This is a genomic window from Anaerobacillus sp. 1_MG-2023, assembly GCF_030547345.1.
GTDB classification, from domain to species: domain Bacteria; phylum Bacillota; class Bacilli; order Bacillales; family Guptibacillaceae; genus Guptibacillus; species Guptibacillus hwajinpoensis_B.
The window spans coordinates 1-115,343 of record NZ_JAUORD010000009.1 but is presented as its reverse complement, the minus strand read 5'-3'; the positions used below and the strand labels follow the sequence as shown (position 1 = coordinate 115,343).

The following is a 115,343-nucleotide window of genomic DNA, read 5'->3' as shown; positions in this document are numbered from 1 at the left end:
TTCAAAAGGTGATTGAAGATCTCAAAGGTCTCACCATTGGTGTGATCGGGGAGCATCCTCCAGGCTTTTTCTTCTCAGGAACGGATGAAGAAGCCTTGCAAAAACAGCTTGGTGTGACAGTGAAAAACTTTGATTTAAACAAAGCGTTTGAGGAATGTGTGAAGCTCCCTCGGGAAAGATGGGAAGGCGCGATTGAACGAGCAGAGCAGCAGGTGATTGGCCTAAATCGTAACGAAGAAACCGTTCAGCGATTTGCTCAGTTTACAACGTACGTGCAGGAGCAAATTGATGCGGAAGATGTTTCGGCGCTTGCGATACGTTGTTGGCCTGACTTTTTCAATGAACTTGGCGCTGCAGCATGCTCAACTCTTTCTCAATTTACAGAAGACGGTGTGGTTTCATCGTGTGAATCGGATATTCATGGTTCCGTTTCGATGTTTATTCTTCAGCAGCTAACAGGAAGCGCCCCATACCTTGGTGATATGGTTCACGTGAACGAGGCGAGTAATTCAGTTGTGTTCTGGCATTGCGGCGCAGGCGCGTATTCGCTTGCACATCCTGATCAAGGCGCTCGACCTGGCGTTCATCCAAACCGTAAGCTCGGCTTTACGATGGAATTCGGTTTAAAGCCAGGTCGCGTAACGATGTTCCGAGTTGGTTATACGCCAGAAGGTTATCGCTTGTTGGTTATGAGGGGGAACGCATTGGATACGCCACAGCGCTTCAATGGTACGTCTGTCGAAGTGGAACTGGAAACGGAAATAAATGATACGCTATACGGCTTAATGGAAGAGGGCTTCGAACCACATTACGCCATTATTTATGATGATGTTGCGGATGAGCTTGTTGAACTTGGTAAGCAGCTTGGGCTTGAGACGACGATCTATACGAAGAACTGAAGGGAGACAGTTGCATGAAAAAGGTCGCCATTGGCCAGGCCGGGGGACCTACGGCCGTCATTAATGCTACCCTCGCAGGGTTTGTGAAGGAAATCGAACGAGATCATGCCCTGCTTTTTATTCAAAATGGTTATGAAGGACTGGCGCACGGAATGTATCTTGACGGAGATAGTGAGATGCTTAGTCGCGTTCATCTACATCAGGATGTCCCGGGTGCGTGTCTTGGTTCTGGACGCTTTCCGTTAACAGATGAGCATATTGAAAATGGTGTGCGCTTGCTTCAGGCGCAGGGTGTCGAGGTGCTTGTTTTTATCGGTGGTAATGGAACGATGGAGGCGCTAGCCAAAGTAGAAGCCGAAGCGAGAAGGCAAAACGTTTCGCTTCAGGTTCTTGGACTCCCTAAAACGGTTGATAATGACCTTGGAGGGACGGATCATGCGCCAGGTTTTGGAAGCTCAGCACGATATGTCGCCCAGGCCACAAGAGATATGAGCCGGGATCTCGCGTCGATGCAGAACTTTGAAAAGGTCAGGGTTCTTGAAACGATGGGAAGAAATGCCGGCTGGCTTTCCGCAGCGTCAGGGTTATTACAAGAATATGAAGAAGAAGGCCCTCATTTTATCGCTATACCTGAGCGCCCTATAAAAAAAGAAGTCCTTCTTGAGAACGTAAATACGGCTTTGAACCGCTTTGGTTACGCAACAGTCGTTGTAAGTGAAGGTGTTTTATTTGGGAATAGTGGTCAGGTTGAGAGAGGAAATGTGGATGGCAGAGCCATACTCGGTGGCATTTCAAGTCAAGTGGCTCACTTTTTAAAAGATGAGCTAAGCGTTATGACAAGGGCTGAACTCCTAGGAATGAATCAGCGAAGCTTCTCCGCAGTCATATCAGATGTTGATCGAGAAGAAGCTTATACGGTTGGAAGAGTTGGCGCTGAATGGATTCGTGAAGGATTATCAAACGTTATGGTTTCAATTCAAAGGAATGCTCATCATCGTTATTCGGTGAGAATGCTTCCGATTGAACTTGAAAAAGTTGTCGCAGCTGGTGAACGTGTGTTGCCTGATGCGTTCATTCAAAATAAGAAGGCTTACTATGAATGGTTGAAGCCGCTCATTGGAGAAGATCTTGCGACATATCCACCACCTATAAAGGGGAATGAGATCTATGTCGATTAATCAGATTGATCCAAAGGGGGATGCTCTTTACCTCCAAATCAAAGATGTCCTTATTGAGCGCATTCAGACTGGTGCGTGGAAATCGAATACGCTCATTCCAACAGAGCAAGCTCTCATCAAGGAATTCGGTGTGAGTCGAACCACAATCCGTCAGGCGATTACGATTCTCGTTCAAAATGGATTGCTTGAGAAAAAGCAGGGGCATGGGACCATCGTCAAGCCTCATCAATTGGTGGGGAATCTCGGCCAGCTGAAAGGTTTTGCGGAAGAAGTAATGGAAAAAGGTCAAGTTCCTTCGTCAAAGGTTATCCGAGCTGAATTCAAATATAACCTTTTCCATGAAAGTGAAATGCTTCAAGTGGCAGAGGGGTCACCTATATTACTTGTAGAACGAATACGATTTGCTGATGAGACGCCAGTTGCGCTTGAACGCACATGCTGGCCAGAATCAATTGGCAAGCTACTAATTCAACATGATTTAAATGAAGCGAAATACTATGAAATACTCGAAAACTATCAGATTTATTTAAACAAAGCACAGGAGCGAATTGCAGCAATTAATGCGACGTTGGACGAAGCGGATTCTTTGGCGATACGGCCGGGTGAAGCGTTGCTGGAAATGACACGACTCAGCTATGGACTGAATGACCATCTAATAGAATACACCAAAACGAAATACCGAAGTGATCAGTACCACTACAATATTGAATTGAAGCGATAGAAGGGAGAAATGGTTATGCCATTTATTAACGGAAAAACAATGCTGGATCATGCTTTTCAAAACGGATATGGGGTAGGTGCTTTTAGCGCCCATAATGCAGAAACAGTGCTAGCAATTTTTGAAGCAGCTGCTGAGGAAAAAGCACCAATTATGATTCAAGTTGGACAAAAGGTGATTCAAACGCTAGGTATGGAAGCATTAAAAGGTCTAATTGATACGTACGAAAAAGAATTTGATGTTCCTGTTGCGATTCATCTTGATCATAGTCGTCAGTTCGAACAAACGATGCAAGCTGTTCAAATGGGCTTCCAATCCGTTATGTTCGATGGTTCAGGTTTATCGTTTGAAGAAAATACGGCGACAACGAAAAAAGTGGTCGACATTGCAAGAGCACTAGGCATTGGTTCTGAAGGTGAGATTGGTAAAATCGGGGGAACCGAAGATGATATTACCGTTGATGAAAAGGACGCCCTTATTACAACTACTGAAGAAGCTGTTGCTTTTGTAGAAGCGACAGATGTTGATTATCTTGCTGTATCAATTGGAACAGCACACGGTATTTATAAAGAAACGCCAAATCTTCGGTTCGAACGATTGAAAGAAATTGTGGCGGCAGTCGAGCGCCCTGTCGTTCTTCACGGCGGTTCAGATGTGCCAGATGAGCAAGTACAGCGCGCGATCTCTCTAGGTATTGCGAAAATCAATGTTGATACTGAGCTACGTCAAGCTTTCACGAGAGGCGTGCAAGAAGCTTTTGGCGAAAATCAAAATGACATTGTTCTCGCAAGCTCACTTGGTCTTGGGCGTTTACGAATGAAGGAAAAAGTACAAGAAAAAATTCGCGTATTTGGAAGTCAAGGAAAAGCAGAAGAACTTTTGTCGGAGAAAAAGGTCGTAACGTTATAAAAAGAGAGGATGATGTTAAAGTGACAACGCAAACTTCAGTACGAACGTACGGATTATACATTAACGGAGAATGGCGAGAAAAAACGACAACGGATGATGTGCTTAATAAATATACGCAAGAAGTAACGGCCAAAACGTCTGCCGCTGAAGAACAGGATGTAAAAGATGCGGTCCAAGCTGCCAAAGAAGCTTTGAAAACCACTTTTTCTCCTTATGAACGATATACGGTACTTATTAAAGCAGCTGCAGTGCTCAGAGCTCGTCAAGATGAACTAGGTGAAGTGCTGGCGAAAGAAGTTGGTAAGCCATTAGCCGAGTGTAAGGGTGAAGTAGGAAGAGCTGCTTTAACTCTGGAAGTTTCAGCAGAGGAAGCCAAACGGATCCACGGCGAAGGAATCCCAGTGGAGTCAGCGCCAGGGTCTGAACAGCGTCAAGCTTATACGAGACGGTTTCCGATTGGTGTTGTCGCAGCAATTACGCCGTTTAACGTGCCGCTAAATCTTGTTTGCCACAAAATTGGGCCAGCGCTAGCCGCCGGCAATAGCGTTGTACTAAAACCAGCTGAAGTTACGCCAGTTTGTGCGATTCTGTTAACAGAGATTATGGAAGAAGCAGGTCTTCCGGCAGGCCGCCTGAACCTAGTCACTGGGGACGGGGCTACGGTAGGTGAATGGCTTCTATCTAACCAGGACGTGAACATGTTTACATTTACGGGAAGCCCTCGCGTTGGTCAGCATATTCGCGAAAAAGCTGGTTTACGTAAAGTAGCGCTTGAGTTAGGAAATAACTCCGCAACAATTGTGCATCACGATGCAGATGTTGAAACAGCTGCTACTCAGTCCGCACAGAAAAGTTTTAATAACGCAGGCCAGGTTTGTATTTCTGTTCAACGCGTTTATGTTCATGAAGATGTTTATGAGCCGTTCCTTGCAAAAATGAAGGAAGTAACAGAAGGCCTTGTTTTAGGAGATCCAATGGATCAGGCAACCGATGTTGGGCCGATGATTGCTGAGCGTGAAGCCATTCGTGTAGAAAGTTGGGTGAACGAAGCGGTTGAGCAGGGAGCTACTGTTGAAACAGGCGGAGAAAGAAATGGCGTCTTCTACCAACCTACTATTCTTTCAAATGTAAATGATAATATGAAAGTATGTCGCCAGGAAATTTTTGGACCAGTCGTTGCCGTAAGCACGTACCGTTCCACAGATGAAGTAATTGCGAGAGTGAATGATTCAGAATATGGCCTTCAAGCTGGCCTATTCACGAACGACCTAGCGTTTACGTTAAAAGCGATCAATGAGGTACATGTGGGTGGACTGATTGTTAACGATACGTCAGGTTATCGCGTTGATCATATGCCATATGGTGGTGTGAAGAAAAGCGGAACGGGCAAAGAAGGTCCACGCTATGCGATTGAAGAAATGACAGAAGAAAAAATTATCGTTTTTAACGGATAAGCGAAGAAAGGGGGCTGATTTTATCAGTTCCCTTTCATCCTGTTTTATTCGTATTCCAGGGTACGCTATCCTTTTAAGAAGCTGAAGGAGAATGAAGATGTCGATCATAACCATATTGCTGCCGATCTTCTTCGTATTTGGAGTCGGATATATTGCGCAACGTTTTCTTAACTTGGAGACAAGGGTGCTTTCAAACCTCGCTTTATATATCCTCGTTCCGCTTCTCGTTTTTCGAACATTTTATGAGCAAGAAATTGATTCCTCCTATGGTTATTTGTCGATCTACATGCTTGGACTATGCTTTGCGCTTATTGGGATCGTGAGCATTCTATCAAAACTATATGGCTATACCGAACCAGAGCGATGCGGATTGGTTTTATCGAGCGCGTTTATGAATAACGGAAATTACGGAACTCCGCTTGTTCTCTTTCTGTTTGGGGCAGTCGGGATGGAAACAGCGATTGTTTTAATGGTGTTGCAGCAACTGTTAATGAGCACACTTGGCGTATATTATGCCGCAAAGGGAAGTCCGGACCACGATGGGATAAAGGCAGCTTTAAAAGCTGTCAGAAAAATGCCAATGGTTTACGGCGCCATTGTCGGGCTGTTGTTTCAATGGTTACATCTTCCTTTGGGTACAATAAGTGATGGCGTGGATTTAATTGCGGATGCGGCTATTCCCGTTATTATGGTGACGCTTGGTATGCAGCTTGCGAACATTCGTATTCGAGCGATTGACTGGCGCAAGCTATCAACGGCACTATCACTTAAGCTTATGGTTGCTCCGCTAATTGCCGCTGGCATTGTGCTTCTTATGCCTGTTGAGCCATTAACACAGCAAATTATGATAATAATGGCTGCTACCCCAACTGCCGCGAACACGACAATGTACGCGATTCAGTTTCATACTGAACCTCAAAACGTTTCAAGCGCAACGCTTGTTTCCACAGTGTCGAGCTTAGCGACGATGCCGGTGGTCATTTATTTAGCGACGACGTTTGTATAAAGTGGGGGGGCAGGCGCGAACCTGACCCCCACTACAAACAAAAAAGGCGAAAGCGTCCATTCACTGCGGACACTTTCGCCTTTTTAAACATCAAATAAATGAAGCAATCAATAATGCGAGAAAGATAAGCGAGATTAATCCAAGAAAGATCACGCCCATTTTGCGAATAGCAGGAGGGAAGCGATCGGTTAGCGGTACTCGTATAAGAAAAATCATGATGGTAACTGATAGAATAAGAAGTAAAAAGTAACCCAAGAGTGACACCACCTAATTCATTTTTAATTGGTGTTCCCTATGAAAGGTGAAATCAATCATAAAGCCCGCTGCGTAAGCGGGCTTTATAACTTGAATGACTTTATGGATGTTGAATAGTAGTAGGGGATGCTTCAACAATTTCTCCCTTAAATGCTGATTGGTAGATCGCGCGAATATCATCCTCATGAAGAGGGAGAGGGCTTCTTGCAAGCAGTCTTTTTTGTTTCAAACCATCTTCTGTTAAGGACTCAAGGGCGTTAGCTGGAATTTCGAATCCACCAAGAGTACTTGGGATGCCAACGTCTTGAACGAGTCTTTCTAGCATTCGTACGCACTCATACGAGGCTTCTTCTTCTGAAAGGAATTGTGAGTTACCGCCAAGTGCATTCAGAATATCTCCCATTCGTTTCGTACAGCTTTTCCGAATATATCCCATCACGTAAGGAAGAAGAACGGCATTGGAATCACCATGAGCGATATGAAATTGCCCGCCAAGAGGATAGGCAAGAGCATGAACTCCTGCTACGCCAGCATTAAAAAAGGCAAGGCCAGCGATATAGCTTCCGTTACTCATATCGATTCGTGCTTCGCGGTCTTCTCCATCCGAAACAGCACGTCTGATCGAGCGACTAATTAACCTAATTGCTTGGAGAGCGAGGCCATCCGTTGTCGGGCTAGCGTTAATCGAGACATAAGCCTCAATCGCATGGGTAAGCGCATCGACACCGGTTGCTGCGGTCACTTTTGCTGGAACGGAAACGGTTAACTCGGGATCAACGATGGCTGCATCAGCTAGAAGATAGTCGTGTGTGACGACATCTTTTGTGCTTTCGAGTGAAAGAACAGATATATTTGTAACCTCTGACCCGGTACCGGCAGTTGTTGGAATTAATATTTTTGGCAAACCTTTATCGGTTATCTGTCTGCTTCCTGATAAGTTGAGGTAGTCAGAAACAGAACCTTCATGTACTGACAGAACAGCTGTTAATTTCGCGAGATCTAGCGCACTTCCTCCTCCGAGTCCTATAACGAGGTCAAATGCATTTTCTTTCGTATAGTTGACGAGTCTTTCGCCGATGGCAAGCGGTGGCTCTGGCTGTATATCAGTATATATATCGACTGAATATCCGGCCTCTTTTAAAGGAATGCTGACGCGATCTACGATACCGATATCATTTAATACAGGGTCAGTTACGACCAAAATTCGCTTTGTAGCATACTTTTCAACTTCAGGTAAGAGCTGTGCAAGTGATCCCCAACCAGTGTAGCTTAGTGGGGTAAAGACGAGTTTGGAAAAAGTCATTCAGATCCTCCTTTTATTCGTAGTAGCCTTCTGTTGATTTACGGAAATTATTAAACTGGTTTGAGTCATGACCGAACCATACCTGACTATTCGTTTCCTTTGCGAGGCGTCGGATTTTTTCTACTGAAGCTGCGTAACCGAGAGAATCATAGATAATGCCAGGTGGTTTGATCGGTGGTCCAAAACTTTCGGCTGTATAGACGGCATCTGAGGCGAGAATGATTCCACCGGTTTCCGGCATCTGAATATGCAGACCAATCATTCCCCAGGCGTGTCCGCTCCCAAAGTTTAATACTTTAATACCTTCTGCAAGTTGCACATTGTCTTCATTTCGCTTAATGGTTTGCCACTGAAGATTGTTTTTAATCCATGCATCAATATCTCCCCAAATATAGGCGCCTTCTTTCTGATTACGCGCATAGGACTGAAGCGTTCCGTTCAATTCATCTTCATGAACTATAATGGTAGCGTTCGTAAACATTTCAAGACATCCTGCATGGTCAAGATGGAGGTGAGAAGCCACAACGAATTTAATATCTTCAGGACGTACATTCAACTGCTCCAGCCGATTATGAAGGTAGCATTCCTCACTAGCTTTATAGGGGAAAGTTTGCTGTGTCGCTTCTGTCCAACGGCCTTCTGGTCCCATGGAATTTGGATTACAAGCCGTATCAAAAAGGATCTTGCCGGCTGGATGATCGATTAGAACTGTGTAAATAGGGAATTCAACAAATTCAGTTTGGGCATTGGGATTCGTAATCGTAGCGGGATTGTGCATCGCAATCATCCAGTTTTTATCCATACTCATCCGCCCATTATCCATTACGTACAATTTCGGATGTTTGTTAATAATGTTCATTCATATTCCTCCTGTTAAGTTGGTTTTAATTGTGGAAAATTTCATTCAAGGGCTGAGAAGCTAGGCTTTTAAAGCTATGGGGTAGTAAGACCATACAGATGACCTTTGGAATACTTCTTTCTTAAGTAATGGTCCGGAGTGGATGTGTTCAGATATCACAGTTAGCTCTTTCCTTACGACTATTAGTGATGCAAGTTTGGTGCCAACTTTTAAAAGCTGACAACATAGCTTCTTTAGACAAATCATCAATTGTTAGGTGATTTTTTTCACCAGTAGGAAGGGATTTGTCTGAATAGATTGAATGTTAAGTGGTGATGTAGTTCACCATAAGTTGAAAAATATCACCATTAGAGAGGTGGATTTTATGCTGAATATAGCCAAAACAACTGGTTGGGAAGAGGTCTTTTCTTCCTTACACAATGGGGTTGTTATGACAGATCGAGAAGAACGAATTATTTACATGAATGCATCAGCTGAAGACCTCCTTCGTGTACAGCATTGGAAAGGGGCAACTATTCGTGCTTTCGTTCCAAACTCAAGAATCAGCGAAGTACTTGAAAACGAGCATAGTTTAATAGGTGAACGTCTCCAACTGTTTGATCGTGAATGTGTTGTTAATCGAACGCCTCTATATCAGGACGAAGAGCTTATTGGCGTCATTAGTGTCATTCAGGATATTACGGAAGTGAAACACTATCGCGATTTGCTGCGGCAGTTTGAATCAATTATTGAGTTTTCGACAGACGGATTATATGTTGTGGATAAAGAGGGAACGACGATTTACGTTAACTCAGCATATGAAGAAATGACCGGATTTCCGCGCTCTGAATTAATTGGGCGACATATGAAAGATTTAATGCAAGAAGGGTATATCGATCAGTCCGTTTCTTTGCTTGTACTAAAAGAAAAAGAGCGGGTGTCCATTCTACAAAAAATCGGGGGTAAGAAGGACGTTATCGTGACGGGAAGTCCGGTTTTTGGTGAGAATCATGAGATCGAATTGGTTGTAACAAGCGTAAGAGATATCACACAATTAAACGGTTTGCGCTCTGAGCTTGATCGTGCCAAAACTTTCTCAAAGTTGAATCAAAATAGGTATTCCCTTCAACTGAAAGGGGGAGCTGACAAGGTTGTTTTTCGAAGTAAAGAAATGGGTGTCATTTACGAGAAAGTAAAACAGGTAGCTCCATACCCTACAAGCATATTATTAACTGGAGAATCAGGGGTAGGAAAAGAAGTTGTGGCTAATTTAATTCACTATGAAAGTGATCGAAAGGACAAGCCTTTTATTAAAGTTAACTGTGGAGCTATCCCTGAACATTTATTAGAATCAGAGTTATTCGGTTATGAGTCAGGCGCGTTCACTGGAGCGCGTAAGGAAGGAAAAATCGGTTTGCTCGAATTGGCCCAGGGGGGAACGGTTATGCTTGATGAAGTAGGTGAGATGCCTGTTTCTCTCCAAGTGAAACTTCTCAGGGTTTTACAAGAGAGCGAGTTTTATCGGATTGGTGGAAATAAACCGATTAAACTTGATATTCGGATCATCTCTGCTACAAATAAAAAGTTGTTAGAAGAAATCGAGAAAGGTTCATTTCGCGAAGATTTTTATTACAGGCTTCAAGTTATTGAGATTTCTGTTCCTCCGTTAGCTGATCGTGTCCATGATATTGAAGTATTAGTAGATCATTTCTTTTCTTATTTCTGTTCGAAATATCATATTGAAAAAAGGATGACTAAGGAAACACGTAGCGCCTTGCTTACTTATCGCTGGCCTGGAAACGTTCGAGAACTGAAAAATATGATTGAAAGTCTTGTCGTATCTGTTCCTACCATCTCTATTGAACCGCATCATTTGCCAGTCCATATTACGGATTATCGTATAAAAGGGAGCGAACCACTTTCATTGAAAGAACGAGTAGGAAGTTTTGAAAAGAGAATCATATTAGATGCGATTCAACAACATCCATCACTTCGTTCTGCAGCTAAGGAATTAAGGATTGATCATTCAACGCTTGTGAAGAAAATGAAAAGGTGGTAAAAAACGACTATAATTTGAAGGTTAAACCGGTTTGAAAGAGGTAATAGAAAGATAAGTGTTCAGATTATTTGGAGTGATTTTGTTATTAAGCGAAAGGGGAGAAGAGAATGAGACCGCTATTGTTGACTGGTTTTGAGCCTTTTCTTGAACATCGTCATAATCCAACTGAGCAAATCGTCAAGGAATTGGATGAGGAAGTGATAGGAGGCTATGAAATTATCTCACGTGTTCTTCCTGTTGATTATGAGCGAGCATCAGAAATGCTGATTGAGTATGTTGAACAATGTGAACCGATTGCTGTGATCATGCTTGGCCTTGCCGCTGACCGAACAAAAGTAACGCCTGAGCGAATTGCAATTAATGTGAATGATAGTGTAGAAGATAATGTGGGGCGTGCGCCGGAAGATCAGTCAATCGTGGAAGGTGGACCGGCAGCTTATTTCTCGACGCTCCCTATTAAAAAGATGACTGAGGCACTTGTACAAAATGGTATACCTGCAGAAATATCCAATACAGCTGGAACTTATTTATGTAACAACGTGATGTATAGCGTTTTGTATGCACTTGAACAAAAAGACATCGATATCCCAGCAGGATTCGTTCATGTTCCACCTACATTCGAGATGACGCTCCATCATTCAGCACATACTGGTTTTCCGTTCACTAGCATACGAGACGCCATTAAGATTATGATTCACGCTTTATCGGATTTAGAAGGAGATTAACAGAATTTTGAAACTCGAATGGCGTTGAGTTCGTATAAGTAGTATGGGGGTCATAAAAATGACAACATGTCAGCAATGTCATTCGGAGTGGACGTGGAAAGAATCGTTCCTTATGTTGTTTTCGTTTAAAAAAGCTCTTGTCTGTCCCTATTGTGATAGGGAACAGTATTTATCACGTCGGGCAAGGAATAACTTATCTGTTATTCCAAGTATTGTTGCGCTTCTATGGTTACCAATGATCGCATTCCAATTTCCCATTTCAGTCATTATCCCAATCGAAGTCGTGATGGCGATTGGTACGGTCTTCATTCTTCCATATTTTTTTGAAGTAACTGATCATAATGAGCCGTTATGGTAGCGAAAATAAAATGTGAAGCGTTTCTATCGGAAACAAAAAAGCGAATGCAGCCACATTCGCTTTTTTAAATGCTAATTTTGTTTGGTTGTTCAATTGAATGCTTGTGCAGTGGACTTGAATGAATCACCTCAATAAACTCATGAACAAGTTCGGGATCAAACTGCGTTTCAGCACATTTTTGTAATTCGTCTATCGCTTCACTAATTGACTTTGTTTTTTGATAGGGGCGCTCAGTCGTCATGGCATCAAAAGAATCGATAATTGTTAACATGCGAACAAGTCGAGGGATTTCTTGTCCGCATAATCCGTACGGATAGCCTTTCCCGTCATAACGCTCGTGATGAAGTTCAACGAGTGGAAGAAGATCAGCTAGCTCGCGGTTTGTTGATACAATTTCTCTCCCCCAAATGACATGTTTCTGAACCATCTCCCACTCATCCTTCGTAAGCTTTCCTTTTTTGTTGATAACGTCACGAGGAATCTCAAGCTTTCCAATGTCATGAATGAGTGCTCCCATGACAAGTATTTTCTGATCATTGCTATTCAAGTTAAGCTTGTTGCTGAACTCAATCGCATATTCATAAACTCTTCTGCTATGTTTGTACGTGTACACATCTTTATAAAGAAAGATTTTTAGCTGCTGCTCCAATAATTCCATTTCTTTGTTATTATAAAAGGTTTTAGCAGGTACATTATCAGCGTCAAAAATACAAACGTTGTTCTTTCCTTTAGTCTTGGCATAGTACATCGCTTGATCGGCTTTTTCAAGGACTTCTGAGGAATCGTACATGTCCTGGTTGTATTGGATGATTCCTGCAGAAAACGAGAGACAGCCGTGTGGAAGCACTTCGACTCCTTCGAAATATTGATCATTGATGTCTTTACGAAAGTGATTGATGAATTGATAGGCTTCGAGTTCCGTCTTACCAGGCATTAGCAGTGCAAACTCTTCTCCTCCATAGCGAGCTGCTGTAAACGCGTCGCTCGCACTCTTTTTCAATTCTGCTCCGAAGTGTTTAAGAAGCTTATCTCCTTGAAGGTGCCCGTGCTGATCATTGTATTTCTTGAAGTCATCAAGGTCGATCAAACCGATTGATAGAGGCTGATTTGCTAGTTTTGCTGTTTTAATTTCTTCTTCCAAAAGAGATTTGAAATAGCCATGATTGTATAGTTCTGTTAGATGATCAATGTCCGCTTTTTGGGATACTTCTTGATAGAGCTCAAAATATTGTTTGAAGGAAATGGAGAGTAGCACGGCTACAGTTAGAAATAATAGAACGCCAAGAATAATTTGCTGCTTCATGAGTAGGACAAGATTCAAGGAAAGGATTAACGTGATTAAATAGCTTGAGATGGTTTCCTTTAACATTCCTTTAACAATTTGAAGAAGATTCTCAGTGGCGGTTAAAACAAAGAAAAATCCAATAAATAACACGTTCAGTAGAAAATAAACGCTAAGCGAAAGCATATACGAAGTTACGTTAAAGAATGAAAGTGTTCCGAGAGTTCCACCAAATAGAAAGAAAGCTTCATATGTTCCAATAATCATGATGCTATAAATAGAGAAATTAAATAGATGCTTCCACCAAATAACGCTTTTTTTATAAAGAGCATAGATGATCGAGGTTAATAACAAGATGGTTAGCGCCATATGAATACCAAATACAAATAGGACTGCCAAATAGATCGCCGAATCCATTGATAGGGAATTGCCGCTTGGTGGCAATAGAATTGTATAGTGGTTTAATAGTAAAATTGCCGCTACAAACGTGAAGGCCAGACTCCAGTTAAGAGGTGTATATGTCAAGAAGTACTGAGTGAGAAATAAAGAAATCCCTGTGATAGATGCCAGTGTAATATACACGCTTACAACATTAGTGAATTTCTGAAATATGCCCTTCATGTCTCGATCACTCTCATTTAAATTTAGTTTTTTAGGAGAAGCAATGCCTCTCCATCTTGATTAAACCAATTTAAATCCAGAAGTTAATGCAATAACAGCAGTAGTAATAATAGCGATATTCACAAGGATGCCTGTTAGCTTAATGCCCTCTTTACGTTCCATGAACGTCACCTCCCTTCATATTCCTTTTTGAGGCGCAGGTGATTTGATGAGGTCTTCTGGATGTTTGGACTTAACCATTACGCGCTGGATGAAAACAAAAATACCGATATTCATAATGATGTCGCCAATACTAATGACTTGATCTTTTGGATAAGGATCAGTAATAGGGATGATGTCACCGAGAAACCCAAAGGTAGTACTGTCGGTTAGGACTGCATGTTTTCCATAGAGACCATTTTTGATGGCTTCTGCATATGCGGGATCAAGTATATTTGCCGCTTCAAGTGATACCGGCATTCGTCCTCCATTGATCGCCATTACGATAAAGTTAAGGAGCACTCCTATGAAAAGAAGCATAATGCCGATGTTCATTTTACGATTTAACCAAAGAAAAATGAGTCCTACAATATAAATAAGCATAAAGAGTGGTGCGCTCAGTGTGCCGAGCCAGGCATAGGAAGATTGGAATGTAAAAATACCAATTTCAATAAGAAGCAATAGGGGGAAGATCCAACCTGCTTTAAAGGAAAGATAAGCAAAGCCTTTTAAGCTACCTTTGCGTAAGTACCCGACAAGAATAGATAATAAAATGCCGTCAAAAACCATTCAGTCACCCGATTTGTGTAGTTTTATTAATAGTTTAGCAGAGGTTTGAATGATTAGGAAGAATTTTCTGAAACAATATATTGATTTCCAATCTGTTAGACTAGGTGCGTTAATATTATTGATTTCTCAATGCTTGGATGATTGATATAGCCATCTTATAACTTTGTCTTCATTCTAGTCCTTTCATGATCTAATATTGGAGTTTCTATCGTAATCTCTGTTTCGTTTCTTATAAAGTGAAAATTCGTGATAATATATAGAAAAGAAAGTTTGGGAGGTAGGATGTTGGAAAATGTATATATAGGAGTTGACCTTGGTGGTACAAATCTCCGCGTCGGTCTCGTAGACGAGAGCGGACGAATACTACAAGTAAAACAAATACCTACAGAGGCAAGCTTAGGTTACGAATCGATTATTACTAGAATGGTAGATTTAATAAAAGAAGTGAAAAAAGCGTATTCAGCTGTATCTATTGGGATTGGTTCACCTGGGCCGCTTAATCCTTTTGATGGAGTTGTTGTATCACCGCCTAATCTTCCAGGTTGGCAAGATGTTCCGATTACAGAAATGGTAGAGGAAGCGATTGGTATCCCTACGTATCTTGTGAATGATGCTGACGCTGCTGCTCTTGGTGAAGCATTGTATGGGGGAGGAAAAGGTCGCGAAAGCTCATTTTATATAACTGTAAGTACGGGGATCGGTGGTGGTTACGTTCAAAATAATCGTCTTATTCAAGGCGAGCATGGGTACAGTGCTGAGGTCGGTAATATGATCATTAAGCCTGGAGGTCAAAAGCATGCCAACATGAACGCAGGATCTCTTGAAGCACTTGCTTCTGGGACGTCGATCGCAAGAGAAGGTAAGGCACGACTTGAAATTTCGGGTGGTGCAGAAGAAGTTTTTGAGCTTGCGGAACAAGAAAATGAGGAAGCTGTTGCTATTATTGACGAAGCTATGGATGCACTAGCGATAGGTATTGCGAACATCGTTCATTCTATTGATCCATCTGTTATTATACTGGGCGGTGGCGTGATGCAGGCAAAGGATATAATTCTACCACTTCTTAAAGAAAAAGTAGATTCTTATGTATACGAAGGACTACGTGGGAAAATAGAGATTGAACCAGTACATCTGCATGACAAGGCTGGGATAATTGGTGCCGCAATGCATGGTCGCCAGAATTTTGAAAATGAAAAGTTTAAAGAAAATTAGGGGGCACAAAGTATGTACCAACATGAACCACTTTTTCTAACGCCAGAATTTAAGGACCGTCTTTGGGGCGGCACAAAACTGAGAGATGTATTCGGCTATACGATTCCAACTGAAACGACTGGAGAATGCTGGGGGATTTCAGCTCATCAGAATGGCCCAAGTGAGGTAAGAAATGGTCCGCTTGCAGGAAAGAAGTTAAATGAAGTTTGGGATAGTCATCGTGAATTGTTCGGGAATGAAGGCGGGGAGCATTTTCCACTTTTGATTAAAATTCTGGATGCCGATCGTGATCTTTCTGTTCAGGTTCATCCTGGTGATACATATGCAAGAGAAGTAGAAGGTGAAGCCTATGGGAAAACCGAGTGCTGGTATATTATTGATTGTGATCCAGGTTCAGAACTGATCTTTGGCCATCATGCACAGTCGAAAGAGTCTTTTGAAGAAATGATTGCAAAGGGTGAATGGGACAGTTTACTACGTCGTGTTCCGATTGAGCCAGGTGAATTTTATTTTGTGCCAAGCGGAACCATTCACGCAATCGGTGCCGGAACGATGATTCTTGAGACTCAGCAAAGCTCTGACACAACTTATCGCGTGTACGACTATGATCGAACAGACGTAAATGGAAACACACGTGAGCTTCATATTGAACGTTCGGTTGATGTATCGACAATTCCGCATGAAGATCCTCCGTTCTCACCTGTCGTAACGGAAGAAGAAGGATTAAACCAGGTTGAGCTTGTATCTTCGGAATATTTCACGGTTTATAAATGGGAACTTGATGGAGAATATTCTCTTTCGCAAGTTCATCCTTATTTACTTGTTAGTGTGCTGAGTGGAGAAGGCATGATTACATCTTCAGAAACCTCTCACTCTGTTAAGCAGGGAGACCATCTAATCATCCCTGCCACAATGAAAGATTGTAAGCTAGAAGGCGATCTTGAAATGATCGTTTCTAAAAGCAATAAAGCATAGTTCTAAGCCAGCTCGAAAGTGAGCTGGCCTTTATTATTTCCGATGAATATTCGTAGTGATTATGAAAAAGCTCATTTTTGTTCGAGGCCCTAAATATCCTGTATAATATAAAAATAAGAAAAAGGATGTAGGATGAGGGAGGATGCCATGCAAAAAGTACTATCCTTTATTAAACCATACAAGGTGGCGGCGATTGTAGCGGCCCTTTTAATGCTTGTTGAATTAGCTGTTGAACTTTGGCTACCGCTATTTATGGCGGATATTATTGATAACGGTATTGTGAAGGAAAACCTTAGTGTCATTACTAAACTGGGGATCTGGATGCTCGTTTTAACGGTTGTCTCATTTATTGCTTCGATCGTTAATACTTACCTTGCTTCATACGTTAGTCAACATTTTGGCTTTGATCTCAGAAAAGCTCTCTTTGAAAAGGTACAGTCTTTCGCTTTTGCTGACTTTAACCGCTTCCCCACTTCATCTCTTTTAACAAGACTAACGAATGATGTGAATCAGGTACAGCTCGTAGTATTTATGGGACTCCGTATTATGGTTCGAGCCCCGCTGCTCGTAGTTGGTGGGGTGATCATGGCCTTTGTTGTCGATGTACACCTCGCCCTTCTTTTAACAGCCGCGATTCCTTTAGTCATTGTCTTTCTTTATTTTGTAATGAAAAAGGGAGTTCCGCTTTTCAGCTCAGTACAGGAAAAACTTGATCGAGTTAATGGCGTGATGAGAGAAAATCTAGTTGGCGTTAGACTCATTAAAGCTTATCTTCGAAGTAAGCATGAGCAACAAAGATTTAAAAATGTGAACGAGAAATTAATGAATCAAACGGTAGCATCTCTTCGCCTGATTGAACTCGCTACGCCGGTACTGTTGATTCTTATGAACGTGGCAATTGTTGCCGTAATCTGGTTTGGCGGAGTGAAAGTGGTCGGTGGGACAGCGCAGGTTGGTGAAATTTCAGCCATCATTACATATGGCACACGGATTACTGTAGCGCTAACTATGTTTTCGTTTATTTTGATGCTTCTTTCACGAGCAAGAGCTTCTGCCTATCGGATGGAGGAAGTGTTGGATACAAATACGTCTTCCAAAGAAACATCAGGTGTTCAGCCATTAGCGTTAGAGAAACTTCAGTTCCACGATGTGAGCTTTCGTTATCCTGATTCAGAGGACGATGTACTGCGAGATATAAATTTCACTGCAGAGAAAGGACAATTTATTGGTGTCATGGGTGCGACTGGTTCAGGTAAGTCATCCATGGTTCAGCTTATTCCAAGATTATATGAACCTGTAGAAGGTCACATTACGTTCAATGGACAGGATGAGACGGATATCGGTATTGATGAATTAAGGAGCCGTATGGGAGTGGTTCCTCAAGAAGTCGTGTTATTTAGCGGCACCATTGCTGAGAATATTCGCTGGGGAAAGGAAGATGCTACCGTAAAAGAAGTTGAAGAAGCGGCTAAAGCAGCCCAAATCCATTCGTTTATTAAGACGCTTCCTAATCAATATGAAACGGTACTTGGACAAAAAGGAATTAACCTTTCCGGAGGGCAGAAACAGCGTTTATCGATTGCGCGTGCCCTTATCCGTAATCCGGAAATCCTTATTCTTGACGACAGTACAAGCGCACTTGATCTAAAAACAGAAGCTGAGTTACAAAAAGCGTTAAGGCATCGTGAAAGCATGATTTTATTAATTGCTCAGAAAATCAGTTCAATTAAAGAGGCGGATAAAATTATTTTGCTTGAAGATGGCGCAATTATTGGAGAAGGGACTCACGAGCAACTTCTTCGGAGCAATGACGTTTATCGTGAGATTTATGTGTCTCAGTACGGAGAGGAGGCGTCCAATGGGCTCAAAAAACAAACCCTCTAAGAAACAAGCGAGAAAGCGACCGGATGATTTGAGGGGAACCGTTGCACGCATCTGGCGCTATTTATCGATGCAAAAAGGATTGCTTTTCGTCGTCATTGTGATGGTTCTTTTTAGTTCAGGATTTAGCCTTCTTGGGCCTTATCTAACGAGCATTGCAATTGATGAATATCTTGTACCAGCCGATTTAAATGGATTACTGCTCATTCTCGGACTATTAGTCGGGGTGTACGTATTACAGTCTGCCGCTACTTTTCTCCAAAACTACTGGATGATTGGGATTGCACAAGAAACGGTTTATCGAATGCGGAAAGATCTATTTCATCACCTGCATCGTTTGCCGATTCCATTCTTCGATAAGAAGACGCACGGAGAGCTAATGAGCCGATTAACAAATGACATAGAAAATGTCAGTCGAACATTAAATAGTTCTGTGATCCAGATCTTTTCAAGTGTGCTCACTCTTGTTGGTACGGTAGGGTTAATGTTGTGGTTAAGTCCGCTATTAACGCTGATTACGTTCACCATCATTCCTCTTATGTTTCTCGGAATGAAGTGGATCACGAACCGGACTGGGCATTATTTTAAAGAACAGCAGCGTAATCTTGGTGAGATGAACAGTGTTATTGAAGAAACCCTCTCTGGGCAGCAAATTATCAAATCATTTTCTCAAGAACAGCGCGTGCTAAAGCAGTTAGATCAAAAAAATGAAGCGCTACGCACGTCCGGATTCTGGGCGATGACCTATTCTGGTTTTATACCGAAATTGATGAACGTGTTAAATAACTTAAGCTTTTTACTCATAGCAGCGGCAGGGGGCTGGCTGTCACTTAAAGGAATGGTTTCGATCGGTGTGATTGTAGCCTTTATTCAATACTCTCGACTTTTCACCAGACCTCTAAACGATCTTGCGAATCAGTTTAATACGATACTATCCGCGGTTGCAGGTGCTGAGCGTGTTTTTACTATTTTGGATGAGAAAGAAGAGCGTCCGGATGAAGAAAATGCAGTAGCACTGAAACAGGTAAGGGGAAAAGTGGCGTTTCGAAATGTTTCATTTGGCTATGATAAAGAAGGTTCGACGCTTACGAATCTTTCTTTTGAAGCGAAGCCAGGTGAATCGATTGCGATTATTGGGCCAACTGGTGCAGGAAAAACGACCATCGTAAACTTGTTGATGCGCTTTTATGAACTGAATGGTGGCACGATTGAAGTGGATAATCATGATGTTACGAAAGTGACAAGAGAAAGCTTGCGACAAAACATGGGATTCGTTCTTCAGGACACGTTTCTTTTCAACGGAACGGTTCGCGAAAACATCCGCTACGGGAGACTCGATGCAAGTGATGAAGAAGTAGAAAAAGCAGCGCAGGTCGCTAATGCTCATACGTTTATTTCTAGGTTATCAGAAGGATATGATACTGTATTGAACCAGGATGGAGGGGGAATTAGTCATGGTCAAAGACAGCTTCTCTCCATCGCAAGAGCGGTGCTTGCCGATCCAGCGATTTTAATTCTCGATGAAGCCACGAGTAGCATTGACACACGAACTGAAATTCAAATCCAAAAAGCACTCTGGGCGTTAATGGAAGGTAGAACGAGCTTCATTATCGCGCATCGCCTGAATACCATTCAACGAGCAGATCAAATTATCGCCCTCGATCATGGTGAAATCATTGAAAAGGGCACACATGAAGAATTGTTAGAGCAGAAAGGTTATTTGTGGGGGCAGGTCGGTACCTGACCCCCCTCAAAGACAAAACAAGCGATTGTCCACCATACATGGACAATCGCTTTGTTTTGTGAATAAACAGAAAAATGGAAGGAATCATATTGCAAGGAAGAAAGGAGTATGAGTAAACTAAGAGCAAGAAACAAATTAGGAAAATGTTGTTAATCATTGGAGGTGTGAAAAATGAATGAGGAAGAGAGGGAAAAAGCATTTCAATCTGAGCTGCAAAAGCTCAGGGTGAAAGATTACATATCAGAGCAGACATACGGTACTGTTTCGAACGCGTATCAAAAAATGATGGACGACGCTATAGAAGCGGAGGAAAAGCATGAGGAAGTTATTGTCGCACGAGAAATAGTTCCAACTAAGTCAGAGGCGCCAAACCCCATCAAAGAAAAGAAAGTGAAATCAACACAGGAGCTTAGAGATCGAAATTTAACATGGATTTTGGTTATTGGTGTGGTGTTCTTGTTACTTGGTGCGCTTGTACTTGCCACTAGTACGTGGGATGTGATGACATCGATCATGAAGACCGCGCTCATTGGCGGAATTGCGGCTGTGTTCTTTGGGATTAGCTGGCTCAGTGGACATAAGCTTCGCATTGAGAAGACCGCCTTCTCCTTTTTAGTTCTCGGAAGCCTATTTCTGCCTATCGTTGTATTTTCAGCAGGTTATTTTCAACTATTTGGAGATTGGTTATCTGTGAGAGGCGATGGGAATGAAGTGCTTGGTCTTATTGGTGTTTTGGTTTGTTTGCCTCTCTATTTCCTGCAAGCAAATCGGCAACAATCACGTTTATTTGTTTGGTTTTCTTTTGTGACGTTAAGCATCGGTGCGGCCTTTTTTATCCAGGTATTCAACCCGCAAGTAGATCTCTTTTATCTTGGAATCGTGATCTTTAATGGACTGTTGCTCCTAATCTATGCTCGAACAAAAAATATGAAGAGTTTCGCTCTTTTTACGAAAGAACTTCCTATCTATGCGCAGGCGAATCTCATTCTCTCAACGCTGCTCTTACTGTTCTTTTATGAAAGTGACGTTTTTTATAGTTTTAATGTGATCGTGACGGCTTTTCTTTATCTTTCTATGATTTTTATCGGAAAACAAAAGGAATATCATTTTGTCTTTACGTTCTTACTTGTGTATGGCATTTATCAGCTAATTGAGCACTCGTTCCTTGAATCCGCGGACGTTATGTTATACGCACTTGTCGGCTTTATTTTCATTGGCTTACAGTCGGTGGATCGTCTTCAAAATCCATATATGAGAAAAGCATTTCAACTGACAAGTGGTGCTGTGTCACTATGTGCGTTCTTTTTTATCACATACAAAGGCTTGATTTTGCGCTTTGATAATCCGTCCTGGCTGCTTGTGATTGGTTACTTGCTCATTAGTCTTAATTATATATATCTTGCGAATCTATCACGCTATCGAATTTTTGGTTTTTTGGCTCCACTATTTCTAGCTGCAGCAGGACTGTATACGATAAGTTTACTTTATACGAATCCATCGGTTGAAACAGTGATGCTTCATTTGTTTTTTACTGGCGTAACGATATATGTGGGTGGCTATTATTTGAATACATGGAGCGTGACAAAAAGAATTCAAACTGGATCGCTCTTCGTTTCTTTTGGTCCTATGATGCTCTCCCTATTGCTTGGTCTTCTTAGCGAGCTATGGTGGCTAGAAAGTATTCTATTATTCATGCTAGGAATTGTTCATCTATCGATCTATCAAAAAGGGAAGTGGAAATGGCTTCGTCAAACGGGAGCGTTACTGCATTCTATTTCATGGGGAACTGCGCTGTTGGCGCTTTATCCTCTATTAGCGAGAAATGATTTTTATGAAGATAGTTTGGGTGCGCCATTCCATACGGCGATTGCAGCGCTACTCATTATCGGTACTCATTTTATTTGGCAAAAAAGGAATGTAAAAGACCTGGAGGAAATGGTATTTTGGACTGGTGTCAGCTTCTATGGATTGGCATTGCTCCTCTTGTTCGGCGCGACGGTAGAGGAATTATTTGTTCGCTCGGGACTATTGGTAGGAGCTATTGGCATACTCTACCTGATCTTTAAGCGCACAGAGGAAGAGACGTTATGGCCAGTGATCAGTTTATTTACTTTGGTTGCATATCTTTCTATTGCGGAAGCATTTCCTATTCAAGGAGTGTTTCAGTGGATCATCGGGGCGGTTCTGCTGATCTTGATCGCTGACACGCTTGGAAAAAAAGACGTTGTTATCCAGCGTAGTTATTTCTTTTTAGGACATGTCTATTTGCCGATCGCTCTTATTTATACCATTTTAGAGCAGGGGAATGAGCCAGTCTTACATATCGTTGGCCTTTTCGTTTATGCTTATTCCGTTCTAACAAGGAAAATCGAATGGGAGGTTCGTACGTTTCTTTATGCAGGTTTTACCGTTCTTCCTTTTCTCTACATGGCGTTAGTTGATACTTTTGATTTAGACGGTGAGGCATACACGTATATAGGGTTTGCATCAAGTATTATTATGTTTGCGCTTTGGTTTTTCCTTGGTGGAAGGTGGAAGGAGAGGATTAAGTGGTATGCGGTTCCATTTGCTATCTTAGGATTTCTTCCTTTTATAACCGAATACAGTGAAATCAGTTCTCTGCCTTTTAGTGTTGGTCTACTCTATGCGATTCTGCTGCTTTACTTGATTCACCAATCTGATTGGCAGATCATCACGATTATCCCTCTCCTATTCGTTCAAACGCTGGTATTTCTTCTCCCCGTTGAGACAATGGAGATGCGAACGCTTCTTTTTGTAGGAGTGGCAGTAGGGATGTTAGCTGCAGGCTTCCTTATTCATATAAGGCTCTATTCCTTTAGAGTAAAGCAACTGAAGGAAAAGTATATTGATTGGTACTCCGTAACAGCTCTTTTAACAGTACTTAATCTTTATCAAGAGCTTACATTCGACTCTTTCTGGGCTGATGAGTTACGAGCACTGTTTATCTTTGTTTTTTTCGCACTTCAAGTAAGGAGAGTGCCGACTGGTTTGGCAGCAAAAGTAATGAAAAGCATTACTGCCCTGTCATTATTAGTCCCTTATTACACGCTCCTTCATCACATTGAAATCAATAAGTATATCGTGACAGAAGTTTATGTATTGCCATGGATTGCGTTAACGATTTATTTATCAAAGCGTACGTGGAATCAAAGCAAGCAAATCATGAGTTTCATAGAATGGAGCATTCTTTCAATCGTAGCAGCAGTTCTTGTAGGTGATGCTTTGATGAGTAATACAATATATGATGCGATCATAGCTGGTGGGTTATCCCTTGGTTCCGTGCTTGCAGGTTTTTACTATCGCATTAAATCATACTTTGTCATCGGATGTAGCGTTCTTCTTTTGAACCTTCTTCTGCAAACGCGACCTTATTGGGGGAATATGCCATGGTGGGCCTACCTATTAATCGCAGGAGCTACACTCATTACTGTTGCAAGTTTCTACGAATGGCAGAAGCAAAATAAAGATAAAGAAGGAAATACATTACTTCAGTTAAAAAAACAACAGTTTATGGAAAAGTGGAAGCAATGGCGTTAATGAACAAAAGCTGTTTCTATCAACGTGTTTTAGAACCGTTTATAGAGGCAGTTTTTTGTTTTGCTGCAAATCTTATATGAAAAACAAGTTGATTCTATGTAGCTACTACGATATATAATGACGTAAAGATAAGAGAGTCTCGTGAGCGAGGACAAGTGTCTTTTGAGAGGGTCAGGTACGTACCTGACCCCCATCAAAAAAAGGAGGTTGAGCGATGGCACGCTGGATTTACGTTGTTGGCGGTTTTTTAGTGATTTTGTCATTTTCTTTTTTTATCCTCTATTCTGTAAGGGCTTTCAATATTACGCCTGATCGCCCTTCAGCCTCTTATACAGCACCGGATTATCGTTTCGTTCTTGTAACGGAAGAGATCGATAACGATTATTGGCGACTTGTGGAGAAAGGAGCGCGAGAAGCGGCTACAAAGTACAATGTTTCACTTGAATACACAGGGCCAAAACAAGCGAACCTTGAAGAGCATATCAAAACGATTGAGATGGCAGCGGCATCAAAATCTGATGGCATTATGGCACAGGGGTTAAATCAAGACGTATCCGCGACAATTATCAATCGTGTCACAGAGAAAGGAATTCCTTTTCTCACAGTGGACACAGATGCTCCTGATAGCAAGCGTGTGGCATATGTAGGCACAGATAATTATTATGCTGGATTTCTCGCAGGTCAGGCGCTTCTTAAAGATACAATTGACGAAGTAAAGATTGGGATTATTACGGGAAGGTTTGATTCGGCGAATCAAAAGCTTCGCGTAGAAGGGTTTAAAGATGCTATTAAGAATAGCGATCGCGTCGATGTTGTTGCGATCGATGCCTCACAAATTACGCGAATACAAGCAGCGGAGAAAACGTACGAAATGATAAAAGCACATCCTGAAATCAATGCTTTTTATGGGACGAGCGCTCTTGATGCGATTGGTATCGTGCAGGTTCTTGAAAGCATCGGGATGACCGACCAGGTTTATGTTATTGGTTTTGATGTGCTTCCTGAGACGATACAGCTACTTAAAGATGGAAAGTTAGAAGCAACAGTTGAACAAAAGCCATATGAGATGGGATATAACGCGGTGGAATTAATGATACAAATTATCGAAGGAAAGGATGTTTCAACGTATCATCATACGAAGACAGAAGTATTGAGAAAAAAAGATTTAAAGCAACTAGAAAGAACGACGCCGGGAGGGATTAAACTACCATGAAAATCCAGGGCAAATTTATTCTCTTTTTTACCATGCTCGTCATTTTAATGAATGGTGTCGCTTTCTATTTGTTTCATAGCAGTCAACGGACAATTGATGATTACCATACGAGCTTTGAACGCTTTATCGTGCTGAACCAGATATCACAGCAAACAAATAAAGTATATGAGGCGATGAATACCTTTCTAACAGAACGGACACAGAAAGAATTAGAAGCATACGCCATGGAGCGAAAGATTCTCTCTGAAGAAAAAGATGAGCTTCTTAACTCGGTAAAAAATGAAGCGAACGATCAAACCGTCACGAATTATGAAAATATGATCGAAAGCTTCCTGCTAGAATGTGATATTACAGTACAAGCTTTTCAGCGACAGGATATTAATCAATATTCAGGTCATTTAAATGAAGCTGCCCAAATCTCAGCATTTATCCAAGAAACAACGTTAACATTAATTAATTCTGAGCTAACGGATTATCGCATGTTTTACAACCAGATGGAGGAAAAGAGTACGTATTTGCAGTGGATGGGCATATCATTATTCGTTTCGATGATTTTATTTAGTTTGTTGATGGCATTTTGGTTCTCAAGAGGTATCACAAGGCCCATACACGAGCTTGCAGCAGCAGCTAAGAAGCTATCGAAAGGGGACTTTACTGCGAATAGAGTAGTTGTGAGATCTAGAAATGAGCTACAGCTACTAGCGGATACTTTTTATCGCATGCAGGAGAACATCCGAGGATTAATTAAAGAGATAAAACAGAACTCAGAGTTAGATCAGCTGTTGAAAGAAATGGAGCTCAAAAGTCTTCAAAGTCAGATCAACCCACATTTTCTTTTTAATACGTTAAATACGATTTCGAGACGTGCCTATATCGAAGGCGCGGATCAAACGAGTGAGCTCATTGAATCTGTGGCCGCTCTTCTTCGTTACAATCTAGGAAATTTAGCGAAAGATGTCACATTAAAAGAAGAACTGAATATTGTTCGAGAATATTTCTTTATCCAGCAGTCACGATTTGGTGAAAGGGTTACGTTTAACATAGTGGCAGACGAAGAGATTCTTGATTGCATGATTCCTGTCTTAACGCTTCAGCCGATCGTGGAAAATGCGTTTATACATGGAGTGGAGTCGTATGAAGAAGGGGGAGAAATCGTCATTCGGGTCTATTCTGATCAAAATGATGTTGTTGTGGAGGTGGTAGATAATGGTGTTGGAATTGAAAAAGCAAGACTAACACAGCTTCTCTTCAATGACCGACGATCGATTTCTGAGAAGAGACAAGGACATTCGACGGGGCTTGGCATGCAAAATGTGAAAAAAAGAATTGAATTATACTATCAGGAAACAGGCACGATGACGGTGGAATCCACAAAAGGTTCAGGTACGACCGTTCGTCTGAATTTACCTTATACGAAGATGAGAGGAGATGAACAGCTTGCTTAGGATTATGGTTGTAGATGACGAGCAGTTAGAGCGTGAAGCGGTCGAATTGATGATTAAAAGAGAATATGGAGATCACGTCACCATTCAGAAAGCGAAAAATGGACGAGAAGCCATTGAATTAGCCGAAAAGTTTCAGCCCGAGATTGTCTTTATGGATATTAAAATGCCAGGTATCGATGGGGTAGAAGCAGTGAAAACGATAAAGAGAAATCAACCCGAAATAAAATTCATCATGCTATCCGCGTTCGATACGTTTGACTATGCCCGCGAAGTGATGAAGCAGGGAGTGAAAGAGTATTTACTAAAGCCAGGGGGAAAGCAAGAGATCTTCTCCGCCATTACGCGTATCTCAGCCGAAATTGAAAATGAACGAGTAGAAGCCGAGAAGCAAGATCATGTACAAGCACAGCTTACAAAAGCTGTTCATCTTCTAGAAGGAGAGTGGATGAACGCGATCCTAATGGATCATGTCACTGAGTTTAGTCCTTCAGAGTGGAGTGAGCTGTTAGGCTTTCAGACGACAGTTGGGTATGCGGTTATCTTTAAATTTCCTGAGGAAAGAAAAGCGATCGTCAATGAAATGGTTCAGTGGGTAAAAGGAAAAATGAAATCCAACATGCCTGGTGAGGCGATGATTGGAGTGAGGGATGATAGGTATTTACCCTGTTTTCTTTTTAGTGAAGATCTTCTGGAGAAGGATAAACGATTAAAAGCGAAGTTACAGCCTACGTTAAGACAACTTCTTCATGAATTTTATCAGGATTTCCAAGAGGTCGTATGTATCGGCGTTGGGAGACCTTACCAGGAAGCGGATCAATTTGTTGAATCTTATCGCGAAGCACTTCATGCGGTAAATACACTAGACTTTCAACGAGAGGTCACATATGCCTTTTATCAAGAAAGTAAGACTCCTAACGTACCGCGCCAGAGCGGAACTCAGGAGCAGGAGTCTATCGTAATCAACGCCATTAACAATGGTGATTTCACAAAAGCGATGCAAGAACTTGAAGTGTATCTTGGTATGATTTCAGGTGAACAGCCTGCTATATTTGTTCAAAAGGTGAACGAGCTCTTTCTTGTTGCAGAACGAATTTTACAAAATAACGGAATTTTCTTAACTTCCTACAAGTACATTCAAGCGGAAAGCGAGAATGAGGCGAGAAATCTAGCCAGAGCAAAGCTTCGGAAATTGAATGAGAGTGTGCAAACATGGCGTTCTCTTCATGGAGGAGATCGTCTTGAACAGGTGAAGCAATATATTCACACACATTTTCATGAGCAGCTAACACTTGAAGAAGCAGCTGATCATGTTGATCTTAGTCCTTATTATGTAAGCAAATTATTTAAAGACAAAAGTGGTATGACGTTTATTGATTATGTTACAGAAGTTAGAATTACAGCAGCGAAAAGAGAAATGCTTGATCCTTCAAAGAGCCTGAAAGAAATTTGTTTCAATGTTGGTTATAAGGACCCTAATTATTTTAGTCGAGTGTTTAAACGAAAAGCAGGTTTTTCACCATCTCAGTACCGTGAACAATTGCACGTATGACAAAAAAGAAACCGACTAGCGGTTTTTTTTGCTATTGGAAGGGTAGATCCTTCAAAATGCCTTTCTTTATATACTTCTGCATGGAGTGAAGTTCTCTCATGACTCTAGCGTTTTCTCTATCACTCTTCCACCAGTTTTCTCCCTGTCCAGATTCTCTGTCATCGGGGCAGAGAGTATAGGAGATCCAGTCCGGCATATAGGTGGTGAGAGTTAAGTGACACCTTTTCATGTGATAGGGGGAGCTCACAATCAGAAGTTTATTGATGTGATTCAGACCAAATGACCGTTGAAGTACCATAAGTGAAGCAATGACGTTTTCGGTCGTATTAGCTGCTTCGAGTTCGAGAAGAATATCTTCCTCGGGTACGCCAAAGTTAAGTAAGTGGTTTTTCATCCAAATGGCTTCTGACTCTTCTTCTTTACCCCATCTTGCTGCAGATCCGGAAACTAAAATTTTTGGAGCGCGCTTGTTATGATATAGTCTGGCTGCTTTTTGAACGCGATGAATCGTTTTTGCACCAAAAACGAGAATGCACTCTCCATCTTTTCCATCATCTACAATGCTATCGAACATGAATGAAGTAATTTGTTGAATTGAGAGATTGTCCAGATTAACTTCAGAAAACATCATTTCTCTTTCACCTCGTTAGGACATTTCTTAGTAACTCTCTTCTCCTTTTAATCAAGAGATCCTTTCTTTCGTAGTTCTATACTAGCTTATGAGCATGACCACAAAAAAGTGAAGATAACCACAAAAATATGAAGGCGCTTACATAAGTTGTTATTCATTCAATTTGATAAAGTAAATGTAATAAAAGAAACGGGGGATTGATTGTATGAAGGGAACGTTGAAAAAATTTACGGGATGGATTCTCGTCCTTGTCCTCGCTCTTGTACCGCTTTCTGCTTGTTCAAACTCTGGGGAAACGAATAGCAGTAGTGAAGGAAGCGCTAGTAAAGAAGAAACGCTTGATATTTTTAGCTGGTGGACAGGTGCTGGTGAAGAGGATGGATTGAATGCGCTAATTGACTTATTTAAAGAAGAATACCCTGATATTGAAGTAGAAAACGCAGCAGTTGCGGGCGGAGCAGGAACGAACGCGAAAGCCGTGCTTGCAAGTCGCATGCAGGGTGATGATCCACCAGCAACCTTCCAGGTTCATGGTGGTTCTGAATTGAACGATGGATGGGTTGCGGCTGATAAGATGGAAACGCTTAACGATCTGTATGAATCCGAAGGTTGGGGAGATAAGTTTCCTGAAGATTTAATTGATCTTGTTAGTAAAGATGGAGATATCTATTCGGTTCCTGTGAATATTCATCGTGGAAATGTTCTATGGTATAACACGAGCGTTTTTGAAGAGAACGGTGTCGAGCCGCCAGCCACGTTTGATGAATTTTTCGCTGCTGCTGACCAATTACAGGAAGCTGGTGTTACGCCGCTTGCTCTTGGAGACAAAGAGCCCTGGACAGCAACTCATTTGTTTGAGACTGCGCTCTTAGGAACGCTTGGAGCAGATGATTACAAAAAGCTTTTCACTGGAGAAATGTCGTTTAGTGATCCGAAAGTAAAGGAAGCAGCTGAGAACTTTAAGAAGATGCTCAGCTATGTGAATGAAGACCATAGCTCACGAAATTGGCAGGATGCTTCCCAGCTTGTTGCAGATGGAGAAGCGGCGATGAACGTTATGGGAGACTGGGCAAAGGGTTATTTTGTGAACGACCTTAACTTAAAGGTGAAAGAAGACTTTGGTTGGGTGGCAACACCTGGAACAGACAGTATGTTTATGGTCATTACAGATACATTTGGTCTCCCAAAGGGAGTTTCAAATCCTGAAGACGTTAAGAAATTCTTATCTGTTCTTGGTTCAGTTGAAGGACAGGATGCGTTCAACCCATTAAAAGGCTCTATTCCAGCTCGAGTTGATGCCGATCTCTCGAACTATGATGAGTATGGGAAAGAAACAATTGAAGACTTTAAAAATGCTAGTCTTGCTCCAAGTCTTGCCCACGTATCGGCTGCACCTGAAGGCTTTGTCACAAAAGTGAACCAGGCGATTAATATCTTTGTCACACAGCAGGATGCGGATCAATTTATTAGTTCGCTAGAAGATGCTTCAGGCGATCTTAAGTAAAAGAGGACGGGGGAGAAGGATTGCTCTTCTCCCTTTTTCTATCGTAAGGGGGATGAGGATGAAAACTGAAACAATGATAAACCAATCTGTTAAAGCCGTAACAACTCGAAAAAGACGTTCACTTACGAAAGATCACATAATCGCCATTGCTTTCCTTATTCCATCCATCCTATTAGTAGGTGTTTTTGTTTATGGTTTTATCGGATGGACTGGCTATGTCTCTTTGAGTAATTGGAATTCACTTGTACCAGACTTTTCATTTGTTGGGTTGAAAAATTACATCTACTTGTTTAGTGATTTTCGTTTTCAAGCTGACTTACGAAATACACTGTTTTTTACGATTCTCTTCATTCTAGTCGTGATTGTGGTAGGGCAGTTTCTCGCCATTCTTCTTGATCAAAAAATTCAGCAGGAGTCACTCTTTCGAAATATCTTTTTCTTTCCGATGGCGCTTTCGTTTGTTGTAACGGGTGTAGTTTGGCAATGGCTATTAAACCCTTCGACAGGTGTTAACCTATTTCTTGAAAAGATTGGTCTTGATTCAAAATGGTACACGGATACGACCATTTTTCCTGCAATTGGATGGGGAAAGATTGAATTCGGGATTCCGATAGCGATGATTGCTGTTGTGATTGCTGCAGTATGGCAAATGACGGGCTTCTCTGTTGCCATGTATCTTGCCGGTTTACGTGGGGTGCCTGAAGAAGTGCGAGAAGCAGCGAGAATGGATGGAGCAAATGAATTCCAAGTATATTGGAAAATCATAATGCCGATTCTTCGCCCAATTACGGTTAGTGTCATAATTATTATGGCTCATATTTCACTTAAAATTTTCGATTTGATTTACGCGATGACAGGTCCTGGCGCGAACTTTGTAACCGATGTTCCGGGTGTATATATGTACGAAACGACTTTCCGTGGAAATTACTACGCAAACGGAGCAGCTATTGCTGTGGTCATGCTTCTCGCTGTTGCTATCTTTATCGTTCCATATCTGTGGTCGAGTCGAAAGGGGGAAGCTTGATGGCGATTAGAACGATCACCCGTCCGCTTCTTTATGCTCTCCTTATTGCTTTATCATGCTTTTATTTAATGCCAGTTTACGTCATGATCATAACGAGCCTGAAGCCTCTTGAAGAAGTGACCTTAAGTCAAATGTGGCAGTTACCTTCAACTTTTGATTTTAGTAGTTATTCAGTAGCGTTTACGAAGCTTGCTCCAAACTTATTAAATAGTTTCTATCTTGTTATTCCAGCAACATTGCTATCAGCGTTATTAGGATCACTTAACGGTTACGTACTTTCAAAGTGGAAGTTTAAAGGCGCAAATACGCTATTTACGGTTATTTTGTTCGGAATGTTTATACCCTATCAAAGTATCCTTATCCCGCTCATTCAGTTTCTTAGAGAAATCGGATTATATAATTCTATTGCAGGGCTTATCTTTGTTCACGTTGTGTATGGGATTCCGATTACGACACTTATGTTTCGCAACTTCTATGCCAGCATTCCTGATTCGATGATTGAATCTGCCAAAATAGATGGGGCAGGGTTTATCGGAATTTACCGTTTCATCATGATGCCTTTATCAATTACAGGGTTTGTTGTTGTCGCAATCTGGCAGTTTACGAACATCTGGAATGAATTTTTATTTGCTGTCACGATCACAACATCTGATCAACAACCTGTTATGGTTGCTCTTCAGAATTTATCCGGCAGTCAAATCGTTCAATGGAATGTACAAATGGCAGGTGCACTCCTTGCTGCACTACCAACTCTACTCGTTTATATTTTCTTAGGTAAGTTTTTTGTAAAAGGATTACTTGCGGGATCAGTAAAAGGGTGAAATCCACTTTTGATAAGAGCAGCTCATGCTGTTCTTTTTTTTACTCATTTACGTTCTGTGATGACCTTTCACATGGATGATTCAAAAATCGAGAAAACAACATCTTGAGATAACATTGCTATTTTTATTTGAATGACTTAAATAGAGGGATTTCGCTACTTTATCTTGAAATTTGTTAGAATAGTGAGAAAAATGGTAAAATTAATAAGTGTTCTTATAATAGTGGAGGGGGAGTGCTGATGTTTCATTCGTATAAATTAGATGGTTACTTTGATGAAATGCTTGAAGAAGGCAAGAAACCAAGGGGACATTGCAAACCGTTCCATGAGAAATTAAACGAGGTAGCTCCGGAAGAATTACAGTCGAGGTATGAACTAGCGCAAAGCGATTTTCTTCGCCAGGGCATTACGTTTACCGTTTATAGTGATAATGAGGGTACAGAACGGACAATGCCATTTGATTTTGTTCCCAAAATAATTCCACCAGACGAATGGCAACATCTTGAGCGAGGACTTATGCAGCGATTTGATGCGCTCAATGCTTTTCTTGATGACGTCTATCATGAACAAAATATTCTTAAAGACGGCATAATTCCACGGGATCTGGTCGTCAATTGCCAGCATTTTTTCGAACAAGTGGCAGGGATTGATCTTCCGAGAAGGCAGCATATTTTTATGGCAGGAATTGATTTAATTCGGGATGATAATGGGGAGTATCGCGTTCTAGAAGATAATCTTCGTAATCCCTCTGGCCTCTCTTATGTTTTTCAAAACCGTTATGTAATGAGAAAAGTTTACCCTGAATTTTTCAATCAATATTCTGTTCAATCTCTTGAACAGCAATTTTCATATCTACACTCAGCAATGGCCTCGCTTGCTCCTGATGATAGCACATCACCGACGATTGTATTATTAACACCTGGTGTTCATAATTCAGCATACTACGACCACTCTTTTATTGCTCAGCGAACAGGAATTGAACTCGTAGAAGGCAGAGACCTTGTTGTGAGGGAGCGACAGGTGTTTATGAAAACTGCTCGTGGATTGAAGAAGGTAGATGTGATCTATCGTAGAATAGACGACGAGTTTCTTGACCCACTGGAATTTCGTGAAGATTCGCTTCTTGGGGTTCCAGGGCTCATTGATGTGTATCGAGCGGGAAATGTTTCGATTCTAAATGGTATTGGTAATGGAGTTGCCGATGATAAAGCGATCTATCATTTTGTTCCTGATATGATTCGCTATTATTTAAAGGAAGAACCACTAGTGAAAAACGTCGATACATATCTTCTGAGATATGACGATCAGTTGGAATATGTTCTTGATCATTTGTCAGAGTTAGTCGTCAAACACACGAACGCTTCAGGGGGCTATAACATGCTTATCGGTCCTCATGCTACGGACGAGGAGATTGAAGCCTATCGAGCGCAAATTTTAAAGAATCCATCTGAATTTATTGCTCAACCGACAATTAAATTATCTCGCCTCCCAGCATTTAAAGAAGACCGCTTTGCTGCATGTCACGTTGATCTTCGCGTGTTTATATTTGGTGGAGAGAAGACTCACGTATTTCCTGGTGGTTTAACACGTGTCGCTCTCAAGGAAGGTTCTCTTGTTGTCAATTCTTCGCAGGGCGGCGGAGCGAAAGATACGTGGGTACTAGAAGAGAATCCAATTGTAACGGGGGGAGAGTGACAACCATGCTAAGCAGAGTAGCTGATTCGCTTTACTGGTTAACCCGAAATGTCGAACGAGCAGAGAATAACGCGCGATTGATTGCGGTTAAGTTAACGAGTCGTCTTGAGAATGCTAATCCAATCGAAGAGACGAATCAGAACTGGTATGAACTGATTGAAATAAGCGGGTTTCAAGAGGTTTTTGATGAAGAACATGATCGACCGATGGATCGAAATGTGATGGAGTTCCTACTGTTTTCAGCAAAAAATCCTAATTCAGTACTCAATACAATAACTATTGCTAGGGAAAATGCACGCGCCGTTCGAGAAATTATTCCCAATGAACTATGGGAAAGTATTAATTCTTTTTATTTGAAATTAAAGCAACAAAGCCACACGCCATGGACGATGGAAGAAGTTAGCGATATTTGTGAATTTGTTAAGAAGGAATCTCTTTTATTTCAGGGGATTGTTGAAGCAACAATGCCGCGAGGAGATGCTTACCTTTTCATGGAAATGGGTAAACATCTGGAAAGAGCTGAGAAGGCAGCTCGCATATTGGATGTTTATTACCACAAAAATTTAGAGAGCTACCAGAATACAGAAATTGTGGAGTATCATCACTGGTGGTCAGTTCTTCAGTCAGTGAGTGGACATGAAGCTTACATTAAAACGTATCGACCGTTGATTAAAAGTCGCAATGTCGCTGAGTTTTTCATTTTAAATGCTGAGTTTCCGAGGTCAATGATGTACTGTATTCAAAAAGTGCGAAATGCATTTGTCGCGCTTGAAGATGGTCATGTCGAACATTATTCAGAATCACTTGCACAAGAGCTCGAGCACCTTGCCAATGATCTTTATGATTTCTCAATCGAAGAAATTTTGAACCAAGGAGCTCATGCGTTTCTTCAGAGTTTTCAACACAGATGTATGACGATCGGCATGCACATTACGAAAACCTATTACCTGGGGGAAGTTGTGATACCATGAAATATGAAGTTACCCAAACGAACACTTATCACTATGAGCTGCCAGTAAGGCAGAGTATTAATCAGTTCAGATTGCGACCACTTCATGATGTGCAACAAACGCTTCATGACTATCGCGTTCGCATCCAACCTGAAAGCAAGACTTACGGGCATACGGACTATTGGGGCAACTATGTTGAAACGTTCTATCTATGGGGTGAACATCAAGATCTTGAAATTGAAACGATTTCAACGATTGAAATTCATCCACTTGCGCTGGATGTTACTTTGCCACTTACGGATAACCAGCTAGCTGAACTTCATTCAGAATCTTTTAAGCAAGCTCATGCCGAATATATGATCGAAACGGATTATACGACAATCTCCAAGCATGTGATGGAAGAAGAAACACGAGAGCTCTGGGCAAATGCTAGAGATGAACTTGACTTTGCAGTGAAGCTTAATGAACATATTTATAACACGATGGAGTACGTGTCAGGAGCCACAAATGTTGAAACGACCGCAGAAAAAATTCTCACTCATCGTACAGGCGTTTGTCAGGATTATACTCATCTAATGCTTGCGCTCTGTAGGCATCGAGGAATTCCAGCTCGCTATGTTAGTGGATATATTTATATTGGAGAGAATTCCGCTTACCGTGGGGACGCGGCAACTCATGCGTGGCTTGAAGTAAAAGTCCCGGGCCTAGCCTGGATTGGCCTTGATCCAACGAATAATGCCGTAGCTCGCGAACAGCACATTCGGATTGCAGTAGGCCGAGACTATCGTGATATTTCTCCTCTAAAAGGGGTATATATCGGCGGAGCTCACACGCTTAACGTTAGTGTAGGTGTAAAGAATTTAGAAGAACGGGTCAGCGGGTAAGAAGCTGCCCGTTTTTTAAATTGGAAATCCTTCCATCACTAAAACCGCTTGAAAGCATGGAAATAGTAGTAGCATTCATGTAAGGTTTTGTTTGTTAAACATATTTTTCTTAAGCGATAATCTTACCGCTAATTAAACAGAAAAGAGGCGAAAATGGTTGATTATTTCACCTCCGCTTGCTCAATCAATCGTAGAAGAAACAGAAAGTATCATTAGTCGCAATATTAATTTTATGGATAGTGAAGGTAAAATTATTGCTAGTACTGATCCAAATCGTATCGGTCACTTCCATGAAGGAGCCTATAATGTTCTGCAACGGCAACAAAGTTTAGTGATCGAAGAGGATGATGAGTTAGAAGGAACGAGAAAAGGCATAAACCTCCCCGTTTTTTTGCATGACCAGATTATTGGTGTGATCGGTATTACCGGAGCCCCTGAAGAAATCAAACAGATGGGCGAGGTAATCCAAAAAATGACTGAAATTCTTGTGAAGGAAGCTTACTTTGATGAACAGCTCGAACTAGAAGATCGAGCGAAAGAAGCGTTTATTGATGAATGGATCGATGGAAAGTGGGAAAATGATAAATTATTTGCATCAAGAGGATGGATTCTTGGCATCAATGTCCATATCCCGAGAGTCGCTGTCATTCTTGATATGATCGGGATGAATGATCTTATTTATAATAAATTATCAAGCTACCAAGCTGATGTTAAAGGAGAACTTGAAATTCAGCGTTTTCGTCGAGATATTCTTCAAGAGATTCAATCGAGGTTTCCACCTAATAGTCAGCATGTGATCATACCAACAGGCAGTACACGTTATATCCTTTTATTATCCGTTAATGATCAAGTGGCCGAGGTGAATCGTAAAGGAAAGATTCAATTTCGACTGGAACAAATCCAGCAAGCTATCGAATCTTCTTACCCCTTCACAATGGCTGCAGGTATTGGAAGGATGTATACAACGCCACGAGAAATATCAAGGTCTGTACAAGAAGCAGAGAAAGCCTTGCTTCATTCCAGAAAGCAGAGTAATTTGTTTTTCTATGATCAACTTGGCATTGAATCTTTTGTGTATGATCTCGCCCCAGAAGTGAGATTAGATTTTGTTGAGCGGGTTCTCCCTTTAGAACAATTAGAGAAAAAACATCAAATGATTGAAACGCTTGAAGCTTTCTATAAAGCAAATGGGTCTATTCAAAAAGCATCGAGTGAATTATATATTCATAAGAACACTCTTCAGTACCGCTTAAAGAAAATTAGTGAATTTACTGGATATGATCCTAGAAATTATGAGGATGCTGTTCTTCTGCAAGTAGCTCTTGCTTTTTATAAATCCAACCCTACGTAAAAGACACTTTGAAAAAAAAGTGTCTTTTATTATGTGTACTAAAAATATATGTGTAAAAGACGTTTTTTTAGTTATCTGTAACATAGAATGCTTTTGGGAGATTTAATAAACTACTAGTAGAACATATTTCGGGAGGCATAACAGATGAGAACATCAATTCAGGAGAGCATATACAACAAGTTAGAGCGACTATACGGAAAACAAAGAGCGCTTTCTGTGACATCTAAAGTAATGGAACTAATTAAATCATATAAGCGGAAGGAAATAGAGCCTGATAAAAAATGGGTAGATGAAAAAGATATTATGATGATCACTTATGGTGATTCTATTAAAGAAGAGGGGGAAGTTCCTCTTAGAACGCTGCGAGAATTTTTATCTGATCACCTTACTAATGAAATCAATGCGGTGCATATTCTTCCTTTCTATCCTTATACGAGTGATGACGGATTTTCAGTAATGGATTATAAAACAATAAATGAAGAGCTTGGTAATTGGGACGATATTCAAGCGCTTTCTAATCAAACGGATCTAATGTTTGACGCTGTTATAAATCATATTTCAAGTGAAAGTAATTGGTTTAAAGAATATTTGAAAGGAAACGAGGCTTATCAGGATTATTTTATTGAAGCTGATCCTGAAGCGGATTATAGCAAAGTGACGCGTCCTCGCGCACTTCCTCTTTTAACAAAAGTGGAAACGAACAATGGAGAGAAGCACATTTGGACGACGTTTAGTGAAGATCAAATTGATTTAAATTACGAAAGTGATCGTGTGCTCCTTGAAGTCCTTGATATTCTTCTCACTTATGTTCAGAAAGGAGCACGCTTTTTAAGGTTAGATGCGATTGGCTTTATGTGGAAAAAACTAGGTACCACATCGATTCACCTGGAGGAAACTCATTTGTTAGTACAGGTTATGAGAGAAGTACTTGAAGAAGCAGCACCGGGAACGATCGTAATTACAGAAACCAACGTTCCCCATAAAGATAACATTAGTTATTTTGGGGACGGTTCAAACGAAGCCCATCTTGTTTATCAATTCCCTTTACCTCCATTGACGCTCCATTCCTTTCAAACTGGCGATGCATCGGAGTTAACAAAATGGGCCAAATCACTTGAAGCTACTACGGAAACAACTACTTATTTTAACTTTCTAGCTTCTCATGATGGAGTAGGTGTTCGACCTGTAGAAGGTATCCTATCAGCATCTGAAGTGCAGAGAATGGCGGATAAAGTTCAAGAAAATGGTGGTTACGTCTCTTATAAAAATAATGGTGATGGAACAAAGAGTCCATATGAATTGAACATTAATTATTTAGATGCGATTTCAAATAATGGAGAATCGAATGAGAAAAAGGCAAAGCGGTTTATTGCAGCTCAATCAGTACTGCTTTCATTGATGGGCGTCCCTGGCATCTACGTTCATAGTTTACTAGGCTCTCAAAATGATCAAAGTGGCGTCGATGAAACAGGACGATACCGCTCGATTAATCGAGAGAAGCTAACACGATCAACGCTTGAAGATGAACTTCAAAAGGAAGGAAGCTTACGGAATCTAGTTTTCAATGATCTAAAAAAACTGATCAGAACGCGCAAATCAAATAAAGCTTTTCATCCCAATGCTTCTCAAGAAGTGTTGGAAATGGATCAGCGCATTTTCTCTGTAGTTCGTACGAATGAACAGACGGGAGACAGAGTTGTAGCGATTACAAATGTTTCAGATGACACCGTTACGCTCAAACGAGAAATACTTGATCGTTATTTTGATGGTACTGCTTTCGATCTCATTTCCGAGTGTGAAATTTCTTCGGAGATAACGGTATCTCCTTATGAAGTTCTTTGGGTATGTACAACATCGGGGGTGAGTGAATGAGAATCTTGATAGCTACTGATTCTTTTAAAGGATCTATGAGTAGTCTTAATGCCGCCCACGCCATTGAACGTGGGATAAAGGAAGTTATTCCTGATGCAGAAACGATTCTCATACCAATGGCAGATGGTGGTGAAGGAACGGTAGATGCATTAGCTACTATTCTTAATGGGCAAGAGATCGTCGTTGAAGGTATCAGCGACCCTCTTGGTCGGCCAATCAGGGCGACATACAGTTGGGTAGAATCAACATCTACTGCGATTATTGAAACTGCATCAGCTTCAGGTCTCCCTCTTCTTAAAGAAAATGAACTCGATCCGCATCAAACCTCCACTCATGGGACAGGGCAGTTAATTAAGCATGCTCTTAATAAGAAGGCGCGAAAAATCATACTTGGTTTAGGTGGTAGCGCAACTGTTGATGCAGGAACTGGTTGTTTTGAAGCGCTCGGGGTTCAGTTTCTCGATGAGAAAGGTGAAAGAATAAAGGCAAATGGAGCATCTCTTGCTCATATTTCTTCTATCGACCTTACAGCATTAGATTCTCGTCTGAAAAACGTAGAAGTTGTAGTGGCGTCTGATGTAACAAATCCTTTACTTGGGAAGGAAGGCGCTATTACTGTGTTCGGTCCACAAAAGGGTGTTAACGATATTAATAGATTTGAAGCTGGAATGAAAAACTATGCGAATAGAGTAAGTGAAAAAATTGGCATGAACCTGGAGAACAGTGATGGAAGCGGAGCAGCTGGCGGGTTTGGTTTTAGCCTATTAGCCTACTTAGATCCAATTTTTATGAGCGGCTTCTCTTTACTTGCTGAGCATAGCTGTTTAAAAGAACAAATGAAGTCGAGTCACTTAGTGATTACGGGAGAAGGAAAGCTAGATGCCCAAACGTTATATGGTAAAGTGCCTTCGGGTATTTCTCGGCTAGCTAAATCTGTTAATGTTCCTGCGATCGCTTTCGCTGGTACTTCTACGATTCTAGAAGATAGGGAGATGGGCATTATGACCGTTTTACCTATTATTGATGAGCCAATGGAATTGAAAGAAGCCATGACTCGAGGACCAGAGTTATTGTACCGTGCAAGCAAGCGCTTTATGACGCTTTATCAATGGATTAATAAGGGGAAGGGAGAATAGAAGATGAGCCAATTCACAATGCTAGATTACGTGGTTCTTGTTGTTTATATTCTTGGGATTGCTTGGTTTGGAGCGCGTTTCGGAAAGAATCAAAACACGACAAAGGATTATTTTCTTGGCGGAAGAAGCATTCCATGGTGGGCAATCGGGCTTTCAGTTATGGCAACACAAGCGAGTGCGATCACATTTATAGGTGCACCTGGTTGGGGATATGAAGGTGGACTAGAGCGCATTAACACGTTTATTAATGTGCCGCTTGCAATGGCTTTTCTTATCGCTACAATTGTCCCTTTTTTCTATCGAGCAGAAGTTTATACGGCTTATGAGTATTTAGAGAGACGCTTCGGAGCGGGAACACGAACTTTATCCGCTGGCCTCTTCTTAGTGGCTCGTGGACTTGCGACAGGTGTCGTTCTTTATGCCCCTGCATTAGTACTATCGGTCGTAACAGGATGGGATATTAAGCTAACGATTATTTTAATGGCTGTGATAGCGGTATCATATACGGTACTTGGTGGGATCAGTGCTGTTATCTGGACTGACGTGATCCAAATGTTCGTATTATGGTTAGGTGCTGCTATTAGTATCGTTGTTATTTTAGTGAAAGTTCCGGGCGGAATGAGTAGTATTCTTGCCAGCGCTTCAGACGCAGGTATGCTTCAATCGCTCAATTTCTCCTTTGACCTTTCTATTGAATATAGCGTATGGGCAGGTGTGATTGGCGGTTTCTTCCTTCATGCTGCTTACTTTGGAACAGACCAAAGTCAAATCCAGCGTGTTTTAACAAGTAAGTCAATACGCGAAAGTAAACTTTCACTCGTTCTAAGCGGAGTTCTTCTAATCCCGCAAATGCTGCTTTTCCTTTTTATCGGTATTCTTTTGTTTGTATTCTACCAAACATTTGGTGACCCGAATGTTGATAACTTAAATGAACTATTTCCACTATTCGTTGTGAACCAATTACCAGCAGGAATTTCGGGTCTTATTATTGCAGGTGTGTTTGCAGCCGCTATGTCTAGCCTGGACTCTGCTCTTAACTCATTGTCCGCCGTGTCGATTCGAGATTTCTATGGTCAATTCGTTAAAAAGAATGCATCGGATCAGCATTATTTAAAAGCATCGCGATGGGCTACAATTTTTTGGGGAATTTACGCCACAATCTTCGCTTTCTTTGCAGCTAATCTTGGTCCGGTTATTGAAGCTGTAAATAAGATAGGCTCCTATTTCTATGGTGCGCTTTTGGGTGTGTTTATCCTCGCCATTTTTACAAAGCGAACAAACGGCGTAGGTGCAGTGACTGGTATTATAGCGGGGATGCTTTCTGTTTGGGGCGTTACTCAGTTTGCTGAAGTATCATGGTTATACAATAATTTCGTAGGGGCGATTGTTTCAGTAGGGGTTGGATATGTTGTTAGCTTTATTGGAGCAAAACCTAAAGCTGAGAAACTAGCAGGGCTTACGCTGTTTGATTTAGATGACGATATACAAGAAGTGTTAAAAGCACGTTCTGAAGCAGCGTCGTCTCTAAGTGATGAAGAAATTGAAGAAGAACGTCGTACGTCAAGATGGCCGATTTATTTAGTTGGGTATTTCGTTGTCGTTATGATTGTGCTCTATCTCATAGGCCTGATCTAAAGGAGGTTATAAAAGATGACTTATTATATTGAACCAACAATTGATCGGCAGAAAGCTTTGAAAGCGATGAAACAATATACCTCTAGTCTGCTGCTGCGCATCGTTGAAAATAAAAAAAGGATTGAATCGAGTGAACTCGTTTACCTCCCTTTTTGGATGTATGAGTATCATCTGAAAACAACCTCGTTGAAAGAAGGAATTAATGGAAGAATTGCGATCGAGTCAATCACTGAACAAGCAGCTATTCTTCCAGTGGACTACCCTCTTAAAGAAGGAGAGGCCCCTGGGGAAATGTTTAGCCATAGTTCTCCTGATCCAGATAAAGCAAAACATGCGTTATATTGGGAAGCGTTTGGAAAAGAAAAAAAGAAAAAACAGATCAACATTTCTTTGGAGGAACCATCCAAACTGTATTTGCCTTATTGGGTAGGCTATATCAAAGGAAATAGAAGAGAAGTTTATATGGTGGATGGCGTAACTGGAAAAGTTGATTTACCAATGAAAGACTCTTTTCTCCATCATTTAAAAAATCAATTGAAGCACAGCTCGATATGAGCTGTGTTTTTTTGATTATACTTAAATGTGATAATCAACACTAGAAACCTTCTTAGCTTCCAAAAAAAGAGCATGTGAATATTTAATAGATTATTAAATGTTTTTTAGAAAATACTGTCTAAAGCTTCAATAAGTAGGGAAAGAAATAATTAGTAATATTGAAAATTATGATAAAGGGTGATGTCATTTGTCGGATTCCATCCATGTAACGATTAATGGTAAAAGTGAACAAATTCCTAGTGAGAAAAGTGTACTTGAAGCACTTAATGATCATAATCTAGACTTGCCGAGCGTATGCTATCATCCAAGTCTTGGAGCCATCGAAACTTGTGACACATGTATGGTGGAAGTAAATGGAGAAGTTGTAAGAGGTTGTTCAACGACTCTCTCAAATGGAGATAGTATTAACACAACAGCTTCTCACGTAAAGGAAGCTCAGAATATTGCAATGGATCGTATTCTTCATAATCACGAGCTTTATTGTACTGTCTGTGATTACAATAACGGCACGTGTGAAGTACATAATACGGTGAAACAAATGAAGATGAATCATCAGGCGATTCCTTTTGAACAAAAACCAGACCCTGTTGATAATTCAAATCCTTTCTATCGATACGATCCAGATCAGTGTATTCTTTGCGGACGCTGCGTCGAAGCTTGCCAGGATGTGCAGGTAACAGAGACGTTAACAATTGATTGGGAGAGAGAACGTCCGCGCGTCATCTGGGATAATGACGTTGATATTAATGAATCTTCTTGTGTTTCTTGTGGACATTGCTCAACCGTGTGTCCTTGTAATGCCATGATGGAGAAAGGCATGGAAGGTGAGGCTGGCTTTTTAACTGGTATTCAACAAGATACGCTTCGCCCTATGATCGAATTAACAAAAAACGTGGAGACTGGCTATAATTCTATTCTTGCAATATCTGATATGGAATCGTCCATGCGTGAAAATGAAATTAAAAAAACGAAAACCGTATGTACGTATTGCGGTGTAGGATGTAGTTTTGACGTTTGGACAAAAGGGAGAGATATCCTAAAAGTAGAGCCTCAGGTAGAAGCTCCAGCGAACGGGATTTCCACTTGTGTAAAAGGGAAATTTGGCTGGGATTACGTGAATAGTGAAGAACGCTTAACAAAACCGCTTATTCGCGAAGGCGATTCATTTAGAGAAGCAGAATGGGAAGAGGCACTTAAACTCATTAGCCGAAAGTTTTCTGAGGTGAAAGAAGACCATGGTGCAAATGCTCTTTCTTTTATTAGTTCTTCCAAGTGTACAAATGAAGAATCGTATTTAATGCAGAAGCTAGGAAGAAGTGTCATCGGAACAAATAACATTGATAACTGCTCTCGCTATTGCCAAACTCCAGCAACAGTAGGGTTATTCCGTACAGTAGGCCACGGTGGTGATGCTGGATCGATAAAAGATATCGAAATGTCTGAGCTTGTCATTGTTATTGGATCAAACACTTCGGAATCTCACCCTGTTTTATCGACAAGGGTAAAGCGTTCGAATAAATTGAACGGTCAAAAACTCATCGTTTCCGATTTGAGAAAACATGAAATGGCTGAACGCTCTGATTTATTTATTCGCCCTTCTTCAGGTACTGATCTTGTTTGGCTCTCTGCCGTAACGAAGTATATTATTGATCAGGGATGGGCTGACGAGGCTTTCTTGAAGGACCGTGTGAATGGTCTTGATGACTATATCGCTAGTCTTGAAAAGTACACTATGAGCTATGCATCTGAAGTAACAGGAATTGATGAGGCGGAATTAATCCAAATTGCTGATATGATCCATGAAGCAAAGACAACTGTAGCACTTTGGGCAATGGGCGTCACACAACATAGTGGCGGGTCAGATACGAGTACTGCCATCTCAAATTTACTTCTTGTTACTGGAAACTATGGTAAACCAGGAGCAGGTGCCTATCCACTTCGAGGTCATAATAATGTCCAGGGTGCGAGTGACTTTGGAAGCATGCCTGATAAAATGCCCGGTTACGAAAATGTGACCGATCAAAAAGTGCGTGATAAGTATGAAAAAGCATGGGGTACGCCACTTCCTGAAGAAGTCGGCTTAAATAATCATGAAATGGTCGAACATATTCATGAAGGAAAATTAAAAGCGATGTATTTAAAAGGGGAAGACATGGGAATTGTCGACTCTAACATTAACCATGTTCACGCAGCATTTGAGAAACTAGACTTCTTCGTCGTGCAAGATCTTTTCCTTACGAAGACAGCTCAGTTTGCAGATGTCGTCCTTCCAGCAAGTCCAAGCCTTGAAAAAGAAGGAACGTTCACAAACACAGAACGCCGTTTTCAACGTCTCTATCAGGCACTAGAACCACTTGGAGATTCGAAACCCGACTGGAGAATTATTATGGAAATCGCAAATGAAATGGGAGCAGGTTGGGATTATGATAGTCCGAGTGACATTATGGCTGAGGCTGTTCAGCTTGCTGATATGTTTGCTGGGGTTTCTTATGAACGTCTTGAAGGATATAAGAGTCAGCAGTGGCCAGTTGCGGCAGATGGCACGGATTCACCACTACTCTTTACAGAAGAATTTCCGTTTCCGGATGGAAAAGCAAGACTATTTCCAGTCGAATGGACAAAACCACTCGAGTACGACGATCAGTACGATCTTCATGTCAATAATGGGCGTTTGCTAGAGCATTTTCATGAGGGTAATATGACGTATCGAAATGAAGGCATTAAATCGAAAACACCAAGTACGTTCGTTGAAGTTTCTCCTGAATTAGCAGAAGAAAGAGGGTTATCTGACGGAACGTTAGTTAGACTTGTGTCACCATATGGAGCTGTTAAGATTAAATGTCTTGTAACAGATCGTGTGCAAGGAAAAGAAGTATACATTCCGCTAAATGATCAAGATGATGCGGCGATTAACTTACTTACAAGTAGCAAGGCGGATAAAGATACAGACACGCCTGTTTATAAAGAAGTGAAAGCGAAGATGGAAATTTTGAAAGACAAAGGGACTTCACCACTACCAAAGATCAATCATCGCTATGGAAATCCACAGCCTCAAAAAGGGGTCATGGTTGAGCGGAAATGGGCAAGAAAAGATTATCTCTTCCCTGGAGATATGGTGAAAAAGGAGGGCATTAACTATGGCAAAAGCCATTAAGCAAATCAAGCGTATTGAAGTTTCTGAAGAAGAGAAGCGCGCAAGTGATCTTAGAGAGATTGAAGATGCTTTGATTGAAAATAAAGATGCCCTTCTTGAAACATTAAGCGTTGTAGGTGGGATGAAAGATCGAGGCATTTTAACGCTTTTAAACGGTCTTTTTGGAGAAGGTGACCGCGTTCTGAAGGTCATCGTCGATCTATTAAATGTTCCGGAAAATACAACGGCGTTAAAAAATCTGATGCTTCTCTTTGGAGCAGCAGGAAAGATTAACGTTCAGGATCTCGAGCCATTGCTTTTAAAGGTAAACTCAGGTATTGAGAATGTTGCTGAGCATTCTGATGACAACGAGAAGACTAGCTATCTGAGTCTTCTTCGGGCACTAAAAGACCCGGAAATTAATCGATCTTTAACCATTCTAATTACTTTTTTGAAAGGGATGGGGAAAGATATTGAGAACGAAGAGCAAATGACCGATAAATCACAGTCCTCTGAGGCGAGACAGGATCTTTAACTTTCTATAATTCCACTGAAAAGCCCCGCAAATTGAGCGGGGCTTTTCAGCGTGCAGCTTTACTTTTTCTTCGTGAGATGATGACAAAGGCCATAAACGTAAGCACTATACCTAATGAATCTGGTACAAGCACATCAATTAAATGTCCTGTTCTTCCCTCAACGAGACTTTGATGGTATTCATCAAATAATGCATAGAGAAAAGCTGTTAATGAGCCTAGGATAAGGGAGGCTTTTCGATTGCTTTCTTTCCATGCCATGATACATAAAAACGCTAGTAAACCGAACGAGGCAACATGGGCTCCCTTCCTAAGAAAAAATTCAACATATTGATATGGCGCTGAAGGTGTAACAAGTGCACCATCATAGGTGAATTCAATTGGGGGTAAATCCTCTTCTTGGATCGAAATCATTCCTTTAAAGAACGGTTTCATATCCTGTTTTTGATAAGGGGTATTAGAGGAGACGAAAAGTATGATCATCATTAAGAGTGCGAGGCTAAACCATTTTCGCTTATCGAACCATTTCATGCATTTTCCACTTTCTTTCTTAAGCAGTTTAGTCCCTATCATACCGAATTTCGTGCATAATAGGGAGTGGTTTTCTAAAGAAATATTAAGATTTTGTGTTGATCGAGTGAAGGGGATCTGAAACTATTTCTGCTCACTTATAATAGAAAATAGATGAAAGAGAAAGGAGATATAAGATGAAGATTGCTGTAATCGGTACCGGTTACGTTGGTCTAGTAACAGGAGTATGCCTAGCTGAAATCGGCCATCAAGTAACGTGCGTTGACGTCGACCACAAGAAAATTGCGATGATGACTGACGGCTATTCGCCTATTTTCGAACCTGATTTAGAGAAGTTAATGAAAAGAAATTTATTGGATGGTCGGCTTCACTTTACAACAGCTCATCAGGAAGCATTGGCAACGGTGGACGTTATCTATATTGCGGTCGGTACACCACAACGATCTGATGGAACGTCCGACCTTCAATACATCCAGCAAGCTGCCCGACATATCGGCACATCACTTCAGCAGGATAGTATCGTTGTAACCAAAAGTACGGTCCCCGTAGGAACAAATGAACTGATACAAAAGTGGATTGAGCAAACGTTAAGATCGAACAATAAAGTAGAAGTTGTTTCAAATCCAGAATTCTTACGAGAGGGTTCAGCTGTACATGACACGTTTCATGGAGATCGGATTGTTATTGGATCAGAGAATAAAACAGCCGCCGCAGTATTAGAAGATATTAATCAGCCTTTTGGGATTCCAATTTATCATACGGATCGGAAAAGCGCTGAACTAATTAAATATGCGTCTAACGCATTTCTAGCAACGAAGATAAGTTTTATCAATGAAATTTCAGCTATTTGTGAAAAAGTTGGAGCAAATGTAGATGATGTGGCTTTTGGAATGGGAAAGGATAAGAGAATTGGGGATCAATTTTTACAAGCTGGGATTGGCTATGGGGGCTCGTGTTTTCCAAAAGATACAAACGCTCTTGTACAAATTGCCGGTAACAACCAACATAACTTTCAATTGTTGAAATCTGTTATCGAGGTAAACAATACTCAACAAAATAAGCTCATTCAAAAAGCGAAAGAGGTAGTTGGACCACTTCAAGGGAAAAAAGTAGCGCTACTCGGTTTAGCTTTCAAACCAAATACAGACGATATGCGTGAGGCGGCCTCTATCCCAATTGCTCGATCTTTAGTAGAAGAGGGAGCAGAAGTCCTTGCTTATGATCCCATTGCGATATCGAATGCTAAAGGCCACTTGCCTAAAGAGGTGATCTTTAAAGAATCCTTAATAGAGGTTTTAACTGGAGCAGATGTGGCACTCATCATAACGGAATGGAAAGAAATTAAAGAGCTAGATTTGAATGTATATGTGAAACGAATGAATTCTCCCATTGTGATAGACGGAAGGAATTGCTATTCATTAGAAGATGCAGCGAACTATTCACTAAACTATATCTCTATAGGTCGGCCTACCATAAATCAGTTACAAGTCTCTTCAACGGTATAATAATTCGACAAAACAGCCTTAGCTGTTCGTCGGATTATTTTTTTTACCATTTTTATATTAAAATTTCGGTATGTTAATGAATGTTGTTGATATTAGGGTCATTCGAGTGAAACAAATATCAAGATACCAATAACATAAAGTAACATAGCGTGAAAATTTAATAACAGCACATAAATATCTCGAGTTCAGAATATTTATACTTGAAAAAAACATCCACTTTGGTAAAATATGTTTGTCAGTATGCTTTATGGAGACAACTATGATTTCTGAATGAAATAAAAAGTATTGAATGGAGTGGTAAAATGGTAGAGAAAACGTGTGATAAATGTCAAAAACCTTCTTATAGCAGTAATTATCAAGGAGAATGGATTTGTCCATATTGTGGAAAAGATTTAACGGAAATTCAAGTGAACAATGAAGACTACCTTTATAAGGCAGTAGTAGAGAAGAAATAACCTATAATGGGCAACTTATTTTCTTTAGGACGAGCTTTGCATGAGAAGCTCTGGATGATGGGTAGGGGTACTTGTCACCTGAATGAAACATGTCTAGAATAATGAGTATTCGACTTAAAAGGATAGTGTGATATGGGAGAGTTTATCAAGTTAATCGTTGCCATTGTTAATGAGCTTCATGATATTGTCATTACATTAATGTATAGCTTTGGCTTTACGGTCACAGATAAAGAACTACACTTTTGGGTGATTGGCTTACTAGGGATGGCGGGATTTATTGTTGTGCAATTATTGTTCCGTATACTTGCAAATTGGAGTATCACAGCGATTTCGTTTATTTATACGGTAACAGTATTGCTTGTAGTCGTTTTTGCCATTGAAATTCAACAGAAAATCACCGGAAGAGGAAATATGGAGTTTGCAGACGCTGTTGTTGGAATGCAGGGCTTTATTGTGTTGTTCATAATATACGTGGTCATACGCCTCGTTTTAATTGGGCTAAAAAAGGTACGTAAATCAGTAAAAAATAAGAGCGAAACGAAGTAGATGACCTGAAGTGAGGGTTGTCTTTTTTATTTTGCTCAAAAAAGATCAATAAAATAGGAGAGCTATGATTCGCTCCCCTTCCCCGATCTTAATATGTCATTTGTGTAAGGAAAGCAATAGCTGCTCCAATTACAATAGCAGAAACGGGTAGAAGAAGATAAATCATCTTCTCTTTACGTTGTCGTCTGTACTGGATTTCCTCTGGCGTTAGCCAAGATTCTCTCATCATTCATATCCCCCTTGTGTTTCTTGCAACAATCGCAGTGGAGGCCGTATTCGGCAGCTGGCTGACTGTCGGAAACCAGTCCGCGAAGTCCCTATAGCTTTGCGTCATCATTTTTCAATGATTTTGCCATTCTCGTACGATTTGTAGCATATAAAAGTAAGAAAACGAAGTCATAAAAAATTAGAAATTGTCGAAAAATGACTACAGTTTCAAGTATAGCGTATTCTGGAAACTATGTATATTGGGAAAATGCATTTAATTTATTTTATCAAATTAAGCTTTTGTAAAGCAGGTTTCCCAATGTCATAGTTAAAGCGCGAATGCTTTTTTCGAAGATCTCGTAAATCATTCTTTTAAAGTCAACATTCGTGAACCAAGATGAAATGTAAAAGCTAATCAAGTAAAGGCAAGTTTTATGGAGAAAGCGTAAAGCGAACGCTACAATAACAAATAATCAAACTCCTATAGAGAGCGTTCCCATCTTTGAAAACACAAAGCGAAGTAGAAAAAAAATAACACAATTAAAATCCGCTATTAGCGGCTATCGCAATAACAACACCTAACAGGATGGATAGGATAGGTATGGCAAGGAAAAGGATCTTTTCCCTGCGTTTTTTTTGAAATTGAATTTCTTCAGGAGTTTTCCAGTTTCGTCTCATATGAATCCGCCCAGTAACGTCACTTTCCAATAATGTATAATGCGTATGAAAGTGAAACCTCTTTTATTTTTATTATCGGTTCATTTGTTTAAATAATTTAGCCTTAAATGTCGAATTTTAAGAAATAATCTTTATGGCCCGTTTTTATTCAATATAATGGAAGATAATAAGGTCTAAGGAATTATGGAGGTGTTGGTACATGCCTGTTATTTACCTGGAAACATTGATTGAAGCTCCTATTGAAATCTGCTTCAATTACGCAAGAAGTGTTGAAGCGCATATGAAAAGCACAGAGCAAACAAATGAGAAAGCAGTAAGGGGGGTTACGGAAGGATTGCTAGGCAATGGTGATGCCGTTACATGGGAAGCGACTCACTTTGGCATTAAGCAAAAATTAACTGCCAAAATCACTGGGATGCAGGAACCAGATTGGTTTATTGATGAAATGACAAAGGGAGCATTTAAATCTTTTGTTCATTCTCATCGTTTTGAGGAAATCGATGATGTAACGTTAATGATCGATGAATTTAGTTATGAAGCTCCGTTTGGTTTAATTGGTAGCATCGCAAACCTTTTGTTTTTAAAAAAGTATATGAAAAATCTGCTAGAAAAGAGAGCCCTTGAATTAAAGAAAATGGCTGAACGAACGGAATAACCTTTTCCCGATTAGGCGATACTTAAGAGAGCTTATATAGGGAGGAGACAATCATGTCCGTGTCCCAGACTATCGTTTCGGTTTGTATTCAGTGCTGGTTAGGAATCGGTTTTTTGATTTCATGTATGGCAATACTTACACTAATAGGGCATGAACCAGCTCCTTTCATTGTGGATGGTGTATCCTCCATCATCCAGTCAAGAGAGTTCCAATACGGACCTTTGACGTTAAGTTTAGAAAAAAACGGAGAACTAGGATTGGCGCATTTTGTCGTTCGTAAGCTAGGTCACTTCTTTGTTTACAGTTTCATAGCATTAATTTTACTACAGCTATTTAAAGGAGACTCATCTGTTTTTCGTACATTCATTGTCATTATCGTTGTAGCTATTTTTGCTGTAACGGATGAATTTATTCAAGCCTTTTTACCAGAAAGGACAGCGTTACTCACTGATGTGATTGTGGATCTTGCTGGATGCCTACATAGCGTTATCATTTATAAAATATGGCATTCTTCCACTTTAAAAGCTCTCGCATAGCGGGAGTTTTTTTATGTGATAGCTTAGCTTATACTGTTGAGTTTTGGCACAGAACGTAAATGATCCAAAAATCAACATCGCTTATTAACATAGACCCTTTCAAAAATCACTACTATTATTTTTGTAGTAAAAATAACCTATAGATTCGACAATGTACCTGGGTATTCTATGTTATTTTTGTAATATTCGTCATTTGGATGATATTTTAATGTAAAATTTATGCTAAAGTGTTAAAAAGGGAGAATAGAACTAATATTTTCTTAAAAAATCTTAGGGGGAAAAGATTTGAAACTTTTTACGTCATTTTTGATTGGCATTTTAGCATTTTCTTTATCCATGAATGGTGTTCAGGCTGCAGGAGAGTCAGTTACGGTTAAACTAGTAAACTATATTAAGGATACGACCGTAATCAAATTTAATGTGACAGGCAGTTATCAGATTGAAAATAGTAGCATTAAAATAGACAGTTCCCAGTCTGATGAATACAGTGTAAAAGCAGAAGCGGGTAAAGTGGTCCTTTATCGAGGCAATACCAAACTTGAAGACTTCGGGAATTCTATGACGATAGTTCCAACAATATCCAAATCGATGGACAGCTATGTGGGAATAGGTGACAAAAAATATCTCGGAGTAATGAAATTTACAATTGAGGGAAAGTACATCCGTCCGATAAATACGCTCTCTATTGAAGAATATTTAAAAGGGGTAGTGCCTAGTGAAATGCCGGCCTACTGGGGAAATAATGGTGGAATGGAAGCCTTAAAAGCCCAGGCAATCGCTGCTAGAACTTTCGCTTTACCACAGAAAGATTCTCTAATGGATAGTCAATCCAGTCAAGTTTATAAAGGTTATGACTGGTATCAAACGACAAACGAAGCGGTAGATGCAACTGCTGGAAAAGCACTAAAGTATAACGGGAAGTACATTGGTGCCTTTTATTCTTCCACAAATGGTGGAATGGTTATGTCCAATACGAACTCGTGGGGGAGTAGTTGGATTCCATATTTGCAGACGAAAGTAGATCCATATGATGAGAAGATGATAACAAGCTATGATTATTGGGACTACACACTAGGAAAGCAACAAATTGACACAAAAAAACTAGATTTGAAGAAACCTGAGTCCTGGTGGTCTAATGTGACTGAGCTAAGTTCAAACGTAACAGAAATAAAAAATATGAAGTCATGGCTATTATCTAAAGGGAAAATTAAATCTACAGATGAAATAAAAATCACCGATATTTCGAATATTAATTTCACAGTTCCACCATTTAAATCTGATGAAGTATTAAGAGGTAGTGTCGAGATTCAGTATTTCTTAAAAAACAAAGATGGATTTGTTATGGATACAAATGGGGATTTGAAAAAGCATACGATGAAAATCGAGGATACTTCTTATAATATCCGATTTATGATTGGTACAACGATTATGAAAAGTCCTTATGTAAAAGAAATTAAACAAACGAGTAATTCATTTGTCGTTTCAGGTAGTGGCTTTGGGCATGGCATAGGCATGAGCCAATACGGAGCTTATCAACAGTCCAAAGATGGACGTAATTACGAACAAATTCTATCATTCTATTATCCTGGGACAGAATTAGTCAAAGAATCATTTGAAACAAACTTGATTACACGACTTGCAGGAAATAATCGATATGAAACTAGCGTAGCTATATCAAAAGATGGGTGGAAGCATTCATCAGATGTTGTTGTACTTGGAAGAGGAGATCTTTCAGTAGATGCTCTTACGGGAAGCGTTCTTGCTAAAAAGTACAATGCTCCATTACTTTTAACAAAAAGTGAGAGACTGCCTTCTGTCGTTGAGGAAGAATTAGATCGTTTACAACCTGAAAAGATTTATATTCTAGGTGGACCAGCAGCCATTTCAGAGAAGGTAGTTGATCAACTTTCTACTAAAGGATATATTTCTGATGTAGAAAGAATAAGCGGTCAAAATCGATATGAAACGTCAATCGCAGTTGCTAATGAAGTAGGGAATAGTAATCAAGTGATCGTGACAACAGGAGATGACACATCCCCTGATGCTCTATCAATCGCTCCTTATGCAGCTTCAAAGCAAATTCCAATCTTATTGACTAATAGTGAAAAGTTAAGTGCGGCTACTGCTTCGTATATGAATACAACGAAACCTGTTGCGGCTACGATTATCGGTGGGCAAAATGCGGTCTCAAGTGTTGTTGAGGACAGGCTTGATACAACTTCAACGGTCCAGCGAGTTGCTGGGGATAATCGTTACGAAACAAGCGTGAAGATTGCAGAAACATTTGATTTTGAAAATAAGAGTGTTTTCTTTGCAAATGGAGATGTATTTATTGATGCACTACCTGGATCGCCCTTTGCCGCTGCTATGAGCGCACCAGTCATTTTAACTAAGCAAAATAAACTATCGAATGAAGCTGAACAGTACGTTAAGAAATCAATGAGTAGAGAATACTACTTCCTGGGCGGGGAAGCTGCTATTAGTAAACCCGTTGAAGAAACAGTTGATAAACTATCAAATTAACCATGGACACCTCTCTTAAAAATAGAGAGGTGTTTTATGTTATTATAGTTAAAATGAGTAATTTCATTTTTATAAGAACGTAGACATAACGAGAGACATATAGCAAAATAAACTCAGATAGGGATGTGATGTCTTGCACCAGGAAAAAGAAATTGAAATACTCTGCGATGCTTTACGAACATATTGGAATGAACATCCAGAGAAAAGTCTCGGGCATTTGTTGAAAGATCTACATAACAAGTACGAAAAAACAGAAGCGTTTACGGAAACAGATGATAAGCACTGGTTGCACTGGTTGCTAGAAAATAGTAAGCAGCGAGATCTTATTGAAAAAAAATACCGTAACCAATCTCAAATTAAAGATTTAGAGCATCATATTCGTCCTGAGCTTATGGAAGTGATCAAACGATTTGTAGATTGAGTCAATCGCTTGTTACTGCTACAGAAGCTCGTAGATTAGTTGCTAATATAAATGAAAACTGACTATGTAAGAATCACTAATTAAAACAGCCGTACTCGTCATAACGAGTACGGCTCTTGTTTTTTCCTTATAATCAAAAGGGGGGATTAAAGGGATTACTTAATGTTTCGGTTTATACGCTATTACGCTGGGGGTAGAAGGGTAGGAAGAATGAAAGAATTTGATGTAGTTTGCTTCGTGGGATAATATGGTAAAATCATATAGATATACTTAGAAAGGGAGTGCTAAATATGGGAATTAGATTTGGTATTATGGGAACAGCCAATATTGCTAGAAAAGCGGTTATTCCAGCTATACAAAATGCTCAAGGTGCTGAAGTGGTGAGTGTTGCTAGCGGTAGTGGTCGAGCGAGAGAATTTGCAGCAGAAATGGGTATTGAGCATTTTCATGACAGTTATGAAGCGATGCTAGATGATGAATCAATCGAAGCGGTTTACATTCCACTTCCCAATACTTTACACAAAAAATGGACAATTGCAGCGGCTCAAAAAGGAAAACACGTACTATGCGAAAAGCCTGCTGCCATTACAGCCCGTGATGCCATGGAAATGGTGCAAGTATGTGAAGACAACGGTGTTATTTTTATGGAAGCATTTATGTATCAATTCCATCCCCAACATGAAATTGTAAGAGAAGTGATTGCTTCAGGTGAAATTGGTGACGTCAAACATATGCGTACTAATTTTTCATTCTATATGGGTGACAAACGAAATAACATTCGTCTCAACAGTGAACTAGGTGGTGGCAGCATTTGGGATGTGGGATGTTACTGTATTCACTCCTCTAGATTCATTATTGGAAGCGAACCATTAAAAGTTTACGCTCAGGCTTCCATTCCTAAGGTAGTTGGCGTGGATCTTTCGGCTGCAGGAATCTTTACGTTTGCAAATGGAGTGACAGCTTCTTTTGATTGTAGCTTCGAACGACAAATGAGCAATTCCTATGAAATTCTTGGCACAAAAGGAAGTATTCATGTTCCATTTGCATACCGTCCAGACGCGCCTGAAGCTAGTGGTTTAATTCGAATTAAAAATAGCGAAGGTAATGTGAGAGAAGAAATGGCTAACGGTGAGCAGTATACACTTATGGTTGAACATTTCACGCGTTGTGTTGAAAATAAGCATACACCATCCTATTCCGGTGAAGCGACAGTAAATAATTTGAAAGCGATAGAAGCTTGCTTTGAATCTATTGATAAAAATCAACCAGTTGAGCTAGTATAATACAAAAAAGCACATTGGATTAGCCAATGTGCTTTTCTAGAAGTTCTTTCGTTCCTTCTGAATAGGAATATTTGCTTGAAATAGAAGTGATATTCTTTTCTTCTGGTGTTTCACCTTCTCCAACCCAATGAAACGTAATGTTATCTAATTCATGTTCTCTAGCAGTTACAGCCATAACCATATCACCGCTGCTATCTCCAAAAACAAATACTTTATCGGCAGATTGGATTTCATCAATAATCCACGTGGCTCCAATTTTTTTAGACAAATCTGGATGAATCACATCGACCCCATAAGTGGAAACGACGGTTTTATTACCAGATTCAGAAGAAATCGAATCCACATTCTCTGCATATTCCTGTAGAGCTTCTCGTGTTTTCTTTAAGTGCTCTTTATCACCTGGATCACCATGAACTGCTTCAACCGTACCCATCGATTCTTTCGTCTGATCCCATTGAATAAGACCATCATATTGTTCTTTTTGACTAACTTTATATAATTTATCTTTTATATCATCTGCAATCACATATTCCTCATCTAGCTCCCAGGAAGAAATATTGGTTCCGCGCCCTTTTATCGCCCCGTGCTCAGAAACACAATATAAGGAAGACCAGTCAATTTCATCATCAAATAGAGGGAAAAGGTGATCGGAAAGCCAGCCTCTAGAACGCCCTGTGACGAAAGAAAGAATATGTCCCTCTGTAGCTAGCTTTTCAATCATCTTAACAACTTCTTTATCTGGTCTAGCATTCTCATCTGTAAGAACGCCATCAACATCAAACATATAAAATGCCATATTAGCACTCTCCTATTCGAATTAAATTATGACTAGTATAGCGTTGTGGAGGATGGAAGGGCAAATAAAAACCCGACTCAATCTGAGACGGGTTTTGGTTATTAGATGTGTACTTCGGTTTTTGCTGGGCTTGAGTCAGGTAATTTATCATGAGAATCAGGTAATTTATCGTGGTTAGCAAATGTAACGATCCCAATGACACCTGTAACTAGCAACATGTTTACTAAAAATTTCTTCATCATTCTTCTTCCTTTCTAATTCATAATTTTTTTCCTACTATCATTAGCTAGTTTAAAGTAAAAGCTGGAATTTTTATATTGTCCACTAGTAAAGTAGTAGTCTGCTAACAACTCACCATACTCTGAAACATAGTTCCAATAATTTTTTTCTTTAAAATAGCCGACTGCATCCTTCAAAAGCTCTTCAGTTCCCATCTCATCACTAACAGAGTTTTTTAATTTAGAATTTAATATCTTAAAGTGATAAATATACTCTAGAAATCCTGTTTTTGTTACTAACCTCATTCCTTCTTCAATCCAAGATAAAGTGAGGTTAATATTATCAATTTTCAAATATTCTGAAGCAATTAAAAAAATAGTTTTAGCACGGTCTTCGATTTCGTGCTCTTCGTTATTTTGAAGTCCAGATTGATAATATCTTAATGCCTTTTCGGTATCGTTTTGAAATGAATATACATATCCTAAATCATGATATATAATGCTTTTTAATCTCTTGTCATTAAACGACTCAGCATACTTTAAAGCATTCTGAAAATGGTGTTCTGCTTCTCCATAATTGAGAATAACTCTATTATTTACACCTAGTAAAATTTCAGTGTCTGCTGTTCTTTTGAAATTATATTCTTTATTAAAGAGATCTAAGCACTTAATCGCTAAATTATTGGATAAAGTTATTTGACTAAGGCAATTGTGAACAAGCGCTTGCTGATAATAAAACTCAGCTAATTCTGCATTGTTTGTTTTCATAGATAAAAGTAATTTATGTGCTTTGGAATATTGTTCATAAGCTTCTTTAAACTTTCGATTTTGATAATAGTAGAGTCCGAGAAAATAGAAGTAAAAGTACTCTAGATTTTCTGATAATCTTTCTTGAACGTGATAGAGCTTCTCTAATATATCATTTGCTTTTTCAGTTTCTCTGAACAAAATATAATATCTAAATGTTAAAAGAAGATATTTTGTGAGCATATCTGGATCTTCTACACCATCAATCTCTTCATCAATACGGTTTTTAAAATTTATTACTTCTTCAAAATTACGAAGACGCATTTCTTTGTACCAAGCATCAAGGTCAAGATGAAGTTTTTTCATTTTATCTTCATCATCAACCTGTTCTAAAGAGACACCTAGCTCATTACATAGATGTTCGACAAGTTCTTCACTTGGCTGGGCAAGTCCGTGTTCAATCTTACTTAGATAAGGAATAGAACAGATACCGGAAGCAAGTTGTTCTTGAGTGATGCCTTTCATTTGTCTGAAGTATCGGATTTTTGCTCCAATCATTCTTTGCTCCCTTTCTCCTAGAACTATTTGATTACAGTTTACTAAAAATTCTCAGAAAAGAGAATAGTTTTGAGGTTGGGAAATATAAACGAATTTATAAGGTTTAAATGCCGATTTTCGACGTAGTTTTCCCAACATGAGTTTGTCGAAAAAATTTTCGAACGATACTGCCCATTATATGGTAAAATGATGAAAATGAAAAGGAGGTGTCGAAAATGCAAGAAGATCGATTAGAACGCGTAGAAGCAATGATCACGAGTTTGATTCAAATTATTGGCAGTATGCGGAAAGAACAACATAACCTCGAAGAAAAACTCCAGGCAATCCAGCAACAACACCAAAACCTTCTACATGAACGTGTTTAACCCCTTTTTCAGCGATAAAACTCCTAAATAAATGCGACTTTACTCCCCCCTAAACCATTTTTTTCTAACTCTTATTGTGATACTATTCTAGTGATTTGTCGAAAGATTCGTTATAGACTAGAGATAACATAAATGAAGTTTATCAATCATGGGAGAGGTGTCACAACTGAAGTCAAAAACTATTTTTCTATTGTTATTATGCAGTTTCTTCTTTTCTGTAGAGCCTGAATTATCAGAAGCTGAATCTGATAATGAGACAGAGCGTATTCTTGTTACATATGAACAGACTAAAAGTCCGTCAAGAGATTCAAAACTTTCTACGAAAGTAGAAATGATTGATGTACCTGTCGATGAAGTAGATAAAATGATTGAACAGTTTGAAGCAAATAAAGATGTACAGCATGTCGAAATGGATCAACCAGTTTATTTAATGGATTCAGTACAAGCCAATGACACTTATTTATCATATCAAAAGCCGTGGATCGATCAGATTCATCTCATAAAAGGGTGGGAGCTTGCTAATGTTGAAGCAAGTTCATTAAAGGTTGCGGTAATTGATTCAGGAGTTGATCTGACTCATCCAGATTTAAAAAGAAATCTTGTAGATGGGATTAACCTAGTCGAACCATCTAAATCGGTTCAGGATATTGATGGTCATGGTACAAAAGTTTCTGGACTTATTGGAGCTGTAACGAACAATCAACTAGGGGTAGTTTCTCCTTCGCGTGGAACTTCGATTATGCCAATCAAAGTAACAGAAAACGGTACTGGTAATTTATCAACAGTGGTTCAAGGAATTCGATATGCAATTGATCACGATGCAGATGTAATCAATTTAAGTCTAGGAAACTATAATAACTCATTTGCTTTAAGAACTGTAATTGAAGAAGCGATTTCAAAAAATATTCTTATAGTAGGCGCTGCAGGTAATGACAATGATTCAGGAGTGGTTTTTCCAGCAGCTTATCCTGACGTTTTAGCCGTAGCCTCTGTTAAAACAGGAACTGAAGAAAAAGCTTCCTTTTCAAATTATGGATCATTAGTTGATATTGCTGCTCCAGGCACGGACATTTATAGTACTTCATTGAATGGAGAATATGCTTTTGATAAAGGTACAAGTATGTCTGCGCCAATTGTCGCTTCATCAGGTGTGTTACTAAAGGAATATGCTCCATATTTAACGAATAAGCAAACGTTTAAATTATTAAAGCAAACGGCTAGTGCTCTGACTAATTCATACGACCTTGGAAGTGGCGTGTTAAATATGGAAGGAGCTATTAACGGAGTAACAGAGTTTAACCGTATCTATGGTGACACTGCAATTGATACAGCAATCGAAATTTCCAAAAAAAATTGGACTACGTTGGAGGAACAAACGCTATCCATTGGAGGCGATAACAAGAAAGGTCGCTTCGTAGTACTTACTCGCTCAGATGATTTTCCTGATAGCTTAGCTGCTTCTCCGCTTGCTTCTATGCTTGGTAGTCCGATTCTACTCACGAAAAAAAATAGTCTATCTGTCAGTGTAATGAGGGAACTTAGTAGGTTATCTGCTAATCATGTTTTAGTTATAGGTGGGAATAATGCAATTCCTGAAGCAATTACAGAACAGCTTAAATCGGAAGGGATTTCGAGTACACGCATTGCAGGAGATAACCGCTATGAAACAGCTACTAAAATTGCGAATATCGTCGGTAGTGAAAAGACAAAGGAAGTATTCATCGTTTCTGGTGAAAAGTTCCCAGATGCTTTGTCTATTTCATCTTTCGCATCAAGGCTCGGAGCCCCTGTGCTTTTTACGAAGAGTGATTCTTTACCAGCTGAAACGAAGGCTTTTTTGAACGATCTTGATCCAGACAAAGCTTATGTTATTGGTGGAGAATCGATCATCGGTAAGAGTGTGTACTCTCAAATCAAATCTTCCAATACGGAGAGAATTGGAGGAGAAGACCGCTTTGATACAAACTTCAAAGTATTGCTAAGGTTTGGAGTAGCAGAAAATAGTGAGGGAGTCTACTTTGCTACTGGTCTTAAGTTTCCAGATGCCTTAACTGGTGGGGCGGCTGCATCGTTATCAAGTCATTCTATTATTTTGGTTCACCCTACTAGAGAGAATAATGCTTTAGAGAAGTCCATTCTCTATTTAAATAATCAAGGAATAAATCAATATCGGATTCTAGGTGGTCCAGCGGCCATTAATCAAACAAAAGCCTGGGATATTGATCAAATGCTTGTTCAATAAAAAAGAAGCGTCAGTGAAAATACTGACGCTTCTTTTTATGTAATCTAGTTAACTGAGCGTTTGAGAGTATTTATTCATTACGTCATTATTAAGCTTTTATGGACAAAAGTCCTAAAATATCTACAAATTATCAAAAATTTTCACAATTTTAACAGTTAAAGATTGACTCTTAATCGCTTTATAATTAAACTGAAAATAGTGAATTATTATAATAATTCCGCTCATAAGGAGGATCGATTGCAGGAACTTCACAAATTACTAAGGGGGATTTAATTAAATGACGTTTAAGAAAAAAGTCCTGACTATTGTTGCGGGCGCTTCTCTTGTTGCTTCTTCATTCGCGGGAATGACGTATAATCCAGAAAAAGCTGAGGCTGCTTTGACAGAAACCAAGAAATTTAAGCTTCCTGTCACACAGGAGATTGCCTCACTTGCTGCAAGTGAACAATCAAAACAGGAATTAATTATTGTTGCAAACGAACACGGTGGGGCTGATCTTACAAAAGAGCTTGAAAAACTTGGAGTGAAAGTAAAGAAGAATACAAACAACTACTTGTATCTTGCTGAAGTTCCAACAAATAAAGTTCTGCAGGTATATCGTTTAGACTCTGTTGGTATGCTTGGGGCGAACAATGAAATCGTGCTGGATGAAGGTCCGAAAGAAGATACTGATCTTAAACCGAAAGTGAAAAACCCTGAAGATGTTGTTAAACCTGCAACCGAAGAAACTCACTCAGCAACCGGTGTTGATGAATTCCACGACAAGTATGATGGAACGGGAGTGAAAGTAGGGATTATTGACACTGGTGTCGATCCAGGCCATGAAGCCTTTACTCAATATAATGAAAAAGGCGAAATTATTTCTTCTAAAATTAAAGGGGTCGTAGATACAGTAGGAGAAGGAGACGTGTGGTTTCAGCAAGAAGCAGCTGAAGGCGACTCTATTACTGTAGAAGAAGTCACATATAAAACAGAAGGTATTGATGCGGAAGACGATACATATTATTTCGGTACGTTGAATCCAGCATCTTATGATGTAGATGGAAAAGGCAAGCCGTTGTATAGAGATTTAAATGGAGATGGAACAGGAGATGCTAATTTCGATGTTCTTCTCGTAGATGACAAAGTCTATATCGATATCGATCAGGACAAAGATTTCACTGACGAAAAAGCATATGGCGAGGGCGATGTTGATAACATGGACCTTAACCCCGAAGATAAAGTAGCTGGTGCTAACTTTAGAATTGCAAGTCCTAGTCCTACTTATCAAGGTCATCAATTCCCAGATTCAACATTGTATCCATTCCCAGTTGCGACAGTTTTCTTTGATGGTGACGGTCACGGCACACACGTATCCGGTATTACAGCTGCAAATGGACCTGAAAGAGAAAATGAAACTGGGGCTGTAGCTGCTGAAGGTGTAGCACCTGGGGCGGATCTATATGGTCTAAAAGTATTTGACTCTGGTGGTAAAACATTTGGCTGGAGTATTGCGAATGCAATGTATCTTGCTGCTGTACCTGAAGAGTTAGGTGGATTTGGAACAGATGTTGTAAACATGAGTCTTGGCTCTTCACCAGACCTTAATGATGGATCCGGTGCTTATGCGAAAATCATTGAAGATATGGGCGAGTTATTCGATACGATTTATGTCACTTCTGCTGGTAATGATGGACCCGGAGTGGATTCCGTAGGTGCTCCTGGTGATGGAGTGAAAGCTCTTTCGATTGGAGCATACATTAACAGTAAGATGTGGGCAACTGAGTATGGATACTACCCATATGGAAAAAATGCAGATGGATCTCCAGTACAAGGGGAAGGTTTATGGTACTTCTCTGCAAACGGACCGACGGAAGATGGTCAACAAAAACCAGACTTTGTGGCACCGGGATCTGCTTATGCTTCTTTCCCAGAGCATTTAGGTAATTACGAAGTTCTTCAAGGAACAAGTATGTCTTCTCCATATGTAGCTGGAGCGGTAGCAACACTAAAGCAAGCTGCCCTTAAAGATCGTATTCCGTTCGATTACGAGCTTGCTCGTGAAGCGCTTATTCAAACAGCTGTTCATGTGGATGGCTACACTCGTGTTCAAGAAGGTGCTGGACTTATTGATGTACCTGCAGCCTATGAATACATTCGTAAGCATTATATTAATGAAGTAAAAGAAGTTAATGTGACTGTATACCACGGGGAAAAGGTGTCCGGTGGACCAGGACTTTACGTTCGAAACAAAGAAGTACCTGAAGAAGTTAAAGTGATGGTAGAAAATCCAACAGATGAGACGAAAAACCTTAACGTTTCATCAAACTCTGATTGGTTCACTCCTTCTGTGAAAAGCATCAAACTTAAACCAGGTGAATTTAAGGAAATGACTGTGAAGTATGATAAGAGCAAGATGGATATTGGTGTTAATGCAGGCACACTTTTGATCGATGATCCAGATACCGCTTATGCAGAAGCACGTTCTTTCCAAACCATCATACTTGGAGAAGAGTTTACTTCTGAAGATCGTTTCCGTTTAACTCATGAAGATGAAGTGCAATCTTCGAAGACGAAGAGTTATTTCTTTAATGTTGCAGAAGGCGCACAAGAAGTACGATTTGCCTTGGAAGCTCTTAAAGAAAACGATGAATTCCAGGGACGCGTACGCATGCTTGTTATGAATCCTGATGGCGATCAGGTTAACGCATTCCAAGGCTATGCTGGTTATGATGGTATTGGCGTAGAAGACTATGTTGCGAAAAGTCCTAAGTCTGGTGTTTGGGAAGTAGCGGTCTATGGTACTGCAGCTCCAAAAGACGACCTTGATATGAATAAATTTAAACTAGAAGCATTCGTTCAGGATGTTGTATCTAGCCCGGGAAGAATTGCGCTTGGTAGCGCTATGCCGGGAAGTGAATTATCTAAATCTGTAACATTTGAAAACTACTTATCTACGAAACGCTCAGTAGAAGTAGTAGGCGGCGCATTTAGTAAGCCTGAAACAATGAAAAGTCGTGAAACAGTCAAAGGTCAAGGTGGGGTCTACGATAAGACAATGACCCTGAAGAATAATATTTCTCTTGATGTATCAATCGGCAATACGAGTGATGCGGGCGATGACCTTGATCTTTACCTTTATCGTTCAAAAGATGGTAAAACGATCGGGGATTATATTGCTATTGATGCAGATGGAGATTCTGAAGAATCGTTCTCTGTTAAAAATCTTCCGGATGGTGAATATACAATCCGTGTAGAAGGTTATTCAACGGTTGGAGATACTACAGATTTCGACCTCTCTGTTACAGAAGCTAAAGTTCTTGAGGCAGGAGAAGATGGTGCCGGTAAGATTGAAGTTACTGGTAAATCTAGCTTTGATTTAGGGGTAGGTAAGAAAGCAACGACGGATGTGAAAATTACGACACCAGAAAATAGCGGTAAATATACAGCTGGAGTATTCTTGAAAGATAAAGCGACTGGTGAAGTTCTTTCAATCGTGCCGGTTGAAACAGATGGCGAGATGGTAGAAGTAGTAGCAGGAGACAATCGCTTTGAAACGGCTATTGAAGTATCAAAGCAAATGTACCCAGAAGGTACTACTGCTGATACAGTATTCATCGCAACTGGATTTAATTTCCCGGATGCACTATCTGCTGGGCCATTAGCAAGTGCCTACGATGCACCGATTTTACTTGCTAATAAAGATGGAATACTTTCAGATGAAGTACTAAACGAAATTTCTCGCCTAAAAGCTAAGAATGTGATGATTCTTGGTGGCGAAAATGCAATCTCGAAGAAAGTAAACACGCAGCTTGCAAACATTGGCGTAAGTACAGCTGATATCGAGCGCCTTAGCGGAGACACTCGTTATGATACGAACGTTCAAATTATTAAAAAGCTTGCTGAAAAAGGTTCAACTAGTAAAGCGGTCTTCCTTGCTACTGGTAAAAACTTCGCAGATGCTCTAAGTGCAGCTTCCATTGCTGGTGCTAACGATATGCCAATTGTACTGACTGATGGAAAAACGCTTACTGAAGATGCGAAAAAGCTAATGAAAGGTAAGCAAGTATATGTTCTTGGTGGAGATGCGGTAATCTCAGATGAGGTAGTTGATATGACTAATGAACTATCGCTTACGACAAAACGCCTTGCCGGAGCAAACCGTTTTGGTACCCTTGTTGAAATTCATAAAGAACTAGGTACAAATACAGATCAACTGTTTGTTGCAAATGGAATGAACTTCCCGGATGCGCTTGCAGCTGCACCACTTGTTGTGAAAGATCAAGGTAGTATGTTCCTTGTGAAGAGTGATGAAATCCCGAAAGAGATTGAATCTTATCTTGTTAAGTACTTTACAACAACGGATGTATCTGGAGCGAAAGTGCTTGGTGGAGAAAATGCCGTGAACAAAGATGTGAAAAATAAACTAAACAAATGGTTAAATAAGTAATTATCCCAAAAAGCCGCTCTCTAAAAAAAGAGCGGCTTTTTTAATTTATACTTGCAATCATTTTCCCTTTATTACAATAATATTAATAGATACCATTATTCGACAGATTTCAGGGGGGAATGTATGAAGAATGTAGTATTATTGATTACGATCATTGGGTGTCTAGCACTTGTAATAGTTGGGAAATTGCATTGGGACGATAAGATTGCCCAAACAGGTGAGACTGTTAGTGCACAAGTCGATTCAAAATCGAATGTAGATACTCAAAATAGTGAACTAAATGAAAATCCTGTAAGTGATAAGGATTTAAAAAAACTTGTTTCCAATTTTCCAGAGCAGGTACAGGAGAAAATAATGTCTTCTAATGATCCGATTTCAGTCGCTATTGTTGGATCTGAATCGATTGGAACAAAGAAAAATGGACTCAAGCAAAGCGTTGAAAAAGGTTTGGAAGAGTCGTTTTGGAAAGGGGCTTTTACTGTGAAGGCGTTCACCTTTGAAGAAGCCACAACAAAGACGATTGTTCAGGATGAGTTATATGATGATGTTATCGACGAAATTCCAGATATTGTTGTATTAGAAGCCTTTACGTTAAATGATAATGGGAAGGTTATTATTGATGAAGGGCACCAGAATCTTTCGACTGTTATGTCAGAATTAAACGAGTCGTTACCTGGTGTGAGCATTATGCTAATGCCCTCTAACCCAATTGCGGACCCTGGCTATTATAATATTCAAATCAATGCGTTAAGAAATTATGCTGAGGCGAATGACCTGATTTATTTGGATCATTGGTCAGTCTGGCCAGCTGTTGATACTACAGAAATAGAAGACTATTTAGTAGACTCAAGGCCAAATGATAAAGGCTTTGACGTTTGGGGAGAATTTATCGTGGATTATTTCAGTGGTCACTAAATAGGTAGCCTTCCTTATGAATAGGAAGGCTTTTGCTTTTTTATGTGTGTTTTAATAAGATGGTACTGAACGTGCACCATCATTCGACCAAAAGGAGAGTCAACATGGCACCTGTTAAAGTAATGAGTGTATTTGGGACAAGACCTGAAGCGATAAAAATGGCGCCGCTAGTGAACGAATTAAAAAAGCATCCACAATTTATTACACCACTTGTTGCTGTAACAGCGCAACATCGAGAAATGCTTGATCAAGTTTTATCTATCTTTAAGATAGAGCCAGATTATGACCTCAATATCATGAAAAGCAAACAGACGCTTGCTGATATTACAACGAGAGCCTTAAATGGTCTAGATTCGATCATGAAGGAAGAAAAACCCGATCTCGTACTGGTTCATGGTGATACCACGACGACGTTTGCTGCAAGTCTAGCTGCTTTTTATAATCAAGTAGCTGTAGGTCACGTGGAAGCTGGTCTAAGGTCTTTTAATAAGATGTCGCCATATCCAGAAGAAATGAACCGTATGATGACCGGTGTGCTTGCTGATTTGCATTTTGCACCGACGATGCGTGCATTTGATAATTTATATAATGAAGGAAAAGAAACAGAACATATTTATATTACTGGAAATACAGCAATTGACGCTTTGAAGCATACTGTGAAAGAGGATTATTCTCATCCACTTTTAGAACAAATTGATGGCAAGAGAATGATCCTGCTTACTTCACACCGACGTGAAAATCACGGTGAACCAATGAGGCATATTTTTCAAGCAGTTCGCCGCATTATTAATGAATATGATGATGTGCATGTGGTGTTCCCTGTTCATTTAAATCCAGCTATTAGACAGTTAGCGGATGAAGCGCTAGGTGGACAGTCACGTGTTCATTTAACTGAACCTCTTGACGTGATTGATTTTCATAATTTTGCATCAAGAGCTACGTTGATCTTAACGGATTCAGGTGGTGTGCAAGAAGAAGCCCCATCTCTTGGCTCACCTGTTCTTGTATTAAGAGAAAATACGGAAAGACCTGAAGGTGTATCAGCGGGTACACTAAAACTTGTTGGAACGGATGAAGAGACGATCTATTCCACTGCATCGACTCTTCTCACAAATAAAGAAGAGTATTACAAAATGTCCCAAGCATCTAATCCTTATGGAGACGGTGAAGCATCTAAGCGAATCGTTGAGGCGATTTTATATTATTATGGAGTAACTGAAACGAAGCCCGTCCCATTTGTTGAATAAATGATGAGAAGCCTTTCTGCTTAGAGTGCAGAAAGGCTTTTTTTGATGCTTCTGTTATATCGTACAAATCACACATTTTAGAATAATTTGTCAAGGAGCATAGAAGTTCCAGTCATACTATAATAAAATGTAATAGATTACCATGATAGGAGAGTGGGATATGAAGAAAAGGTTAATTGTTCATTTTTTTCTTTTGTTGATCGTGTTTTTATTCAGTCCGTCATTTGCTGCAGCAGAAAAATACATAGTTATTGATCCGGGACATGGGGGACGTTTTACAGGTACGTCTGGTTATTCTGGGGATCAAACAGGCTTTTATGAAAAAGTTGGGACACTTGAAATCGGTATAAAACTAAAAGAAAAATTGCAAGGAACCGATATCAAGGTATTTATGACAAGACAAACGGATCGAGATTTTGCGAAGGATTCAAAGGAAGATTTGATTGAAAGAACGAAAATCGCAAACAATTACGTAAAGGGGAATAATGATAATTCACTTTTTATCTCCATTCATCACAATGCCTACCCTTTTAGCACGCTCGTAAAAGGATATGAAACCTACTATTATAGTAAAGGCGCAGCATGGGATGAGGAATACCCACCAGATCCCATTCAAGTTAACTTTGAATCTGAAAGTCGCAGGTTAGCTAGTATCGTTCATCCTTTAGTACTAAGTGGTACAGGGTTGCATGATAAAGGTATCCAAAATGATCAGGCTTTCTTCGTTATTCGAAATGCTCAAATGCCTTCTGTTTTGGTGGAGATTGGGTATATGTCCAATCCGTCAGAAGAAAGCCTCATTAAGACAAGTCATTTTCAAAACGATGCAGCTGAGTCGCTGGCTCAAGCTGCGATTAATTTCTTTAAAGTATTCGAGGTATTTGATAATAAAGGAAATGAAATCAAACAGTTTACTTCACGTGATGAGGCCATTACATTTGCAAAGACTTTGAAGAACGTGACTGTATTTGATAAAGACAAGCAGAAGACAATCTATGATTCTACTAAAGTAAATTATGAAGTGTTCATGAAAGGAAAAGACGAAGTGATCTCCTTCACTGAACTGTCAGATGCAATTGCTTATGCAAGTGATCGAAAAAACACAAAAGTAATTGCAAAAGAAAAGGGAACAGTTGAATGGTCTAATTATTTACAGCGCCCTTATCAGATTCAAAATAAGGATGGAGTAAGTAAGGGGAATTACTACGAAAAGAGTCAGGCGATTGAGGTTGCCAAATCTATGAAGAATGTCAATGTCATCAGCCGGTCTTCGAGCGACGTTCTTTGGACAAATATTTCTGGAGAAACAATCACGAAATCACTTGAGGTGGAGGCGCTCTCTGGTAGAGATCGTTTTGAAACAGCTGTGAAGATATCAAAAGAGATCTACCCAAATGGTTTTAATGCGGATAAAGAATTGAAAACTGTTGTTTTGACGAATGGTTTAGGCTATGCGGATGCATTATCCGTTGGACCATTAGCTGCTCAATTAGGAAATGCTCCAATTCTACTGACCAGACCCTCTTCGTTAGATTCCTTTTCTGAGAAAGAAATTAAGCGATTGAAAGCCGATAAAGTTCTTCTAATTGGCGGGGAAAATGCAGTGTCAACAACGGTGGAGAATCAAGTGAAAAAGCTAGGAGTTACGGTGGAACGTATCGGTGGGATAGATCGATTTGAAACAAATCTTATGATCAATAGTAGACTTGATCAAGTAGAAGGTGTATTTGTTGCAAATGGATTCAGCTATGCGGATGCTCTTGCAAGTTCACCGATCGCTTCTTCTTCTAATTGGTCGATTGTCCTGTCTGATAAGAAAAAATTAACAAATGCAGCTCTTTCTTATGTAAAGGGCAAGAATACAGCGATCCTTGGGGGAGAAGCTGTCATGTCTTCAAATATTGAAGAACAACTAAAAAATCTAAATGGCTCGAAAACGGTAGAGCGTTTATCTGGAAAGGATAGGTATGAAACTCTTGCATCCATTTTGGATGAATTTAGTGATGAGATAAAGTCGGACACGGTGCTTCTATCTATAGGCCAGGATTTCCCGGATGCGCTCGTATCATCCGCATTAGCAGTTAAGACAGATGCCCCACTTGTTCTTGTTCACAAAGAACTCAATGCCAATGTTCAAGATGTTCTCTTTGAATACGGCATGCAAAATCGAGTCACTTCCTTCTTTACAATCGGTGGAAAAGTCGAAGAAAAGCCTAAAAATCAAGTTGCTAACCGATTGTATTGATTATGAAATCCTTGAATCATTATAAACTAGGAGGCTTTTTATGAAGAGAATAGCGTGGAGTGTTGTCCTTCTTCTTTTAATAACATCAGGCTGTGGAACAGCGTCAAATACTAGTCCGGACACCACGTTTCAATCTGGTGAAGGAAGTGGAGAGGTTAACGAACAAAAAGAAGATCAGAATTTGGACCTATCCTCTTATCGACCGGATACTGGTGTGACGAAGACATTTACTTCTCAAAAGAAACCAATGTTTACTGAATATATCGTTGATCAAAATGAAGAATATCTACAAAGAGTTATTACGCTTGGTGATATGAAGACAGCTCAAGTTATTAAATGGACTGAGGATCGAGCAGCTATTGTTGAACAGAGAGATTCATCTAACAAAGAAAGTATGTTAGATGAATTTGAAGCTGTGGAAGAAGTGGAAACGATCTTATTGCAACCTCATAACGAAGAAGAAATAGAGATTACTCTTCTAGATACCGTAGAGGTTCCATATGGAGAGTTTGATCATGTTCTAAAAGTGTCTGGAAATCAAGGTGATGAAGTTGAAATTACTACCTACTATGCAGAAGGCGTTGGTATGATTAAACAGGTGTATGAAATGACTGGTGATCAACCAGAAAGTGAAGTAGCTGAATTGGCTACGATTCAATAAGACAATAAAAGCAGCCGCCAGGCTGCTTTTTTCATTTATCAATGTAAATAAACCGTATGGAATAGCAAGATAAAAAGTTTGATCTACAAAAGATGGTAATTCAGGTTGGATTATGAAAGAATAAGTTAATCGTTTCTACTTTTTGAGAAACGTTAAGATTTTGTAAATTACGGTTGAATTAAGGAGGAGATGAGCGAAAAAGTGTAGAGAAAAGTTGATATAGCAAGGGTTATTACCTAGGATGCCACGCTTCTGATATTGGTAGACGACAGGAGCGGAATTATATAAAATATAATATGACGTTTGGAAATATAAATGCAGTTAGATTAGGAGTTAACAAGCGAATGATTAAAAAATTACTTAATGATTGGCGAAACAACAAAGATTTGCTTTATCACCTAACCGTATCCGAGCTGAAATCGAATACAGCTAGAACATACCTTGGAACGTTATGGTGGATTGTCGATCCGATTCTGTATATGGCGATTTATTATTTTCTCGTAGGGATTGTGTTAGATCGAGGTGGAGACGATTATGCTGTTTATCTTTTTACAGGTTTAATCCCGCTTAAATGGGCAACCGCTTGTATGGTAGATGCGACTACAGCGATTTCTTCAAAAGCGCGAATTCTGCAGCAGGTCTATGTGCCGAAGCTAACCTTTATTCTAGTGAGACTTGGTGTTAATACATTTAAGTTTCTTGTGAGCTCTGTCATTATGGTTTTATTCCTCTACTTTAGTGGAGTGGAGTTGACAGTTAACGCATTGAATTTCTTTATATTAATCGTATTGAACCTTCTTTTATTGCTACCAATAATGATTATTATGGCTCATATTGGCGTGTACTTAAAAGATATTAAGAACATGATGCAATACATTTCACGCACATTGCTTTATCTATCTCCAGTACTCTTTCGAATGGAATCTGTGCCTGAAAATATAAGAAGTCTTCTTTACTTAAATCCTTTTACAGATTTTCTAGTTTCCTATAGAAGAATCTTTCTCTACAAAGGCCAGCCACTGTGGGACAATCTCTTCATCATATTAGCGATTTCACTAGTCCTATTGTTTATTGGACTACGCATTTTGAACAAATACGACAAACAATATGCCAAGGTGATTTAATTGAAAAAGGACATTATTGAACTTAAAGATATTTGGGTTTCTTACCCTGAGCATTCAGATAATCCATTGAAACAATTGCTTAGCAAAGAAAAAAAGCAGTTTTGGGCATTAAAGGGTCTAGATTTCACTGTAAAGAAAGGTGAAGTTCTTGGTATTATTGGTCGAAATGGCTCAGGAAAGAGTACCCTTTTAAAGCTCATGAGTGGCTTAATTGAACCAGATCAGGGAGCTTATCATGTTGAAGGGAAGCGGCCGATGCTCCTCTCTCTTGGTGCAGGGTTTCAACCTGAGTTATCCGGAATCGAGAATATTTACCTAAATGCCCTTCTGTTAGGAAATCGCAAAAAGAAAATCGATGATAACCTTGAAGCGATTATTGAATTTTCCGAGCTAGACGACTTTATTTATAAACCGGTAAGAACGTATTCATCCGGTATGAGAGCAAGACTTGCGTTCTCTACTGCTATTATGCTTGACCCAGAAATTCTATTGATTGATGAAGTTCTCGGGGTAGGGGACTCTGCGTTCCAGAAAAAATGTAAAGATGCCATATTAGAGAAAATCCAACAGGACCGGACCGTTATTCTCGTTACGCATTCATCAGGTCTTGTGAAGCAAATCTGTGATCGTGTTGTCTGGATTCACCGCGGTGAGCAAAAAGCGGTTGGAGATACGAAAGAAATTGTCGAGCAGTATGATGAATTTATGAAGGCTAAGAAAAAATGAAGCACATCTTAATGGTTCTTTTTAAAGACATTGATTACGATGCACGGGTTCAACGTGAAGCCATTGCGCTTGCTGAAAGTGGCTATCAGGTAACCATTTGCTGTTTAAATGAATTTGATACTGATCCGCCTTTTTTACATGAATTGATCAAGATTAATAAGCTAGCCATTTCAACAAAACAGGCAAAGAAGGGAATGGCTACTGGACCGTCGCGAAAACCATCTGTTGTAGCGAAGATGGTTAGAAATCCAGCCTTAAAGCTGGCGAAGGATCAATATGCTAGCTACGAGTTTTACAAAAAAGTAAAGGGAACGATGGCTTCTGAAACCATTCATGCGATTCACTGTCACGATTTAAATACGCTCGATACCGGTAAGCGTTTAGCAGAACATTTTCATAGCAAGTTGATTTACGACTCACATGAACTTTTTAATGAAATGACCGGTCGCAATCCGCTTGATCGACGTTTTGGTTATTATATGGAAGGCAAGTTAATGAAACATGTTGATCGTTTTATTACCGTAAATCCGTATTTGATTGATAAATTCAATAAACGCTATGGCGAGCTACCACCCTCAATTTATTTGCAGAATATACCGCTCCTTCGTTTGGAACAAGAGCGTAAAAATGATCATTATTTTCATCATCTTTTTGGAATACCTACTGATAAGATCATTCTTCTATATCAAGGAGGGTTCTCAAAAAATCGCGGAATTGAGCTTTGTGTCAGAGCCATGAATCATTTACCTGATCCGTATCACCTTGTTTTGCTTGGCGATGGCGATATAAAAGGAGCACTTGAGCGTTTAGTGGACGAACAGAAGCTCACTTCCAGAGTACATTTTCATCCTAAAGTACCGCCTTCAGAAATACTTTCACTAACAAAGGAAGCAGACATTGGACTCGTGATGTACGAAAATGTAAGCGAAAATAACTATTATTCTACACCTAATAAAATATTCGAATATATGTTAATGGGGCTTCCAGTAGTATCTTCTAACCATCCAGGGAAAGCCTATTTATTAGAAGAATATGACTTTGGTCTACCTGTTGCAGAAGATGAACTAGCCATTGTAAAAGGCATTGAAGCTATTCAGCAAAGAAGCGATTATTACGTACAAAAATGTAATGAAGCGAGTAAAGTATTGAATTGGCCGAATGAATCCCGAAAGTTAATTCAAATGTATGGTGAATTATTTTCGAAGTAAGTAAGGAGAATTCGAAGATCTTAATTTCTGAAGTTACTGTGAGTGAGGAGTTGTAATTATGAAACTTGTCGTAATGGGCCTTGGATACATCGGGTTACCGACTGCTGTCATGTTTGCAAGGCACGGCGTTCAAGTGCATGGCGTGGATATTAATGAGCACGTGATCGAAACGTTAAAAAATAAGACGCTTCACATTGAAGAGCCTGGTCTAGGTGAGATGCTGGTTGAAGCAATTGATTCAGGCCATTTAACTTTTGGAACAGAACCGGTGTCAGCAGATGGTTTTATTATTGCTGTACCAACGCCAGTTAATCCTGATAAAACGGCGAACTTAAACTATGTGCGATCGGCGGCTAAAATGATTCAGCCTTTACTAAAGGAAGGGAACCTGGTCATTCTTGAATCAACAAGCCCTCCTGGCACGACGCTGAAGGTGCTGTCACCTATTCTAGAGTCATCGGGCTTAAAAGTCGGAAAAGATTTGTATGTTGCTTATTCTCCAGAGCGGGTATTGCCGGGTAAATTACTGGATGAGCTTGTTCATAATAATCGAATAGTAGGCGGCGTAAATGCTGACTCGAGTATCATGACAGAGAGAATTTACAAAATCTTTGTAAAAGGAATGATTCACCAGACTGATGCAACTACGGCAGAAATGGTAAAATTAATGGAGAATACGTATCGGGACGTGAATATTGCGTTAGCTAACGAATTGGCGCGTATTGCAGAACAGGTAGGATGCGATATTTGGAAAGCTGTCGAGCTGGCTAACTGCCATCCGCGGGTTAATGTACACTCACCTGGCCCTGGAGTTGGGGGGCACTGCATCGCGGTTGATCCCTGGTTCCTAGTTGAAGCAAGTCCAGAAGATGCTAAATTGATTCAAACAGCGCGAGCAATCAATGATAATGTTCCGAAAAGGATTGCTAACCAAATTAAAGAGCGAACTGAAGGAGTTGCAAACCCAAAAGTATCTTTACTTGGACTTGCTTATAAAGGAAATATTGGTGATGCGCGTGAAAGTCCATCACTGACTATATTGCAGGAACTTGAAGATATGGAAATTGAGTGTGCAGTTCATGATCCATACGTAGTCGATAAGCGGATCAAAAACCAATTTAATACAGTAGAAGAAACTGTACGCCATTCAGATTGTCTCATTATTTTAACTGATCATAATGAATATAAGGCGTTAGATCTTAAATCTCTAGCTCCTTTGATGCGTCATACGTTACTTTATGATACGAAGAATTTAATAAATAAAAAGCAGGCAGAGAGTGCTGGCTTCCGTTATGAAAAAGTAGGGGAATCCCAAATCAACACGAATTTATTACATTTATAAAGGATGAATGAGATGAAGGAAGCATTGTTAACGAAGTTTGAAACAGGTAATGCACGTGTAGGAGTTATTGGACTTGGCTATGTAGGACTCCCCCTTGCGGTTGAAATGGCACAAAAGGGTTTTGAAGTATATGGAATCGATGTATCTAAAGAAAAAATGGACATTCTAAATAACGGGAAGAGTTATGTAATGGACATTTCTGATAACCAAGTAGAGGCCATTATTGGTAAGAACTTCTTCCCAGGAGATGATTTTTCAGTTATCTCTAAATTGGATGCTGTTAGTATTTGTGTCCCAACACCTCTTGCTAAAACAAAAGAGCCAGACGTTTCTTACATCAATGCTGTTGTTGAAAAATTGGTTGAATTTATGACAGAAGGAACGCTAGTTGTTCTTGAAAGTACAACTTATCCAGGAACAACAGATGAATTGATTAAAGCTGTTATTGAAGAAAAGACTTCTTTCCGTGCGGGTGAAGATTTCTTCCTTTGTTTCTCACCTGAGCGTGTCGATCCAGGTAACCAGCAGTTTAATACAAAGAACACACCTAAAGTGCTCGGTGGTGCAACAAAGCCATGTCTTGAACTTGGAGTCTCTCTTTATAGCTCGTTCTTAGAAAACATCGTTCCTGTTAGTTCAACAAGCGTTGCTGAAATGGTTAAGCTCCTTGAAAACACTTTCCGTAGCGTTAATATCGGTCTTGTGAACGAGCTAACGATGATGTGTGATCGAATGGGAATCAATGCTTGGGAAGTTATTGATGCAGCAGCTACGAAGCCATTTGGCTATATGCCTTTCTATCCTGGTCCAGGAATTGGTGGGCACTGTATTCCGCTTGATCCAGCTTATCTTTCGTGGAAAGCAAAAATGTTTAACTTCTATAACCGTTTCATTGAACTTGCAAGTGATGTGAATGGAAACATGCCACGCTATGCGCTTAATCAGGCCGCAGATATTTTAAATGATAATGAGAAGTCCATTAAAGGATCTAAAATCTTTATTCTAGGTATGGCATATAAGAAAAACATCGATGACCTACGTGAATCTCCAGCACTTGAAATTTATCGCCTTCTTGAAGATAAGGGAGCACACGTTTATTATCATGATCCGTTTGTTTCAAGCTTTAAGAATGGAGAAGAAGTTGTATATTCCGTTGAGCTGAACGACCAAAACCTTGATGACGCTGATCTAGTTGTCATCGCGACTGATCACACAACAGTAGATTATGATTATGTCATTGATCGTTCTAAGCTAATTTATGACACACGGAATGTAACAAAGAACTACAAAGATTCGAAAGGTAAAGTGACGCTACTAGGTGGACAGCAGAACTTTGATCTACCGACGAATGTTGAAGAAAACTCAAGTGTGAATCCTAAGTAATTGAAGTAAAAGGAGAATTCTACATGAAATTTGATGTTAGCCCATTTTATACAGAAAATATCGAGGTTTCTATTAATGAGGGTTGCTTAAACAACAAAATGATCGCTAGCGGAAGAAAAGCAAATTCCCTTCTTATTCTTTCTGGTAATGGGGAAACACAAGCTTCATTAGAACTAGCAAGACTTGATCAACGTGTGAAGGAGCTTGTTCGTTTTGATGAGGAGCTGCAACGAAAGAGTGAGTCATATCAATCACTGCCACGAGAGCTTCAGGAAAATATCATAATTCAAAAAGCGAATTACTATCATTCAGAAGAGCTAAGCTCATACCAAACAGACATGGTGCTTTTAGAAGGAAGCTTTACAAAAAGGTTCTTTGAAGAAGCATTTCTTGGAACGTTACATGGTTTAGTTTCCGAAGACATCAATGGTATGATTGCAGTCAAATTACCAATGAATGAAGAAATTACAGAGGATATTTCAGAAGTTGTTCTTTGCTTAAACCAATTCTTTATAGCAACTTCTATGGGGTTTGAAGATGGTTATTTCTTTTTCCTTGGAGAACCCCGTACTGTACTCCCTGAAGAACGAATCAAGCAAGAGGTTACAAGTGGCCTACTAGCTTCGATTTTGAAACTGGAGAAAGCACTTCAAAAGTTGAATCAAAGTCATCGTGTGGTAAAAGAAAAGAGTGACAATCAAGAAAATGATGAGATAGCAAAAGCGGTAGCAAATCAGAATCTTGATCAAATGATTCAGCAACAGTTTCAAATTCGTGAGCTTAGTGAACAGCTTAAGGTTCTTAAAAATGATTCGAAAAAGAAAGAAAAACAAATTACTCAGATCACTAGAAAATACAACCGTGCTCAGCACATCGTAAACCACTTGGATTCAAATGCATCGGCTAGATATTTAATTGGTGATGCTGTCATGGGATCAACAAAATCATTCGGTCGCGCAATTCGACTACCGAAGCGACTTGTTCAAATTTATAGGGACGCAAAAAATGGTAAATTAGGTCGAATTAAGAATGGTTCGGGATCATTTGAAATTGAACCGATCGATGACGGAAATGCTATTCTCTTTGTACCAACTAACGGGGCGGGTCTTGGACATCTCACGAGATTACTGGCTATTGCAAGACGAGTAAAGCGTATTGACCCCTCTAAGAAAATTATTTTTCATACGACGAGTTCAGCCATGCATTTGATATTGCAAGAAGGGTTTCTAGGTTACCATTTACCATCCAAAATGCTCTTTCCTAAAGAAATGAGCGCAAAGCAGTGGAATGCGATGCTACGTGACCATCTAGAAACGGTTATTAGTATTCACCAGCCAGAAACGATTGTTTTTGATGGTGCGTTTCCTTATGCAGGTCTTGTTGCCTCAATGCGTAAAAAAGACGGGTTGAGAAAGATCTGGGTAAAGCGAGGACAGCATAAAGAAGGTAAAGCAGAGTTAGTGGAATCGAAAGAAGCAGAATTCGATGAGGTTTATGTTCCTGGTGAAGCTGGTGGGGAAAACAGTATGCGAAAAGAAGGAATGAAAACGTACTGTGAGCCTGTGTTATATCTTGATCGAGAAGAGCTAAAGGATCGTGAGAATGTTCGTCGACAATGGAATATCCCAGAAGGTATGAAAATGGTGTATGTTCAGCTTGGAGCAGGTAAGATCAATGATATTCATTCAACGATTTCCATTCTTCTTAATGAACTACTAAAGAGAGATGATGTTTTTGTCGTAATTGGGGAATCCATTATTGGTAATCGAATGGATTTGAAAATGGATCGTGTTCTGACACTAAGAGACTATCCGAATTCCATTTACTTCAATGCTTTTGATCTCATCGTTACAGCTACTGGATATAACACATTCCACGAAGTCATGTATTTTGGAGTGCCATCGATCTTAATTCCCAATGAGAATACAAAAACAGATGATCAGGTGGCAAGAGCCATGATTGCTGGAGACGCAGGGGCTGCAATCGTCTTAAGAGATCCGGGCGCTACTGATTTTGAAAAAGCGATTCGAGAAGCTCTTGATGAAGAGAACAATCGAAATATGAGGAAAAGTGCTCTTTCACTTGTGAAGGAGAATGGAGCACAGCAAATGGCTGAAATGATTGTCCAAAATGTAGCAGCTAATAAATAGAATTGGATTTGGGAGAGTGATGATGATGAAACGAAAAATTCTAGTGCCAATCGCATTTAATAACTGGGCTTTAACAGATGTGAATGAGAGTCGTTTAACAAAGGAATGGATTGACCATCGTATGGGGATTTTCATGAAATACACATGCAAAAGTCTTAAAGCCCAAACGAACCAGGATTTCACTACAATTCTTCAGTATGATCAGCGTTCAGAAGAGCATGTGATGAACGCTCTTAAACAGCACGATCCACTTCCAGATAATATTAGATTCGTGCCTAAGAATGCCTATAACAAAACTTTAGAACGTGAAATTCAGGACTATGATGAAGTGTACTTCGCCCGCATTGATTCTGATGATATGTACCACAAAGGTTATTTTGATTTTCTGAAAGATCATCAGCCAGTTGAAGGTACTGAAGCACTTATCAACCAGTATGGCTATTTTTATGACGAGTATTCAGATAAAGTAGCAACTGCCAAAATCAAATCACCACCTTTTTATACACTTATTTATAATGTTGCTGAATATTTAGAAGGCAAGCGCCACCCTGTAAAAGGGCATTTATCGGTGCACAGCCTGAAACATGAATTGTTAGAGCCTAGAAACTATGTGCAAGTTATTCACTCGAATAACATGTCTACATCATTTGAAAATCGCTACATCGATGGATTAGTTGAAGATGAGAATGAAAAAAATCAAATTCTCCGTAATTTCTGGGGATAAACGTTTATATGAAAAGCTGTCGGGTTGTACCGACGGCTTTTTTTACTAATAGTTCATGGCGTTTTATGCGCTAAATGAAAGGGACTTAGAAAATAGAGGCCTTAAAATAAGTGGAACCTTATTTGTATATAGAAGCAAGAAGCCTTCATGCGATTGATTTCATAATAAAGAATGCCACCTCATTTTTTAACAGTAGCTTTAAGGAAAGATGTAAAACATTCGAAATTTACCATTTAATCCTTTTTTGATCATGTGGAATCATATATAATTCAAATAAATGGTATTCAATTAATCAGCTGCTTTGGCAGTAGAATCAGGAGAATGGTATGTTGAAAAATCAATTAACACATTTACAAAATGAGTCATTTACCATTCCTGAATCTCAACGCTCCAGACTAAGGTGGTGTGGGTCTAGAGCTTCAGGGCAACATATACTTCACATTAGTCAAAAACCAGGTATTCTTTCGATCATTAATCAAGATCCTCAGCTAGATGTTGTAAATATTTTCGCTAGTGAAGACTCTGTAGTTCTTACTCATCCACTAAGTAAGGATTGTGTAAGTACCTTTTGGTCGGGGGATTTGAAGAGAGAGATTCCTTTTCCTATGAATTACTTCGATGCCATTATTACGGAAGACACGTTAATCGAAGTTATGTCATCGCAGAATAATGAAGTCCAGAGATTACTTAAACCGAATGGGAAAATAATTGTAACTGAAACATTAGAACATGCAGAAGAATTAAGAAATGAGTGGGAAACACTATTTCATAACTTTGAAGAAATTGATATGCGCATTGATGAACACTACGTGAGTTGGGTTGGACGAAACGTTGTAAATCCCCCTACAGATTATAGGGAGGCAGGGAGAGCTTTTCTTGAAGAAATAAGAAAAGTCATAGTGAAAAAGAAAGCTAAGCGTGCTGCCTTGTTACAAAAAGAGCTAGAAACGAAAAGAAATGAGGAAGTAGTTAGGCTTGAAGAAAAGAATAAACTTCTCATGAAGCTCCCTATTATCAAGAAAAAGCACGAAACGCGAATTAATCAAATCCAGTTAACGAGTGATGAGAAAAAAACCCTTCTTCAAGAGCCGGAAGAAACGATAGTGAAACCTAACAAAATGAGACCTGAGGAGCAATTAGCTCATTTTTCAACGTTAGGAAAAATGACGATTGTCTATTGGGATTCCGAAGTATATAGAAAAAATAGTCTTACGCTTGCACATCAGTTAGTGGATACACTGAGGAATAGGGGCAAAAATGTCGTTTACGTCTATGAAGAGGAAAACGAAGTGATAACTCCCATTCACCTTGATGGATCGAGGTTCTTACAAATCTCGACTTCTGAATTCTGGAGAAGCCTCCATTTATTTGAAGAGCCAGAAATGTATATCACTCATTCTGATCTCCAAATATCTAAAAGAATAGGGCGATTGCAGTGGAAGAAATGGAGTATTTTCTATTTACCAGAAAAGATAGTAGATCGTGATGCTCACTTATTTCTGATGAATAGTCTTGATCCAAGTCACTTTCTAGTGTCAATGGGACGCATGCATCCCATTAAATTAAGGGAAGAAAATTCTGTAGTGAACACATTAACTAATGAATCTTCTCGTATTGTAATCGGTTTTGTTGGTGATCTTGGAAAAGACTGCATTGATTATCAAGCAATGAAAGATTTGCTCGTGGAAAACAAAGGTCTAGGGATAGAGTTAATTGGATACAATCTACCAGATTCAAAGCCTATCAACTCGAAAAGACTTACGATCAGAGAGTATGCAAACGATGTTGATTTAATGAAAAGAGTCGGAAGATGGACAGGTGGCATCCTTCCATTTCGATATTCGGCGTCAACCTCCGCGCTTGTAAAGATGGAAAGCTTAGGCATTCCTATATTTCATATTAAAGAATGGAGTGCTCCACTAGAAGATCAAGAATTTATTTCTTATGGTAGTGGAGAGAAAGTCAGTGTCTTGTTAGAGGAAGCTGTCTTACACTTAGAGGGGAGGAACGATCGTTGAAAATCCTCTATATTTATCGCTATTTATTACTAGGTGGAGTGACCACACAACTTGCGAATAGACTTGGGTTTCTAAAATCGATTAGTGATCCCCACTTTATCTTTCTATCCGATCATGGGGGACAGACGGCCTTTGGAGATTACGAGAAAATCCATGTTATGTCAGAACCTTTGACCATCTATCAGTATATAAAAGAACATGATTTCGATTTAGTTATTGCAATTGACACGAAGGAAATAACGGACTACTTAATAGAAGTACATTGCAAGACCCCTATTATTCAAGAAGTACATGGTATATCTTATAAGCTAAATTATTTAGTAGAAGAGGATCAACGCCATTTCCAGGGGTATATTGTGCCTTCGAATTATAGTAAAAACAGAATTGTAGAAGATTATGCTGCACCTGAAGAGCGAACATATGTCATTCCAAACTGTCTAGATACGACATTGTTTTCCCCAAAAGAAGTAGAACCGATTACAAATAAAAAGATCATTTGTTGGGTTGGAAAACTCAATGATCATAAAAATTGGCAAGGTTTTTTGGACCTCTCAGCACGAATTTCTCAGAAGAGAGATGACTGCGTTTTTTGGATTGTCGGTGGAGAGACTGCTTCGTCAAAAGCAACTAAGCACCTTTTTCAGGAAGCAAAAAAGCGAGAGCTCAGTATTCATTGGATAGACCGGATGGAGTATAGTGAAATGCCAAAGCTGTATGCAATGGTGGCTAAAAGCGGTGGTTGTACAGTGAGCACTTCCAAAGGAGAATCGTTTGGGATGAGTTTGATTGAAGCGATGGCTTGTGGATGCCCTGCAGTAGCACCGAGGGTTGGAGCTATTCCTGAAATATATCTGGGGGATTTAGGGCGCCTAACATATGAATTACACGATTTGGTAGCGTGTGAGTCTATTGTGGATAGTCTCCTTGATAATGCAAAGGAACGTAATGAGCAAATTCAAAAGGGAATTCAAAAGGTACAAAAACACTATTCAATTAATCAAGTCGTCACCCAATACTTTGAGTTACTTCAAACATTATCTACTGTTCAAAAAGTCTGGTAAAATACCGGGCTTTTTGTATGTCGTCCTGTTCTACTCGTAAATGGCTATTGTTGTTAGCAACAATAGTGGATGGCACAATTTAACAATAGAAATTATGAACTGAGTGTAAATTTTTGTTTACACTTCTGATCCATTCCTCAATCAACTTTTCTTTCGAATCATAACGAAGTATAATGAAAGAAGTGTTTTTATGTCGTATTCTGGTGAAGAGGGAAAGGATTCATTATGAAGATTTTATATATATCTCAACATTTCCCGCCCGAGATAGGTGCAGCTCAGGCGCGCGCCTATGATATGTCAATGAATTTGGTAGAAGAAGGCTGCGATGTAACAGTAGTTACATCATTTCCTAATCATGTTTCTTCCAAAAAAATATTTCAATCGAGCAAGCATCTTGGTTTAAATGTTATTCGTACTTTTGTCGTACAAGATACAAAAAAGAGCAAGCTCAGAAGAATGCTGAATTACTTTTCATTTATGACAACCTCTATCATAGCCGGATTATTTGCTAAAAAACCTGACGTCGTCTTTGCTACTACCCCTCAACTTTTTGTTGGGCTTTCCGGTTATGTAATAAGTAAACTGAAACGTGCCAAATTCGTGATTGAAGTTCGAGATTTATGGGTGGATTTTGCAGAAGTTTTAAATCAAATTAATAATAAAAAATTATTAACGCTGGCTCGGAAATTAGAATGGTTTCTTTTTAAGCAAGCTGATCATATTGTTGTAGTTACGCATGGGTACAAACAATATCTTATTGAAAAGGGTATCCCTGAAAATAAAATCGATGTGATTACTAACGGTGTTAATCCAACTGAGACAGGAGTCCTAGTACCTGAAGAGGGAGTGAGGATTCGTGCTGAGCACGGTTTGGAGAATAAGTTCATTATTTTATATGCGGGTAACATGGGCATTGCTCAAGGCTTGAGAACTGTACTTGAAGCGGCAAATGTTCTGAAAGATGTCTCTTCGATTACCTTTGTTCTTATTGGTGAAGGGGCTGAGAAAGAACGCTTACAACAGTATCAAAAGGATAAAGATCTCCAGAATGTTCTGATCCTCGACAGCCGAGCTAAACAGGAATTGAATGGATTTTATGCGGCTGCTGACTTATGTCTTGTTATTTTAAAGAACCATCCGCTGTTTGAAATCACTATTCCTTCAAAATTATTTGATTGTCTGGCTATGAATAAACCGATCCTATTAGGGATTGGTGGAGAGTCAAAAGAAATTGTCAAAAGTTTAAATGCTGGCCTCTTTTTTGAACCAGAAAATGCTGAGTCGCTTGCGAACGTTGTGTTAGAAGCTACTTCTAATCCGAAAATTATGGAGTTATTAGAGAAAGATGTACGAAATAAAATGTTGTTAAAATATAATCGTCAGGAGCTATCCAAGAACCTGGCTCACTTATTGGAATCTACTCAGGACAATGTAAAAGGTTGGTCGCAATGAAAAAAGTGTGTGTCATCACGTCTATTCATTCTCCTTATGATGGACGTATTTATCATAAGCAATGCAAAAGCTTAAAAAGAGCAGGCTATGACGTTGTGTTAATTGCTCCAGAGCCTGAGGTGGCTGAATCAGAAGAAATCCCTCTCATTACCTTTAAGCGTCCTTCAGGCGTAAAGGAGCGTCTTAAATCAACTTTTCATTTGTATAAACTTGCGAAAAAGACAAAGGCGGATCTTTATCACTTTCACGATCCTGAGCTTATGATTGTAGGGGTTATGATCGAGGTGTTTCTTAAAAAGCCTGTTATTTATGATGTGCACGAGCATTACCCGAATACAATCATGGGGAGGGAATATATTCCTTCTTTAGTGAAAGTCCCTATGAAATACGCCTATGTAGGCATTGAAAAATTGGCATTAATGAAAATAAGCGGTGTGATTTATACAACAGAAGAAATTGGTCGTCGTTATCGCCGCTATAATGGGTGTAAGATTGAAAATTATCCTCTCAAACAAATGTTTCCAGAAGCCTCTAAAGAAAAAAATAAAAACCAACTTATCTATTTGGGGGGAATCACGAAAATTAGGGGCGTATTGCAGCTGCTTGAAGGTTTTGGAGAAGTTGTGAAAAAAGCTCCTGATGCGAAATTACTCTTTCTTGGTAGTTTTGAATCGACTGCATTTAAAGATGAAGTAGATCAACTTATTAATAAGCTGGGTATTGATCTGAATGTAACGTTCATCAGCAGGGTACCATACGAACAGATATCGGCATATGTCGAACGTTCTGCCATTGGGGTTCTTCCATATCTACCATACCCCAACCATCTTGTTGCCCTTCCTAACAAGTTATTTGAATATATGGCTGCTAGTAATGCTATTATCGCATCAAATTTCTCGCACTATGCGAAAGTAATCGAGAATAGTCAGGGTGGCTTAGTTATTAATCCTGAAGATCCTAAAGATATAGCTATGAAACTCAATCAACTTCTTAGTTCCCCGAGTAAAACAAAAGAGCTCGGTGAAAATGCCAGAAGAGCCTTTGAAAACACGTACAATTGGTCTTGCGAGGAAAAAAAACTGCTTGAATTTTACCATGCTATATTTACAAGATAGCGGTGAAATTGGAGAAGCTTGAAAGAAGCGGGGAATTTTAATGAAAAAGCAATCAAGAATAAAAAGAAGGCGAAAGAAAAGTTTATTTCGCAGACTGTTAACGTTTGTACTGTTGATCGTTCTTGTCCTTATTGGTTATGGTGCTTATCTTGCCTATAATGCCTATGATGCAGCATCTGGCTCCTATCAGGGATTATCTCGCGGAGAAAAATCAGCCCTTCGTGATGCGGAGGTTGCAGTAACGAAGGATCCGATTTCGATATTAATCATGGGAATAGAGGATTATTCTACGGGTGGCGATAATGGGCGGACTGATACGCTAATGGTAGCGACAGTTGATCCAGATTCAAAAAAAGTTAAATTACTAAGCATTCCTAGAGATTCGAGAGTAGAGGTTGTTGGTAAAGGGATTGAGGATAAAATTACTCATGCTCACGCTTATGGTGGAACAGAAATGACGATTAACACTGTAGAGAATTTCTTGAATATTCCAATTGATTATTATGTGAAAGTGAACTTTGAAGGATTTAAAGATGTGATCGATGAAATCGGCGGTATAACGGTGGACGTCCCATTCGATTTCGTTGCGCATACGGATGTACCAGGTGGGAGAGCAACGTTCACAGAAGGCCCAATGAACCTCGATGGAACAGAGGCACTAGCTTATGCACGAATGCGTAAGGATGATCCTCGCGGTGATTTCGGTCGAAGTGATCGACAGAAGCAAGTAATAAAAGCTGCGATGGACGAAGTTTCTACAGCATCAGGTTTGCTAAAGTTGGACGATATTGCTCAGCACATTGGAAATAACATCGAAACGAACTTGAAGCCAACTGAATTATTTGCTCTTCAAAAAGCTTATTCTGGTGTAAGGTCCTCTGATATTGAAAGCCTTACAATTGATGGTTCGGATGAAAGAATTAACAACGTGTATTATTTTAAACCAGACGAAGAAAGTGTAGCTTCACTCAGTCAGCAACTAAATGCCACTTTAAATTCAACTAAATAAATAAAAAAAAGCATCCGATTATGGATGCTTTTTAACGTTTCATTGTACTTGTAAAAACAAGTAGTTTTTTTAATGTATTGATTAAAGGTTTCCGCTGATTACCAATTAAACCAATGAGTTCTGCCGTAAACTGAATCACAACAAGCAATAAGATAAGCAAGAAAAGTGATCCCCACAGCGTAGAGGCTGAGAATAGAATGGCAGTAATTCCAAAGAAAAAGCTGAGAAGGTAAATAATGATCACGGTTGATTGGTGAGAAAATCCAATAGCTAGTAAACAATGATGAATGTGAAATTTATCAGGCGTTGAGATTTTTTGCTTTCTTAATATCCGTCTAATAATAGCAAAGAATGTGTCAAAAATGGGGACTGCAAGAATGATGACAGGAATGATCAAACTAAACACCGTCACACTTTTGAATAATCCTAGCATGGACATTACTGAGATGGCAAACCCAAGAAAAAGAGCTCCGGTATCTCCCATGAAGATGCTTGCAGGGTGAAAGTTGAAGATAAGGAAGCCAAGAGTACTACCTATTAAAATCACGGCTAGTGCAATGACTACAAGTTGATGGTCAAGAATGGCCATTGTTAGAATAGAACCTAAAGCAATAGTGGATACACCTGCAGCTAATCCATCTAGACCGTCGATTAAATTAATGGAATTCGTTACCCCAACAATCCACAATACTGTAATAAAAAAGCTCATAAACCCGAACTCAATTCTACCTACGAATGGAAGTGAAACGAATTCAACCTGAAGTCCCGATGAGGCAACAATAATAGCTGCAATAATTTGTCCAACAAGTTTAACTTTCGGTGAAACAGCCAGTTTATCATCAAAAACGCCTAAAACAATAATGAGTGTTCCAGCGATAATAATTTCTGGCATATACGGTGAATAAGGACTAAGATATAAAAAGCCTGCGACAGTACCTGCAAAAATAGCAAGTCCGCCAGCTGAAGGCATAAGCCCTTTATGAACTTTCCGTTGATTTGGTTTATCAGCTATTTTAAATTTAAGTGATGCATATTTAACAATTGGTGTAGCAATGATAGCGACGGTTATAGAGATGATAAACGCTATGATATACTCTGTTAACGAATACAATAAAATCCCCCTCTAACTGAGGAATAGTAATTCATTCCTTTCATATCATATCAAAATAAGTGTGTATTGCAAGAGGTTTCTTAGCGTGCATCCTTTCGAAATCACTCATGGTATTACTATCTTTCCCGAATAATGGACTTTCATGTTGAATAATAGAGGTACATTTAATTACCAATACCCTTTAGAATTAATAAGTAATCTTTTTAGACATCATATTCTTTATAGAGTTGTCCATTTGAAAGGATTTTCGCCTGTCCACTTGTAATATTCGTTATCCATTCAGTAAACTGCTCTTCTAATCCGCTTTGGATAAGAGTTTGAACTTGTACATTCTCCATGTAATCAATCTGATCTAATAAGTAATTCGATGAACGAATTTCATTTTCGACTTTACCTAATAAAGAATAATCAATTTCTGTTGTCATTTTTACCATTAGTCTTCGCTCAACGATTCCAGTCGCATTCAGTCCTTCTGAAACCGATTGACCGTAAGCGCGAATTAAACCGCCTGCGCCTAGTTTAATTCCACCAAAGTAGCGGGTAACAACTACCGTAGTATCTTTTAGCTTTCGTTTTTTTAACACTTCAAGCATCGGCACACCTGCCGTACCCGATGGTTCACCATCGTCGTTAGCTTTTTGAATAAGATCTTGTTCTCCAATTAAGTAAGCTGAGCAATTGTGCGTAGCACTTGCATGCTCTTTTTTGATCGATTGGATGAATTCTTGCGCTTCTTCTTCGGTTGGGGTTCTTTTTACATGTGTAATAAATCGTGATTTTTGTATAGTGATTTCGTTTTTTCCATCACCTTTGACTGTATAATATGAAGTAAGCATTTGGTTAACCTCCAAGATAATCATTGAACATTCTTTAGAATGAAAGGGATTTGTTTCTTACCATCGAATAGTACATAATTAAAGATTGTGATTTATGAGGGAAAGTAATAAGTCCGGTTAGTGTCTTTCTTATTATAAGTTTCTTAAATTAATCCATCAAATATATATCCTCAAGTCATAAAAAGACGGTCAGATACGAATTTTGTAAAAGAAGTACTTTTGGACTATCTTTTCTTAGTGTCCGTCCCTTGAAGGAATGGAGGGGTTAGCTTGGATTTTCAAAAGCTTGATCCAAATTCATTAGATGTCATTCTTGACAGGACAATGGAGAGTATTAACACAAGTAAATCAAAATTGTTCGAAATTGGAGAGCTGTCTCATGACGAATGTCAGCAGATCAATAATCAACTTCAATTATTAAAAGAAGAATTAGAGACCGTTCAGGGTCTCAGGCAAGAAAGGCTTCATATGGACAGAATCGCTCGAGCTGAGCTTGTAAAGATTAGTAAGAACTTTCAAGACTATGGAGAGCCGGAGATTAGAAACGCTTATGAGAAGGCTTCAGACGCCCAAATTAAGCTATCTGTTAGTATGGAGAAGGAATCTCGCCTTAAAGACCAGATCGCAGATCTAGAACAGCGGATTTCTTCCCTTCAAAATACGTCGGATAAAGCCGAGTCTTTTATGAGTCAAATCTCAACAGTACTTAGTTATCTTGGAGGAGAACTAAGACTCTACGGTGAGGTCATCGAAGACGCTAGAAGAAAACAAGAGTATGGTCTTAAAATTATTGAAGCACAGGAAGAAGAGAGAAAGCGTCTCTCAAGAGAAATTCATGATGGTCCGGCCCAAGTTCTTGCGAATGTGTTATTAAGGTCACAATTAATTGAACGAATTTATGAGAAAAAGGGAAAAGATGAAGCATTCAAGGAAATAAAGGATATGAGATCCTTAATTGAGGATGCATTAAAAGAAGTTAGGCGACTTATTTATGATCTTCGTCCAATGGCTTTGGATGATCTAGGTCTAGTGCCTACATTATTAAAGTATTTAAATAAAGTGGATGATCGCTCAGAGGCAACGATATATTTCGATTATTTTGAAGGGATTCAACGACTTCACGTTCGGCTTGAGGCAGCGATCTTTCGACTTGTACAAGAAGCAGTGCAAAATGCGCTAAAGCATGCTGATGCAACTGAAATAAGTGTTGACCTGAATCTTGATGGTGATAAGATTGTGGTAACCATTGAAGATAATGGAATTGGCTTTGATGTGAACGTTCGTAAAGATCAATCTTTTGGATTGATTGGAATGAAAGAGCGTGTCGGTTTATTAAATGGAACAATTCAGGTTCAATCAACGCCGAACAAGGGTACATATATATTGATAAGAATCCCGATTCATGAACAGGAGGGCGTGTAAGAAATGTATGCAGCTAAAACCAAAACGAAAATTATAATAATAGATGACCATCGCTTGTTTCGCGAGGGAGTTAAACGGATTTTAGACATGGAAGATGATTTTGAGGTGATCGCTGAAGGTGATGATGGGGATGAAGCACTTCGTCTTGTCGAAGAAAATAAACCTGACGTGGTCTTAATGGATATTAATATGCCGCATGTGAATGGCGTAGAAGCAACAAGACAGCTTATTGAACAAGTACCGGAGACAAAAGTCATTATTTTATCAATTCATGATGACGAAACATATGTCACGCACGCAGTGAAAACAGGGGCAGCAGGGTATCTATTGAAAGAAATGGATGCAAACTCTCTTGTTGAGGCTGTTAAAGTTGTTGCATCTGGTGGAGCTTATATTCATCCTAAAGTAACGCATAATCTTGTGAATGAATATCGTCGTCTTGCTACGGAAGGTAAAAGACCATCAACTCAAATTGGTTACAAAGAAGTTGAATATCGTAAACCACTTCATATTTTGACGCGTCGAGAATGCGAAGTACTTCAACTGCTAACAGATGGAAAAAGTAATCGCTCTATAGGTGAAGATCTTTATATTAGTGAAAAAACGGTAAAAAATCACGTTTCAAATATCTTGCAAAAAATGAATGTAAACGACCGTACTCAAGCGGTTGTAGAAGCAATTAAAAAAGGATGGGTTAAGGTGCGCTGAGGCGCGCCTTTTTTCTTTGGGTCTACTTGTTATGAGACGTAAAGGTAGAGAGAAAACAAAATGAAGACAAAAAAATAACCTCCAATTTTGGAGGCTATTTTTTGTACCATTATGCGCGCTTTGCACCAAGGTAACGTGGAGACCAGTAAGAGTTATCCATGTCACTGATTGTTACTCCGTATGAAGAAGAAGAGTGAATGAACTGACCGTTACCGATATAAATACCAGCGTGAGATGGGCCAGATTTATAAGTTTCAAAGAATACAAGATCTCCAACAGAAGGTGAAGAAACTTTGTCTGTTGCGTTCCAGATGCTAGCTACAGTACGTGGGATGGATTTACCAGCTTTGTTGAATACGTATTGTAGGTAGCCGCTGCAGTCAAAACCAGATGGTGTAGTTCCAGCCCAAACATATGGTACACCGATGTATTGCTTAGCAATAGATACGACAGAAGAGTTAGATGTTGATGCACTCTTTACCTGAGATGAAGAAGATGAGCTTACAGAAGAACCATTAAGTGCTGCAAATGTGTTTGATCCTGCAATACCATCTACGCTAAGACCATTTGCACTTTGGAAGTTACGTACTGCTTGTTGTGTAATGGATCCATAAATGCCGTCAACGGAATAGTTGTAGTAGCCTTTTGATTTAAGCTGACTTTGTAGATTTGTTACACTTTGTCCACGATCACCGTGACGAAGTGTGCTGCTGTATGTATTAGAAGAGCTGCTTGATTTAGATGAAGTTGAACCTTTTAGTGCGTTAACTGTTTGTGGCCCTACAACACCGTCTACGCTAATGCCTGCGCTACGTTGGAAGTCGCGAACGCCATCTTCAGTAATATTTCCGAAATATCCAGTTGCTTTATGGTAATCAAAATAGCCTTTATTATCGAGTTCATTTTGTAGTTGAGTTACGTCAGAGTTGCTCATGCCATTGTATAGGGTACGGTCGCCTAGTGCTGCTTCACTTACGTTTGGTGCTAATAAAAGAGTACCTGCGAGTGTAGTAGTGATCACGACTTTCTTAAACATATTATAATTCCCCCTGATTTATAAGTTAAAACCTTTTATTTTCTCTATCACGATTGCTAGTTTACATGATTGAGATAACAGGAGGATGAATATAACATTACAATTATGTAACAGAATACCTGCCTAATTTACTAAAAGTTTCATTTTACGACATTTACATTAAAAAATATGGGGAGAAATGGTTGACAAATTATGTGAAAAATATTATAAGCTTTTGTTGGCACAAAGCCTAAAATGCTCTATCATTAACTTGACTGGTTTTTAACGTAAATCGTATGAAGTACTTAATAGATTGAAGAGAGGCGTTAATATGAAGACAGTTGCTATTGTAACAGATAGTACGGCTTATATACCTGAATCAATGTTAGATGAATACGAAGTGACGATGGTTCCGCTTAGCGTAATATTCGGTAATGAATCCTATTTAGAAGAAAGAGAAATACAGGCAGAGGATTTTTTTGAAAAAGTAAAAAAAGAAGATGAGCTTCCTAAAACTTCTCAGCCTTCTATAGGAAGTTTTGTCGAAGCATATGAAACATTAGCTCGTACTCATGATGAAATTATTACGATTACTCTTTCCAGCGGTATCAGTGGTACCTATCAGTCAGCTAATTCAGCTGGAGGAATGATTGAAGGCGCAGACGTTCATGTTTTTGATTCAGAGATCAGTTGCATGATGCAGGGTTTTTATGTTTTAGAAGCAGCACAAATGGCGCAAGATGGTTTTAAAAGTAAAGAAATATTAAATCGTCTTCATAAGATAAAAAGTCAAGGGACGAATGCCTATTTCCTTGTGGATGATCTTAGCCATTTACATCGAGGTGGTAGGTTGAATGCTGCACAGCTTGTAGTCGGAAACCTTCTTCAAATAAAACCTGTACTAACTTTTGAAGATAAAAAAATTGTTCCATATGAAAAAATTAGAACTCGAAAAAAAGCATTAAATAAACTGATGACGCTATTTGATGACGCTGCAAAAGGCGGAGATATCATTAAAGCAACTGTCATCTATGCAACGAATAAAGAAGAAGCAGAGCTTTTGAAAGCTGAATTAGAAGGAAAATACTCGAACGTAAGCATTATATTGAGTTATTTCGGACCAGTTATTGCTACACACCTCGGTGAAGGTTCTCTTGGACTCGGCTGGTATCGTGTATGATCGTTAAAATCGAAAAGGAAGCAAATCCATGAGGTTTGCTTCCTATGTGTTAAATAACCAGCAAGTATTTTTACCTGAATTGCTCAATCAACCTTCTTACTCCCTCAATTTCGCTCCGATTGGTATGTACAACTCGATTCCCAATCAACCGCAAAATCCCGATTTTCATCCGAATGTTCAACTTATGAAGTTTTTATATGGAAGGCATTTATTAATCGATGAAGTCCCTTACTCATTTCTTGAACTTCATGAACACTATTTAAATGGCTATCTTCATTTTGAACCTGGTATTCAAAGCATTGATGGAAAAGCAACTTGTATGAGGTGTGGAAGTACTGAGTCATTTTCATTTTTCGCGTGCTCGCGCTGCCATAGTAAGAACTGTAAATATTGTAGAAAGTGTATCAGAATGGGAAAGGTAACATTTTGTTCTCCACTATATTCCATATCCAACTGGGTACCAAAAAATGTAGATAAAGCTGTTTTAGAGTGGTCTGGCACATTGTCGAATGGTCAAAAGGAAGCTTCTAATGCTGTTGTCAGGGCTATTCAACATAATCTTACTCTCCTTGTATGGGCTGTTTGTGGTAGTGGTAAAACAGAAGTGTTATTTAATGGATTAGCTCATGCCCTCACCAATCAAAAGTCTGTATGTATTGCTACGCCACGTACAGATGTTGTACTAGAATTAGCTCCACGCCTACAAAAGGTCTTCCCTAGTCTTGTGATTTCTCCCCTATATGCAGGTCATTCCGATCCTCATTCTCATTTTGTTGTTTCTACGACGCATCAAATGATTCGTTTTAAGAATTACTTTGATGTCATGATCATTGATGAAGTAGATGCGTTTCCATATAGTGTGGATTCTTCTCTTCAATACAACGTTGAGAAAGCGAGAAAGCAAGGCAGCTCCCTCATTTATTTAACAGCAACCCCTTCGCCGTTGATTTTGAAGAAAGAAAATCTCCAAATCGTACGGATTCCCTCAAGGTACCATGGTTTCCCACTGCCTTTTCCAACTTGTCATTGGAGTGGCAATTGGAGAAAGAAAATAAATAAAGGTCATCTTCCTCCTATATTAATTGAATGGATAAAGAAACAAGTATCTGAGCGAAAGCCCGTCCTTTTATTTCTTCCATCTATAAAAATCATTAATCAAACAAAAGATATATTTGAAAAAAATCACTTTCGATGTGAATCTGTTCATTCTGAGGATGAAAATCGAGCCGAAAAAGTCCTCCGTTTTCGAAATAAAGAAATCCCTATTCTCCTCTCCTCCACTATTCTCGAGAGAGGCATTACGATTGAAAATATATCAGTAGCCGTGCTTGGAGCAGAGGATGAGGTATTTACAGAGAGTGCCCTGGTGCAAATTGCCGGAAGAGCTGGAAGAAGTAAGAGATTCCCAGATGGAGATGTTCGCTTTTTTCATTATGGTAAAACAAATGCCATGTTAGAGGCTATAAAACATATTAAGAAAATGAATGTTGAAGCGAGGGAGAAAGGTTGGCTCAATTAAATCGTTGTACTATGTGTGGGGAAGATGTCAGTCAAAATGTATCCTGGAGCTGGTTAATCGGAATAAAAAGTGACCCGGATTGTTGTGAGCTTTGCCGAAAGCAGCTTGTGCTAATTGAGGGAGACTTATGTCGGAAGTGTGGGCGGCCTCTAAATAAACTTGCTAGTAAATTTGTAGAAAATCAGTTCTGCTCTGATTGTAGAAAGTGGGAGGAAAAAGGATGGGGAAAAGTTCTTATCCATAATAAGTCGTTTTATGAATACAATGCTTTTTTGAAAAACACGCTTGCTCTTTATAAATTTAGAGGGGATGTTGAAGTAGGAAGAGCATTCTCACATTTGATTCAAAAAGAGTTAAAGAAATCTTATCCCTTTATCGATCAAGTCATTCCAATGCCAACTAGTAAGGAAAGACTCTATGAGAGAGGCTTTAATCAATGTGAGGTTTGGATTGAAGGGACATCCTTTGAACAAGAGTCACCACTAATCCGGATCAAAAACGAAGAAAAGCAAAGTAAATTGTCACGTGAAAAAAGAATGAATCGTACAGAAGACATGTTTCGCGTAACAGAAGGATCTTCACTAAATGGAAAAAAGATACTCCTATTAGACGATCTATATACCACGGGAACAACTATTCACTATGCAGCGCTCACCCTAAGAAATGCAGGTGTATCTGAAGTTTATTCCCTTACATTAAGTAGGGGATAAGGTATTGTCGAAAAAAATTTAAGAAAACGCCTTCATTCGAGTTATATCAACAAAAACACCCCTTTGCCAGTGTGTAAATATAAACGTATAATAAATATATGGCACTGCCATGAAGATTTTTGAAGGGAATGTTGAACAAGATGCAGGGAAAAGTAAAATGGTTTAACAACGAAAAAGGATTTGGCTTTATTGAAAGAGAAGATGGCGACGACGTATTCGTTCATTTTTCAGCAATCAGTGGGGAAGGATTCAAATCCCTTGAAGAAGGCCAAACAGTTGAATTTGAGATTGTTGATGGAGCTCGTGGACCACAGGCTGCTAACGTAGAAAAAGTTTCTTAAATTAAATTAATCGCTTAAAGCTCCTATCATTAGATAGGGGCTTTTTATTTTTAAAAACTATTTTAGTTTATACTGATGTTTTTTAATTAAGCTTATTGATCGGGTTATATAATAGGAGGGTACGCCCTTATATGTATGTATTTGTTAAAAATTGTCGGAATTTAGAGCGTTTTGTGAAAAAAGCTTAAAATATTTGTGATTTTTTAAAGTTTATAGAGGGTAATAGAGGGGGTATAACGAATAATATAGTTATAGCATGGAAGGAGGAGTGCCACATGATGAATTTCAACATCCGTGGTGAAAACATTAAAGTTACACCTGCAATGAGAGAATATACTGAGAAGAAGGTAAGTAAACTTGAAAGGTATTTCGATACTCCACCTAATACTGATGTTCATGTAAACATGAAGGTCTATAACGATCAACAAATGATTGAAGTAACCATACCTATGCCAAACCTTCTACTTCGAGCAGAAGAAGAGCATCAGGATATGTATGCAGCAATTGATTTAGTTGTTGAGAAGCTTGAACGACAAATTCGCAAGCATAAAACAAAAGTTAATCGCAAATTCCGTCAGGAAGGTAGCGTTAAATATATGTTCCGCGATGAATTAAACCCTACAACAACAAGTGTTGCAGAAGCTGATATGGATGAGGATGACGATCTACAAGTAGTGAAAACAAAGCGTTTTACATTCAAGCCGATGGACGTTGAAGAAGCGATTCTTCAGATGGACATGCTTGGACACAGCTTTTTCGTTTTCTCAAACGCTGTTACAGGAAGCACAGGCGTTGTCTATCGTCGTAAAGATGGGAAATACGGACTGATCGAGCAAGATTAACGAATAAATGAACAAGGGCAGGGGTGATCACCCCTGCCCTTTAAATATGTGCTGAGGTTTATTTTTTTATCTACATTAATATAGTTGTTAGTAGCATGGTTTTTTACTTTCTTGTGCCTCTAGCAACTAATTGTTAAAATAACTACATAGTATAAAAAATTCTTAGTTTAGTTAGATATATGATAGCACTCTACTGACAACAAAAGAGGAGCGTTTTGATGAAAGGTTTATTACGAAAAATCATACCCAATGGCAATGAACGTCAGGTTAGTCGCTTACAGAAGATTGCAGATCAAGTAGAGACTTTTTCAGATGAAATGAAGAAGTTATCTGATGATCAGCTCCGTAACAAAACGGAAGAATACAAAGAACGGATTCAAAAAGGTGAAGATTTAGACAAAATGTTACCAGAAGTGTACGCTACCGTTCGCGAAGCATCTGAACGCGTTCTTGGTATGCGCCCATTTCCAGTACAAATTATGGGAGCGGCGTCTCTTCATGAAGGAAATATTGCTGAAATGAAAACAGGTGAAGGTAAAACCCTTAGTGCCACAATGCCTGTTTATCTTAATGCCTTAACTGGCAAAGGTGTACACGTTATTACGGTCAACGAATACTTGGCGAAGCGTGACGCTGAAGAAATGGGAGAGCTTTACCACTATCTCGGTTTAACAGTTGGACTAAACATTAGCGGACTGTCAAAAGAAGAAAAAGCCGAAGCTTATGCTGCGGATATTACGTATGGAACAAACAATGAATTTGGTTTCGATTATTTGCGTGACAACATGGTCTTATATAAAGAAGAAATGGTTCAACGCCCTCTTCATTATGCCATCATTGATGAAGTTGACTCAGTGTTAATTGACGAAGCAAGAACACCCCTTATTATTTCTGGGAGTGCTGAAAAGTCAACTACTTTATACATTCAAGCGAACCAATTTGTTAGAACACTAAAAGAAGAAGACGACTATAACGTTGATATCAAAACAAAGAACGTCCAATTAACGGAAGATGGGATTACGAAAGCAGAAAAATTCTTCGCTATTGAGAATTTATATGATTACAAACATGTTCAACTAAACCACCATATTAATCAGGCAATGAAAGCCAATTTTATCATGCAACTCGATATGGACTATGTTGTTCAGGATGAGGAAGTTGTGATCGTTGATTCATTTACTGGACGTTTAATGGCTGGACGTCGCTATAGCGATGGACTTCATCAAGCGATTGAAGCGAAGGAAGGTCTTGTTATCCAGCGTGAAAGCATGACGCTAGCTACGATTACATTCCAAAACTATTTTAGAATGTATGAAAAGCTTTCTGGTATGACAGGTACAGCGAAAACCGAGGAAGAAGAATTCCGGAATATCTACAATATGAATGTTATTGCGATTCCTACGAATAAGCCAATTGCTCGTATGGACTATCCTGATCTCGTTTATAAATCCACTAACGGTAAATTCCAGGCACTTTCTAGAGAAATTGAAGAGCGTCATAAGAATGGACAACCCATCCTCGTTGGTACAGTTGCGGTAGAAACATCTGAGTTGATTTCGCAATTCCTAAAGAAACGCGGAATTCCTCACAATATACTAAATGCCAAAAACCATGCTCGTGAAGCGGAAATTATTGAATCAGCTGGTCAAAAAGGTGCGGTAACGATCGCGACAAACATGGCTGGACGTGGTACAGATATTAAATTAGGCACAGGTGTACTTGATCTTGGAGGCCTCTTTATCTTAGGTACGGAACGTCATGAAAGTAGAAGAATAGATAACCAGCTTCGCGGACGTTCAGGACGTCAAGGTGATCCAGGTGAATCAAGGTTCTATATTTCTATGGAAGATGAGCTAATGAGAAGGTTTGGCTCGGATAATATGATGAACATGATGAACCGTCTCGGGATGGAAGAGGATCAGCCGATTGAATCGAAGCTTGTCTCCAGAGCAGTGGAATCAGCACAAAAACGCGTCGAGGGTAATAACTATGATGCTCGTAAGCAGCTTCTTCAATATGATGATGTGATGCGACAACAGCGCGAGATCATTTATGCTCAACGTGCAGAAGTACTTGAATCAGATAATTTACGTGAAATTGTCGAAACGATGCTCACTTCTGTTATTACACGTATCGTTGATGCTCATACAGGTGATGAGGATATTCAAGAAGAATGGGATCATCAAGCGATTATTGATCACGCGAAAGGTATCTTCCTTCAAGAAGGCCAGGTAACAGTGAAAGATATCAAAGGTCTTGATAAGGAAGAAATCGTAGAACTTCTTGTTGAGAAAATGAAAATAAATTACGATGAAAAAGAAGCTGCATTCGAACCGGAACGCATGCGTGAATTCGAAAAAGTTATTCTTCTGCGCAGTGTTGATCGTAAATGGATGGATCACATTGATGCAATGGATCAGCTACGTCAGGGAATTCACTTGCGCGCTTACGGACAAAATGATCCTTTGCGTGAGTATCAATTTGAAGGATTTGAAATGTTCGAAGACATGGTTACAGAGATAGAAGAAGAAGTCTCTACTTATATTATGAAAGCTCAGATTGAAAGTAATCTAAAGCGAGAAAAAGTAGCGGAAGGCAAAGCCGTTAATCCAAAAGAAGAAGCAAGCTCGAAGCCAAAACCTGTTAAGAAAAAGCAGGATATTGGACGAAATGATCCTTGTCCTTGCGGCAGCGGTAAAAAATATAAAAACTGTCACGGCAAAGCTGAATAAAATCGAGCAGGTGTCGTAAGCATTTGCTATTCCCGTACTTTAGGGACAGTACCCCCACCTCCAAATGTAGGTTAGTCAACGAGTATTGGTGGGTTTGCTGTCCCTAAAAGTCTGCTTGAAGTACTAACCATCAAAGGTGTGAAAGTTTTTGATAGTAGATCTTTCGATTTTTGGATCATCAATATAGCCAGAATCGAAGTAAAATAATGATGTAGAGGTGCAAACTATGGAAATGCATGAAATTCGCAACGAATTAAATACAATTGAAACACGATTAAACGATTTTAGGGGGTCTCTTTGACCTCGAAAATAAAAGAGCGCGTATCGATGAATTAGACATTCAAATGACTGATCCAGATTTCTGGAATGATCAAAATGCCGCTCAAAAAGTGATCAATGAATCAAACTCTCTAAAAGAAGCTGTTAATGAGTTCGATTCTCTTCAAGAAGAATATGAGAACCTGGAAGTTTCTTATGAACTTGTGAAAGAAGAAAACGATCAGGAGTTATTTGAAGATCTTGAAGTAGAAATTAAAGATCTGAAAAAAGCAGTCAATCAATTTGAACTTACGCTTCTTCTAAGCGAAGAACATGATAAAAATAATGCGATTCTTGAACTTCACCCAGGTGCTGGTGGTACAGAGTCACAAGACTGGGCATCGATGCTTCTTAGAATGTATACGCGTTATGGTGAGAAAAAAGGATTTAAAGTTGAAACGCTTGATTACCTCCCAGGTGATGAAGCTGGTGTGAAAAGTGTTACGCTGAACTTTAAAGGTCATAATGCTTATGGGTATTTAAAAGCAGAAAAGGGCGTCCACCGTCTTGTTCGTATCTCACCATTTGACTCAAGTGGCAGACGTCATACTTCTTTTGTTTCTTGCGAAGTTATGCCTGAGTTTAATGATGAAATTGAGATTGACATTCGCACAGAAGATTTGAAGATCGATACGTATCGTGCGAGTGGGGCTGGTGGTCAGCACATTAATACGACTGACTCTGCCGTTCGAATCACTCACCTTCCTACAAAAGTAGTCGTGAGTTGTCAGGGAGAACGTTCTCAGATTAAAAACCGAGAACAGGCAATGAAAATGTTGAAAGCAAAGCTATATCAGTTGAAAATTGAAGAACAAGAAGCAGAGCTAGATGAGATCCGAGGAGAGCAGAAAGAAATTGGCTGGGGTAGTCAAATTCGATCTTATGTTTTCCATCCGTATAGTATGGTAAAAGATCATCGTACAAATATGGAAGTTGGGAACACTCAATCTGTCATGGATGGCGATCTCGATCCATTTATTGATGCGTTTCTCCGCTCTCGTTTAAATGATTAAAACTAACTTCAAGCCTACCTGTATAATCAGGTGGGCTTTTTTCTATAATGGCTATGTTCATTTACGTTGTTGACTTTTCGGTCATTTATCCTTTGCGATCACCAATTGTTTCTTCATGTTTCTGTCATAAATGGGGCAAAGTATAAAAGGAGAAAGAAGTGCTTCAACTTGATAACGCGCTGCTACAATGCGGTTTACACCCCATATGCCCGATGATATACTACTGAAGGCTTTTGCTTAGAAATGAGCAGTGACTTAAATCATAGAGGTAAGTGAGTGAATGCAGTTATGATAGCGACGTTAGCGAAATTTACAGCTAGAAAGGTTTCACCAGCACATAAGATACTGGAATATTTAAGCGTTATGGTGGGATCAGCCCTTGTGGCGATTGCCTTTAACCTTTTCCTACTCCCTAACAGCATTGCTTCTGGTGGTGTAAGCGGGATCAGTACTATTACAAAAGGAGTCTTTGATTGGAAACCAGCATATGTCCAGTGGGCTTTTAATATTCCATTGTTTATAAGTGGTTTAATCTTTTTGGGGAAAAAGTATGGTCCGAAAACCTTGGTTGGAACTCTTTTCTTACCTTTTGTCGTAAAATTGACAGAAAACGTAGAACCAGCGACAACAGATCCGTTATTAGGTGCGCTTTTCGGTGGTCTTGGAGTGGGGATTGGCCTTGGAATTGTATTCAGAGGAAAAGCCTCTACTGGAGGTACAGACCTTGCTGCACAAATTGTGAACAAGTATACAGGAGTTTCGCTCGGAACGTGTGTATTTATGATTGATGGCTTAATTGTCGTTGCTTCAGCGTTTGTTTTCAGCCTTGAAGAAGCACTTTATGCCCTTATTGCAATGTATCTAACAGGTAAAACAATTGATGTTGTTCAACTAGGATTGGGCTACTCGAAAATGGCGCTTATTATTTCAGATAAAGAAGAAGAGCTGCGTGAAGGGATCATCACTGTAATAGATCGAGGTGTGACAAGAATTTCAGGTCAGGGTGGATACACCAATGATAAGCGTCCCATCTTAATGGTCGTTGTTGCGCAAAATGAGGTTACAAAGCTAAAAGAGCTCGTGAAGGGTGTTGATCCTTCAGCATTTGTGATTGTATCCAACGCCACTGAAGTGCTGGGAGAAGGTTTTAAAAGAGAGTAAGCCGGCTATAGTAAATGAAAGTGAGCTCCATTATAGGTGAGGTTTTTACTTTGTCCTATGGGTGGCAGTATATGAGGAGTGAAGGTAATGAAAAAGTGGATAGGGTTTCTGTTTGTAGTTGTTCTGATTTTTAGTTTAGCTGCATGTGGTGCAAGTAATAATGAAAATAGCACGAATGACGGCTCTTCAAAAGAAAGTAACTCAGAAAATGAGAATGGTGGCCAAGCTTCTGGTGAATATGATGCTAATGCCGCAGAGGCTACATATCAAACGAATTGCTTAAGCTGTCATGGGGACAACCTTGAAGGGAAAGTAGGGCCACAACTTTCAAACGTTGGCTCACGTTTATCGAAAGACGAGATTCTCTCTGTCATTCAAAACGGGAAAGGGCAAATGCCTGGTAATATTTTACGTGGAGATACGGAAGTGGAAGAAAATGTAGCTAGCTGGCTAGCTGATATGAAATAGGTAGAGAAGAAGCACTGAATAGTGCTTTTTTTATTGTCATATTTATGATTGTGTACCTGGAAAAAGAAGGATGTAATATTACTAAAGAGAGAGTGTATCTCTATATTTCCCTTCTGGACAAAGTTAAGCATAGATAATTGTGTAATAATCTATTGACTATTAATGCATTATTGCAGAAGATGTCAGATTGAGAGGGTCTTGAAATAAAAATGTAATAAAAATTTGTCTTAAAATAGCGAATTTGTTTGTTATAATATCTTCAGATGTAAAGGAACTAATCAAAAATAAAACACCAATAAAAAACTAACTCCTAAGAATTTGCATCGAGAATTTAAGCAAGTAGGAAGTGGTACAGTTTGATCGAAATGAAAGATGTTTGGAAAACATATGACAATGGAATCAAAGCCATAAACGGTATCGATATTTCAATTGATAAAGGTGAATTTGTCTACATAGTAGGACCAAGTGGCGCCGGTAAGTCAACATTTATGAGAATGATGTATCGGGAAGAAAAGCCTACAAGTGGAAAAATCATAATTAATGGAAAAGATGTTGGCAAATTGAAGAATAAGTACATTCCTAAGCTACGTCGCGAAATCGGCGTTGTTTTTCAGGACTTTAAACTTTTGCCAAGATTAACTGTTTATGAGAACGTCGCTTTTGCTCTTGAAGTCATCGAGGAAAGTAAAGCAAATACGCGCAAGCGAGTAATGGAAACGTTAAGTCTCGTTAATTTGAAAAACAAAGCAAGGTTCTTACCAGACGAACTTTCTGGTGGGGAACAGCAGAGGGTTTCAATAGCAAGAGCGATCGTCAATAACCCTCACATTCTGCTAACAGATGAGCCTACCGGGAATCTGGATCCAGAAACAGCATGGGGCATTATGGATTTATTAGATCAAATCAACAATCGCGGTACAACTGTTATTATGGCAACCCATAATAAGGATATTGTGAATACATTCAGAAAACGTGTTATTGCAATTGATGGCGGTATAGTTACCCGTGATGAAGCAAGAGGTGAGTACGGGTATGAAAATTAAAACGTTTGGTCGCCACGGAAAAGAAGGTTTCAAAAATCTTGGTCGAAATGGCTGGATGACCTTTGCTTCGATTTCTGCGGTTACCGTTACACTACTTTTAGTCGGCGTTTGTCTCGCATTGCTTCTTAATTTAAATGCTTTTGGTGATCAACTTGAAAGTGATGTTGAAATCAGCGCATTTATTGATTTAACGGCGCAGCAAGAACAGCAAGATGAACTTAAGTCCAGGATCGAGAACATTTCTGAAGTGGAATCTGTTACTTATCAATCTAAAGAAGAAGGATTGGATAATTTAATTGATAATCTTGGGGATGAAGGTGAAGTGTTCGAGTCATTAAGAGAAGAAAACCCTTTAAGTGACGCTTTCCTGATCAAAACCAAAGATCCTCAGAATGTAACGGCAGTTGCTAAAGAGATTGAGCAACTAGACAATGTACAAGACGTTGAGTTTGCAGAAGATACGGTGAACCGACTTTTTAAAGTTCTTGAGATCGCACGAAATGTTGGACTGGCCCTTGTGGTTGGATTACTATTTACAGCCATGTTCCTCATTTCTAATACTATTAAACTAACAATTGTTGCCAGAAGTCATGAGATTGAAATTATGAAGCTAGTGGGAGCAACGAACTGGTTCATTCGATGGCCATTCCTAGTAGAAGGTATCCTAATTGGAATTTTCGGCTCGATTATCCCAATTGGTATTCTAATCTACGGCTATTATTATTTAATTGAGTTAATAGCAAATCGTTTCCCAACTTTATTCATCGATTTACTACCGGTAACACCGTTTGTTTATCAGTTATCAGGACTGTTAATTATCCTTGGTGTGATTATCGGAGTATGGGGAAGTCTTACATCAATGCGTAAATTCTTAAAAGTTTAAAATGAAAATTAAGAGATAAATAGATTCATCTATTTTGGGGGAGGAACAAAGATTGAAGCGTAAAATATTAGCAACGGCTCTAACATTGACTCTAGGTTTAAGCGGACTAACAACTGCAGCACTTCCACAAACGACTGAAGCCGCAAATCTTGATGATCAACTTAATAATGTCAAAGAAAAGCAGTCTTCAAACCAGGAAGAGCTTGAGCAAAAGGAATCTGAACTTGCGGACGTGAAAGCAGAGCAAGAAGATGTACGAGCAGAAATTGAACAGTTAAATAAAGAAGTAGCTGAAACGGATGAGAAGATTTCAGTGAAAGAGAAAGAAATTAAAGATACAAATGCTGAAATCGATCAGTTGAAAGAAGAGATTAGCGCTTTAGAAGACCGTATTGCTGAGCGTGATAAGTTATTGAAAGATCGCATTCGCTCAATGCAACAAAACGGCGGCGGAACAGTTGATTACATGGAAGTTTTACTTGGTGCTACTGATTTTGGTGATCTAGTAGAACGCGTTCTTGCTCTTAACACAATCGCAGATCAGGACAAAAAGATTCTTGAAGAGCATAAAGCGGACAAGCAGGCAGTAGAAGAAAAGAAAGCTCAAGTAGAAGATAAACTTGCCTCTCTTGAAGAGAATAAAGCAGAGCTTGAAGATCTTAAAAAAGAGCTTGATTCTAAAAAAGCACAAAAAGATAAGCTAATGAAGTCCCTTGAAGAAGAAGAAGGCGATCTTCATAACCATATGATGGACTTAAATGAAACTGCTGAACTTTTAGCTGCTCAAGAAAAAGCAGTAAAGCAAGAGATCAAGCGTGCTGAAGAAGCAGCTCGTAAAGCTGAAGAAGAGCGTAAAGCCGCAGCTAAAGCGGCAAAAGAAAAAGCTGAAGCTGAAGCACAAGCGAAAAAGGAAGCAGCGGCAAGCTCAAGCAAGTCTAGCAGTTCAAATAGTTCAAGCAGTTCAAATTCAGCACCAGCGCCAACTCCTGAGCCAGCAACAGCGCCTTCTAGTAACGCAACATTCATTAAGCCTGCTGCTGGTCCAATTACATCTGGATTAGGCCGCCGCTGGGGAACGTTCCACGCAGGAATTGATATTGCTCAAGGTGGTCAAAACCCAGTATCAGCTGCTGCAGATGGAACAGTATTGAGATCCTATCATTCAGATTCATACGGTAATGTAGTATTCTTGACGCATAGTATCAATGGTCAAATGTACACAACAGTGTATGCTCATATGCAAAATCGCGCAGTTTCTACAGGTCAGTCAGTAAGTCAAGGAACATACCTCGGTACAATGGGGAATACTGGTCATTCAACTGGACAACATTTACATTTTGAAATTCACAAAGGTTCATGGAACTCTAGTAAGTCCAATGCTGTTGACCCAATGAATTACATTCGATAATTAGATTGTGAAAATACAAAAAAACATTTAAATTACAAAAGAATCCTTAAATTACAAAAAAACATTTAAATTTCTGATACAAAAGAATCCTTAAATTGTATAAATATACGATTGCAAAGCACACAACGCGTCAATACTTCTTATTGAACGAGTTGTGTGCTTTTATATAAGGAGGGATTATGATGGTAAATTATGCATGGTCAGAAGAGAAAATTACCAAATTTATTAAGCAGGGAAGAGGGTCAGGAGAGTTCGGTGAATACAAACCCTGGCTAACCGTTAGAGATGTCCCTTCAACTGGAAGAGAAAGTAGAATAAAAGGTAAAAAGACTAATAGAAAACACCAGCTTTTGTCTGATTTGGAGAAAAAGGCTTTTGTAATCTATGATTGGAACGATTGTGTTATAGATATTAGAGAACAATATCCGATTTTAGAAAGAGATAAGACTCGGGAAATTGCAGAAATTCTTGGTTTTAACCATCCGAAGTACCCTAAAACAAATATCCTTACTGTTATGACTTTTGACTTTCTTATTACTTCGAAAAGTAATACGGGTGAGGTTTATACTTATGCTAGATCCATTAAGCCTTTTACAAAATTATTAGATGAGAGAGTAGTAGAAAAGCTTTTGATAGAAAAATATTATGCTGAACAACAAAATATAGATTGGGGATTGATTACTGATAAAGAAATTCCTGATGTATTAGTCAGAAATTTATTAGATTTAAGAGATATCGATTATAATATTAATGAAGAGAATTCTGAAATTCTTGTTTACTGTTTAACACATATACTTAACACCGATCAATCTAATAGAGTAATCGATACAATAGTAACACTTAGTCAAAATTTGAGTATGGATCAAGAGGATGTCATTATAATCATAAAATACCTCATTGTAAACAAGCATCTGAATTATAATCTTATGACTAGAATGAATTTTCATAGGCAAATATGGCAAGATGTTTTAAACGGAGGTGTTGATCGTGCTTAGTGTAAATAGTGTATACCTAGATAAAACTCTAAATATAAAATTCAGAATATTGCATTTATTAGACGGTGTGGATGAAGCTTATGTTTATGAATATAGTCAAAACCCGTCTATGCCAGTTTGTGTTTCGAAAACGAAGTTGTATCAAATGGTAATAAAAAATGAAGTTGTTAAAATAAGTGATGAATTTACTTTTATTAGTGATATTAATAATTTAAGTGACAAGTTGAAGTCGGAAAGTGAACGAATTTGGAAAATCATGAAACCTCTTGTTTACTCCGAGCCTGATATCTATATAAAATCCAAACGAGCTAAATTAATTAAGGATTTACAACAAAAAGAGCAGTTATCACAAGTAACTATTTATGGATATCTTAAACGATATTGGCATGGGGGAATGAACCGTAATTCCTTGATAGATAGACGATACTTTTCAGGTGGGAAAGGGGGGAGTAAGAATTTAGAAGATAGAAAAATAGGGCGACCATCAGAATATAGACCAGGAATGAATGCTACAAAAGACGTTAAAAATAATATTAAATGGTCTTTAGATAAATATTATTTTCCGAAATTGAGTTCCACCTATAAATTTGCCTATCAAATGATGTTGAAGGAATTCTATACAGAAATGGTAAGAGGGGAAAATGGGTTTAAGGAATTAAATGTAAATCCACAAGCACCTACTTATCGCCAGTATATGTATTGGGCACATAAAATTTATAACTTCGAAGAATTAAAGAGTAAAAAGGTCGGATTGAAAAAATACCAAAGAGATCATCGCTCAGTTTTAGGGTCGAGTGTGTATGAAACAGAAGGACCAGGTTTTCGATTCGAAATGGATGCTACACCAGCAGATATTTATTTAGTCAGTACATTCGATAGAAATCATTCCATAGGAAAGCCCGTACTTTATATAGTTGTAGATGTTTTTAGTAAATTAATTACAGGTTTTTATATTGGAGTAGGTAATGCTTCATGGAATTCTGCAATTCATGCACTAGTAAACACTGCAAAAGATAAAGTAAAACTTTGCGCTGAGTATGGAATTGATATTGAAGCACATGAATGGCCAGCAGCTCATTTTCCTAAATACTTGCTTACAGATAAAGGCGAAGGAATTGGGTTAAATTCTGATGCTCTTATTGATAACTTCGGTATAACGCTTGAAAATACATCTTCCTATCGTGCAGATATGAAAGGTACCGTTGAACGATTATTAGGCCTTATTCCTAAAATGATTCAACCATTCGCTCCAGGTTACATTGAAAAAGACTTTCGAGAACGTGGCGGAAAGGACTACAGGTTAGACGCGTTATTTACAATCAAGGAATTTTCGAGTTTAATAATCCGATGTATTCTTCACTACAATAATAAGTACGCTCAAAAGTATCCTTTGACTAAGGAAATGCTCTTAGATAAGGTAAAACCAATTCCAAATAGTATATGGGATTGGGGATTAAAGAATCGTTCAGGGGCTTTGAAAAGTTATGAGCCTTACTATGTATATTTATATCTCCTGCCACGAAGTACGGCAGTCATCTCTAAAGAAGGGATTGTATTTAGAACAATAAAGTATACATGTGAAACGGCGGAATCAGAACATTGGTTTTCAAAAGCGAGAGATAGTGGTAGATGGAAAGTAAATGTGTGCTTTGACTACAGGACTCCCGAAGTTATCTATTTAATAAAGCATAATGATTTAGAACCCTGTTATTTACTTCCTCATCAAGAAATGTATTTGGGAACAACCATAGAGGAAATTGATGATCTTCTTTCTACTATGAAAAAATCAAACTACAAAGAAAAACAGATACAACTTAATAAAGACATTAATTTTATAGATATGTTGGAACAAAACACCAAGTCGATGATTAAGGATGCAAAAAAAGAGAAAGCAGATGGGGAAGTAATTACTCAAAAAGCAAATGTAGAAAACATGAAGATGAATCGTGCAAAACAACTAGAAGTGGATGTTAGGTTAGAAATCAATAAACTAAATCCTGAGAAATCCAAAGAGGATAATAATTCGGAGAAAAAAGATACTTCAATTCCACAATATAAATTATCGATTAAGGATCTAGGTCTTTATAATGAGGAGGAGTAAACTTGGGGAGGATTAAGAAACAGCCAAATTTTATGCAAGCAGAATACATTGAGCAAGAAGTGAGCGAGTACATGAATAATCCATTTATCGAAGCATTACCCCCAATCAGAACGTTCTCAGAAGTTTATGATTCGTTAGCTCATATTAGACTATTTGCTCAGTCGGAAAAAGAACTTCCTACCCAATACAGATATCATCTAATTCAAAGGTTTAATCAGTACTTTCAACCTATAGGAAAAACAATTGAATTTGAACGCAAACTCTCTATGCTTATGAGAGCAGGATATATTAGCAGAAATCCGCACAATCAGCATTCATTATATAAAACGCCTTTTGTAAACATTCAAAATCCCTCAACCTATACAAATAGTTTCACATTATTGGGTTTTCCTGGTATGGGGAAATCTAGGAATATAGAATTGTTGTTATCACAATATCCTCAAGTCATTGTTCATAAGGCACCAATTAATCGGTTACAGATCACGTGGTTGAAGTTAAATTGCCCCCATGATGGCTCACTAAAAACCTTATGTATCTCATTTTTCAAAACTATTGATGAATTACTAGGTACTGAATACTATAGAAAGTTTGGAAGTAAGTTATCGGTAAGTGCTATGGTTACTAATTTAGCACATTTATCGAAAATTCATGCCATTGGTGTATTAGTCATTGATGAGATTCAACATTTACTCGGGAAAAAAGGCTCTAGTACAGAAGAGATGATGAATTTTTTTGTAACTCTGATTAATGTCATAGGTATCCCTATTATCACAATCGGAACAATGCGAGCAAAGAGTATCGTGCAAAGAGACCTTCGTCAGGCACGAAGATCCAGTGGTTTAGGCGAAATGATATGGGAAAATCATGATATTAATGATGAAGACTGGAACATACTTGTAGAGACCTTATGGAAAAACCAGATTACAAGTGAAACTTCTCCTTTGACCAAGCAGATAAAGAGAATCCTTTATAATGAAACGCAAGGTTTAGTAGATATACTGATTAAACTATTTTGGTTATCACAATGTAAAGCTATGGAACTAGGAATAGAAAAGCTAGATGCTAATTTAATTAAACAAGTTTCAGCAGAAGAATTAAAACTTGTAAAACCAATGACCGAGGCAATTAAAAGCCAGGATAAAAAGAAAATCCTCTTATACGATGACATCGTTCCTTTATCTATAACAGAATATTTAAATCGAAACTCTAAAGATCCCATTAAAATTAAGGAGAAAATTATAGAAGAACAAAAAAAGATTTCAAAATTCCAGGAAATAATGAACTACCTTAAACCATTAGAATTGGATCAATATAAAACAGAAATTATTTTGAAACGAATACTTTTAGAGAAGAAGGATTTAAACACATCTCAGATTGTGAAATGTGTTTTGAATGAGTTGAGTATGCCAGAAGAAAAACCTGTAGACCAAGGCTCCATTAAAACAGGTATACTGGAAAATATTATCCGTCTAAAGAACCAAGAAGATAGTGAGAACCTTATTCATAAATATCTTATTCAAGAAAAAATTATTGTTTCTCCACTAGATGATTTCGAGAAAGAAGCATTTCTATGATTAACATTTTCCCTCAACCTTTTTCAGACGAATATTTGTATTCTGTTATTGCTAGATATCATAAAATGAGTGGTAATCATAGTTATGAAGCCACCTATCTGGAGTTATTTAATAGCAAAGCAAAAGTACTTTTATCCGATTTACCAAATGATCCACAACAACTGCAAAGAAATACGGCATTGTTTTCAGTTAAAAAAAACTCAAAGAGATGGATTCTAGATCATACAGCATACAATTATTACACCTATTTTATGATGAGTGATCGTTCTCAGCACGTGTTAGAGCATATGGTGAAAGGGACAAACAAAAGCATCTCATTAATAGTGGGGAAGTCGGCAAGTAGGGTAAAAGAAAATATTCATATGAAAATTTGTCCTGAATGTTATAAAAGTGAGTTTAATATATGTGGGACACCTTACTGGCATACTCATCATCAGCTACCTGGAGTTTTCGTTTGTGCTATTCACCACACTAAATTAATAGAAAGTAATTTGAAAAAGAAGCATCATCATGCTTTGCAATTACCTGCATATGAAGTGGAATATAATAAAACAAATAATATAAGTGAAGTACAAAGAGAGATGCAAATACTAATTTCCATAACAACGCTCTCTATTTTAACTAGAGATTCATTTACAGAATTTGAAATATCTTTTCATCGAATATATAAAAACATATTAAAAGAATTGGGATACATTACAAAAAATGAACGTGTGAGAAAAAAGAAATTAATGGAAGATTTCAAGATCTGTATAAAACCTGAATTCCTAGAATTTATTGGACTAGATGAAGGTGTAACATATTCAACTGTTCAATATTTATGGTTGAATTATACAACAGTAATCCATCCGTTGTTCCATATCATGTTCTTGCTGTTTTTATTTAAGCAGTTAAAATGGTCATATCATAATAAAACATTACTTCATGTTTTAAAGTATGGGGAAAAACTTGAAAATATGAATAAGCGAAAACAAGAAGCTCTTAATAATCAGTTAGTGTGTCTTAATCATAAGTGTTCTCATTATAAAACAAATAAGCAGGGATTTCCTTCTATTAATTATTACGAAATGAAAGGAAGTTATCTATGCACTAATTGTGGATTTCGTTACTATAAGCTGAATTTTTCAAATCTAAATAAATTCAAATGGGATATGATTCTCTCAGTTGGATGGTTGCTAGAAGAAGAGATAAAGAGTTTAAAAGAAAAAGAATTAACCTGTTATAAAATAGCTAAAGAGTTAAGTATACCAGAAAACAGTGTGAAAAAAGTCGTTGAAGGGAGGTATATAGAACGGAGTGTAAAAAGAAGATTCAATAGAGACATTGATAGGCCAGCATGGTTGGAGCTATTGGATAGCTATCCATTCTTAAGTAAGTCAGAGTTGGCTAAAAAAAATTATGCATTATACAAGAGACTTTTCTATAATGATAGAGAATGGCTGCATAATCAACAGTATACTACGAAAAAGAGATCGACCAACAGTTATATTGATTGGCAAAAACGCGATGAAGAATTTCTTGTGATCATGAAAAACTCTTTTGAAGAATTGATGCAGTCCAGCCCACCAATAAGAATAACAAAGAATAGTGTGATTAAACACTCCAACCTCAGATGGGACTCAAACTCAGAATATAAAATGCCTAATACAAAAAAGTATCTAAGTGAAATAAATGAAGAGTGGAAATTCTTTTATATTAGGAGAGCAGAATATATTATCAACGAGCAGCTGAAGCTGCCTTTTGAAGATAGAAGATCAAGGAAGAAAATGAGTCATTTAGTAGGGTATTTTAATACAGATGACTGCTTAATTAAGGAACAGTTAAAAAATATGCTCGATGAGTACTTTTTGTCCTTTGATCATTATGACAGTGGTTCAGAGGTTCATAAAGCAATTGAAAAGTAAAATTTAGCTATGTGGATATGTTTCAAGTGAGAGGGTGTCAAATGTTTATAATAATTTGAGACTCTTTTTTTATTGCTCTTAAATATGAAATCTAAAAATCAGATATTATAAAATGACTATGTTAAAATTAGGAAAATGATCACTTCAGAGCTATTCAATTAAAGGGCAGGATTGTTGAAGACTCAGTTTCGAGATAATTTGAGATTCAGATTAATAAGTGAACTATTTTAATTTTACATCATATACAAAATAAGGTAAAAAAACTGTTAATTAATAATCTCCTAGGTGGTGCTACTAATGAAGCATGATTAAGCACGGGTTTTAATATTATCGCAAATAAAGAACCGGGCTTTGTGGAAATTTTGTTGATTTACGTGAAAGGACATGAATGGAAATGGATGAAGTGGAGTATTGTAGAAATTCTAGGACGATTGTATTAAGTTCAAAAGGTTCTTAAGGTTGAGTTATAGTAATCATTTGGAAAATTTTACAATGTATAAGAATGGGACTTTTGTCATTAAATAATAACTTTAATTATAGTAAACTAATAAAAAGTACTCAAATCACCACATTCTACTTTGGGTATATGTACCTATTTATTCGATTGGACATCTTGTTTAAATCAGATCTACATTTGAATGGAATTTCTTATTATACAAACGTTCTTAACGTTCATGAGCCTTTTAGAATTCCATTTTTAAAAGTAAAGCATGATATTAAACTACTTTTTCTTTAGGTCTATTGTCATCGTTGACAAAAATTAACTGTTTTATTAGCATAATATTTGTTCCATTAATTCACTAGGGGAGGAATTATTATGAAGAAAAAATTAGTAGCAGGGGTTTTATGTGCAGCAATGGTGGTTCCAACTGCAGCAAGTGCAGCATACCAAGGTTATGTTGGGTATAGCCTTCCTTCATTTTCAGGAAATAACTACACTGGTTACCACGAGAAAGCAACATCAGACGACTACATTAAAAATATTGTTGAGAATTATGAAGGAACTAGTACAGGTAACTTTTGGGCTCAAGATTCCGGCGGTTCCATTTCATCGAAGTACAATCAAAAAGAAGGAAGTTATGCGAAAATCAACTTTAACCAAGGTGGTAAATCTAAAGGAAACGATGTAAGAATGGCCATGGAAAATGAAGAGTATTGGAGTACCAACGCCTTTGTTGCTGGTCGTGTAGATTTTAGATAATCATTGTTTCAATTGAAGAATTTGATTTCTAATCTATTGAAACGTCATATAAAGTCCATATTACAATAGTAATATGGATTTTATGACGTTTTACTGTGCTTTCCAATATTTATAAAATTAATAAATTAGCTTATTAAATGAATATCCATACTACATTAATTTATTTTTTTAAGGGATGTGAAACTATGAATACATTAAAAATGGAGATAATAAATTCCTTAAAAAGAAAAGAACTTCATTTTGTTTTTATTTTTATGCTTATTGTTGCAGTTTCTGCATTTTTAATTGAATGCCTAGCGTTTTATGGATCTGATATTCGGTTTGTAAGGTCAGCTGCAGAAAGCACTCTTATGCAAGGGGTATATGCAAGTTCGGTAAGGTCAACATTGTTTTTTGTCCTTCCCATAATTTGTTCACTTGTTTATTCTGATTCATTTTATGTTGATTATAATAACGGGGTATACAAAAACATTATATCTAGAGTGAGCAAAGGAAAATATATTTTCACAAAGTCTTTAGTAGTGTTTAGTAGCACCTTTCTCGTGTTTTTTTTCACATTATTTATTAATGAATTATTGTGTCTTATCACATTTCCTCAGACAGGACTTGATAATATTGCTTCTTTGCCACCCTATGATATTGGAATTCAAAACTATAATGAGTCTTACGTTTTTGATAAGTTACGATTAGAATCCCCTTTTTTATTCAATACTTTATCAGTTTTTATCATTAGTATTTTTGCAGGGTTGTTAAGTTTAGTAACCTACTCCATCTATTTTATGTTCTTAACAAAAAATAAAATTGTAGGCATAATGGTTACTTTTATTTTCTATATTTTAATCAATATTGGACTCGCAATGCTCGATTTTGCCAAATTAACGATGTTTAATCAATTAAACCCAAGTCATGTCGGGACTATAGCTCAATTAGTAGCTTGGATAATTGGATTGTTGATTATTGCTGCTTACTTTATTTATAAAAAAGGGATAAAAAAAGAATGGGTTATTGAGAGTTAAAGGAAGGTACATAAATGGATCGTACTTCAAAAGAAATCATAATCATTTATTTAAAGTCAAAAAAAGTAATTTTTACATTCTTTTTGTTATTGATAGTATTTTCAATTAATGCCATTTCACTTAAGAATAATGATTTTAATAATGATCTTATACTAATTCAATTTTTTCAGATGAACTTTAATAAATTAATAGTCTTGTTTATTATTGTGCCGTGCTTCTTCTTTTTATTAAATGAGGCATTAAGTATGTTTGACCAACACAAAATTTTAATAAGGTATACATTTATAAAAAAATGGTGGTTGCAAAAAACTATAACCTTATGTTTCATAACATTTTTATTTGTTTTGATAGTTAATGTCCTTTTTATCATTTCTCTTATAGGGACAGGGGTTATTGCTTACTTTAGTATTAGCTTTTTTATATACTGGTTTTTAGGTTTTTTTCTTCAATATATTGGATTTATTCTAATAAGCAGTATATACCTTACGTTAGTATATTTATTTAATAACAATTTCCTCTCTATAATAGTAACCTACCTTTTTTTGATTTTTCCTTTTTCAATAACTGGTTTATTTTTTGTTAAGGTATATACTTTTCCGGAATTTATGTATTTAAGTAATGTATTTGATTATGATTCAACCATACCCAATTTTCTAATTGGATTTCCTATTTCAGCCCTAATTTCGTGTTCAATATTAATGTGCAATTACTATATTATTAAACGTCAAGATATATTTTGGAGTAAATAAAATGTATTTACGAAAAATCGCTCACAATCAAGTTTTTAAAAATTTACTTTTTACTATTGGATTAAGTGTAATTTCGAGTTGGTATTACATAGGATATGCTAATGCCGTTTCTTCAGAAACTTCAAGTATAGGTATGCTAATATTTTTAACGTATAGCAGTTTAGAATTTTCAAGTATTAAACATGTGATACCAGTGTTAATTTGGATGCTCCCACAGTTTTTCTTAGTTTATATTTTAGGGCAATCTATTAACAATTCGTTTAGAAATAACGCTAAATATATTTTTACGAGAACGAATAATAGGACAAAATGGTTAATGAAAAATGTAAATCAACTATTTCTAAATAACTTTCTATTTTTTATAGTACATTTTTCAGTGGTCATTCTTATGGGGTATTTAAATGGAATGTTAATTAAGACATCATACGGTCTATTGATTATTGGAGTTGTTTTTTTTCTTCAAGTATCAGTTAGTTACTTGCTGCTATTAGTTATTAATATATCTTCATTATTTTTTAATCTTACATATTCATATGCAGTGATTTTGTCGCTTCATATATTTTCCATTATGATAATAGGAATAATCGGAGAATTAACCCCACAATATTTAGTGCTCTGTAAATGGTTGCCTGTATCCCATATATTTCTAGCTTGGCATGATTTGAAAATGATTGAAGATTTTCAATCAATCTTAACAATTAATTATATTCAGAGATTTGATTTGATCTTTTCTATAGGTTATTTACTAGTATGTTACTTAGTAATTATCTGGATCTCTATAGCAAGGATTAAAAAAATTGATATCTATTAGGAGGGAAAAGGTATTGAAATTCATTGAAATAAAAAATTTAACAAAAGTAATTAAGGGTACAGAAATATTGAAAGATATAAATCTATCCTTAACAGCAGGTAGAGTTTATGGTTTTGTTGGTGGTAATGGATCGGGAAAAACTATGCTCTTCAGAGCAGTCAGTGGTTTAATAAAACCTACTCACGGAACAATTAAAATAAAAAATGAAGTTTTACATAAAGATATTTCCTTTCCTAGAGATATAGGAGTCATCATTGAGGCGCCAGGTTTTTGGGATCATCTTACAGGATTTGAAAATTTAAAATTGCTCGCGAAAATCAAAGGGAAAATAAATGATAATGACATTCGAAATGTTTTAGAAAAAGTAGGGCTTCAAAAAAATGATCTTAGAACATATCAAAAATATTCACTTGGAATGAAACAGAGGCTAGCTATAGCTCAAGCAATAATGGAATCACCAACACTTCTTATTTTAGACGAACCGACAAATGCATTAGATGAAGATGGAGTTAATCTTGTGCGGTCTATTCTTTTAGAGGAAAAGAAAAAAGGTGTTACTATTCTAATAGCTAGTCATAATAAAGAAGACATTAGTACACTTACTGACGATATATTTAAAATGAATAGTGGAAAATTAGTGGAATTAGAGAAAGGATAACAATTCGATGAAGAAGCTAATCAAGACATTATATATGGTGGCTACTGCTTTAATTATTGGAAGTATTATCTTCGGTCTAGTTACAAAGAACTCATTCGTAGAAAATGATACGACCAATATATCCAAAGAGTATGAAAATTCAATAGTCTCATTAAATGATAACGACGAATTTAGTAAAAAATATTTTAATAATAATATAGAAAATATTGATCAATTAATTGGGGAATCAGATCTTATCGTTAAAGGACAAGTTACAAATGATAGGATCTTGTTTAACCAATCTTTAAAAACAAAAATTGTCATTAACCAAGTAATAAAACAAACTTCTGGAAATGTTAAATCTGGAAATGAAGTTTATGTTTTTGAACCTAGTTATTTTCTTTATGATACTTACGTTGTGGAAGCAGGGTACAATATTATGAAGGAAAACGAAGAATATATCTTATTTTTAAAACATTTAGATGTACCGAAAGACTATGAATATAAGAACAATGAGGCAATCACTTTTCTCCCCACATCCACATATTTCGGGAAATATAATCTCGATAAAAAGGGTAATACGAAGGTGTTAACTAATATAAACCAAATATCATATGAGAAAGTCCAAAATTTTGGGGTTATTTCCGGTAATGAAAATTTAGTTAGTAAATTTGAGAGTTTTAAACAAGAAATTGAGAATGAATTTTATTAACCATCGTCCTGAGTATTGCGGAACGAAAAAGCCACTTGTGCGAAGTTTTGAGCCATCAATTGCGGAGAATGGAGCCAGTGAATGCATAGAAGAGAGCCACCGGGTAAATTTCACTAGTGACTCTCTTCTTTAATATGGTCAACGAGGAGCGACTAAACTATGCCTTTCACGCATTGATATGTGGC

The 115,343-nt window shown here is 38.5% G+C and carries 95 protein-coding genes and 1 riboswitch (1 of these 96 running past the window's edge); of the genes, 80 read left to right on the top strand and 15 right to left on the bottom strand.

Annotation, left to right across the window (positions count from 1 at the left end):
* The 6 genes from sftI to Q4550_RS15435 form a co-directional block, all read left to right on the top strand.
* Positions 1 to 899, top strand: the 3' portion of a protein-coding gene (sftI, locus tag Q4550_RS15460) for a sulfoquinovose isomerase (protein WP_303534215.1). It extends 445 nt beyond the left edge of the window; only the last 899 of its 1,344 coding nucleotides appear in the window; its start codon lies off the left edge, out of view; its stop codon occupies positions 897 to 899.
* A 14-nt stretch (positions 900 to 913) separates the two neighbouring features.
* Complete coding sequence (locus tag Q4550_RS15455; protein WP_303534214.1) at positions 914 to 2,077, top strand: diphosphate--fructose-6-phosphate 1-phosphotransferase; 1,164 nt, start codon at positions 914 to 916, stop codon at positions 2,075 to 2,077.
* The gene (locus Q4550_RS15450) at positions 2,067 to 2,798 is read left to right on the top strand and encodes a GntR family transcriptional regulator (protein ID WP_303534213.1); all 732 of its coding nucleotides are present in this window, start codon (positions 2,067 to 2,069) and stop codon (positions 2,796 to 2,798) included. The genes Q4550_RS15455 and Q4550_RS15450 overlap by 11 nt, the downstream gene beginning before the upstream one ends.
* 15 nt (positions 2,799 to 2,813) lie before the next feature.
* Complete coding sequence (locus Q4550_RS15445) at positions 2,814 to 3,704, top strand: class II fructose-bisphosphate aldolase (RefSeq protein ID WP_303534212.1); 891 nt, start codon at positions 2,814 to 2,816, stop codon at positions 3,702 to 3,704.
* A gap of 20 nt (positions 3,705 to 3,724) precedes the next feature.
* Complete coding sequence (locus Q4550_RS15440) at positions 3,725 to 5,158, top strand: aldehyde dehydrogenase family protein (RefSeq protein WP_283153555.1); 1,434 nt, start codon at positions 3,725 to 3,727, stop codon at positions 5,156 to 5,158.
* A gap of 97 nt (positions 5,159 to 5,255) precedes the next feature.
* A complete protein-coding gene (locus Q4550_RS15435; protein ID WP_303534207.1) occupies positions 5,256 to 6,164 on the top strand; it encodes an AEC family transporter in 909 nt (302 codons plus the stop codon).
* A gap of 90 nt (positions 6,165 to 6,254) precedes the next feature.
* On the opposite strand, the gene Q4550_RS15430 is transcribed toward Q4550_RS15435, so the two are convergent.
* The 3 genes from Q4550_RS15430 to ahlS all read right to left on the bottom strand — a co-directional run bounded on the left by Q4550_RS15430 (position 6,255) and on the right by ahlS (position 8,581).
* Positions 6,255 to 6,419, bottom strand: a complete 165-nt coding sequence (locus Q4550_RS15430) for a hypothetical protein (RefSeq protein ID WP_194218680.1) — start codon at positions 6,417 to 6,419, stop codon at positions 6,255 to 6,257.
* Between the two features lie 100 nt (positions 6,420 to 6,519).
* On the bottom strand, positions 6,520 to 7,722 hold the full coding sequence (locus tag Q4550_RS15425; RefSeq protein WP_303534204.1) for an iron-containing alcohol dehydrogenase: 1,203 nt from the start codon (positions 7,720 to 7,722) through the stop codon (positions 6,520 to 6,522).
* Between the two features lie 13 nt (positions 7,723 to 7,735).
* Positions 7,736 to 8,581: an AhlS family quorum-quenching N-acyl homoserine lactonase gene (gene ahlS / locus Q4550_RS15420; protein WP_194218682.1), complete on the bottom strand. Its 846-nt coding sequence runs from the start codon at positions 8,579 to 8,581 to the stop codon at positions 7,736 to 7,738.
* Between the two features lie 364 nt (positions 8,582 to 8,945).
* On the opposite strand from ahlS, the gene Q4550_RS15415 reads away from it, so the two are divergent.
* From Q4550_RS15415 to Q4550_RS15405, 3 genes are all read left to right on the top strand, one after another.
* Positions 8,946 to 10,619 carry a sigma 54-interacting transcriptional regulator gene (locus Q4550_RS15415; protein WP_303534202.1) on the top strand — a complete coding sequence of 558 codons (1,674 nt, stop codon included), beginning with the start codon at positions 8,946 to 8,948 and terminating at the stop codon, positions 10,617 to 10,619.
* 107 nt (positions 10,620 to 10,726) lie between these two features.
* Positions 10,727 to 11,344, top strand: coding sequence for a pyroglutamyl-peptidase I (locus tag Q4550_RS15410; RefSeq protein WP_303534199.1), 618 nt, complete (start codon positions 10,727 to 10,729; stop codon positions 11,342 to 11,344).
* A gap of 58 nt (positions 11,345 to 11,402) precedes the next feature.
* Positions 11,403 to 11,702 (top strand): TIGR04104 family putative zinc finger protein, encoded by a 300-nt coding sequence (locus tag Q4550_RS15405; RefSeq protein WP_303534196.1) that lies wholly within the window; start codon positions 11,403 to 11,405, stop codon positions 11,700 to 11,702.
* A 64-nt stretch (positions 11,703 to 11,766) separates the two neighbouring features.
* Here Q4550_RS15405 and Q4550_RS15400 read toward each other — a convergent pair whose 3' ends face one another.
* Positions 11,767 to 13,605 carry a diguanylate cyclase gene (locus Q4550_RS15400; protein ID WP_303534191.1) on the bottom strand — a complete coding sequence of 613 codons (1,839 nt, stop codon included), beginning with the start codon at positions 13,603 to 13,605 and terminating at the stop codon, positions 11,767 to 11,769.
* A gap of 177 nt (positions 13,606 to 13,782) precedes the next feature.
* Positions 13,783 to 14,373: a DUF5317 domain-containing protein gene (locus Q4550_RS15395; protein WP_303534188.1), complete on the bottom strand. Its 591-nt coding sequence runs from the start codon at positions 14,371 to 14,373 to the stop codon at positions 13,783 to 13,785.
* Positions 14,374 to 14,658: 285 nt separating this feature from the next.
* Between Q4550_RS15395 and Q4550_RS15390 the strand changes: the two genes are divergently transcribed.
* From Q4550_RS15390 to Q4550_RS15355, 8 genes are all read left to right on the top strand, one after another.
* Positions 14,659 to 15,585 carry an ROK family protein gene (locus Q4550_RS15390; protein WP_303534185.1) on the top strand — a complete coding sequence of 309 codons (927 nt, stop codon included), beginning with the start codon at positions 14,659 to 14,661 and terminating at the stop codon, positions 15,583 to 15,585.
* Positions 15,586 to 15,597: 12 nt separating this feature from the next.
* Positions 15,598 to 16,560 (top strand): mannose-6-phosphate isomerase, class I, encoded by a 963-nt coding sequence (manA, locus tag Q4550_RS15385; protein WP_303534182.1) that lies wholly within the window; start codon positions 15,598 to 15,600, stop codon positions 16,558 to 16,560.
* A gap of 147 nt (positions 16,561 to 16,707) precedes the next feature.
* Positions 16,708 to 18,444 (top strand): ABC transporter ATP-binding protein, encoded by a 1,737-nt coding sequence (locus Q4550_RS15380; RefSeq protein WP_303534179.1) that lies wholly within the window; start codon positions 16,708 to 16,710, stop codon positions 18,442 to 18,444.
* The gene (locus tag Q4550_RS15375; RefSeq protein WP_303534176.1) at positions 18,419 to 20,185 is read left to right on the top strand and encodes an ABC transporter ATP-binding protein; all 1,767 of its coding nucleotides are present in this window, start codon (positions 18,419 to 18,421) and stop codon (positions 20,183 to 20,185) included. Before Q4550_RS15380 ends, Q4550_RS15375 begins: the two co-directional genes overlap by 26 nt.
* A gap of 171 nt (positions 20,186 to 20,356) precedes the next feature.
* Positions 20,357 to 23,743, top strand: a complete 3,387-nt coding sequence (locus tag Q4550_RS15370) for a hypothetical protein (protein WP_303534174.1) — start codon at positions 20,357 to 20,359, stop codon at positions 23,741 to 23,743.
* A 214-nt stretch (positions 23,744 to 23,957) separates the two neighbouring features.
* Positions 23,958 to 24,956 carry a sugar-binding protein gene (locus tag Q4550_RS15365; RefSeq protein WP_303534172.1) on the top strand — a complete coding sequence of 333 codons (999 nt, stop codon included), beginning with the start codon at positions 23,958 to 23,960 and terminating at the stop codon, positions 24,954 to 24,956.
* Positions 24,953 to 26,401 carry a sensor histidine kinase gene (locus Q4550_RS15360; RefSeq protein WP_303534169.1) on the top strand — a complete coding sequence of 483 codons (1,449 nt, stop codon included), beginning with the start codon at positions 24,953 to 24,955 and terminating at the stop codon, positions 26,399 to 26,401. Before Q4550_RS15365 ends, Q4550_RS15360 begins: the two co-directional genes overlap by 4 nt.
* Positions 26,394 to 27,950: a response regulator gene (locus Q4550_RS15355; protein WP_303534167.1), complete on the top strand. Its 1,557-nt coding sequence runs from the start codon at positions 26,394 to 26,396 to the stop codon at positions 27,948 to 27,950. The genes Q4550_RS15360 and Q4550_RS15355 overlap by 8 nt, the downstream gene beginning before the upstream one ends.
* A 31-nt stretch (positions 27,951 to 27,981) precedes the next feature.
* On the opposite strand, the gene Q4550_RS15350 is transcribed toward Q4550_RS15355, so the two are convergent.
* Positions 27,982 to 28,581, bottom strand: a complete 600-nt coding sequence (locus tag Q4550_RS15350) for a YdcF family protein (protein ID WP_303534166.1) — start codon at positions 28,579 to 28,581, stop codon at positions 27,982 to 27,984.
* A gap of 205 nt (positions 28,582 to 28,786) precedes the next feature.
* Between Q4550_RS15350 and Q4550_RS15345 the strand changes: the two genes are divergently transcribed.
* The 13 genes from Q4550_RS15345 (at position 28,787) to Q4550_RS15285 (ending at position 45,675) form a co-directional block, all read left to right on the top strand.
* Positions 28,787 to 30,085 (top strand): ABC transporter substrate-binding protein, encoded by a 1,299-nt coding sequence (locus Q4550_RS15345; RefSeq protein WP_303534163.1) that lies wholly within the window; start codon positions 28,787 to 28,789, stop codon positions 30,083 to 30,085.
* 58 nt (positions 30,086 to 30,143) lie between these two features.
* On the top strand, positions 30,144 to 31,109 hold the full coding sequence (locus Q4550_RS15340) for a carbohydrate ABC transporter permease (protein WP_370314267.1): 966 nt from the start codon (positions 30,144 to 30,146) through the stop codon (positions 31,107 to 31,109).
* The gene (locus tag Q4550_RS15335) at positions 31,109 to 31,930 is read left to right on the top strand and encodes a carbohydrate ABC transporter permease (protein ID WP_194218698.1); all 822 of its coding nucleotides are present in this window, start codon (positions 31,109 to 31,111) and stop codon (positions 31,928 to 31,930) included. The genes Q4550_RS15340 and Q4550_RS15335 overlap by 1 nt, the downstream gene beginning before the upstream one ends.
* 239 nt (positions 31,931 to 32,169) lie before the next feature.
* Positions 32,170 to 33,624, top strand: coding sequence for a circularly permuted type 2 ATP-grasp protein (locus Q4550_RS15330; protein ID WP_303534158.1), 1,455 nt, complete (start codon positions 32,170 to 32,172; stop codon positions 33,622 to 33,624).
* A 5-nt stretch (positions 33,625 to 33,629) separates the two neighbouring features.
* A complete protein-coding gene (locus Q4550_RS15325; protein ID WP_303534155.1) occupies positions 33,630 to 34,595 on the top strand; it encodes an alpha-E domain-containing protein in 966 nt (321 codons plus the stop codon).
* Positions 34,592 to 35,458, top strand: coding sequence for a transglutaminase family protein (locus tag Q4550_RS15320; protein ID WP_303534152.1), 867 nt, complete (start codon positions 34,592 to 34,594; stop codon positions 35,456 to 35,458). Before Q4550_RS15325 ends, Q4550_RS15320 begins: the two co-directional genes overlap by 4 nt.
* 157 nt (positions 35,459 to 35,615) lie before the next feature.
* Positions 35,616 to 36,809, top strand: a complete 1,194-nt coding sequence (locus Q4550_RS15315) for a CdaR family transcriptional regulator (protein WP_303534150.1) — start codon at positions 35,616 to 35,618, stop codon at positions 36,807 to 36,809.
* Between the two features lie 144 nt (positions 36,810 to 36,953).
* Complete coding sequence (locus tag Q4550_RS15310; RefSeq protein ID WP_303534147.1) at positions 36,954 to 38,681, top strand: sugar phosphorylase; 1,728 nt, start codon at positions 36,954 to 36,956, stop codon at positions 38,679 to 38,681.
* A complete protein-coding gene (locus Q4550_RS15305; RefSeq protein WP_303534145.1) occupies positions 38,678 to 39,817 on the top strand; it encodes a glycerate kinase in 1,140 nt (379 codons plus the stop codon). The genes Q4550_RS15310 and Q4550_RS15305 overlap by 4 nt, the downstream gene beginning before the upstream one ends.
* 3 nt (positions 39,818 to 39,820) lie before the next feature.
* Complete coding sequence (locus Q4550_RS15300; protein ID WP_303534142.1) at positions 39,821 to 41,452, top strand: sodium:solute symporter family protein; 1,632 nt, start codon at positions 39,821 to 39,823, stop codon at positions 41,450 to 41,452.
* Positions 41,453 to 41,467: 15 nt separating this feature from the next.
* On the top strand, positions 41,468 to 42,007 hold the full coding sequence (locus tag Q4550_RS15295; RefSeq protein ID WP_303534141.1) for a hypothetical protein: 540 nt from the start codon (positions 41,468 to 41,470) through the stop codon (positions 42,005 to 42,007).
* 187 nt (positions 42,008 to 42,194) lie between these two features.
* Positions 42,195 to 45,161, top strand: coding sequence for a formate dehydrogenase subunit alpha (fdhF, locus tag Q4550_RS15290; RefSeq protein WP_303534140.1), 2,967 nt, complete (start codon positions 42,195 to 42,197; stop codon positions 45,159 to 45,161).
* A complete protein-coding gene (locus Q4550_RS15285; protein ID WP_303534138.1) occupies positions 45,145 to 45,675 on the top strand; it encodes a helical membrane plugin domain-containing protein in 531 nt (176 codons plus the stop codon). The genes fdhF and Q4550_RS15285 overlap by 17 nt, the downstream gene beginning before the upstream one ends.
* Positions 45,676 to 45,721: 46 nt before the next feature.
* Here the strand turns inward: Q4550_RS15285 and Q4550_RS15280 are convergent, their stop codons facing one another.
* A complete protein-coding gene (locus Q4550_RS15280; RefSeq protein ID WP_303534136.1) occupies positions 45,722 to 46,204 on the bottom strand; it encodes a VanZ family protein in 483 nt (160 codons plus the stop codon).
* 176 nt (positions 46,205 to 46,380) lie between these two features.
* Between Q4550_RS15280 and Q4550_RS15275 the strand changes: the two genes are divergently transcribed.
* From Q4550_RS15275 to Q4550_RS15265, 3 genes are all read left to right on the top strand, one after another.
* Positions 46,381 to 47,709, top strand: coding sequence for a UDP-glucose dehydrogenase family protein (locus tag Q4550_RS15275; protein WP_303534133.1), 1,329 nt, complete (start codon positions 46,381 to 46,383; stop codon positions 47,707 to 47,709).
* 302 nt (positions 47,710 to 48,011) lie between these two features.
* On the top strand, positions 48,012 to 48,164 hold the full coding sequence (locus tag Q4550_RS15270) for a hypothetical protein (protein ID WP_303534131.1): 153 nt from the start codon (positions 48,012 to 48,014) through the stop codon (positions 48,162 to 48,164).
* Between the two features lie 132 nt (positions 48,165 to 48,296).
* Positions 48,297 to 48,710, top strand: coding sequence for a hypothetical protein (locus tag Q4550_RS15265; protein ID WP_303534129.1), 414 nt, complete (start codon positions 48,297 to 48,299; stop codon positions 48,708 to 48,710).
* Between the two features lie 88 nt (positions 48,711 to 48,798).
* On the opposite strand, the gene Q4550_RS15260 is transcribed toward Q4550_RS15265, so the two are convergent.
* Positions 48,799 to 48,939 (bottom strand): hypothetical protein, encoded by a 141-nt coding sequence (locus Q4550_RS15260; RefSeq protein ID WP_303534127.1) that lies wholly within the window; start codon positions 48,937 to 48,939, stop codon positions 48,799 to 48,801.
* 46 nt (positions 48,940 to 48,985) lie between these two features.
* Positions 48,986 to 49,074, bottom strand: a riboswitch (cyclic di-GMP riboswitch).
* A 383-nt stretch (positions 49,075 to 49,457) separates the two neighbouring features.
* Positions 49,458 to 49,595, bottom strand: coding sequence for a hypothetical protein (locus Q4550_RS15255; RefSeq protein WP_194218714.1), 138 nt, complete (start codon positions 49,593 to 49,595; stop codon positions 49,458 to 49,460).
* A 199-nt stretch (positions 49,596 to 49,794) separates the two neighbouring features.
* Here Q4550_RS15255 and Q4550_RS15250 point away from each other — a divergent pair, with 199 nt between their 5' ends.
* The 5 genes from Q4550_RS15250 (at position 49,795) to Q4550_RS15230 (ending at position 55,013) form a co-directional block, all read left to right on the top strand.
* Positions 49,795 to 50,250, top strand: a complete 456-nt coding sequence (locus Q4550_RS15250; protein ID WP_303534122.1) for an SRPBCC family protein — start codon at positions 49,795 to 49,797, stop codon at positions 50,248 to 50,250.
* A 53-nt stretch (positions 50,251 to 50,303) separates the two neighbouring features.
* Positions 50,304 to 50,786, top strand: coding sequence for a VanZ family protein (locus Q4550_RS15245; RefSeq protein WP_303534118.1), 483 nt, complete (start codon positions 50,304 to 50,306; stop codon positions 50,784 to 50,786).
* Positions 50,787 to 51,071: 285 nt separating this feature from the next.
* Positions 51,072 to 53,309: a SpoIID/LytB domain-containing protein gene (locus tag Q4550_RS15240; protein ID WP_303534116.1), complete on the top strand. Its 2,238-nt coding sequence runs from the start codon at positions 51,072 to 51,074 to the stop codon at positions 53,307 to 53,309.
* 133 nt (positions 53,310 to 53,442) lie between these two features.
* Positions 53,443 to 53,730 carry a hypothetical protein gene (locus tag Q4550_RS15235; RefSeq protein WP_226615331.1) on the top strand — a complete coding sequence of 96 codons (288 nt, stop codon included), beginning with the start codon at positions 53,443 to 53,445 and terminating at the stop codon, positions 53,728 to 53,730.
* 290 nt (positions 53,731 to 54,020) lie between these two features.
* On the top strand, positions 54,021 to 55,013 hold the full coding sequence (locus tag Q4550_RS15230) for a Gfo/Idh/MocA family protein (protein ID WP_303534115.1): 993 nt from the start codon (positions 54,021 to 54,023) through the stop codon (positions 55,011 to 55,013).
* 19 nt (positions 55,014 to 55,032) lie between these two features.
* Here the strand turns inward: Q4550_RS15230 and Q4550_RS15225 are convergent, their stop codons facing one another.
* The 3 genes from Q4550_RS15225 to Q4550_RS15215 all read right to left on the bottom strand — a co-directional run bounded on the left by Q4550_RS15225 (position 55,033) and on the right by Q4550_RS15215 (position 57,332).
* Positions 55,033 to 55,809 carry an HAD-IIB family hydrolase gene (locus Q4550_RS15225; RefSeq protein ID WP_303534114.1) on the bottom strand — a complete coding sequence of 259 codons (777 nt, stop codon included), beginning with the start codon at positions 55,807 to 55,809 and terminating at the stop codon, positions 55,033 to 55,035.
* Between the two features lie 101 nt (positions 55,810 to 55,910).
* Positions 55,911 to 56,048 (bottom strand): hypothetical protein, encoded by a 138-nt coding sequence (locus tag Q4550_RS15220; RefSeq protein WP_303534112.1) that lies wholly within the window; start codon positions 56,046 to 56,048, stop codon positions 55,911 to 55,913.
* 15 nt (positions 56,049 to 56,063) lie between these two features.
* Positions 56,064 to 57,332 carry a helix-turn-helix domain-containing protein gene (locus tag Q4550_RS15215; protein WP_303534110.1) on the bottom strand — a complete coding sequence of 423 codons (1,269 nt, stop codon included), beginning with the start codon at positions 57,330 to 57,332 and terminating at the stop codon, positions 56,064 to 56,066.
* Positions 57,333 to 57,547: 215 nt separating this feature from the next.
* On the opposite strand from Q4550_RS15215, the gene Q4550_RS15210 reads away from it, so the two are divergent.
* The 19 genes from Q4550_RS15210 (at position 57,548) to Q4550_RS15120 (ending at position 84,748) form a co-directional block, all read left to right on the top strand.
* On the top strand, positions 57,548 to 57,697 hold the full coding sequence (locus tag Q4550_RS15210) for a hypothetical protein (protein ID WP_303534108.1): 150 nt from the start codon (positions 57,548 to 57,550) through the stop codon (positions 57,695 to 57,697).
* A 157-nt stretch (positions 57,698 to 57,854) separates the two neighbouring features.
* On the top strand, positions 57,855 to 59,939 hold the full coding sequence (locus Q4550_RS15205; RefSeq protein WP_303534106.1) for a cell wall-binding repeat-containing protein: 2,085 nt from the start codon (positions 57,855 to 57,857) through the stop codon (positions 59,937 to 59,939).
* Positions 59,940 to 60,216: 277 nt separating this feature from the next.
* On the top strand, positions 60,217 to 64,368 hold the full coding sequence (locus Q4550_RS15200) for a cell wall-binding repeat-containing protein (RefSeq protein WP_303534104.1): 4,152 nt from the start codon (positions 60,217 to 60,219) through the stop codon (positions 64,366 to 64,368).
* Between the two features lie 123 nt (positions 64,369 to 64,491).
* Positions 64,492 to 65,283: an SGNH/GDSL hydrolase family protein gene (locus Q4550_RS15195; protein ID WP_303534102.1), complete on the top strand. Its 792-nt coding sequence runs from the start codon at positions 64,492 to 64,494 to the stop codon at positions 65,281 to 65,283.
* A 104-nt stretch (positions 65,284 to 65,387) separates the two neighbouring features.
* The gene (gene wecB / locus Q4550_RS15190) at positions 65,388 to 66,530 is read left to right on the top strand and encodes a non-hydrolyzing UDP-N-acetylglucosamine 2-epimerase (protein ID WP_303534099.1); all 1,143 of its coding nucleotides are present in this window, start codon (positions 65,388 to 65,390) and stop codon (positions 66,528 to 66,530) included.
* Positions 66,531 to 66,690: 160 nt separating this feature from the next.
* A complete protein-coding gene (locus Q4550_RS15185) occupies positions 66,691 to 68,775 on the top strand; it encodes a cell wall-binding repeat-containing protein (protein ID WP_303534097.1) in 2,085 nt (694 codons plus the stop codon).
* 40 nt (positions 68,776 to 68,815) lie between these two features.
* Complete coding sequence (locus tag Q4550_RS15180) at positions 68,816 to 69,436, top strand: hypothetical protein (RefSeq protein ID WP_303534095.1); 621 nt, start codon at positions 68,816 to 68,818, stop codon at positions 69,434 to 69,436.
* 344 nt (positions 69,437 to 69,780) lie between these two features.
* Positions 69,781 to 70,560, top strand: a complete 780-nt coding sequence (locus tag Q4550_RS15175) for an ABC transporter permease (protein WP_303534093.1) — start codon at positions 69,781 to 69,783, stop codon at positions 70,558 to 70,560.
* Positions 70,561 to 71,286, top strand: a complete 726-nt coding sequence (locus Q4550_RS15170; protein WP_194218730.1) for an ABC transporter ATP-binding protein — start codon at positions 70,561 to 70,563, stop codon at positions 71,284 to 71,286.
* Positions 71,283 to 72,494, top strand: a complete 1,212-nt coding sequence (locus Q4550_RS15165) for a glycosyltransferase (protein ID WP_303534088.1) — start codon at positions 71,283 to 71,285, stop codon at positions 72,492 to 72,494. Before Q4550_RS15170 ends, Q4550_RS15165 begins: the two co-directional genes overlap by 4 nt.
* A 58-nt stretch (positions 72,495 to 72,552) precedes the next feature.
* A complete protein-coding gene (locus Q4550_RS15160) occupies positions 72,553 to 73,836 on the top strand; it encodes a nucleotide sugar dehydrogenase (protein ID WP_303534086.1) in 1,284 nt (427 codons plus the stop codon).
* A gap of 12 nt (positions 73,837 to 73,848) precedes the next feature.
* The gene (locus Q4550_RS15155) at positions 73,849 to 75,219 is read left to right on the top strand and encodes a nucleotide sugar dehydrogenase (RefSeq protein ID WP_194218733.1); all 1,371 of its coding nucleotides are present in this window, start codon (positions 73,849 to 73,851) and stop codon (positions 75,217 to 75,219) included.
* 23 nt (positions 75,220 to 75,242) lie between these two features.
* The gene (locus Q4550_RS15150) at positions 75,243 to 77,369 is read left to right on the top strand and encodes a glycosyltransferase (protein ID WP_303534084.1); all 2,127 of its coding nucleotides are present in this window, start codon (positions 75,243 to 75,245) and stop codon (positions 77,367 to 77,369) included.
* Between the two features lie 22 nt (positions 77,370 to 77,391).
* The gene (locus Q4550_RS15145) at positions 77,392 to 78,093 is read left to right on the top strand and encodes a glycosyltransferase (protein WP_303534081.1); all 702 of its coding nucleotides are present in this window, start codon (positions 77,392 to 77,394) and stop codon (positions 78,091 to 78,093) included.
* Positions 78,094 to 78,422: 329 nt separating this feature from the next.
* A complete protein-coding gene (locus Q4550_RS15140) occupies positions 78,423 to 80,111 on the top strand; it encodes a methyltransferase domain-containing protein (protein ID WP_303534080.1) in 1,689 nt (562 codons plus the stop codon).
* Positions 80,108 to 81,172, top strand: coding sequence for a glycosyltransferase family 4 protein (locus Q4550_RS15135; protein WP_303534079.1), 1,065 nt, complete (start codon positions 80,108 to 80,110; stop codon positions 81,170 to 81,172). Before Q4550_RS15140 ends, Q4550_RS15135 begins: the two co-directional genes overlap by 4 nt.
* 225 nt (positions 81,173 to 81,397) lie before the next feature.
* Entirely contained in the window at positions 81,398 to 82,624 is a 1,227-nt protein-coding gene (locus tag Q4550_RS15130) for a glycosyltransferase family 4 protein (RefSeq protein ID WP_303534078.1), read from the top strand.
* Entirely contained in the window at positions 82,621 to 83,739 is a 1,119-nt protein-coding gene (locus Q4550_RS15125) for a glycosyltransferase family 4 protein (protein ID WP_303534076.1), read from the top strand. Before Q4550_RS15130 ends, Q4550_RS15125 begins: the two co-directional genes overlap by 4 nt.
* A gap of 40 nt (positions 83,740 to 83,779) precedes the next feature.
* Positions 83,780 to 84,748 carry an LCP family glycopolymer transferase gene (locus Q4550_RS15120; RefSeq protein ID WP_303534075.1) on the top strand — a complete coding sequence of 323 codons (969 nt, stop codon included), beginning with the start codon at positions 83,780 to 83,782 and terminating at the stop codon, positions 84,746 to 84,748.
* 31 nt (positions 84,749 to 84,779) lie between these two features.
* Here the strand turns inward: Q4550_RS15120 and Q4550_RS15115 are convergent, their stop codons facing one another.
* On the bottom strand, positions 84,780 to 85,859 hold the full coding sequence (locus Q4550_RS15115) for a glycosyltransferase family 4 protein (RefSeq protein ID WP_303534072.1): 1,080 nt from the start codon (positions 85,857 to 85,859) through the stop codon (positions 84,780 to 84,782).
* A 203-nt stretch (positions 85,860 to 86,062) separates the two neighbouring features.
* Complete coding sequence (locus tag Q4550_RS15110) at positions 86,063 to 86,695, bottom strand: YigZ family protein (RefSeq protein WP_303534069.1); 633 nt, start codon at positions 86,693 to 86,695, stop codon at positions 86,063 to 86,065.
* A 270-nt stretch (positions 86,696 to 86,965) separates the two neighbouring features.
* Between Q4550_RS15110 and Q4550_RS15105 the strand changes: the two genes are divergently transcribed.
* A complete protein-coding gene (locus tag Q4550_RS15105) occupies positions 86,966 to 88,117 on the top strand; it encodes a sensor histidine kinase (protein WP_303534067.1) in 1,152 nt (383 codons plus the stop codon).
* A 3-nt stretch (positions 88,118 to 88,120) separates the two neighbouring features.
* On the top strand, positions 88,121 to 88,825 hold the full coding sequence (locus tag Q4550_RS15100) for a response regulator (protein WP_159785070.1): 705 nt from the start codon (positions 88,121 to 88,123) through the stop codon (positions 88,823 to 88,825).
* A gap of 109 nt (positions 88,826 to 88,934) precedes the next feature.
* Here Q4550_RS15100 and Q4550_RS15095 read toward each other — a convergent pair whose 3' ends face one another.
* Positions 88,935 to 89,861, bottom strand: a complete 927-nt coding sequence (locus tag Q4550_RS15095; protein WP_303534063.1) for a C40 family peptidase — start codon at positions 89,859 to 89,861, stop codon at positions 88,935 to 88,937.
* A 310-nt stretch (positions 89,862 to 90,171) separates the two neighbouring features.
* Here Q4550_RS15095 and Q4550_RS15090 point away from each other — a divergent pair, with 310 nt between their 5' ends.
* The 21 genes from Q4550_RS15090 to Q4550_RS14990 all read left to right on the top strand — a co-directional run bounded on the left by Q4550_RS15090 (position 90,172) and on the right by Q4550_RS14990 (position 115,158).
* Positions 90,172 to 91,020, top strand: a complete 849-nt coding sequence (locus Q4550_RS15090; protein WP_303534061.1) for a DegV family protein — start codon at positions 90,172 to 90,174, stop codon at positions 91,018 to 91,020.
* A gap of 28 nt (positions 91,021 to 91,048) precedes the next feature.
* Entirely contained in the window at positions 91,049 to 92,539 is a 1,491-nt protein-coding gene (locus tag Q4550_RS15085) for an ATP-dependent helicase ComFA (RefSeq protein ID WP_303534059.1), read from the top strand.
* The gene (locus Q4550_RS15080; RefSeq protein ID WP_303534057.1) at positions 92,527 to 93,249 is read left to right on the top strand and encodes a ComFC family protein; all 723 of its coding nucleotides are present in this window, start codon (positions 92,527 to 92,529) and stop codon (positions 93,247 to 93,249) included. Before Q4550_RS15085 ends, Q4550_RS15080 begins: the two co-directional genes overlap by 13 nt.
* A gap of 140 nt (positions 93,250 to 93,389) precedes the next feature.
* Entirely contained in the window at positions 93,390 to 93,590 is a 201-nt protein-coding gene (locus tag Q4550_RS15075; RefSeq protein WP_194218747.1) for a cold shock domain-containing protein, read from the top strand.
* A gap of 278 nt (positions 93,591 to 93,868) precedes the next feature.
* Complete coding sequence (gene hpf, locus Q4550_RS15070; RefSeq protein ID WP_194218748.1) at positions 93,869 to 94,432, top strand: ribosome hibernation-promoting factor, HPF/YfiA family; 564 nt, start codon at positions 93,869 to 93,871, stop codon at positions 94,430 to 94,432.
* A 218-nt stretch (positions 94,433 to 94,650) separates the two neighbouring features.
* Positions 94,651 to 97,164, top strand: coding sequence for a preprotein translocase subunit SecA (secA, locus tag Q4550_RS15065; protein WP_303534055.1), 2,514 nt, complete (start codon positions 94,651 to 94,653; stop codon positions 97,162 to 97,164).
* Between the two features lie 226 nt (positions 97,165 to 97,390).
* A protein-coding gene (gene prfB, locus Q4550_RS15060) for a peptide chain release factor 2 (RefSeq protein WP_194218750.1) occupies positions 97,391 to 98,495 on the top strand; the annotation gives its coding sequence in 2 pieces (ribosomal slippage) (positions 97,391 to 97,462 and positions 97,464 to 98,495; 1,104 coding nt in all).
* 288 nt (positions 98,496 to 98,783) lie between these two features.
* Complete coding sequence (locus Q4550_RS15055; protein WP_303534350.1) at positions 98,784 to 99,656, top strand: YitT family protein; 873 nt, start codon at positions 98,784 to 98,786, stop codon at positions 99,654 to 99,656.
* A gap of 87 nt (positions 99,657 to 99,743) precedes the next feature.
* Positions 99,744 to 100,124, top strand: a complete 381-nt coding sequence (locus tag Q4550_RS15050; protein WP_303534050.1) for a c-type cytochrome — start codon at positions 99,744 to 99,746, stop codon at positions 100,122 to 100,124.
* A 356-nt stretch (positions 100,125 to 100,480) separates the two neighbouring features.
* Entirely contained in the window at positions 100,481 to 101,167 is a 687-nt protein-coding gene (gene ftsE / locus Q4550_RS15045) for a cell division ATP-binding protein FtsE (RefSeq protein ID WP_303534047.1), read from the top strand.
* Positions 101,157 to 102,050: a permease-like cell division protein FtsX gene (ftsX, locus tag Q4550_RS15040; protein WP_303534044.1), complete on the top strand. Its 894-nt coding sequence runs from the start codon at positions 101,157 to 101,159 to the stop codon at positions 102,048 to 102,050. The genes ftsE and ftsX overlap by 11 nt, the downstream gene beginning before the upstream one ends.
* A gap of 52 nt (positions 102,051 to 102,102) precedes the next feature.
* A complete protein-coding gene (locus tag Q4550_RS15035) occupies positions 102,103 to 103,458 on the top strand; it encodes a murein hydrolase activator EnvC family protein (protein WP_303534042.1) in 1,356 nt (451 codons plus the stop codon).
* Between the two features lie 182 nt (positions 103,459 to 103,640).
* A complete protein-coding gene (locus Q4550_RS15030) occupies positions 103,641 to 104,453 on the top strand; it encodes a TnsA endonuclease N-terminal domain-containing protein (RefSeq protein ID WP_303534039.1) in 813 nt (270 codons plus the stop codon).
* The gene (locus Q4550_RS15025) at positions 104,446 to 106,554 is read left to right on the top strand and encodes a hypothetical protein (protein WP_303534038.1); all 2,109 of its coding nucleotides are present in this window, start codon (positions 104,446 to 104,448) and stop codon (positions 106,552 to 106,554) included. Before Q4550_RS15030 ends, Q4550_RS15025 begins: the two co-directional genes overlap by 8 nt.
* Before the next feature lie 2 nt (positions 106,555 to 106,556).
* Positions 106,557 to 108,128: an ATP-binding protein gene (locus Q4550_RS15020; RefSeq protein ID WP_303534036.1), complete on the top strand. Its 1,572-nt coding sequence runs from the start codon at positions 106,557 to 106,559 to the stop codon at positions 108,126 to 108,128.
* On the top strand, positions 108,125 to 110,032 hold the full coding sequence (locus Q4550_RS15015) for a TnsD family Tn7-like transposition protein (protein WP_303534034.1): 1,908 nt from the start codon (positions 108,125 to 108,127) through the stop codon (positions 110,030 to 110,032). The genes Q4550_RS15020 and Q4550_RS15015 overlap by 4 nt, the downstream gene beginning before the upstream one ends.
* An 817-nt stretch (positions 110,033 to 110,849) precedes the next feature.
* On the top strand, positions 110,850 to 111,233 hold the full coding sequence (locus Q4550_RS15010; protein ID WP_303534031.1) for a hypothetical protein: 384 nt from the start codon (positions 110,850 to 110,852) through the stop codon (positions 111,231 to 111,233).
* 185 nt (positions 111,234 to 111,418) lie between these two features.
* The gene (locus tag Q4550_RS15005; protein ID WP_303534028.1) at positions 111,419 to 112,249 is read left to right on the top strand and encodes a hypothetical protein; all 831 of its coding nucleotides are present in this window, start codon (positions 111,419 to 111,421) and stop codon (positions 112,247 to 112,249) included.
* Positions 112,250 to 112,999: 750 nt separating this feature from the next.
* Entirely contained in the window at positions 113,000 to 113,809 is an 810-nt protein-coding gene (locus tag Q4550_RS15000; RefSeq protein ID WP_303534026.1) for a hypothetical protein, read from the top strand.
* Positions 113,810 to 113,822: 13 nt separating this feature from the next.
* On the top strand, positions 113,823 to 114,467 hold the full coding sequence (locus tag Q4550_RS14995) for an ATP-binding cassette domain-containing protein (protein WP_303534025.1): 645 nt from the start codon (positions 113,823 to 113,825) through the stop codon (positions 114,465 to 114,467).
* A gap of 7 nt (positions 114,468 to 114,474) precedes the next feature.
* Positions 114,475 to 115,158: a hypothetical protein gene (locus Q4550_RS14990; protein ID WP_303534024.1), complete on the top strand. Its 684-nt coding sequence runs from the start codon at positions 114,475 to 114,477 to the stop codon at positions 115,156 to 115,158.
* The last annotated feature ends 185 nt before the right edge of the window (positions 115,159 to 115,343 follow it).

Coding starts and splice junctions, on each gene's coding strand:
- Q4550_RS15455 (WP_303534214.1), top strand. CDS start 914: ATGAAAAAGGTCGCCATTGGCCAGGCCGGGGGACCTACGGCCGTCATT.
- Q4550_RS15450 (WP_303534213.1), top strand. CDS start 2,067: ATGTCGATTAATCAGATTGATCCAAAGGGGGATGCTCTTTACCTCCAA.
- Q4550_RS15445 (WP_303534212.1), top strand. CDS start 2,814: ATGCCATTTATTAACGGAAAAACAATGCTGGATCATGCTTTTCAAAAC.
- Q4550_RS15435 (WP_303534207.1), top strand. CDS start 5,256: ATGTCGATCATAACCATATTGCTGCCGATCTTCTTCGTATTTGGAGTC.
- Q4550_RS15425 (WP_303534204.1), bottom strand. CDS start 7,722: ATGACTTTTTCCAAACTCGTCTTTACCCCACTAAGCTACACTGGTTGG.
- ahlS (WP_194218682.1), bottom strand. CDS start 8,581: ATGAACATTATTAACAAACATCCGAAATTGTACGTAATGGATAATGGG.
- Q4550_RS15415 (WP_303534202.1), top strand. CDS start 8,946: ATGCTGAATATAGCCAAAACAACTGGTTGGGAAGAGGTCTTTTCTTCC.
- Q4550_RS15410 (WP_303534199.1), top strand. CDS start 10,727: ATGAGACCGCTATTGTTGACTGGTTTTGAGCCTTTTCTTGAACATCGT.
- Q4550_RS15405 (WP_303534196.1), top strand. CDS start 11,403: ATGACAACATGTCAGCAATGTCATTCGGAGTGGACGTGGAAAGAATCG.
- Q4550_RS15400 (WP_303534191.1), bottom strand. CDS start 13,605: ATGAAGGGCATATTTCAGAAATTCACTAATGTTGTAAGCGTGTATATT.
- Q4550_RS15395 (WP_303534188.1), bottom strand. CDS start 14,373: ATGGTTTTTGACGGCATTTTATTATCTATTCTTGTCGGGTACTTACGC.
- manA (WP_303534182.1), top strand. CDS start 15,598: ATGTACCAACATGAACCACTTTTTCTAACGCCAGAATTTAAGGACCGT.
- Q4550_RS15380 (WP_303534179.1), top strand. CDS start 16,708: ATGCAAAAAGTACTATCCTTTATTAAACCATACAAGGTGGCGGCGATT.
- Q4550_RS15375 (WP_303534176.1), top strand. CDS start 18,419: ATGGGCTCAAAAAACAAACCCTCTAAGAAACAAGCGAGAAAGCGACCG.
- Q4550_RS15370 (WP_303534174.1), top strand. CDS start 20,357: ATGAATGAGGAAGAGAGGGAAAAAGCATTTCAATCTGAGCTGCAAAAG.
- Q4550_RS15365 (WP_303534172.1), top strand. CDS start 23,958: ATGGCACGCTGGATTTACGTTGTTGGCGGTTTTTTAGTGATTTTGTCA.
- Q4550_RS15360 (WP_303534169.1), top strand. CDS start 24,953: ATGAAAATCCAGGGCAAATTTATTCTCTTTTTTACCATGCTCGTCATT.
- Q4550_RS15350 (WP_303534166.1), bottom strand. CDS start 28,581: ATGATGTTTTCTGAAGTTAATCTGGACAATCTCTCAATTCAACAAATT.
- Q4550_RS15345 (WP_303534163.1), top strand. CDS start 28,787: ATGAAGGGAACGTTGAAAAAATTTACGGGATGGATTCTCGTCCTTGTC.
- Q4550_RS15340 (WP_370314267.1), top strand. CDS start 30,144: ATGAAAACTGAAACAATGATAAACCAATCTGTTAAAGCCGTAACAACT.
- Q4550_RS15335 (WP_194218698.1), top strand. CDS start 31,109: ATGGCGATTAGAACGATCACCCGTCCGCTTCTTTATGCTCTCCTTATT.
- Q4550_RS15330 (WP_303534158.1), top strand. CDS start 32,170: ATGTTTCATTCGTATAAATTAGATGGTTACTTTGATGAAATGCTTGAA.
- Q4550_RS15325 (WP_303534155.1), top strand. CDS start 33,630: ATGCTAAGCAGAGTAGCTGATTCGCTTTACTGGTTAACCCGAAATGTC.
- Q4550_RS15320 (WP_303534152.1), top strand. CDS start 34,592: ATGAAATATGAAGTTACCCAAACGAACACTTATCACTATGAGCTGCCA.
- Q4550_RS15310 (WP_303534147.1), top strand. CDS start 36,954: ATGAGAACATCAATTCAGGAGAGCATATACAACAAGTTAGAGCGACTA.
- Q4550_RS15305 (WP_303534145.1), top strand. CDS start 38,678: ATGAGAATCTTGATAGCTACTGATTCTTTTAAAGGATCTATGAGTAGT.
- Q4550_RS15300 (WP_303534142.1), top strand. CDS start 39,821: ATGAGCCAATTCACAATGCTAGATTACGTGGTTCTTGTTGTTTATATT.
- Q4550_RS15295 (WP_303534141.1), top strand. CDS start 41,468: ATGACTTATTATATTGAACCAACAATTGATCGGCAGAAAGCTTTGAAA.
- Q4550_RS15285 (WP_303534138.1), top strand. CDS start 45,145: ATGGCAAAAGCCATTAAGCAAATCAAGCGTATTGAAGTTTCTGAAGAA.
- Q4550_RS15280 (WP_303534136.1), bottom strand. CDS start 46,204: ATGAAATGGTTCGATAAGCGAAAATGGTTTAGCCTCGCACTCTTAATG.
- Q4550_RS15275 (WP_303534133.1), top strand. CDS start 46,381: ATGAAGATTGCTGTAATCGGTACCGGTTACGTTGGTCTAGTAACAGGA.
- Q4550_RS15270 (WP_303534131.1), top strand. CDS start 48,012: ATGGTAGAGAAAACGTGTGATAAATGTCAAAAACCTTCTTATAGCAGT.
- Q4550_RS15265 (WP_303534129.1), top strand. CDS start 48,297: ATGGGAGAGTTTATCAAGTTAATCGTTGCCATTGTTAATGAGCTTCAT.
- Q4550_RS15260 (WP_303534127.1), bottom strand. CDS start 48,939: ATGATGAGAGAATCTTGGCTAACGCCAGAGGAAATCCAGTACAGACGA.
- Q4550_RS15255 (WP_194218714.1), bottom strand. CDS start 49,595: ATGAGACGAAACTGGAAAACTCCTGAAGAAATTCAATTTCAAAAAAAA.
- Q4550_RS15250 (WP_303534122.1), top strand. CDS start 49,795: ATGCCTGTTATTTACCTGGAAACATTGATTGAAGCTCCTATTGAAATC.
- Q4550_RS15245 (WP_303534118.1), top strand. CDS start 50,304: ATGTCCGTGTCCCAGACTATCGTTTCGGTTTGTATTCAGTGCTGGTTA.
- Q4550_RS15230 (WP_303534115.1), top strand. CDS start 54,021: ATGGGAATTAGATTTGGTATTATGGGAACAGCCAATATTGCTAGAAAA.
- Q4550_RS15225 (WP_303534114.1), bottom strand. CDS start 55,809: ATGGCATTTTATATGTTTGATGTTGATGGCGTTCTTACAGATGAGAAT.
- Q4550_RS15220 (WP_303534112.1), bottom strand. CDS start 56,048: ATGAAGAAATTTTTAGTAAACATGTTGCTAGTTACAGGTGTCATTGGG.
- Q4550_RS15215 (WP_303534110.1), bottom strand. CDS start 57,332: ATGATTGGAGCAAAAATCCGATACTTCAGACAAATGAAAGGCATCACT.
- Q4550_RS15210 (WP_303534108.1), top strand. CDS start 57,548: ATGCAAGAAGATCGATTAGAACGCGTAGAAGCAATGATCACGAGTTTG.
- Q4550_RS15200 (WP_303534104.1), top strand. CDS start 60,217: ATGACGTTTAAGAAAAAAGTCCTGACTATTGTTGCGGGCGCTTCTCTT.
- Q4550_RS15195 (WP_303534102.1), top strand. CDS start 64,492: ATGAAGAATGTAGTATTATTGATTACGATCATTGGGTGTCTAGCACTT.
- wecB (WP_303534099.1), top strand. CDS start 65,388: ATGGCACCTGTTAAAGTAATGAGTGTATTTGGGACAAGACCTGAAGCG.
- Q4550_RS15185 (WP_303534097.1), top strand. CDS start 66,691: ATGAAGAAAAGGTTAATTGTTCATTTTTTTCTTTTGTTGATCGTGTTT.
- Q4550_RS15180 (WP_303534095.1), top strand. CDS start 68,816: ATGAAGAGAATAGCGTGGAGTGTTGTCCTTCTTCTTTTAATAACATCA.
- Q4550_RS15175 (WP_303534093.1), top strand. CDS start 69,781: ATGATTAAAAAATTACTTAATGATTGGCGAAACAACAAAGATTTGCTT.
- Q4550_RS15165 (WP_303534088.1), top strand. CDS start 71,283: ATGAAGCACATCTTAATGGTTCTTTTTAAAGACATTGATTACGATGCA.
- Q4550_RS15160 (WP_303534086.1), top strand. CDS start 72,553: ATGAAACTTGTCGTAATGGGCCTTGGATACATCGGGTTACCGACTGCT.
- Q4550_RS15155 (WP_194218733.1), top strand. CDS start 73,849: ATGAAGGAAGCATTGTTAACGAAGTTTGAAACAGGTAATGCACGTGTA.
- Q4550_RS15150 (WP_303534084.1), top strand. CDS start 75,243: ATGAAATTTGATGTTAGCCCATTTTATACAGAAAATATCGAGGTTTCT.
- Q4550_RS15145 (WP_303534081.1), top strand. CDS start 77,392: ATGATGAAACGAAAAATTCTAGTGCCAATCGCATTTAATAACTGGGCT.
- Q4550_RS15130 (WP_303534078.1), top strand. CDS start 81,398: ATGAAGATTTTATATATATCTCAACATTTCCCGCCCGAGATAGGTGCA.
- Q4550_RS15125 (WP_303534076.1), top strand. CDS start 82,621: ATGAAAAAAGTGTGTGTCATCACGTCTATTCATTCTCCTTATGATGGA.
- Q4550_RS15120 (WP_303534075.1), top strand. CDS start 83,780: ATGAAAAAGCAATCAAGAATAAAAAGAAGGCGAAAGAAAAGTTTATTT.
- Q4550_RS15110 (WP_303534069.1), bottom strand. CDS start 86,695: ATGCTTACTTCATATTATACAGTCAAAGGTGATGGAAAAAACGAAATC.
- Q4550_RS15100 (WP_159785070.1), top strand. CDS start 88,121: ATGTATGCAGCTAAAACCAAAACGAAAATTATAATAATAGATGACCAT.
- Q4550_RS15095 (WP_303534063.1), bottom strand. CDS start 89,861: ATGTTTAAGAAAGTCGTGATCACTACTACACTCGCAGGTACTCTTTTA.
- Q4550_RS15090 (WP_303534061.1), top strand. CDS start 90,172: ATGAAGACAGTTGCTATTGTAACAGATAGTACGGCTTATATACCTGAA.
- Q4550_RS15085 (WP_303534059.1), top strand. CDS start 91,049: ATGAGGTTTGCTTCCTATGTGTTAAATAACCAGCAAGTATTTTTACCT.
- Q4550_RS15075 (WP_194218747.1), top strand. CDS start 93,390: ATGCAGGGAAAAGTAAAATGGTTTAACAACGAAAAAGGATTTGGCTTT.
- hpf (WP_194218748.1), top strand. CDS start 93,869: ATGAATTTCAACATCCGTGGTGAAAACATTAAAGTTACACCTGCAATG.
- secA (WP_303534055.1), top strand. CDS start 94,651: ATGAAAGGTTTATTACGAAAAATCATACCCAATGGCAATGAACGTCAG.
- Q4550_RS15055 (WP_303534350.1), top strand. CDS start 98,784: ATGATAGCGACGTTAGCGAAATTTACAGCTAGAAAGGTTTCACCAGCA.
- Q4550_RS15050 (WP_303534050.1), top strand. CDS start 99,744: ATGAAAAAGTGGATAGGGTTTCTGTTTGTAGTTGTTCTGATTTTTAGT.
- ftsX (WP_303534044.1), top strand. CDS start 101,157: ATGAAAATTAAAACGTTTGGTCGCCACGGAAAAGAAGGTTTCAAAAAT.
- Q4550_RS15030 (WP_303534039.1), top strand. CDS start 103,641: ATGGTAAATTATGCATGGTCAGAAGAGAAAATTACCAAATTTATTAAG.
- Q4550_RS15015 (WP_303534034.1), top strand. CDS start 108,125: ATGATTAACATTTTCCCTCAACCTTTTTCAGACGAATATTTGTATTCT.
- Q4550_RS15010 (WP_303534031.1), top strand. CDS start 110,850: ATGAAGAAAAAATTAGTAGCAGGGGTTTTATGTGCAGCAATGGTGGTT.
- Q4550_RS15005 (WP_303534028.1), top strand. CDS start 111,419: ATGAATACATTAAAAATGGAGATAATAAATTCCTTAAAAAGAAAAGAA.
- Q4550_RS15000 (WP_303534026.1), top strand. CDS start 113,000: ATGTATTTACGAAAAATCGCTCACAATCAAGTTTTTAAAAATTTACTT.
- Q4550_RS14990 (WP_303534024.1), top strand. CDS start 114,475: ATGAAGAAGCTAATCAAGACATTATATATGGTGGCTACTGCTTTAATT.